127 protein-coding genes and 2 pseudogenes (1 of these 129 cut by a window edge) are annotated in these 108664 nt (G+C 62.9%); 73 read left to right on the top strand and 56 right to left on the bottom strand.

All coding sequences use genetic code 11. The features are described 5' to 3' along the window. Window positions 1–49, top strand: partial view of an ABC transporter permease gene (locus tag QZ408_RS04015; RefSeq protein WP_292489909.1) — the 3' portion only. 1097 nt of this gene lie to the left of the window's left edge; 49 of the gene's 1146 nt are visible here — the last part of the coding sequence; its start codon lies off the left edge, out of view; it ends in the stop codon at window positions 47–49. 3 nt (window positions 50–52) lie between these two features. On the opposite strand, the gene QZ408_RS04010 is transcribed toward QZ408_RS04015, so the two are convergent. The 3 genes from QZ408_RS04010 to QZ408_RS04000 are packed head-to-tail and all read right to left on the bottom strand — an operon-like array spanning window position 53 to window position 1466. Beyond that, a complete protein-coding gene (locus QZ408_RS04010; protein WP_292489908.1) occupies window positions 53–316 on the bottom strand; it encodes a hypothetical protein in 264 nt (87 codons plus the stop codon). Beyond that, window positions 309–980 (bottom strand): DUF2953 domain-containing protein, encoded by a 672-nt coding sequence (locus QZ408_RS04005; protein WP_292489907.1) that lies wholly within the window; start codon window positions 978–980, stop codon window positions 309–311. Before QZ408_RS04005 ends, QZ408_RS04010 begins: the two co-directional genes overlap by 8 nt. Before the next feature lie 21 nt (window positions 981–1001). Continuing rightward, complete coding sequence (locus QZ408_RS04000; protein WP_292489906.1) at window positions 1002–1466, bottom strand: spore germination protein GerW family protein; 465 nt, start codon at window positions 1464–1466, stop codon at window positions 1002–1004. Window positions 1467–1582: 116 nt separating this feature from the next. On the opposite strand from QZ408_RS04000, the gene QZ408_RS03995 reads away from it, so the two are divergent. Then, window positions 1583–2437, top strand: coding sequence for a class I SAM-dependent methyltransferase (locus tag QZ408_RS03995; RefSeq protein WP_292489905.1), 855 nt, complete (start codon window positions 1583–1585; stop codon window positions 2435–2437). A gap of 18 nt (window positions 2438–2455) precedes the next feature. Here QZ408_RS03995 and QZ408_RS03990 read toward each other — a convergent pair whose 3' ends face one another. Then, window positions 2456–3040: a metal-dependent hydrolase gene (locus QZ408_RS03990; RefSeq protein WP_292489904.1), complete on the bottom strand. Its 585-nt coding sequence runs from the start codon at window positions 3038–3040 to the stop codon at window positions 2456–2458. A 149-nt stretch (window positions 3041–3189) separates the two neighbouring features. Between QZ408_RS03990 and QZ408_RS03985 the strand changes: the two genes are divergently transcribed. Genes QZ408_RS03985 through QZ408_RS03945 form a run of 9 tightly spaced genes read left to right on the top strand, consistent with a single transcriptional unit; the run spans window position 3190 to window position 12087 of the window. Further along, window positions 3190–4548 (top strand): TrpB-like pyridoxal phosphate-dependent enzyme, encoded by a 1359-nt coding sequence (locus tag QZ408_RS03985; RefSeq protein ID WP_292489903.1) that lies wholly within the window; start codon window positions 3190–3192, stop codon window positions 4546–4548. 10 nt (window positions 4549–4558) lie between these two features. Beyond that, window positions 4559–6070 carry an anthranilate synthase component I family protein gene (locus tag QZ408_RS03980; RefSeq protein ID WP_292489902.1) on the top strand — a complete coding sequence of 504 codons (1512 nt, stop codon included), beginning with the start codon at window positions 4559–4561 and terminating at the stop codon, window positions 6068–6070. Further along, window positions 6067–6648 (top strand): aminodeoxychorismate/anthranilate synthase component II, encoded by a 582-nt coding sequence (locus QZ408_RS03975; RefSeq protein ID WP_365995500.1) that lies wholly within the window; start codon window positions 6067–6069, stop codon window positions 6646–6648. Before QZ408_RS03980 ends, QZ408_RS03975 begins: the two co-directional genes overlap by 4 nt. Further along, window positions 6645–7661, top strand: coding sequence for an anthranilate phosphoribosyltransferase (trpD, locus tag QZ408_RS03970; RefSeq protein ID WP_292489901.1), 1017 nt, complete (start codon window positions 6645–6647; stop codon window positions 7659–7661). Before QZ408_RS03975 ends, trpD begins: the two co-directional genes overlap by 4 nt. Beyond that, entirely contained in the window at window positions 7658–8416 is a 759-nt protein-coding gene (locus QZ408_RS03965) for an indole-3-glycerol-phosphate synthase (protein ID WP_292489900.1), read from the top strand. Before trpD ends, QZ408_RS03965 begins: the two co-directional genes overlap by 4 nt. Then, window positions 8401–8985 (top strand): phosphoribosylanthranilate isomerase, encoded by a 585-nt coding sequence (locus QZ408_RS03960; protein ID WP_365995587.1) that lies wholly within the window; start codon window positions 8401–8403, stop codon window positions 8983–8985. The genes QZ408_RS03965 and QZ408_RS03960 overlap by 16 nt, the downstream gene beginning before the upstream one ends. Then, complete coding sequence (trpB, locus tag QZ408_RS03955) at window positions 8982–10154, top strand: tryptophan synthase subunit beta (RefSeq protein WP_292489899.1); 1173 nt, start codon at window positions 8982–8984, stop codon at window positions 10152–10154. The genes QZ408_RS03960 and trpB overlap by 4 nt, the downstream gene beginning before the upstream one ends. Next, a complete protein-coding gene (gene trpA / locus QZ408_RS03950) occupies window positions 10151–10987 on the top strand; it encodes a tryptophan synthase subunit alpha (RefSeq protein WP_292489898.1) in 837 nt (278 codons plus the stop codon). Before trpB ends, trpA begins: the two co-directional genes overlap by 4 nt. Next, window positions 10984–12087: an ATP-NAD kinase family protein gene (locus QZ408_RS03945; protein ID WP_292489897.1), complete on the top strand. Its 1104-nt coding sequence runs from the start codon at window positions 10984–10986 to the stop codon at window positions 12085–12087. Before trpA ends, QZ408_RS03945 begins: the two co-directional genes overlap by 4 nt. A gap of 723 nt (window positions 12088–12810) precedes the next feature. Here the strand turns inward: QZ408_RS03945 and QZ408_RS03940 are convergent. Then, window positions 12811–13701 (bottom strand): annotated as a pseudogene (locus QZ408_RS03940) (Na/Pi symporter); the annotation flags it as partial. A gap of 384 nt (window positions 13702–14085) precedes the next feature. Here QZ408_RS03940 and QZ408_RS03935 point away from each other — a divergent pair. The 12 genes from QZ408_RS03935 to QZ408_RS03880 all read left to right on the top strand — a co-directional run bounded on the left by QZ408_RS03935 (window position 14086) and on the right by QZ408_RS03880 (window position 25156). Beyond that, window positions 14086–14751: a cytochrome c biogenesis protein CcdA gene (locus QZ408_RS03935; protein ID WP_292489896.1), complete on the top strand. Its 666-nt coding sequence runs from the start codon at window positions 14086–14088 to the stop codon at window positions 14749–14751. Between the two features lie 642 nt (window positions 14752–15393). After that, window positions 15394–15657 carry a hypothetical protein gene (locus QZ408_RS03930; protein ID WP_292489895.1) on the top strand — a complete coding sequence of 88 codons (264 nt, stop codon included), beginning with the start codon at window positions 15394–15396 and terminating at the stop codon, window positions 15655–15657. A 284-nt stretch (window positions 15658–15941) separates the two neighbouring features. Beyond that, window positions 15942–16616, top strand: a complete 675-nt coding sequence (locus QZ408_RS03925; RefSeq protein WP_292489894.1) for a hypothetical protein — start codon at window positions 15942–15944, stop codon at window positions 16614–16616. A 118-nt stretch (window positions 16617–16734) separates the two neighbouring features. Further along, the gene (locus QZ408_RS03920) at window positions 16735–17445 is read left to right on the top strand and encodes a hypothetical protein (protein WP_292489893.1); all 711 of its coding nucleotides are present in this window, start codon (window positions 16735–16737) and stop codon (window positions 17443–17445) included. Between the two features lie 355 nt (window positions 17446–17800). Beyond that, entirely contained in the window at window positions 17801–18220 is a 420-nt protein-coding gene (locus tag QZ408_RS03915; protein WP_292489892.1) for a MarR family winged helix-turn-helix transcriptional regulator, read from the top strand. 56 nt (window positions 18221–18276) lie between these two features. Next, on the top strand, window positions 18277–20661 hold the full coding sequence (gene lon / locus QZ408_RS03910) for an endopeptidase La (RefSeq protein WP_292490155.1): 2385 nt from the start codon (window positions 18277–18279) through the stop codon (window positions 20659–20661). A 236-nt stretch (window positions 20662–20897) separates the two neighbouring features. Further along, window positions 20898–21686, top strand: a complete 789-nt coding sequence (locus tag QZ408_RS03905) for a hypothetical protein (protein WP_292489891.1) — start codon at window positions 20898–20900, stop codon at window positions 21684–21686. A 39-nt stretch (window positions 21687–21725) separates the two neighbouring features. After that, on the top strand, window positions 21726–22130 hold the full coding sequence (locus QZ408_RS03900; protein WP_292489890.1) for a hypothetical protein: 405 nt from the start codon (window positions 21726–21728) through the stop codon (window positions 22128–22130). A gap of 27 nt (window positions 22131–22157) precedes the next feature. Continuing rightward, the gene (locus tag QZ408_RS03895) at window positions 22158–22598 is read left to right on the top strand and encodes a hypothetical protein (protein ID WP_292489889.1); all 441 of its coding nucleotides are present in this window, start codon (window positions 22158–22160) and stop codon (window positions 22596–22598) included. A 221-nt stretch (window positions 22599–22819) separates the two neighbouring features. Beyond that, window positions 22820–23251, top strand: coding sequence for a hypothetical protein (locus QZ408_RS03890; protein ID WP_292489888.1), 432 nt, complete (start codon window positions 22820–22822; stop codon window positions 23249–23251). Window positions 23252–23389: 138 nt separating this feature from the next. Further along, the gene (locus QZ408_RS03885) at window positions 23390–24502 is read left to right on the top strand and encodes a carboxypeptidase-like regulatory domain-containing protein (protein ID WP_292489887.1); all 1113 of its coding nucleotides are present in this window, start codon (window positions 23390–23392) and stop codon (window positions 24500–24502) included. An 87-nt stretch (window positions 24503–24589) separates the two neighbouring features. Further along, on the top strand, window positions 24590–25156 hold the full coding sequence (locus QZ408_RS03880) for a hypothetical protein (protein WP_292489886.1): 567 nt from the start codon (window positions 24590–24592) through the stop codon (window positions 25154–25156). A 124-nt stretch (window positions 25157–25280) separates the two neighbouring features. Here the strand turns inward: QZ408_RS03880 and QZ408_RS03875 are convergent, their stop codons facing one another. Continuing rightward, entirely contained in the window at window positions 25281–25766 is a 486-nt protein-coding gene (locus QZ408_RS03875) for a helix-turn-helix domain-containing protein (RefSeq protein ID WP_292489885.1), read from the bottom strand. Between the two features lie 102 nt (window positions 25767–25868). Here QZ408_RS03875 and QZ408_RS03870 point away from each other — a divergent pair, with 102 nt between their 5' ends. The 14 genes from QZ408_RS03870 to QZ408_RS03805 all read left to right on the top strand — a co-directional run bounded on the left by QZ408_RS03870 (window position 25869) and on the right by QZ408_RS03805 (window position 39085). Further along, a complete protein-coding gene (locus QZ408_RS03870; protein WP_292489884.1) occupies window positions 25869–26648 on the top strand; it encodes an ATP-binding cassette domain-containing protein in 780 nt (259 codons plus the stop codon). Beyond that, window positions 26645–27352: a GTP-binding protein gene (locus QZ408_RS03865; protein WP_292489883.1), complete on the top strand. Its 708-nt coding sequence runs from the start codon at window positions 26645–26647 to the stop codon at window positions 27350–27352. The genes QZ408_RS03870 and QZ408_RS03865 overlap by 4 nt, the downstream gene beginning before the upstream one ends. Before the next feature lie 3 nt (window positions 27353–27355). Next, entirely contained in the window at window positions 27356–27976 is a 621-nt protein-coding gene (locus tag QZ408_RS03860; RefSeq protein WP_292489882.1) for a (Fe-S)-binding protein, read from the top strand. Continuing rightward, window positions 27973–29214, top strand: coding sequence for a methanogenesis marker 16 metalloprotein (locus QZ408_RS03855; RefSeq protein WP_292489881.1), 1242 nt, complete (start codon window positions 27973–27975; stop codon window positions 29212–29214). The genes QZ408_RS03860 and QZ408_RS03855 overlap by 4 nt, the downstream gene beginning before the upstream one ends. Next, entirely contained in the window at window positions 29211–30503 is a 1293-nt protein-coding gene (locus QZ408_RS03850) for a cysteate synthase (RefSeq protein WP_292489880.1), read from the top strand. Before QZ408_RS03855 ends, QZ408_RS03850 begins: the two co-directional genes overlap by 4 nt. Then, the gene (gene comE, locus QZ408_RS03845; protein ID WP_292489879.1) at window positions 30496–31617 is read left to right on the top strand and encodes a sulfopyruvate decarboxylase subunit beta; all 1122 of its coding nucleotides are present in this window, start codon (window positions 30496–30498) and stop codon (window positions 31615–31617) included. Before QZ408_RS03850 ends, comE begins: the two co-directional genes overlap by 8 nt. Window positions 31618–31956: 339 nt before the next feature. Continuing rightward, window positions 31957–32505: a nucleotidyltransferase domain-containing protein gene (locus tag QZ408_RS03840; protein WP_292489878.1), complete on the top strand. Its 549-nt coding sequence runs from the start codon at window positions 31957–31959 to the stop codon at window positions 32503–32505. Further along, entirely contained in the window at window positions 32502–32927 is a 426-nt protein-coding gene (locus QZ408_RS03835) for a HEPN domain-containing protein (RefSeq protein ID WP_292489877.1), read from the top strand. The genes QZ408_RS03840 and QZ408_RS03835 overlap by 4 nt, the downstream gene beginning before the upstream one ends. Window positions 32928–33550: 623 nt before the next feature. Next, window positions 33551–33772 carry a hypothetical protein gene (locus tag QZ408_RS03830; protein ID WP_292489876.1) on the top strand — a complete coding sequence of 74 codons (222 nt, stop codon included), beginning with the start codon at window positions 33551–33553 and terminating at the stop codon, window positions 33770–33772. 690 nt (window positions 33773–34462) lie between these two features. Further along, window positions 34463–35380: a hypothetical protein gene (locus QZ408_RS03825; protein WP_292383310.1), complete on the top strand. Its 918-nt coding sequence runs from the start codon at window positions 34463–34465 to the stop codon at window positions 35378–35380. Next, entirely contained in the window at window positions 35362–35973 is a 612-nt protein-coding gene (locus QZ408_RS03820; protein WP_365995489.1) for a YIP1 family protein, read from the top strand. Before QZ408_RS03825 ends, QZ408_RS03820 begins: the two co-directional genes overlap by 19 nt. Window positions 35974–36185: 212 nt before the next feature. Beyond that, window positions 36186–37202, top strand: coding sequence for a cytochrome c biogenesis protein (locus QZ408_RS03815; protein WP_292489874.1), 1017 nt, complete (start codon window positions 36186–36188; stop codon window positions 37200–37202). A 670-nt stretch (window positions 37203–37872) separates the two neighbouring features. Continuing rightward, window positions 37873–38301, top strand: coding sequence for a hypothetical protein (locus QZ408_RS03810; protein WP_292489873.1), 429 nt, complete (start codon window positions 37873–37875; stop codon window positions 38299–38301). A 43-nt stretch (window positions 38302–38344) separates the two neighbouring features. Continuing rightward, on the top strand, window positions 38345–39085 hold the full coding sequence (locus QZ408_RS03805) for a winged helix-turn-helix transcriptional regulator (RefSeq protein ID WP_292489872.1): 741 nt from the start codon (window positions 38345–38347) through the stop codon (window positions 39083–39085). 140 nt (window positions 39086–39225) lie between these two features. Here QZ408_RS03805 and QZ408_RS03800 read toward each other — a convergent pair whose 3' ends face one another. Further along, a complete protein-coding gene (locus QZ408_RS03800) occupies window positions 39226–39918 on the bottom strand; it encodes a hypothetical protein (protein ID WP_292489871.1) in 693 nt (230 codons plus the stop codon). Between the two features lie 249 nt (window positions 39919–40167). Here QZ408_RS03800 and QZ408_RS03795 point away from each other — a divergent pair, with 249 nt between their 5' ends. After that, window positions 40168–40326 carry a hypothetical protein gene (locus QZ408_RS03795; protein ID WP_292489870.1) on the top strand — a complete coding sequence of 53 codons (159 nt, stop codon included), beginning with the start codon at window positions 40168–40170 and terminating at the stop codon, window positions 40324–40326. 201 nt (window positions 40327–40527) lie between these two features. Further along, window positions 40528–41244: a hypothetical protein gene (locus QZ408_RS03790; protein WP_292489869.1), complete on the top strand. Its 717-nt coding sequence runs from the start codon at window positions 40528–40530 to the stop codon at window positions 41242–41244. A gap of 138 nt (window positions 41245–41382) precedes the next feature. Here the strand turns inward: QZ408_RS03790 and QZ408_RS03785 are convergent, their stop codons facing one another. Together QZ408_RS03785 and QZ408_RS03780 are read right to left on the bottom strand one after the other, a co-directional pair. Next, window positions 41383–41745 carry a hypothetical protein gene (locus QZ408_RS03785; protein WP_292489868.1) on the bottom strand — a complete coding sequence of 121 codons (363 nt, stop codon included), beginning with the start codon at window positions 41743–41745 and terminating at the stop codon, window positions 41383–41385. 188 nt (window positions 41746–41933) lie between these two features. Then, complete coding sequence (locus QZ408_RS03780; RefSeq protein WP_292489867.1) at window positions 41934–42866, bottom strand: AEC family transporter; 933 nt, start codon at window positions 42864–42866, stop codon at window positions 41934–41936. Between the two features lie 103 nt (window positions 42867–42969). Between QZ408_RS03780 and QZ408_RS03775 the strand changes: the two genes are divergently transcribed. After that, complete coding sequence (locus tag QZ408_RS03775) at window positions 42970–43365, top strand: NUDIX domain-containing protein (RefSeq protein WP_292489866.1); 396 nt, start codon at window positions 42970–42972, stop codon at window positions 43363–43365. On the opposite strand, the gene QZ408_RS03770 is transcribed toward QZ408_RS03775, so the two are convergent. From QZ408_RS03770 to QZ408_RS03755, 4 genes are all read right to left on the bottom strand, one after another. Then, window positions 43366–43830 carry a winged helix-turn-helix domain-containing protein gene (locus QZ408_RS03770; RefSeq protein WP_292489865.1) on the bottom strand — a complete coding sequence of 155 codons (465 nt, stop codon included), beginning with the start codon at window positions 43828–43830 and terminating at the stop codon, window positions 43366–43368. 247 nt (window positions 43831–44077) lie between these two features. After that, the gene (locus QZ408_RS03765) at window positions 44078–44902 is read right to left on the bottom strand and encodes a hypothetical protein (protein ID WP_292489864.1); all 825 of its coding nucleotides are present in this window, start codon (window positions 44900–44902) and stop codon (window positions 44078–44080) included. 26 nt (window positions 44903–44928) lie between these two features. After that, on the bottom strand, window positions 44929–45618 hold the full coding sequence (locus QZ408_RS03760; RefSeq protein ID WP_292489863.1) for a PepSY domain-containing protein: 690 nt from the start codon (window positions 45616–45618) through the stop codon (window positions 44929–44931). 102 nt (window positions 45619–45720) lie between these two features. Then, window positions 45721–46422, bottom strand: a complete 702-nt coding sequence (locus tag QZ408_RS03755; RefSeq protein WP_292489862.1) for a hypothetical protein — start codon at window positions 46420–46422, stop codon at window positions 45721–45723. A 534-nt stretch (window positions 46423–46956) separates the two neighbouring features. Here QZ408_RS03755 and QZ408_RS03750 point away from each other — a divergent pair. From QZ408_RS03750 to QZ408_RS03710, 9 genes are all read left to right on the top strand, one after another. Further along, window positions 46957–47955, top strand: a complete 999-nt coding sequence (locus tag QZ408_RS03750) for a hypothetical protein (protein ID WP_292489861.1) — start codon at window positions 46957–46959, stop codon at window positions 47953–47955. Between the two features lie 20 nt (window positions 47956–47975). After that, window positions 47976–48659 (top strand): hypothetical protein, encoded by a 684-nt coding sequence (locus QZ408_RS03745; RefSeq protein WP_292489860.1) that lies wholly within the window; start codon window positions 47976–47978, stop codon window positions 48657–48659. Between the two features lie 11 nt (window positions 48660–48670). Beyond that, complete coding sequence (locus QZ408_RS03740) at window positions 48671–49864, top strand: META domain-containing protein (protein ID WP_292489859.1); 1194 nt, start codon at window positions 48671–48673, stop codon at window positions 49862–49864. A 139-nt stretch (window positions 49865–50003) separates the two neighbouring features. After that, on the top strand, window positions 50004–50450 hold the full coding sequence (locus QZ408_RS03735; protein WP_292489858.1) for a hypothetical protein: 447 nt from the start codon (window positions 50004–50006) through the stop codon (window positions 50448–50450). A 27-nt stretch (window positions 50451–50477) separates the two neighbouring features. Next, a complete protein-coding gene (locus QZ408_RS03730) occupies window positions 50478–50924 on the top strand; it encodes a hypothetical protein (RefSeq protein WP_292489857.1) in 447 nt (148 codons plus the stop codon). 525 nt (window positions 50925–51449) lie between these two features. Further along, entirely contained in the window at window positions 51450–51707 is a 258-nt protein-coding gene (locus QZ408_RS03725) for a C39 family peptidase (protein WP_292489856.1), read from the top strand. A 34-nt stretch (window positions 51708–51741) separates the two neighbouring features. Further along, window positions 51742–52530 carry a hypothetical protein gene (locus QZ408_RS03720; protein WP_292489855.1) on the top strand — a complete coding sequence of 263 codons (789 nt, stop codon included), beginning with the start codon at window positions 51742–51744 and terminating at the stop codon, window positions 52528–52530. Window positions 52531–52687: 157 nt separating this feature from the next. After that, window positions 52688–53470, top strand: a complete 783-nt coding sequence (locus QZ408_RS03715) for a calcium-dependent protein kinase (RefSeq protein ID WP_292489854.1) — start codon at window positions 52688–52690, stop codon at window positions 53468–53470. An 8-nt stretch (window positions 53471–53478) separates the two neighbouring features. Next, a complete protein-coding gene (locus tag QZ408_RS03710) occupies window positions 53479–54399 on the top strand; it encodes a reprolysin family propeptide-containing metallopeptidase (RefSeq protein WP_292489853.1) in 921 nt (306 codons plus the stop codon). A 52-nt stretch (window positions 54400–54451) separates the two neighbouring features. On the opposite strand, the gene QZ408_RS03705 is transcribed toward QZ408_RS03710, so the two are convergent. The 4 genes from QZ408_RS03705 to QZ408_RS03690 all read right to left on the bottom strand — a co-directional run bounded on the left by QZ408_RS03705 (window position 54452) and on the right by QZ408_RS03690 (window position 57667). Beyond that, the gene (locus tag QZ408_RS03705) at window positions 54452–56176 is read right to left on the bottom strand and encodes a M28 family metallopeptidase (protein WP_292489852.1); all 1725 of its coding nucleotides are present in this window, start codon (window positions 56174–56176) and stop codon (window positions 54452–54454) included. 206 nt (window positions 56177–56382) lie between these two features. Beyond that, window positions 56383–56847 carry a hypothetical protein gene (locus tag QZ408_RS03700; RefSeq protein ID WP_292489851.1) on the bottom strand — a complete coding sequence of 155 codons (465 nt, stop codon included), beginning with the start codon at window positions 56845–56847 and terminating at the stop codon, window positions 56383–56385. 102 nt (window positions 56848–56949) lie between these two features. Next, window positions 56950–57534, bottom strand: a complete 585-nt coding sequence (locus QZ408_RS03695) for a nucleotidyltransferase domain-containing protein (protein WP_292489849.1) — start codon at window positions 57532–57534, stop codon at window positions 56950–56952. Further along, window positions 57527–57667, bottom strand: a complete 141-nt coding sequence (locus QZ408_RS03690) for a hypothetical protein (RefSeq protein ID WP_292489847.1) — start codon at window positions 57665–57667, stop codon at window positions 57527–57529. The genes QZ408_RS03695 and QZ408_RS03690 overlap by 8 nt, the downstream gene beginning before the upstream one ends. 155 nt (window positions 57668–57822) lie before the next feature. Here QZ408_RS03690 and QZ408_RS03685 point away from each other — a divergent pair, with 155 nt between their 5' ends. From QZ408_RS03685 to argB, 5 genes are read left to right on the top strand one after another with little or no spacing between them, the layout of a single operon-like run. Then, window positions 57823–58728 carry an ADP-ribosylglycohydrolase family protein gene (locus tag QZ408_RS03685; RefSeq protein ID WP_292489846.1) on the top strand — a complete coding sequence of 302 codons (906 nt, stop codon included), beginning with the start codon at window positions 57823–57825 and terminating at the stop codon, window positions 58726–58728. 26 nt (window positions 58729–58754) lie between these two features. Then, window positions 58755–59741: an N-acetyl-gamma-glutamyl-phosphate reductase gene (gene argC, locus QZ408_RS03680; RefSeq protein ID WP_292489845.1), complete on the top strand. Its 987-nt coding sequence runs from the start codon at window positions 58755–58757 to the stop codon at window positions 59739–59741. A 10-nt stretch (window positions 59742–59751) separates the two neighbouring features. Continuing rightward, entirely contained in the window at window positions 59752–60240 is a 489-nt protein-coding gene (locus tag QZ408_RS03675; RefSeq protein ID WP_292490154.1) for a CBS domain-containing protein, read from the top strand. Further along, window positions 60237–61376, top strand: coding sequence for a bifunctional glutamate N-acetyltransferase/amino-acid acetyltransferase ArgJ (gene argJ, locus QZ408_RS03670; RefSeq protein ID WP_292489844.1), 1140 nt, complete (start codon window positions 60237–60239; stop codon window positions 61374–61376). Before QZ408_RS03675 ends, argJ begins: the two co-directional genes overlap by 4 nt. Continuing rightward, window positions 61373–62242 carry an acetylglutamate kinase gene (argB, locus tag QZ408_RS03665; protein ID WP_292489843.1) on the top strand — a complete coding sequence of 290 codons (870 nt, stop codon included), beginning with the start codon at window positions 61373–61375 and terminating at the stop codon, window positions 62240–62242. The genes argJ and argB overlap by 4 nt, the downstream gene beginning before the upstream one ends. 8 nt (window positions 62243–62250) lie before the next feature. Here the strand turns inward: argB and QZ408_RS03660 are convergent, their stop codons facing one another. After that, window positions 62251–62535, bottom strand: a complete 285-nt coding sequence (locus tag QZ408_RS03660) for a chorismate mutase (protein ID WP_292489841.1) — start codon at window positions 62533–62535, stop codon at window positions 62251–62253. A 101-nt stretch (window positions 62536–62636) separates the two neighbouring features. Here QZ408_RS03660 and QZ408_RS03655 point away from each other — a divergent pair, with 101 nt between their 5' ends. Then, window positions 62637–63221: a site-2 protease family protein gene (locus QZ408_RS03655; RefSeq protein WP_292490153.1), complete on the top strand. Its 585-nt coding sequence runs from the start codon at window positions 62637–62639 to the stop codon at window positions 63219–63221. Window positions 63222–63240: 19 nt separating this feature from the next. On the opposite strand, the gene QZ408_RS03650 is transcribed toward QZ408_RS03655, so the two are convergent. The 7 genes from QZ408_RS03650 to QZ408_RS03620 all read right to left on the bottom strand — a co-directional run bounded on the left by QZ408_RS03650 (window position 63241) and on the right by QZ408_RS03620 (window position 70317). Next, the gene (locus QZ408_RS03650; RefSeq protein WP_292489840.1) at window positions 63241–67332 is read right to left on the bottom strand and encodes a PAS domain S-box protein; all 4092 of its coding nucleotides are present in this window, start codon (window positions 67330–67332) and stop codon (window positions 63241–63243) included. A gap of 316 nt (window positions 67333–67648) precedes the next feature. Continuing rightward, window positions 67649–68275 carry a flavodoxin family protein gene (locus QZ408_RS03645; protein WP_292489839.1) on the bottom strand — a complete coding sequence of 209 codons (627 nt, stop codon included), beginning with the start codon at window positions 68273–68275 and terminating at the stop codon, window positions 67649–67651. Then, the gene (locus tag QZ408_RS03640; RefSeq protein ID WP_292489838.1) at window positions 68272–68883 is read right to left on the bottom strand and encodes an NAD(P)H-dependent oxidoreductase; all 612 of its coding nucleotides are present in this window, start codon (window positions 68881–68883) and stop codon (window positions 68272–68274) included. Before QZ408_RS03640 ends, QZ408_RS03645 begins: the two co-directional genes overlap by 4 nt. A 42-nt stretch (window positions 68884–68925) precedes the next feature. Then, complete coding sequence (locus QZ408_RS03635; RefSeq protein ID WP_292489837.1) at window positions 68926–69570, bottom strand: peroxiredoxin; 645 nt, start codon at window positions 69568–69570, stop codon at window positions 68926–68928. Window positions 69571–69574: 4 nt separating this feature from the next. Continuing rightward, on the bottom strand, window positions 69575–69931 hold the full coding sequence (locus tag QZ408_RS03630; protein WP_292489836.1) for a carboxymuconolactone decarboxylase family protein: 357 nt from the start codon (window positions 69929–69931) through the stop codon (window positions 69575–69577). Window positions 69932–69936: 5 nt separating this feature from the next. Next, window positions 69937–70062 carry a desulfoferrodoxin FeS4 iron-binding domain-containing protein gene (locus tag QZ408_RS03625; protein ID WP_292489835.1) on the bottom strand — a complete coding sequence of 42 codons (126 nt, stop codon included), beginning with the start codon at window positions 70060–70062 and terminating at the stop codon, window positions 69937–69939. A gap of 15 nt (window positions 70063–70077) precedes the next feature. After that, a complete protein-coding gene (locus QZ408_RS03620; RefSeq protein WP_292489834.1) occupies window positions 70078–70317 on the bottom strand; it encodes a hypothetical protein in 240 nt (79 codons plus the stop codon). A gap of 127 nt (window positions 70318–70444) precedes the next feature. Here QZ408_RS03620 and QZ408_RS03615 point away from each other — a divergent pair, with 127 nt between their 5' ends. Next, on the top strand, window positions 70445–71053 hold the full coding sequence (locus QZ408_RS03615) for a flavodoxin family protein (protein WP_292489833.1): 609 nt from the start codon (window positions 70445–70447) through the stop codon (window positions 71051–71053). Here QZ408_RS03615 and QZ408_RS03610 read toward each other — a convergent pair. Beyond that, the gene (locus QZ408_RS03610; RefSeq protein ID WP_292489832.1) at window positions 71045–71911 is read right to left on the bottom strand and encodes a cation diffusion facilitator family transporter; all 867 of its coding nucleotides are present in this window, start codon (window positions 71909–71911) and stop codon (window positions 71045–71047) included. The genes QZ408_RS03615 and QZ408_RS03610 overlap by 9 nt on opposite strands. Window positions 71912–72000: 89 nt before the next feature. Here QZ408_RS03610 and QZ408_RS03605 point away from each other — a divergent pair, with 89 nt between their 5' ends. The 3 genes from QZ408_RS03605 (at window position 72001) to QZ408_RS03595 (ending at window position 74797) form a co-directional block, all read left to right on the top strand. Beyond that, window positions 72001–72501: a rubrerythrin family protein gene (locus tag QZ408_RS03605; RefSeq protein WP_292489831.1), complete on the top strand. Its 501-nt coding sequence runs from the start codon at window positions 72001–72003 to the stop codon at window positions 72499–72501. Between the two features lie 100 nt (window positions 72502–72601). Further along, complete coding sequence (locus QZ408_RS03600; protein WP_292489830.1) at window positions 72602–73783, top strand: FAD-dependent oxidoreductase; 1182 nt, start codon at window positions 72602–72604, stop codon at window positions 73781–73783. A 30-nt stretch (window positions 73784–73813) separates the two neighbouring features. Continuing rightward, a complete protein-coding gene (locus QZ408_RS03595) occupies window positions 73814–74797 on the top strand; it encodes a hypothetical protein (RefSeq protein ID WP_292489829.1) in 984 nt (327 codons plus the stop codon). Here the strand turns inward: QZ408_RS03595 and QZ408_RS03590 are convergent. Both QZ408_RS03590 and QZ408_RS03585 read right to left on the bottom strand, forming a co-directional pair. Beyond that, a complete protein-coding gene (locus QZ408_RS03590) occupies window positions 74794–75138 on the bottom strand; it encodes a nucleotidyltransferase domain-containing protein (protein ID WP_292489828.1) in 345 nt (114 codons plus the stop codon). The genes QZ408_RS03595 and QZ408_RS03590 overlap by 4 nt on opposite strands. 27 nt (window positions 75139–75165) lie before the next feature. Continuing rightward, on the bottom strand, window positions 75166–75489 hold the full coding sequence (locus QZ408_RS03585; RefSeq protein WP_292489827.1) for a HEPN domain-containing protein: 324 nt from the start codon (window positions 75487–75489) through the stop codon (window positions 75166–75168). Window positions 75490–75630: 141 nt separating this feature from the next. On the opposite strand from QZ408_RS03585, the gene QZ408_RS03580 reads away from it, so the two are divergent. Continuing rightward, complete coding sequence (locus QZ408_RS03580; protein WP_292489826.1) at window positions 75631–76263, top strand: CDP-alcohol phosphatidyltransferase family protein; 633 nt, start codon at window positions 75631–75633, stop codon at window positions 76261–76263. A gap of 7 nt (window positions 76264–76270) precedes the next feature. On the opposite strand, the gene QZ408_RS03575 is transcribed toward QZ408_RS03580, so the two are convergent. Together QZ408_RS03575 and QZ408_RS03570 are read right to left on the bottom strand one after the other, a co-directional pair. Beyond that, a complete protein-coding gene (locus QZ408_RS03575) occupies window positions 76271–76738 on the bottom strand; it encodes an LEA type 2 family protein (protein WP_292489825.1) in 468 nt (155 codons plus the stop codon). A gap of 32 nt (window positions 76739–76770) precedes the next feature. Beyond that, window positions 76771–76935, bottom strand: a complete 165-nt coding sequence (locus tag QZ408_RS03570) for a hypothetical protein (RefSeq protein WP_292489824.1) — start codon at window positions 76933–76935, stop codon at window positions 76771–76773. 96 nt (window positions 76936–77031) lie between these two features. Here QZ408_RS03570 and QZ408_RS03565 point away from each other — a divergent pair, with 96 nt between their 5' ends. From QZ408_RS03565 to QZ408_RS03555, 3 genes are all read left to right on the top strand, one after another. Continuing rightward, complete coding sequence (locus QZ408_RS03565; protein ID WP_292489823.1) at window positions 77032–78300, top strand: NAD(P)/FAD-dependent oxidoreductase; 1269 nt, start codon at window positions 77032–77034, stop codon at window positions 78298–78300. A 221-nt stretch (window positions 78301–78521) separates the two neighbouring features. After that, window positions 78522–79091: a transglutaminase-like domain-containing protein gene (locus tag QZ408_RS03560; protein ID WP_292489822.1), complete on the top strand. Its 570-nt coding sequence runs from the start codon at window positions 78522–78524 to the stop codon at window positions 79089–79091. Between the two features lie 52 nt (window positions 79092–79143). After that, window positions 79144–79419: a pro-sigmaK processing inhibitor BofA family protein gene (locus QZ408_RS03555; protein ID WP_292489821.1), complete on the top strand. Its 276-nt coding sequence runs from the start codon at window positions 79144–79146 to the stop codon at window positions 79417–79419. Between the two features lie 15 nt (window positions 79420–79434). Here the strand turns inward: QZ408_RS03555 and QZ408_RS03550 are convergent, their stop codons facing one another. Further along, a complete protein-coding gene (locus QZ408_RS03550) occupies window positions 79435–79950 on the bottom strand; it encodes an NAD(P)H-dependent oxidoreductase (RefSeq protein ID WP_292489820.1) in 516 nt (171 codons plus the stop codon). 103 nt (window positions 79951–80053) lie between these two features. Here QZ408_RS03550 and QZ408_RS03545 point away from each other — a divergent pair, with 103 nt between their 5' ends. Continuing rightward, window positions 80054–80233, top strand: coding sequence for a hypothetical protein (locus QZ408_RS03545; protein WP_292489819.1), 180 nt, complete (start codon window positions 80054–80056; stop codon window positions 80231–80233). Window positions 80234–80237: 4 nt separating this feature from the next. Here the strand turns inward: QZ408_RS03545 and QZ408_RS03540 are convergent, their stop codons facing one another. Further along, on the bottom strand, window positions 80238–81188 hold the full coding sequence (locus tag QZ408_RS03540) for a 2-dehydropantoate 2-reductase (protein WP_292489817.1): 951 nt from the start codon (window positions 81186–81188) through the stop codon (window positions 80238–80240). A gap of 162 nt (window positions 81189–81350) precedes the next feature. On the opposite strand from QZ408_RS03540, the gene QZ408_RS03535 reads away from it, so the two are divergent. Continuing rightward, window positions 81351–82181: a restriction endonuclease gene (locus QZ408_RS03535; protein WP_292489816.1), complete on the top strand. Its 831-nt coding sequence runs from the start codon at window positions 81351–81353 to the stop codon at window positions 82179–82181. Window positions 82182–82188: 7 nt separating this feature from the next. Here the strand turns inward: QZ408_RS03535 and QZ408_RS03530 are convergent, their stop codons facing one another. Together QZ408_RS03530 and QZ408_RS03525 are read right to left on the bottom strand one after the other, a co-directional pair. Beyond that, entirely contained in the window at window positions 82189–83109 is a 921-nt protein-coding gene (locus QZ408_RS03530; protein WP_292489815.1) for a metallophosphoesterase, read from the bottom strand. A gap of 58 nt (window positions 83110–83167) precedes the next feature. Continuing rightward, window positions 83168–83833: a hypothetical protein gene (locus tag QZ408_RS03525; RefSeq protein WP_292489814.1), complete on the bottom strand. Its 666-nt coding sequence runs from the start codon at window positions 83831–83833 to the stop codon at window positions 83168–83170. Window positions 83834–84067: 234 nt separating this feature from the next. On the opposite strand from QZ408_RS03525, the gene eif1A reads away from it, so the two are divergent. Continuing rightward, window positions 84068–84394: a translation initiation factor eIF-1A gene (eif1A, locus tag QZ408_RS03520; protein ID WP_292490152.1), complete on the top strand. Its 327-nt coding sequence runs from the start codon at window positions 84068–84070 to the stop codon at window positions 84392–84394. A 93-nt stretch (window positions 84395–84487) separates the two neighbouring features. Here eif1A and QZ408_RS03515 read toward each other — a convergent pair whose 3' ends face one another. The 6 genes from QZ408_RS03515 to QZ408_RS03490 are packed head-to-tail and all read right to left on the bottom strand — an operon-like array spanning window position 84488 to window position 88193. Beyond that, window positions 84488–85258: a hypothetical protein gene (locus tag QZ408_RS03515; protein WP_292489813.1), complete on the bottom strand. Its 771-nt coding sequence runs from the start codon at window positions 85256–85258 to the stop codon at window positions 84488–84490. Next, complete coding sequence (locus QZ408_RS03510) at window positions 85259–85714, bottom strand: hypothetical protein (protein WP_292489812.1); 456 nt, start codon at window positions 85712–85714, stop codon at window positions 85259–85261. Next, on the bottom strand, window positions 85695–86066 hold the full coding sequence (locus tag QZ408_RS03505; RefSeq protein WP_292489811.1) for a hypothetical protein: 372 nt from the start codon (window positions 86064–86066) through the stop codon (window positions 85695–85697). Before QZ408_RS03505 ends, QZ408_RS03510 begins: the two co-directional genes overlap by 20 nt. Next, window positions 86054–86563: a hypothetical protein gene (locus tag QZ408_RS03500; RefSeq protein WP_292489810.1), complete on the bottom strand. Its 510-nt coding sequence runs from the start codon at window positions 86561–86563 to the stop codon at window positions 86054–86056. Before QZ408_RS03500 ends, QZ408_RS03505 begins: the two co-directional genes overlap by 13 nt. Beyond that, window positions 86557–87609 carry a hypothetical protein gene (locus tag QZ408_RS03495; protein ID WP_292489809.1) on the bottom strand — a complete coding sequence of 351 codons (1053 nt, stop codon included), beginning with the start codon at window positions 87607–87609 and terminating at the stop codon, window positions 86557–86559. Before QZ408_RS03495 ends, QZ408_RS03500 begins: the two co-directional genes overlap by 7 nt. Before the next feature lie 20 nt (window positions 87610–87629). After that, window positions 87630–88193 carry a hypothetical protein gene (locus tag QZ408_RS03490; protein WP_292489808.1) on the bottom strand — a complete coding sequence of 188 codons (564 nt, stop codon included), beginning with the start codon at window positions 88191–88193 and terminating at the stop codon, window positions 87630–87632. Between the two features lie 233 nt (window positions 88194–88426). On the opposite strand from QZ408_RS03490, the gene QZ408_RS03485 reads away from it, so the two are divergent. Further along, complete coding sequence (locus tag QZ408_RS03485) at window positions 88427–89083, top strand: FmdE family protein (protein WP_292489807.1); 657 nt, start codon at window positions 88427–88429, stop codon at window positions 89081–89083. 11 nt (window positions 89084–89094) lie between these two features. On the opposite strand, the gene hisG is transcribed toward QZ408_RS03485, so the two are convergent. Continuing rightward, window positions 89095–89967, bottom strand: coding sequence for an ATP phosphoribosyltransferase (hisG, locus tag QZ408_RS03480; protein WP_292489806.1), 873 nt, complete (start codon window positions 89965–89967; stop codon window positions 89095–89097). Window positions 89968–90014: 47 nt separating this feature from the next. Next, window positions 90015–91277 carry a DUF1015 family protein gene (locus QZ408_RS03475; RefSeq protein ID WP_292489805.1) on the bottom strand — a complete coding sequence of 421 codons (1263 nt, stop codon included), beginning with the start codon at window positions 91275–91277 and terminating at the stop codon, window positions 90015–90017. Window positions 91278–91366: 89 nt separating this feature from the next. On the opposite strand from QZ408_RS03475, the gene rimI reads away from it, so the two are divergent. Further along, the gene (gene rimI / locus QZ408_RS03470; protein ID WP_292489804.1) at window positions 91367–91831 is read left to right on the top strand and encodes a ribosomal protein S18-alanine N-acetyltransferase; all 465 of its coding nucleotides are present in this window, start codon (window positions 91367–91369) and stop codon (window positions 91829–91831) included. 26 nt (window positions 91832–91857) lie between these two features. On the opposite strand, the gene hmgA is transcribed toward rimI, so the two are convergent. Beyond that, on the bottom strand, window positions 91858–93066 hold the full coding sequence (gene hmgA / locus QZ408_RS03465; RefSeq protein ID WP_292489803.1) for a hydroxymethylglutaryl-CoA reductase (NADPH): 1209 nt from the start codon (window positions 93064–93066) through the stop codon (window positions 91858–91860). Between the two features lie 43 nt (window positions 93067–93109). Here hmgA and QZ408_RS03460 point away from each other — a divergent pair, with 43 nt between their 5' ends. Beyond that, entirely contained in the window at window positions 93110–94033 is a 924-nt protein-coding gene (locus QZ408_RS03460) for a class I SAM-dependent methyltransferase family protein (protein WP_292489802.1), read from the top strand. Window positions 94034–94616: 583 nt separating this feature from the next. On the opposite strand, the gene QZ408_RS03455 is transcribed toward QZ408_RS03460, so the two are convergent. The 4 genes from QZ408_RS03455 to QZ408_RS03440 are packed head-to-tail and all read right to left on the bottom strand — an operon-like array spanning window position 94617 to window position 97925. Then, on the bottom strand, window positions 94617–95009 hold the full coding sequence (locus QZ408_RS03455) for a Zn-ribbon domain-containing OB-fold protein (RefSeq protein ID WP_292489801.1): 393 nt from the start codon (window positions 95007–95009) through the stop codon (window positions 94617–94619). Window positions 95010–95011: 2 nt separating this feature from the next. Further along, the gene (locus QZ408_RS03450; protein ID WP_292489800.1) at window positions 95012–96172 is read right to left on the bottom strand and encodes a thiolase domain-containing protein; all 1161 of its coding nucleotides are present in this window, start codon (window positions 96170–96172) and stop codon (window positions 95012–95014) included. Continuing rightward, complete coding sequence (locus QZ408_RS03445) at window positions 96169–97221, bottom strand: hydroxymethylglutaryl-CoA synthase (RefSeq protein WP_292489799.1); 1053 nt, start codon at window positions 97219–97221, stop codon at window positions 96169–96171. The genes QZ408_RS03450 and QZ408_RS03445 overlap by 4 nt, the downstream gene beginning before the upstream one ends. Further along, window positions 97215–97925 (bottom strand): helix-turn-helix domain-containing protein, encoded by a 711-nt coding sequence (locus tag QZ408_RS03440; RefSeq protein WP_292489798.1) that lies wholly within the window; start codon window positions 97923–97925, stop codon window positions 97215–97217. The genes QZ408_RS03445 and QZ408_RS03440 overlap by 7 nt, the downstream gene beginning before the upstream one ends. 122 nt (window positions 97926–98047) lie before the next feature. Here QZ408_RS03440 and QZ408_RS03435 point away from each other — a divergent pair, with 122 nt between their 5' ends. The 3 genes from QZ408_RS03435 (at window position 98048) to QZ408_RS03425 (ending at window position 100236) form a co-directional block, all read left to right on the top strand. After that, window positions 98048–98716 (top strand): DUF120 domain-containing protein, encoded by a 669-nt coding sequence (locus QZ408_RS03435; protein ID WP_292489797.1) that lies wholly within the window; start codon window positions 98048–98050, stop codon window positions 98714–98716. Next, window positions 98709–99386 (top strand): 3,4-dihydroxy-2-butanone-4-phosphate synthase, encoded by a 678-nt coding sequence (gene ribB, locus QZ408_RS03430; RefSeq protein ID WP_292489796.1) that lies wholly within the window; start codon window positions 98709–98711, stop codon window positions 99384–99386. Before QZ408_RS03435 ends, ribB begins: the two co-directional genes overlap by 8 nt. A gap of 199 nt (window positions 99387–99585) precedes the next feature. After that, a complete protein-coding gene (locus tag QZ408_RS03425) occupies window positions 99586–100236 on the top strand; it encodes a recombinase family protein (protein ID WP_292489795.1) in 651 nt (216 codons plus the stop codon). 219 nt (window positions 100237–100455) lie between these two features. Here QZ408_RS03425 and QZ408_RS03420 read toward each other — a convergent pair whose 3' ends face one another. The 3 genes from QZ408_RS03420 to QZ408_RS03410 form a co-directional block, all read right to left on the bottom strand. Beyond that, complete coding sequence (locus QZ408_RS03420) at window positions 100456–100980, bottom strand: OsmC family protein (RefSeq protein WP_292489794.1); 525 nt, start codon at window positions 100978–100980, stop codon at window positions 100456–100458. A gap of 32 nt (window positions 100981–101012) precedes the next feature. Then, complete coding sequence (locus QZ408_RS03415) at window positions 101013–103178, bottom strand: thioredoxin domain-containing protein (protein WP_292489793.1); 2166 nt, start codon at window positions 103176–103178, stop codon at window positions 101013–101015. A 153-nt stretch (window positions 103179–103331) separates the two neighbouring features. Beyond that, window positions 103332–103634 (bottom strand): Hsp20/alpha crystallin family protein, encoded by a 303-nt coding sequence (locus QZ408_RS03410; RefSeq protein ID WP_292489792.1) that lies wholly within the window; start codon window positions 103632–103634, stop codon window positions 103332–103334. A gap of 161 nt (window positions 103635–103795) precedes the next feature. Between QZ408_RS03410 and QZ408_RS03405 the strand changes: the two genes are divergently transcribed. Further along, on the top strand, window positions 103796–104185 hold the full coding sequence (locus QZ408_RS03405) for a hypothetical protein (RefSeq protein ID WP_292489791.1): 390 nt from the start codon (window positions 103796–103798) through the stop codon (window positions 104183–104185). Here QZ408_RS03405 and QZ408_RS03400 read toward each other — a convergent pair. The 6 genes and pseudogenes from QZ408_RS03400 to QZ408_RS03375 form a co-directional block, all read right to left on the bottom strand. Beyond that, window positions 104163–104408 carry a 4Fe-4S binding protein gene (locus QZ408_RS03400; RefSeq protein WP_292489790.1) on the bottom strand — a complete coding sequence of 82 codons (246 nt, stop codon included), beginning with the start codon at window positions 104406–104408 and terminating at the stop codon, window positions 104163–104165. The genes QZ408_RS03405 and QZ408_RS03400 overlap by 23 nt on opposite strands. Continuing rightward, window positions 104405–104932 carry a 2-oxoacid:acceptor oxidoreductase family protein gene (locus QZ408_RS03395; RefSeq protein WP_292489789.1) on the bottom strand — a complete coding sequence of 176 codons (528 nt, stop codon included), beginning with the start codon at window positions 104930–104932 and terminating at the stop codon, window positions 104405–104407. The genes QZ408_RS03400 and QZ408_RS03395 overlap by 4 nt, the downstream gene beginning before the upstream one ends. Continuing rightward, the gene (locus QZ408_RS03390) at window positions 104925–106037 is read right to left on the bottom strand and encodes a transketolase C-terminal domain-containing protein (RefSeq protein ID WP_292489788.1); all 1113 of its coding nucleotides are present in this window, start codon (window positions 106035–106037) and stop codon (window positions 104925–104927) included. The genes QZ408_RS03395 and QZ408_RS03390 overlap by 8 nt, the downstream gene beginning before the upstream one ends. Continuing rightward, window positions 106031–106912 carry a thiamine pyrophosphate-dependent enzyme gene (locus QZ408_RS03385; protein WP_292489787.1) on the bottom strand — a complete coding sequence of 294 codons (882 nt, stop codon included), beginning with the start codon at window positions 106910–106912 and terminating at the stop codon, window positions 106031–106033. Before QZ408_RS03385 ends, QZ408_RS03390 begins: the two co-directional genes overlap by 7 nt. 96 nt (window positions 106913–107008) lie before the next feature. After that, window positions 107009–108121, bottom strand: a complete 1113-nt coding sequence (locus QZ408_RS03380) for a CapA family protein (protein WP_292489786.1) — start codon at window positions 108119–108121, stop codon at window positions 107009–107011. Continuing rightward, window positions 108100–108664: pseudogene (locus tag QZ408_RS03375) on the bottom strand (phenylacetate--CoA ligase family protein); the annotation flags it as partial. The gene QZ408_RS03380 and the pseudogene QZ408_RS03375, both read right to left, overlap by 22 nt.

The raw sequence follows: 108664 nt of genomic DNA, 5'->3' as shown, positions 1-108664 counted from the left end.
CTGGAAGGCAGCGAACTTAAACCCGATCCAGGCGCTCCGCCACGAATGACGGCTACCCCGCGCACTTCCCTTTTTCCCGCTCGATATCGTCGCGGAGCGTGCCGAGTGCATCCCCGATTGAACAGGAAGCGCCCGGGAGAAGGGTGAGGTACTCGTGCTCTCCTTCGGCGACGATGAGCGCAACCGGCGTCAGGCTGACCGCAGCACCCCCCTCCCGGCACACCACGAGCGCCCTGATGACGGGGATGATGCACCGGCCGTCGACGCTGCGGGCGCCCCCGATGACGAGGCCGCGGCTCTCGCTCTCTTCACGCACCCCAAGCACCCCTCCCCGAAACCTGCCGGAGCCGCTGTCGCACCCGTTTCTGCAAAAGAGCCCGCACGACCGGGATGGCGATCAGGAGCGGACGGCGGATCTGTGCCCGGAGCGTGAACGTGCCCTCGAAGACCTCGCGGTCAAAGACCGGGGTCATCACGAACTCGATCGCCTCCGCCGGCCAGAGGGCGTAGCGGACGGCGGTGCAGTAACCGTAGATGACGCCGGTATCGGCGGGGCTCTCGAGGCCGAGGGTGACCTCCCCGCGGAGGGTCTCAAGGTAGAGGGACCGGAAGAAGGCGGCAAGGATCCTCCGGACATGGGGCCAGAGGTCGCGGGCAGCGCCGATGTACTCCGTCACCGGAAGGGCCGGCCTCCGTGCTTCCGCCTTCTCCTCCTCCGGCGGGGCTCTCGCCATCTCACGGAGGTCCCGGGTCATGACCGGGCGGCCGGCAAGGAGGATCTCGAACGCCTGCACCTCCTCGTCGGCCCGGACCCTCGCCCCCACGATGCCCCAGGCTACGGTTGCCGTCCCCCGGAGGCTCTCCCGCCTGCAGTCGGCGACCGTCGAGACGGTCACCGGGACCAGGTACAGGGCAAGCAGAATCGCAAGGAGGATGACGACGATGGCGAGCAGGAGGGAGAAGAGGAGGGTCGCGGCCATGGGTTGGAGGGGTAGAGAGCCTTACGCCTCTTCCTCACCGCTGACCGGGATCTCTTTTCCCTCTTCCGGTGCCCGGGGTGGTTTACCGGTACGCTGCATCATCATCTCGCTGCCCTTCTCGAGCGCTTTCGCGACATGCGGCCCGACCGTCTCCCCGAGCGTCGTGATCACCTCGGCGATCTCGCTCTTCTTCTTCAGCGAGATGACCTGGATCCCCTCGGGGCCGGGCACGCCTTTGGTGACGATGATCAAGGCGACAGCCGCTATGCCGCCTCCACCGCCGGTCCCGGATCCGCCGCTCTGTTTGCCTGCCGTCTCCCCTCCCGTGCCTTCTCCGCCGCCGAACCCGAACCCGAACTCGGCAACCGGTATGATGACCCGCTCGCCGGCCTCGACCGGGGCACCGAGGACGGCGCTCGCGCAGAGCGTTCTCGCAAGTTGATCGACGGTTATCTGGAGCATAGATTCGCCAGTCACACTATTCACCACAGGTATTCCACTCTCCGCCCTCGTATATAATGGTTGGGGTGTTCTGGGGCCGCAGGATGCTCGCGGGGCGCGTATGGATACCTACTTACGCTTCAGAGGCGACCGACTGTCTGATGAAGGATCTTCTCATCCCGGACTGGGACGAGGTCTGGCGGAGGAAGCTCGCCCTGAACCGGTCGACCCCGGCGTTCCGGGAGGGTGCCGATCTCTGGGGCGACCGGGAACAGGCCCGGCGGTACGCCGCCCGTCTCGCGTCCGATCATGCACGCCGGGTCGCCGAGACCCTGCGGGATCTCAGCGTCGCTCCCGGCGACCGGGTACTGGATATCGGGTCGGGGCCCGGGACCCTCGCCCTGCCGCTTGCCCGGGCCGGCGCCTCGGTGACGGCGGTCGAGCCCGCAGAGGGGATGCTCGCGGAGCTTCGGGCGGCGGCAGAGCGGGAAGGACTCACCACGATCACCACTCTCCGCGGCCTCTGGGGGGAGGTCGATCCTGTCCGCGATCTCGCGCCGCCCTACGACCGGGTGGTCGCCTCGTTCTCGCTTACCATGCCCGATATCCGGTCGGCTCTCGCCGCGATGAATGCGGCCGCCTCTGAGTCCGGGTCGGTCCACCTCTACTGGTTCGCCGACGAACCACTCTGGGAACGGCTTTACCTCGCGCTCTGGGAAGACCTGCACGGGGCGCCGTACCACCCGAGGCCGAAGGCCGACTGCCTCTTCAACGTCCTCTACGCTATGGGGATCTACGCAAACGTCCTGATGCGCCCGATGGGTGATGCGGCCACCTTTGCGACCGTGGAGGACGCGGTCGACCACTTTGCTCCCCGGATGAGCGTAAAGTCCCCGCGGCAGCGGGAGGTCCTCAGGGACTACTTCCGCGAACACCTCGCCCGGCAGGACGGCGGGCTGGCTCTCCCCGGGACCTCGACCTATGCCGCGATCTGGTGGCGGAAGCGGCGGTGTTGACGGCCGAGAGGTCTTCTCTCACAGGAAGAGCCGCACGCCCACGGCCAGTGCGACGATGACGGCGAGGCCGAGGACGGCAACAAGCAACCTCCAGGTTGCGGGGTTTGCGAGCCTGGTGAGGAGGGCCTCGAGTTCCCGCCGGTAAAGGACGGCGAACAGCCCGGCAATCAGGAGGAGGAAGAGCCATTCGCCCGGTTGGGAGAGTTCCCGCAGGATGGCGTCCCGGAGGAAGTCCTCGGGGTAGTCGTGCCGGGGAAGAGGGCCGAGGAACGGCCAGAACCACTCGACGGGTTGCCGCCACATGCCGTCGAGGACCTGATGGCTCGCCATGCCGGCGGCCACCACAAGAAGGCCGATCCGGCCGCGGTAGCGGTAGATGAGGAGGCCGGCGAGGAGGACCAGGAAGAGAATGGTGAGGCCGTGGAAGTAGATTCGGCCGTAGTTGACCGTCCCGGCAAGGACGATGTGCCCGAGCGGCTTGTCGATCAGGTCGGGGAGCACGGCCCCGAAGGCGCCGAGCGCGACCATCCGCCGATCGCCCGTGATCGCCGCGAGGACGATCCCGATGAGGATGCCGACCATGGCGTGGGCGAGGAGGTACATCGCTTTCCAGTGGCGGGACGACCATATACTCTTTTTCGTGGAGGCATATCCGGGCCCCGCCCTGTCCCGGGCCTTGCTGCACTAAAATAATCGGTTCTGATCATTGTTGATGCGTAATGTATATATGTGTCCAGAACCCACCACGAAGTATGCAGACGAAGATCCTCCTTGACGAGGGGGAGATGCCGAAGCGGTGGTACAACATCCAGGCGGATCTCCCGACACCCATGGACCCGCCCCTCCACCCGGCGACCGGGAAACCGGCGGTCCCCGACGACCTCCGCCACATCTTCCCGATGGAACTGATCCGGCAGGAGATGAGCACGGAGCGCTACATCGACATCCCCGGCGAGGTCCAGGATATCCTCACCCTCTGGAGGCCGAGCCCCCTCTACCGGGCAAGAAGGCTTGAAGCGGCCTTAAAGACCCCGGCGAAGATCTACTACAAGTGGGAAGGTGTGAGCCCGCCGGGATCGCACAAGCCCAACACCGCCATCCCGCAGGCCTACTACAACCGCGAGGAGGGGATCGAGCGGCTCGCGACCGAGACCGGGGCGGGACAGTGGGGCTCGTCGCTTGCGTTTGCAACGGGCCTCTTTGATATGGAGTGTACCGTCTACATGGTCCGGAGTTCGTGCGAGCAGAAACCCTACCGCAAAAGCATGATGCAGGTCTACGGCGCCAAGTGCATCCCGAGCCCGTCGGAGAAGACCCGGTCGGGTCGGGCCGTGCTCGCCCGCGACCCCGATACGCCGGGCTCTCTTGGCATCGCCATATCCGAGGCGGTCGAGGACGCGGCGAGCCACGACAACACCAACTATGCGCTCGGTTCCGTCCTCAACCACGTCTGCCTCCACCAGACGATCATCGGCCAGGAAGCGAAGCAGCAGCTCGCGGTGGAGGATGCCTACCCCGATGTGGTGATCGGGTGTGCCGGCGGCGGCAGCAACTTTGCCGGGCTCTCCTTCCCGTTTGCCGGTGACAAGATGAAGGGGAAACGTCCCGACACGGACATCATCGCGGTGGAACCCGCTGCCTGCCCGACCCTGACGAAGGGGCTCTACGCCTACGACTTCGGGGACGTCGCTGGGCTGACCCCGCTCATGCGGATGTTCACCCTCGGCCACGACTTCGTGCCGCCGGCGATCCACGCCGGAGGCCTCCGTTACCATGGTATGTCGCCGCTCGTCTCCCGCCTCGCCCGCGACGGCGTGATCCGGTCCGTCGCCTACCTCCAGAACGAGGTCTTTGACGCCGCCGTGACGTTTGCCCGGACGGAGGGGATCATCGTCGCGCCCGAGGCCGCCCATGCCGTGAAGGCCGCGATCGATGAGGCCGTCCGGTGCCGGGAGACCGGAGAGGCAAAGACGATCCTCTTCAACAACTCCGGGCACGGAAACTTCGATTTCTCCTCTTACGAGGCCTACTTTGCAGGGAAGCTCGTCGACTACGAGTACCCGGCGGAGCTGATCAGAGAGTCGCTCGCCCGGTTGCCGGTGACGGGGTGATGCCGGTGGAATGGACAGTGCTCGAAGAGAGCTGAACACTGAGCCGGGATGCGGAGAGGTCGCCGCCGCGGCGGCAGATAGCGGGCGGCCTCTCGTCATCCCGGTATTTGCCGAACTTCCGCTTCCCCCCCATCCCCCGGCGGACCTCTACGCCTCCCTCCGGGACGGCCCCGGGTTCCTGCTGGAATCTCTCGAAGGGAGCGGGAAGGCCGCCCGCTACTCGTTCATCTGCACCGCTCCGGCAGCGACGGTCGCCGTGGCCGCGGGCGGTCACCTGACCGTCTCCGGCGACCGGCGTATCCGCGAGATCGCCGGGGGTATCGAGGCCGCCGATGCCGTCGACGCCGTCCGTCTGTTCATGGAGCGGTTCCGGGCCGTCGCCTCGCCGCTCCCCCGGTTCCCGGGAGGGCTTGCCGGCTACTTCTCCTACGATCTCGTCTCGTCGATCCACCCCACGGTCCGGCCGGGTGCGGCGGAGGACCCGGAAGAACCCGTCGCCCGGCTCATGCTGGCGCTGGACTGCCTCGCCCTCGACCACCGGGAGCGGCGGCTCGCGGTCATCAGGAACCTGCTCTTCACCGACGGGGCCGACCCCGGAGAGGAGTACTGCCGGTGCCGGGACGCGGTCGCCGAAAGGATCGCCCGGATACGCGACGTCGTCGCGGCCGCCCCGGCCGCCCCGGACCCCTCCGGGGTCGCGTCGTCCTCCTGCACCCGGGAGGAGTTTTCGGACGCGGTCCTCCGGATCAAGGAGCATATCGCCGCAGGCGACATCTTCCAGGCGGTCCTCTCCCGGAGGCTTACCTGCCCCGTCAGGGGCGACCCGTTCGGCGTCTACCGGCAGCTGCGGGAAAGAAACCCGAGCCCCTACATGTACTACCTGGACTTCTCGGATCTCGTGGTCGCCGGGAGCAGCCCCGAGATGCTCGTCCGGGTCGAGAACGGGGACGTGACGACGGTCCCGATCGCCGGCACCCGGCCGCGGGGGCGGACCCCGGCCGAGGACGAGAGGCTCGCGGCCGAACTCCTTGCCGACGAGAAGGAGCAGGCCGAGCACATCATGCTCGTCGACCTCGCGAGAAACGACGTCGGGGCGGTCTCCGCCTTCGGGAGTGTCTCGGTGGCGGGGTTCATGACCGTCGAGCGGTTCTCGCACGTCCAGCACATCGTCTCCACGGTGTCGGGCAGGCTTCGCCCGGAGTGCGACCGGTTCGACGTTCTCCGGTCCTGTTTCCCGGCGGGGACCGTCTCGGGCGCCCCGAAGGTCCGGGCGATGCAGATCATCGACGAGGTGGAAGGGCTCCGGCGGGGCATCTACGCCGGGGCCGTCGGTTATCTCGGGTTTTCCGGCACGATGGACCTTGCGATCGCCATCCGGACGGTCGTCGTGCAGGACGGCGTCGCCTCCGTCCAGGTGGGGGCGGGGATCGTCGCCGACTCCGACCCCGGCCGGGAGTGGGCCGAGACCGGGGACAAGGGGCGGGTGATGCTTGCGGCGCTCGGCGCGGAGGTGCCGGTATGATGCGGGTGCTCGTCATCGACAGCTACGGGAGTTTCACGTTCAACCTCTGCCAGCAGATCGGGATGCTCGGGGCGGAACCGGTCGTGGTGAAGACCGACACCCCGTTCGACCGGATCTGCTCCGGGTCCTTCGACCGTGTCGTCCTCTCGCCCGGGCCGGGGCACCCCCGGGATTTCACGCTCTACGGGGAGGTCCTTGCGACGATCAGCCGCACCGTCCCGACGCTCGGGGTCTGCCTCGGCCACCAGGCGATCGGCCTTGTCTTCGGGGCCCGCATCGCCCGGGCCGCCCGGCCGATGCACGGGAAGCGGTCGGTCGTCCGGCACGACGGTGCGGGGATCTACGCGGGGATACCCGACCCCCTCATCGCGACCCGCTACCACTCGCTTGTCATCGACCCGGCTACGATCCCGGACTGCCTCGAAGTGGCGGCCCGAAGCGACGACGGGGCGGTCATGGGCGTCCGGCACCGGGAGTTCCCGATTGAGGGGGTGCAGTTCCACCCCGAGAGCATCCTCACCCCGGACGGGAACCGGCTGATGGCAAACTTCCTCTCCGGCACGGGGGGCGGGGCATGATCCGGGAAGCGATCGCCCGGGTCTCTTCGGGCACGGACCTCACCCCGGTCGAGGCGGGAGGGGTGATGGAGGAGATCATGCGGGGCGCCGCGACCCCGGCCCAGATCGGCGGGTTCCTTACGGCGCTCCGGATGAAGGGGGAGACTGTCGCGGAGATCGCGGCGTTCGCCCGGGCGATGCGGGCGGCCGCCGTCCCCGTCTCCCTCCCGGCGCCGGAGGCGCGGGTAGATACCTGCGGGACCGGGGGCGACGGTGCGGGGACGTTCAACATCAGCACCGCGGCCGCGTTCGTCGCCGCCGGTGCGGGAGTCTCCGTCGTAAAGCACGGGAACCGGGGCGTGTCGAGCCGGTGCGGCTCGGCCGACGTCCTCGAGGCGCTCGGCATCTCCGTCGCGATCCCGCCCGACCGGATCCCGGAGATCCTCGCGGCCGCCGGGATCGCCTTCCTCTTCGCGCCGGCCTACCACCCGGCGATGCAGTACGCCCGGTCGGCCCGGCAGGAGATCGGGATCCGGACGGTCTTCAACCTCCTTGGCCCCCTCACGAACCCGGCCCGCGCCGGAGCGCACCTCCTCGGCGTCTACGACCCCCGCCTGACCGTCCCGGTCGCCCGGGTGCTCGGAGACCTCGGGGTGGAGCGGGCGATGGTGGTCCACGGCGCCGGTCTCGACGAGATCGCGACGGCCGGGCCGACGACCGTCGCGGAGCTCCGGGACGGCGCTGTCCGGACCTACACCCTCGACTGCACCGAGTTTGGGATCCCGCGATCGCCCGTCGACGCCCTCCGGGGCGGCGGGCCGGAGGAGAACGCCCGGATCCTCCTCTGTGTCCTTTCGGGAGACGGCGGTCCCGCCCGGGAGATCGTCCTCCTCAACGCCGGGGCGGCGATCTACCTCGGCGGAAAGGCCATGGACGTCGCCCGGGGCGTCGCCCTGGCGGAGGCGTCGATCGACTCGGGGGCGGCGCTTGACAGGCTGCACCGGTTGATCGAGGCGACCGGAGGCGCGGCATGATCCTTGACGAGATCGTCAGGTCGACGAGGGCGCGCCTCGACAGTCTCGACCCTCTTCCTGCGGCCGATTCCGCGGAAATGCCTCACCGGAGCCTTGGTGCGGCGATACGGGCGTGCCGGGACAGGCACGCGATCATCGCCGAGGTGAAGTATGCCTCCCCATCCCGCGGCAGGATCCACGACGGCTCCACCCCCGAAGCGATCGCCCGGGAGTTCGCCGCAGCCGGGGCCGCCGGGCTCTCGGTGCTCACCGAACCGGCCTACTTTTCGGGGAGCACCGGGTCTCTCGTCGCGGTGCGGCGTGCGGTAACGGTCCCGGTCCTCCGGAAGGACTTCATCATCGACGAACGCCAGCTCGTGGAGACCCGGGCGCTCGGCGCCGACGCCGTCCTCCTGATCGCCCGGGTGCTCGGGGACCGCCTCCCTGCGTTCGTCGACGCGGCACTCGCGCTCGGCCTTGAGCCGCTCGTCGAGGTCCACGACCGGAGCGAGATGGAGTGTGCTCTTGCCACCGAAACGGACCTCATCGGGATCAACAACCGCGACCTTCGGACGCTGACGATCGACCTCTCGACGACGGCCCGCGTCGCGGGGGCGGCACGCGACGCGGGGGTGACCGTGGTTTCGGAGAGCGGCATCACCTGGCCCTGCGACGTCAGGAGCCTCGCCCGGCACTGCGATGCGTTCCTGATCGGGTCCGCCCTGATGTCGGCGCGGGACCGGAAGAAGAAGCTGGAGGGATTCGTATTCGCGTAAAGATCTGCGGGATCACCACGGTCAGCGACGCACTTCTGGCCGCGGCGGCCGGGGCCGACGCGATCGGCGTGGTGCTCGCGAGCCCCTCGCCGCGAGTCGTGACACCGGATCGGGCACGGGAGATATTTGCGGCGGTCCCGCCGTTCATGACCACGGTCGCCGTCACGTCGACCGACCGGCAGGACGATCTCGCGGCGATCCTCTTCTCGCGCCCGGACGCAGTGCAGGTGGGAGGCGACGTGGAACTGCCCCGGGACGCAGGTGTGCGGGTCATCCGGATGCTCTCGCCCGGCGACGCTATCCGGGACGACTGCGACGCGGTGATCGTCGACGGCAGCCGCGGCACCGGACGGGCGTTCGACCCGGAGTATGCCCGGGAATGCGTGACGGCATCGCGGGTGCCGGTCATCCTCGCGGGCGGGCTCGACCCCCGGAACGTCGCCGGGGCGATACGGGCGGTCCGGCCCTACGCCGTCGACGTCTGCTCGGGCGTCGAGACGGCGCCGGGGGTCAAGGATGAGCGTCTCGTGAGAGCGTTCGTGAAAGCATGCAGGACGACGGAGCTATGAAAGCAGGACGATACGGAGTATACGGCGGGCAGTACGTGCCCGAAACCCTGATGAGCGCGCTGATCGAGCTTGAGGAGACCTACGGCCGGGTCTCGGCGGACCCGGAGTTCTCCCGCCGACTCGGCTGGTACCTCAAGGAGTACGCCGGGCGGGAGACCCCGCTCACCTACTGCGAGAACCTCTCCCGCGACCTCGGGTGCCGGGTCTACCTGAAACGGGAGGACCTCCTCCACGGCGGCGCGCACAAGTTGAACAACACCCTCGGCCAGGCGCTCATGGCGAGGTTCATGGGCAAAAAACGGCTCATCGCCGAGACCGGGGCCGGGCAGCACGGCGTCGCGACGGCGATCGCGGGTGCGGCCCTCGGCCTCCCCGTCGAGGTCTACATGGGCGAGGTGGATACCCGGCGCCAGGCGCTCAACGTCTTCCGGATGGAGCTCCTCGGCGCCCGGGTCGTCCCGGTCGCGTCCGGGACGCGGACGCTCAAAGACGCCATCAACGCCGCGATGCGCGACTGGGTGGCGAACCTCCGGGATACCCACTACCTGCTCGGCTCCTGCGTCGGCCCGCACCCCTTCCCCCGGATCGTCCGTGACTTCCAGTCGGTGATCGGCAGGGAGGCACGGCGGCAGGTGCTCGAACGGGAGGGACGGCTCCCCGATACCGTCGTCGCCTGCGTCGGCGGGGGTTCGAACGCGATCGGCATCTTCCACCCGTTTGCAGACGACGACGTTGCGCTGGTCGGCGTGGAGGCGGGCGGCGAAGGGCTCGATACCGGCCGTCACGGGGCTTCGCTCTCGCGGGGTTCGGTCGGGGTCTTCCAGGGGGCGCTCTCCTACCTCCTCCAGGACGACGACGGCCAGGCGCTTGAGACGCACTCCGTCGCCGCGGGCCTCGACCACCCTTCCGTGGGGCCCGAGCACGCCATGCTGAAGGACTCCGGGAGGGTCCGCTACGAGGCGGTCACCGACGCCGAAGCCCTCCATGCCTTCCGGTACCTCTCCCGCACCGAGGGGATCATCCCGGCGCTCGAGTCCGCCCACGCGGTCGCCTACGCTCTCCGGGCGGCGGGCGACCTCGACCGGGACGGCATCATGATCGTCAACCTCTCGGGGAGGGGCGACAAGGATGTCGCCGACGTCGCGAATCTTCACGGAGGTCTGAGATGAGCCGGATTGCCGGGCTCTTTGCCCGTAAAAGACCGGTCTTCATCGGCTTTACCGTCGCCGGAGACCCCGGTATCAGGGAGTCGTTTGGGGTGATGGTGACGATGATCGATGCGGGCGTCGACCTCCTCGAGATCGCCGTCCCCTACTCGGATCCGGTGGCGGACGGCCCCGTGATCGAGCGGGCGCATGTGCGTGCCCTCCGGGCGGGCACCACGCCGGACGACGTCTTTTCGCTCGTCCGGCAGGTCAGGGAGTATGCGCCTGATCTCCCGGTCGTCCTCTTTACCTACCATAACATCGTCTACCGCCGGGGGGTCGACCGGTTCTTCGCGGAGGCCGCGGCCGCCGGTGCGGACGGCGTCCTCATCGTCGACCTTCCCGCCGAGGAATCGGGCGAGGTCGCGCCGTCCGCCCTCCGGCACGGCGTCGACCGGATTGTCCTCATCGCCCCGACGACGTCGCCGGAGCGGCAGCGCGCGATCCTTCAGGGGGCCTCCGGGTTTGTCTACCTCATATCGCTTGAGGGGGTTACCGGCGAGCGCGACCGGCTCTCCCCCGGTATCGCCGGGCTGGTCGGCGCGGTCCGGGAGAAGACGGACCTTCCGCTCGCCGTCGGGTTCGGGGTCTCGCGCCCGGAGCACGCCCGTGCGGTCGCAGCCGCCGGGGCCGACGGCGTCATCGTGGGGAGCGCGCTTGTCAGGATCATCGAAGAGCATCCCGGCGATGAGGCCGGGATCTGCGAAGCCCTCCACGCGGCGATAAGGGCAATGCGGGATGCGCTCGCCCCCGACCCCGGTCCTGATATGCTCCGGCGGGAAAGAGTTGAGGGATGAAGAAGACCGTCGGGTTTCTGATCAACCCCATCGCCGGGATGGGCGGTGCTGTGGGGCTTGCGGGGACGGACGGGCAGACAGAGGAGGCGCTCCGGCGCGGGGCGGTTCCCCGTGCCCGCGGCCGGGCGGTGCAGGCCCTCTCCCTCCTCAAAAAAGACGATATCGCGTGGTGTACCTGTGCCGCGCCGATGGGCGAGGACGCCCTCACCGGTGCAGGAATCGACCGCTACACCATCCTCTACCGGCCAGAGGGGTCGACGAGCGCCGCCGACACAAAGGCCGCGTGCCGGGCGTTCCTCGATGCCGGGGTCGATCTCGTCGTCTTCTGCGGCGGGGACGGGACGGCAAGGGACGTCTTCGACGTCGTCGGCCGAACGGTTCCGGTCCTCGGGATCCCGGCCGGGGTGAAGATGTACTCGGCGGTCTTTGCGGTCAACCCGGCGGCGGCGGCCGACCTCATCCGGCAGGCCGGACAGGTCGCCTGCCGGGACTCAGAGGTCATGGACGTCGACGAGGAGGCCTACCGCTCGGGCCGTCTCGCCGCCCGGCTCTACGGATATGCCTGCGTCCCCTACATTCCGGAGCGGACTCAAGGGGGAAAGCAGGTCTTTGAGCAGCAGGACGAAGAGCGGGCAAAGGACGATATCGCCGCGTTCATGGCTGAGGTCATGCTCCCGGAGACACTCTACATCGTCGGCGCCGGAAGCACGACGGCCCGGGTCATGGAGCGGCTTGGCCTTGCCCCGACGCTGCTTGGGGTCGACGCCGTCAGGAACGGGGAGGTCGTCGCCCGCGACGCCGACGAGCGGACGCTCCTTGCCCTTCTTGACAGGTATCCGCAGGCAAAGATCGTCGTGAGCCCCATCGGCGCCCAGGGGTTTGTCCTCGGGAGAGGGAACCAGCAGATCAGCCCGGGTGTGCTCCGGAAGGCGGGGCTACGGAACCTGATCGTGGTCGCCACGCCCGGGAAACTCGCCGGGACACCCCTTCTGTACGTCGATTCCGGGGACCCGGCGCTCGACCGGGAGGTCGGCGACTCTCTTCTCGTCGTCTCCGGCTACCGGGTGGCGCAGAGGAAGCGGGTCCTCCACCCGGAGTGACGTCGGTTCACTCTTCTTCTCGAGTGAGTACTGCTCGGCAAGTTTGCGCAGATCCCGTACTTTGGCGTTCGCCGCCTCGATGATGGAGAGGACCTCGAGGTAGCGGCTGTCCGCGGCATTACCCTCCCCGCGGAGACTGATGAGCTGCTCGCGGTAGTGCCCGTTGATGGCGCGCTGGAGTTCGGCGTCCCGGGCGCGGAGTTCCACGACGGTATCATCCTCGATCACCGGGAAAAGGTGCCCGAGTCCGACGATGTTCTCATCAAGGATCCGGTAGACACTCTCCGTCTTCTGTGCGAGAACGGTGAGAGCCCCGTTTCCATTCCGGGATGCTCTCCGGAAGAATTTCCCGAGATCTGCCCCGAGATAACCGAGTCGCCCGATATCGTTTGACATCCGGACAAGGAAGACCACCTCGGTCGCTTCCCGATCCGTTAACTGTCTTCGTGAGATCTCCCGGAGGGCCTGCCCGATCCTCCTATCAAGGTGGCTGTTGAGCTCCTTGAGCCTCTCGACCATCTGGTAGTCCGCCTCCCTTGACGTCGCAACATAGGTCATCGCCGCGCGGAAGAGGTCGAGCGTGACCTCGTGGGCGTGCTTGAGTTCCTTCTGGATCAACTCGAAACCAAGATGCGTATCGTCGGGAACGCCGTCCTCAAGGTGGCGCGTCCGCATCAGGATCTCGGGCTCGCTCCCGGGCACCAGCCACGTGACAAGCTGCCCGAACCGCCCGATGAAGAGGAGGAAGACTGTCGCCGTGATCAGGTTGGAGAGAAGGTGTGCGTTTGCCACCATCTGCGCCTCGGTCCCGCCGATCGTCATCACGAGTTCGGTAAACGGCACAATAAACGGGAGGATCAGGAACACTCCCCCGAGGTTGAGGGTGAAGTGGGCCACCGCTGCCCTCCGGGAGTGGAGGCTCATCCGGGAGGAGGCGATGAGGGTCGGCGTGGTCGAACCGATGTGTGCGCCGAGGATGAGCGGGATCGCCTGCGGGAGGGTGAGCAGCCCCTGCTGGGCGAGGACGACGGCAAGCCCGGTCGTGACAGCGCTCGACTGCACCATGGTCGTCACGAGAAACCCGATCAGGATGGCGAGCGGGAGCGCCGAGAACTGCGCGACGAGGCCGATGATCTCGGGGTTGTTCTGAAACGGTACGAGCGCCGTAGAGATGAGGTTTAAACTGAAGAAGACAAGACCAAAGTAGAAGAGGGGTTTCCCGAGGAACCGGTAGCGCCGCCCAAAGACCCCCACGAGAAAACCGACGGGGATCAGCACCTGCCCGAACGCCGTCATCTTGAAGGCGACGAGCTGGGCGGTGATGGTCGTCCCGACGCTTGCGCCGATGATGATCCCGAGGCTCTGGGTGAACGAGAGCGTCCCGGCATTGACGAGACTGACGGTGATGATCGTCGTCGCCGCGCTCGACTGGACGAGGGCGGTGACGACGGCGCCGAGAAGCGCGGCGAGGATCGGCCGCTCGGTCACCCTGCCGAGGATCCTCGCGAAACTGCCTTTCGCGACCGCGAGAATCTCCCGGGAAAAGTTCTCTATCCCATAGAAGAAGAGGATCAGGCCGGGTACGACGGCGAATACTATTTCCCAGGGGACCATTGATGTTCCAGGAATATAGGACCTCCGCTCTGAAATACCTCTCTAAATGCCTCCGGTGGGAGTTCCCCGGAACAGGCAGCGCACTCTTCCCCGGAGTGATGCCCTGCGGCAGCCGGTGTCTCCACACCCCGTGCTGCCTCACGCGGAGGCCCGCGAAGAACGATATGGCTGTAGGCCCCTCCCCTTCGCGGCCTTCGCGTCAACGCGAGAGGCCCTGTCCCTGCACCCTATCCCGGGCGACCTGTGGTATTCCGGACGTCCGGAGCAGGAGCACCGGAGGTGGGAAGCGCGAAGGTGGTGCGGGATATCAGCCGCAACACTCCAGGAGTCCGGCGGGGGATACGGGGCCACAGGTATATTCCTGTTGCACCCCTATCTCTCTTCGTGGCAACCTTCGACCCCTCGGTCCTCGGGGTCTTCGTCTTCGGCCTCGTCGCCGGCATCTGTCCGTGCAACAGTGTCCTGTGCCTTGGGCTGATAGGCTACCTGACGAGCCAGAAGACGGACCTCTCGCTCGCGAACATCCTCAAACTGACCGTGTCGTTCTCACTCGGGACCATCCTCGTCCTCCTGCCGCTCGGAGCGGTCGCGGGATACCTCGGGGAGTACCTCCTCTTCCTCAACGATACCATCGCGTGGGCCATCGGCGGGGTGCTGATGATCCTTATGGGGCTGCAGCTCCTGCACGTCTACAAACCGCCGATACGGAGCATCTTCAACTTCTTCCGGGCGCCCATCTCCTACTCCGTCACGGGGGCGTTCCTGCTCGGGCTCTCGTTCGGGGCGATCACCGTGGGGCGCGGGGCGCCGATGCTCCTCATCGTCCTGACCTATATCGCGCTCTACCAGACGGCCATCGAGGGGCTTTTCACGATCCTTGTCTATGCCGTGGGGCTCTCGATCCCTCTCATCGTGATCAGTTCGCTCGGGGGTGCGCTCGGGAAGAAGGTCAAGGAGAAGGCGAGGGTGAGCGGCGAGGTCTTCGACCGGATCGTCGGTGTCGCGATCATCGCGATCGGGGGTTATTTCTTGTATCTGGCGTTCCTGTGAGGGCCACCGGACTGCACCGCGAGGCGAGTGCGAGGAGCATGCAGCACGATGTATCCCGGTGTTCCCGGGTCCGTTTCGGAAATTTCAAGGCCGGCCGGCCCCATACAGGTTTGGACCACACGTGTTCCGCCGGCCCGGAGAACCCCGGATGATGAGACCAATCTTTGCCGTTATCGTGGGAATAACAATCGTCTATGCCGGCATGCACTTCTTCGTCTTACCGGAGGCCCCCGATGTTACCCGCATCGAGAATACTACACATCTCGAATCCCGGCATACCGTCCGGCCGCCCTGGACCTCTGGGAGATCGCCGTCGAGGGGACCGGTGTCGAGAACGAGTCGGCGGTGCTACGACGGCTGGAAGTCGATCTCGCCGGGGACGGCGCGGTCCGGGTGATATGGCTCTTCTTCTACGGGGTGGGGGACGGCGAGCAGCACGCCTACGAGGCAATGCTGGGGTTCTCATCCGATACAAACCATGGGGATGCATCTCACGACAATGCACGGAGAATTTATCGTCAAAGGAACTCTGAGGTTCAATTGCAATCTCCTGGTGATTCTATTTTGTCGCTGCTTTTCTCCTTGTGAGCGGATATTTGCCATTACCGCCATCCTCAATGGTTTCCTAACCTTGATCCCGCCATGGGGTGTGGACGAAAGGAGCCTCTGACTGACCCCACCCTCACGAACATCTTCTGTCTTGCTCTCCGGTCGGGGAAATGTGGAGGGAGGATACGAAGCGGGGAAGAATCGTCATCGAGAAAAGCGGTCGATGCCGCCCTCATCGTCGCGATCTTCCGGGTCTACCTCTATGGATCGATCGCGTCCCTTACCGAAGGCAGCGAGGTGGTCCTGACCATCTGTGACGACACCCTGACCGCCCGGTTCAGCACGTATCCAGTCTGATCGTGTGCTACTGCCAAGAGGATGCCGTCTGGAAGAATTCCATAACAGTAGGAGTGACCTACCCCTGGTATCAGACCCTTCTCTGCCGCATGGTTTTCCCTACTAACGGCATAGCATGAATCCCCGGCCGGTTGCGACACCATCTCGGGAGCAAAACAGTTCAGAACGCCTCGACGTGTAGATAAGTGTGACAGAAATCGTTTATAGAGGAACGTCGATTTCTCATACGTAGATACCGGCCTTCTGGGTTCACAGGACCCACCCGGCCGGGCAATGGTGAGGGGATGGACGAGCGACGTAACAATACCAAAAAAACCATACTGAACCTGCTGATAGCGCTCACCATCCTCGCCGTGGTGGTCTTCCTGCTCTTCCTTGCTGTAGGGTTCGTCGAGACGACCATGCCGAACAACTCCTACGAGATCAGGATCACCGGTCTCTCCGGTCTTGCCGTGAACGGCACCGCCATGGTCATGATCCCGGTTCCGGCAAACGCGAAGGGCGAGCTGGTGATGTTCGAGGCGTTCGGCGTTCGCCAGCCCGCCGGGTGGCGGGCGGCGGTCCGGGAGACGCAGTACGGGAAGATGATCGCGTTCACGACGACGGAAGGCTACGCGCAGGATATCTCCATACCGACCGGCGAGTTCGAGACGAAAGAAGAACCACGGCTGCTCATGCCGGTCCTCGCAACCCCGGACAACGCAAGCGTCGCTGAGTTTACCCGGTCTATGAGCGGAACCTACACCACCGTCATCTTTCTCGATGGCTTCGTCCCGTCGCCGGAGGATGCGGCCCCGGTCTCGTTTAACCTCAGGTACCAGGGAGGCGGAGGTATAAAGCACCTGATAAAAGAGAACGTCTGGACGACGACGGTGGATATGACCGTGCCAGGCACAGAGTCCGGGTTTATCCCGGTGCCGGCCGAATACTATGTTACTGCCGGGGGTATCTACTTCTGATGGACGTCCCCGGGTGGACCCTCCTCCGCCGGGCCGTGGGAGTCGCCCCCTCTGGACTATGTACTCTTCCGGTCCTGCGGATAACGTTGCAGGGTGAGTCTCAGGAAATGAACGGAAGATGGTCCCCTCAATAATCTCCTTTTTAGGCAAAGTCATCGGCGTCTCGCTTCTCGTGATCGCAATTGTTGCCATCGGCGGGAACATTCTCGTCCACTATCATCAGGCTCAGATGGTATCGGGGCATTACTCGGGACATTACTCATACGTCGTTTCCATTACCGGATTGTCCGATTACCAGGGAGATCCGGTGACGGAGATTGTTGTTCCCGTTCCTGCAATCGGGGGGTCACCGGTCTTTTCCGAAGAGGACCTCCAGCGGATGACCTCTGATAACTGTACTCCCCTGCCCATTACGACAGAGGATGAAGAGATGCTCGCACTGCGTTTGCCCGGTACAAATCTCACAGACATCTCTGCCGCTAAATTAGGGGGTTTCTCAAGAGATCTCTCGCTAGAGGAGATACGGGAGGGCGGGTTTGTGCCGGGATCCTCAAGGTTCTCTGAAGCGGGGAACACCTCGGATGACTCTCCATACATCATCATCCCGGATTCGCTCCACCCTATATCGGGCGATCCGGACCCTATCCTGGTCAGTATCAACTTCACCATATTCAGCAGCACAACCTCCGGCGAGCACAGGCCCGACTACCTCGTCTCGATTGTGGAGCAGATCCCGCCGGGGAAGACTGGAAAAATTCCTGTGGAGCCTGTAACATACCGCCGGAACAGCTGGGGTGAGCCTTTTGAGCCTATAACGCCTGGAGTATGATCAAGACCTGCAGGCTTTCCTTCCGGTCTTCCCGGCGTTTGCCCGGGGTGTGATATCCATAGCCACCCTGTGGCCGCCTGCCTCCGCCGACCCCGGCTTCGGCCATGCAGTTGTGGCGGTCCCGGGTGATGGGGCGGGTCCGGCGGGTTCGTGAAGGCCCTGTGGAAGGCGGGACCGGACAGAGACACCGGCATAGCCCCGTGAACGTTAACGATTCTCCGTGGCAGGCAAAGGTGCTCCTTTCCCCGGGGCGAACCTCCTCTGGGGTGAACCGTGCGGTCGCCGGAGTCCGCGATCGGGTATCCAGACCACAACCTTTATTGTTAGGTCGGCCCTAATTAATTAGGAATCAGCAATGGCGGCAAGGGTCGAGCATCTGGTCGAGGTATTTGATCGCCTGATCGCCATCAAAAATGTGTGTTCCGACGAGATCTTCTCCGAATGCGGACTTGCCGATATGACGGTGAAGCAGATCGCCTACTTAAAGGCCATCGACGGGCACGGCGACGTGACGTTCAGCAGGCTTGCCGAGATCACGAGGACCTCAAAACCCACCGTCACGGAGATGATCGATAGGTTCGTCCGGATGGAGTGCGCCTACCGGCAGAAGTCCCCCGACGACGGCAGGGTCGTGTACATCCGCCTGACCGAGAAGGGGCGGATGATAGCAAACGCCGAGCAGAACGCCCTGAACCGGATGATCGAGAGGATGGTACGGGCACTCGACGAGACCGAAGTGGATCTCCTCCTTGAGATCCTCAGGAAAGTCAGGTAATTTTTTTTGGCCGGCAACAAAGTTAGGTAAATTCGAACTAAATGATTGGAGTCACCATGCACTTATCACAACCAGATACCAGCGAGACTATCGTCATACCGCTCTTCGAGACCGTGGTCTACCCGGAGACCCGGACGAAGCTCCAGGTCGAGGCGGCCGTCGGGGAGGCGCTGATCGCCGCCATGAAGAGCGACGGGTCGGCATCCGCGGTCGGGCTGACCGTAAAGAGCGGCGCAGAGCCTTCGGAGGATCCAGCCGACGCATTCTGCGCGACCGGAACCCTTCTCTCTATCGCGCACGTACAGCCCGCGGACGATGGCTATCTTATCTTTGCGCATGCAACCCGTCGGGTGAAGGCCGTAACCCTCTTCGAGAACGACGGGCTGATCTATGCCATCCACGAACCGCTCCCGGATCTGCCGGACCTCGACGGGGAAGCCCGGGCGGAGATGCTCCGCGACATCAAGGCGGCCCTCCATGAGATCAGCGGCAACTTCCAGGGTTCCGAACAGTTCACCCGGCCCGTCGAGAGGATGGAGTCCGTCGACCAGGTTATGGCGTTCGTCATGCCCTTCATGCCGGTGGACCTCGCAACGAAGCAGTCGCTCCTCGAGACCGTCTCCGTGCGCGAGCGCTACACTGCGTTCCTCCGGCTCCTGGTGAACCTGAACGAGAGCATCAACCTCCGGATCGAGGTGGCCAAAAAGGCCTCTGAGAAGGTCGGGAAGGCGAACCGGGAAGCCATGCTCCGGGAGCAGCTCCGGGTGATCCAGGAGGAGCTCAACGGGGGCGAGGGCTCCTCCGGCGACGGTGGCTACCGGGAGCGGATCGAGCGTTCGACGATGCCCGACGAGGTGCGGAAGAAGGCATTCGCCGAGCTCAGGAAACTCGAGATGGGCGGGAGCCAGCACCACGAGAGCCAGGGGATCCGGAACTACTTAGACCTCCTCCTCGACCTTCCCTGGACGGTCGGGGAAAAGAAGAGCATCGATATCGAGGAGGCCCGCCGCATCCTCGAGAGCAACCACAACGGCCTCGAGAAGGTCAAGGAGCGGATCGTCCAGCACCTCGCGGTCATGAAACTCAAAGAGGAGAAGCAGGGCTCGATCCTCCTCTTCGCGGGCCCGCCCGGCACCGGGAAGACGAGCCTCGGCAAAAGCATCGCGGACGCCCTGGGCCGGAAGTACGTCCGGATCAGCCTCGGCGGCGTCAAGGACGAGGCGGAGATCCGGGGGCACCGGCGGACCTACGTCGGGTCGCTCCCCGGCCGGATCATCCAGGGGATGAAGCGGGCCGGGACGAAGAACCCGGTCTTCATCCTCGACGAGATCGACAAACTCGCCGTCTCATACTCAGGAGACCCGGCAAGCGCCCTCCTCGAGGTCCTCGATCCCGAACAGAACAGCACGTTCACGGATCACTACCTGGAGGTCCCCTACGACCTCTCCGACGTGCTCTTCATCGCGACCGCGAACACGCTCGCGACCATCCCGGCGCCGCTCCTCGACCGGATGGAGCTCGTCGAGATCTCGGGCTACACGAAGAACGAGAAGTTCGCGATCGCAAAAGACCACCTGCTGCCGGAGACGCTCGAGGAGCACGGCCTTGACGCGGATAAACTCCAGGTCGGGGACGACGCCCTCACGGTGATCATCGACCGCTACACCCGGGAGGCGGGCGTCCGGGCGCTCAAGAAGCAGCTCGCCCGGGTTGCCCGGTTCGTCTCCGCGAAGATCGTCTCGGGCACCGCTGATCTTCCGTACGTCGTGACGGTGGAGATGCTCCCGGAGATCCTCGGGCGGGAGACCGTCCGGCAGGACATGGCGCGGAAGGAGAACCCGCCCGGCGTCGTCACGGGTCTCGCCTGGACGCCGGTCGGGGGCGACATCCTCTTCATCGAGGGGACGTTCATGCCCGGCAAAGGGAGGCTCACGCTCACCGGTCAGCTCGGGGATGTGATGAAGGAGTCCGCGCAGATATCCCTCAGCCTGATCCGCTCGAGGCTCGCGGCCACGCTGACCCGGTTCGACTTCTTCGCAAGCGACATCCACATCCACGTGCCGTCGGGGGCGACCCCGAAGGACGGGCCTTCGGCGGGGGTGACCATCCTGACGGCCCTCGCCTCCCTCGTCACCGGCAAAGCGGTCGACCCGACGGTCGCGATGACCGGGGAGGTGACGCTCTCCGGCGCCGTGCTGCCGGTCGGGGGCATCAAGGAGAAGGTTCTCGCCGCACACCGGGCCGGGATCAGGAAGGTCATCCTCCCGCGGGAGAACGAGCGGGACCTTGAGGACGTGCCTGAAGATGTCCGGGACGAACTTGTGTTCGTGGCCGTGGACACCATGGAGGACGTTCTCCGGGAGGCGCTCGGGCTCGACCTCGCCGGGCCGGTCCTGCCGTATGCGGGGAAGAACCGGTGCGTGCCCGTGCACGACCTCTGACCGTCCTTTGAGTCCGGGCACACCCCTCTTTTATCATCGCTCCGTGCCCGCCTCCCCCCTTTTTGCTCACTACGTCCCGCTCAGGGAACCAATTGGCCCGAAGCGGTTCGACGTGTAGAGGATCGTGACAGAAATCATTTATAGAGGGACGTTGACTTCTTACCGTTAGCTGCCGGAACCCCCATCCCGGCGTATGCGGGATCGGTCTGGCCCGCGCCGGAATCGGAGAAGATTGCATGGAACCTGGTAAAAAGTGCCTGATTGCCGTAGGAGTTCTTGTGTTCATCGGCGTCGTTCTCCTCGTCGCGGCGGTCGTGCTCGTCTATAACCCCGAACCCCCCGCCCCCTCCCTCCGGCAGAACATCTACGGCCTCCCGCTCTCGGAGATGTGGGCGATCGTAGAGGGCCGAACTGGAGTTGAGAACTCGACGGCAATCCTTGGAGATTTCAGGCTCGTGACCGACGGGGGCGGGGCGGTCGATCGATTGAACTTCGAGTTCTATGGAGACGATAAAGGTCTCCGCCGCTGGTATCGGGTTGCGGCGAGTTCGACGGGGAGAGTGACCTGGGAAGCCCTGGAGGTCGACAGAGCGCCTCTCGGAGAGCATCCGCTCACCCTTTTCGCTGAGATCGAACGGATTCCCTACCGGGAGCTGGCCGGTGAGAGCGGGGGATTGATCGTCGACGTCGATTCGCAGTGGGGAGGCCTGGCGTACGATGCCGGCTATGGAGACCTCTACGCCCTGCACCGGGGCGAGATCATCCCCTTAAAGAGCGTTGTGTTCAACACGACAGAACCCTGGTATAGTATCGACGTCCTGCACGCGGCAAAGGGTGGTTCCGCCGATGCCCCGGGAGGGTCCGCTCCCGTACTGGTGGGTACCTACTGCTGCACGATCTTTACGCTCCGCGACCTCGTCAAGGCTGAGAGGGTGTACTACCCGGACGGGAGACCTTTCTGGCCGCCGCCGGGTCCACCCCCGGCAGGTACCGGTGGGTTCCCCGGACAGGGGGTCGACTCTTGATGCGTGACGGACAGACCGCTCCGGGGACGAGGTGGTCGTATGGGACCTGACATCGACAGACGTCTGGCTGTTGTCGGGATCTTCGCGTTCATCGGCGTCGTCATCCTCGTCGCGACGGTTATGCTCACGTATACCGCCCTCGTTGCCCTGATCACGGGAATCGACGGTCTTCCGCAGGAGTTGACTGTGGAAGTAGTCGGGGAAGAAGATCTGCAGAACACATCCGTCGTCCACCTGACCGACCGGGACTTGAAGCAGCACCCGGTGCTTGCCTCCGCGATCCGGGAGGCCAACAGCAACCCCAACATGCCGAAATACGCGTCGGTCCCGATGACGGGGGTCGAATGCCTCGTGCTCACCGAGTCCTGTGGTGTGTATACAAAGGGCGCGCCATACCTCGAGTACGACGGAGTGTACTACGTCACCCGCGTTCTACTCCACTAAGATCGGGTCAAAACAGGTGCAACAGGAATGGAAGAAGATAGGAAACCGGAACCCGGCAACCAATTCAAAACGGTGGGGCTTATTCTCGCCTGCGTTCTTGCCGGCATCGTCGCCGTCGCGCTCGGCCTCATGCTCGCCGATGCCCTCATACTCTACGCCTACGAGAGTTCGGGCGGGCAGCCGATGCTCTACGTCATGGAGAGGGTGGAGCCGGGAGAGAACGTGGTCGTCCCCCTGACCGAGCGGGACTTTGTCGACCACCCGGCGCTCGATGTGGTCATCCGTGGCGGGGAACGGAACCCTTCTGCGTGGGAGTGGGGCGCCGGCGACCGACGCTTCATCGGGGGTGTCCGGGTCTCGTATGCGGAGAGCAGGGCGCTCCAGGATGCCTACGGCCCCGACCGGGAGACATGGGTGTACCCGCACCTGGAGTACGAAGGGGCGTACTACGTGGTTGTGACGACGTGACCGTGATATGAGGGGTTCCTCTTTCAGGATCAGGGCCTGTCCGACAGGCCCGACGTGTAGACGCGCGTCACAGAGATCGTTTATAGAAGGGCGTCGACCTCTCCCGTATGGGTACCGGTATCCCGGAGCGCAGATTCACCCATGCAGTCTGCACAGGACCGGGAGAACACCCCGAAAAGAGGGCAGATGGATGAAAACTCAGCCGTTCATGAGGAGAATCGATGACTCCGTCTCACCCTGAAAAGAGCACCCGGCTGAAGCGATACCTCATCGCGGTCGTGGTCGCCGGGGTCCTCCTGCTCGGTTGCTACGTCGTTGTCGCCTCCTACATCGCCGCGACCATCCCGCCCGACGAACTCCTGCTCTATGAAGTCACGGAGGAGACGGCCCGGGAGGGTATCGTCATCCGCCTCGATGAGGAGACGTTCAGGGAGCTGCCGGTTCTGGATGCGCTCCTCCGGGGTGAGGGGCATAACGCTGAGGGAGGGCCGTATATGTCCGGGGATATTCGACTGGTAGGGAGCGTGGAGTACCCGGAGAAGATCCACCAGGAGACGATCGACACCTACATCTTCGATAGCGAGACCGGCAAGCGGAAGTACTTCGAGTACGAGGGCCGGTACTACCGGGTCGGGACGGTTTACCGGGACTGATGTGGCCGGAGGGGATTGAGGCCGGCTCTTCTGCGTGGGTCCACCCGTTCCCGGTTGATGCATCCCGCGTATCCGGAGGCAAAGGGGCTCCGTGCATCCGGGGGATACCTACGCCGTGATAAAACCTGAGGAAAGCAAATGAGTGAAAAAATCGAAATACTGGCGTCCTTCCTGCTCCTAGCAATGCTGCTCGCGATCGTCCCGGCAGCAGGGGCGGGCGGAGGGATCGACCTCGACCGGTACGTCGTCCCCGACCTGAAGGTGAACGAGTCGATCGAGACGATCGCCGTCTCCGGGGTGTTGACCCTTCAGCCGGAATGGGACGGGAGCGGGACCACCGGGATACCGTTCGGTTCGATCATCGTCCATACGGCAGACGGGAGGACGCTGGTCTTCGATAAGGACGGCAACCACCTGCTCTCCATCAGCGACGACCTCTCCGCAAAAGTCCCCACCCCCGGCGGCGTCGAGAAACCCTGCACCCGGTTGCACCAGCTCCCGAACAACTCCCGGGTCTATCATCGCGACAACGGGACGTTCGTCCTCGACACCGCCGGGGACCTCATCCTTACCGTCATCGACGAGAGTCCGGCGTCCGTCGAGGACCCGATCACCATCAACATCACCTCCCCGGGTGAGGGTGCCGACTGCTGGATCGACGTCGTTCCGCCCCATATCATCGTCGCCGGGGAGGTCCACGCCCCTCTGGGCGTGCGGAGCGTGAATATCCTGAGCGGAGCAGAGGAGATCTGGTGCGGGAACGGGGCAACGTTCTCCTGCTCCGTGCCGGTCTTTCCCGGAGAGAACACGATCACCGTCACGGCAACGGACAACCGCAGGCACCGGGCCGAGAAGACCGTGAACGTGACGGTCCGTATCGGCATCCCGCCGCCGCCGGCGATCGCCGTCTCGGGCAGGGTGACGGATGCCGGCGGCAGCCCGGTTCCGGGTGCGCTGGTGCGGTTCGAGTCAGTGTTTAGGCTCGACGACGAACCTCTCTCGGTGACGGCCGTGACGGGGGAGAACGGCGGCTACCTGGTAGAAGATGCACCCGGGTACCGGCAGACCGTCACGATCGAGAAGGAGGGTTATTCATCCCTCCGGCGCGAGGTTGTCTTCGAGAACCTGACGAACGAACTCGACCTGGAACTGGAACCGCTGCCACGGACGGTCCCGGGGTTCGGTCCCGCAGTCGGGGTTCTCTCGCTCATGGGAGCGTTGCTGATCCTCCCCGGCCGGAAGAGGCAGTGAGATGATGCATGAAGGCCCGGCAATCCCGGCGCGATACCATACCCTGATGGTGATAGCGTGAAACAGACCTCCCTTCTCTTGTTTACCGTGATCCTTCTGGTGTTCGGGGTCGGTTGCACCGATTCCGTGGAGGTTAACGCATCGGAGAACACCACGCCCGCCCCGCCCCTCTACTACGGGCAGGGAAATACCTCGATCGCCCTCAACCTCCCGGAGATCACCGTGCATGACCCCGGAAATTTCACCGGCAACGTCACGGCGGTGCTCGAAACCCTTCTAGCCGACCGACGGGCCGGGATTCTGCTTGAGAACGGGTGGAACGTCACCTCGGTTCGGATGGCCTCCGAAGAGGACGGCCCGCACCGGACGTATGCCGAAGTAGAGTTCCGGAACGATGGACTGTCGTTCTTCATCGGGGTCGACGAAACGGCACGCCGGACGCTCGACGGGCGTTGCGGGGCTGAGTGGTGGCTCTCGACGCCCGTATCGGGACCTATGCCCGAGGGCTATCACCAGGCGACGGATATGCTTACGAATACCAACCATGTGTTCGACGAGCGGAACAAGCGGGTGGCCATGATCTACAACGATACGACGATCTTCTATCTCTATCCGTCGTACGCGATCATCGACATGGAGGGAATACTTAACTGATCTCATCCAGGCTCGTTTTCCGGTGGTCCTGGAGCGGCAGGTATTCGCGGACCACCGGGAGATCTGACTCCTTCAATCCCGGCAGCGGGGCGGCCCTCCTCTCCGCGCCTGGTCCCGGCCTCCCCTAAACCCTCTTTGCGAGCGTCTCGATCGCTTCAATAAGCGTCCGCTGCTGCGGCTTGATGATCGCCACCGGGCAGTCGACGATCTTCTCCACGATCGGCGCAAGGATCGGCGCGCAGATGATCCCGAGCGCCCCCTCCTTGTCCGCCCGCGCCGCGGCGACGATGCACTCTTCGAGGGAGTCCGCTGAGTAGCCCCGGATCCGGTACTTCCGCTCACCGATCGTGAGATCGCGGTTGTCGAGGTCGTCGAGCAGGAACCGCGCCGCGATCACCGCGATGAAACTCTTCTCCCGGGGTTCGAGGACGCTGACGATCCGCCGGACGGTGGAGAGGCGCGGGTCGGCCTTTCCCGACGTGAGTTTGTAGAGCGTGGCGGGCGGGATCCCCGCCCGGTCCGCGAGGTCCCGGACGCTCATGTCCTGCCGGGCGAGTTCGTCCTGAAGCGCCCGGGCAAAGTCGGTCTCGAAGATCCTTCTCGAAAGCATTACTCTACTATAGTATCATATTAAAGATAAGATTTTCCTATTATGGTTAGATATTCCCAGGCATAAGGCAAATCTTATCATGACCTGCGACGACTTCCCTTTATGAACCCCCAACCCATCCGGGAGATCACGATCCTCCCCGGCCGGAGCCGGAGCGGCGAGCCGGAGCGGTTCGAGGCGATCGTCATCCGCCCGGGCGACACAATATCCATCGTCGGCCCCACCGGCTCGGGGAAGAGCGCCTTCATCAACGACATCGAGATCTTCGCCCAGAACGACACCGCGACAGGGCGCACAGTCCTCGTCAACGGTGCCCGCCCGCCCGAGGAGTTCGTCCGCGACCCGGCGCACAAACCCGTCGCCCTGATTACCCAGAACACCAGGTGCCTCGCCGACCTCACGGTCGCGGAGTTTCTCGCGATGCACGTCCGTTCCCGGAAGATCGATGACGAGGGCATCGTCGGCCGGACGATCGACCTCGCAAACGAGTTCACGGGTGAGGCGATCCGACCGGACGCCCGGATGACCGCGCTCTCCGGCGGGCAGACCCGGTCGCTCCTCGTGGCCGACGCGGTCCTCGTCGCGGCGGCGCCGGTCCTCCTCCTTGACGAGGTAGAGAACGCCGGGATCTTCAAGGAGCGGGTGATCGAGGTCCTCCGGGCCGGGGGGAAGGCGGTCATCTTCGTCACGCACGATCCCCTGGTCTCCCTCCTCTCGGCCCGGCGGATCGTCATGCGGGACGGGGCGGTCGAGCGGGTCATCGAGCCGGACGGCCGGGAGAGCGCCGCCCTCCGGGAGGCCCGCCGCCTCGACGGCATCCTCTGCCGGATGCGGGAGGAGATCCGGGCCGGCAACCTGATCACGGAACCGGTCGGGGCATGAGGCTCGCCGTCGTCGCGGGGCCGCCGTCTGCCGGGAAGACCGCCGTCGTGCGGCAGATCATCCGCTCCCTCCTGGGAGGGCACCGGATCGCCTACCTCAAGATCGACGTCGTCCGGGCGTTCGAGGACGAGGAACTCGCAACCGAGTTCGGCATCCCGACACGGAAGGTCTACTCCGGCGACCTCTGCCCGGACCACGCCGGGGTGATGGTGATGCGCGATGCCATCGCCTGGGCCGAGGGGGAGGGCGCCGACCTTCTCCTGGTCGAGAGCGCCGGACTCTGCCTCCGCTGCTCCCCCTACACGACGCAGGGGCTCGGGATCGTCGTCCTCTCCGCGATCTCGGGCACGAACACGCCCCTGAAGATGTCTGCGATGCTCGCCCTCGCCGACATCGCGGTCGTGACCAGGATCGACCTCGTCTCCCAGGCCGAGAAGGAGGTCTTCCGGGAGCGGATCAGGGAGGTGAACCCGGGCCTCGATATCGTCGAGACGAACGCCGTCCAGGGGACCGGGATGCGCTACCTCCTCCGGGCGATCGAGGAATGCCCAGCGATAACCGATCCGGACGCCATCGTGCTCCGGGGTGCGCCGCCGCTCGGGGTCTGCACCGTCTGCATCGGGAAGACCGAGATCGGGTGGCAGCACCACTTCGGGGTCGTCCGGAGACTCGAGGGCGCCGACTACCTCTACCGGGGGGACTGACCCGTGGCATGGCAACCGCCCGGGAAGGACTGCGGGGCCTGCGGCGCCCCGACCTGCGAGGCGTTCCTTGCTCTGGTCCGGCGGGGGGAGAAGGACCTCCCCGACTGCGTCTTCTACCGCACCGGGACCGCCCCCTCCCGGTTCGAGGGCGAGGCCCGCTACACCGGACGGGACGTCCTCGGTGTGGAGTACGACTTCATCATCGAGCCCCTGCCGGGCGAGGTCTCGGCCCGGAAGATCATCCTCCCCTTCCGCCCGGACCTCGTGGAGAAGTGGGGGATCACGGCCGGGGACATCGTCGTCGGGAGGCCGGCCGGTGCGGGCTGCCCGGTCCAGCACGTCCTCTCGGTCCTCCATGCAAGCCCGGTGAGCGGTCTCCTCACCTGTCTGGTCGTCGGGCCGGAGGCCTCCCGGGGCGGAGGGTTTAAGGACATCGAGGCATACCACATCGTCGGTTTCGAGGGGATTGCCCGGACGGTGCGGCGTGAACCTACCTTCGGGATGCGGCAGCGGTTCCTGCCCGGCTACTGCATGATGAACCTCGGACATACGGGTGTCGTGAACATGGTCCTTGCACAGTCCTCGGGTCTCCATGTGCGGGTGGAGGATATCAGGTTGTTATGAAGACGATGAGAGAGATCGATGAGAAGATCCGGAACGGTTCCGCGGTCGTCTACACCGCCGCGGAGTTCAAGCACCTCATCCGCGAGGGTGCGGAGCTATCGGCCGCGGACGTGGACGTGGTCACCACCGGGACCACGGGGGTGATGTCGGGGACCGCGGCGATCCTCTCGGTGCCGGTCGCGGAGCCGGGGACGTTCGAGCGGGCGGAGCGTGTCTGGGCAAATGGGGTCCCCTGCATGCCCGGCCCCTGCCCGAACGAGCGGCTTGGGCTCGTCGACCTGATCGTCTCGGGGACCGCCCACGCCGGGGCGGGGTACGGGGGCGGCCACCTCTTCCGCGATATCGTCGAGGGCCGCGGGATCGAGGTGGTCGTGGAGGCCGCCGACCGGTCGGTCGAGGCGGAGGTGACCATCGGCGACTTCTCCTACGCCCGGCTCTTCACCACCCGGAGCGCTTATAAGAACTATACCGCCTACCTGAACCTCCAGCCGACCCGGGTAAAGACGATCTTCTCCATCGGGGGACTCCAGGGGCCCTGCCGGGAGGTCTCGGTCAGCGGGTGCGGCGAGATCAACCCCCTCCAGAACGACCCGCTCGGGCTCGCGGTCGGTGCCGGGACGCCGGTCCTCCTGAACGGTTCGGTCGGTATGGTGACCGGCGAGGGGACCCGGAGCACCCCCGAGCGGCCGAACCTCACGGTCATCGCCGACATGGCCGGGATGCAGCCCCGCTACATGGGCGGGTTCAAAACCTCCGCCGGCCCGGAGTGCATCACGAGCCTCGGTGTCGCGATCCCCGTCCTCGACGACCGGCAGGTCGCGGGGCTCCGCGTCCTCGACGAGGAGATCCCCCTCCCGGTCGCCGACATCAACACCCGGGCTGTCCTCGGGGAGGCGACCTATGCCGACGTCTGGCAGCAGCCCGACCGTGAGGTGACCTACCACCCCGAGTGGTGCGAGGAGTGTTCGACCTGTGTTGCGGCCACCGTCTGCCCCACGGGTGCGTTCTCCCGCGAGACCGGTATCGACCGCGACCGCTGCCTCGCCTGCACCGCCTGTCTTGCCGCCTGCCCAAACGACGCCCTCGAGGCCGGCGAGGGCTCGCTCCGGGTCAGGGGACGGCGGGTCCCGATCACGCTGCGCCAGTCGGGCAGGACGCTTGCGGAAGACCTCTGCCGGGACTTACAAGAGATGGTCCTTGACAGCCGGTTCACCTTCACCGGGGGCGGGGTCCGATGAGGGAGAAGTACCTCCTCCGGTGTCCGGGGTGCGGCCGGTCCTTCCCCGACCATTACACCCTCGACTGCCCGTCGGGGTGCGACACCCTCCTCCGGACGGTCTACAGGGAGCGCCGCCTCACTCTCCGGAGTCTTCCCGGGGTCTTCCGCTACAAGGAGTGGCTCCCGGTCGAGGGCCACCTCAGGGTCGATGCCGGCCCGGTCTCCTACGAGAGCGAGCGTCTCGCCCGGGAACTCGGGCTCTCGAACCTCATCATCACCTTCTCCGGCTACTGGCCCGAGCGGGGTGCGGGGATGGAGACCTGCTCGTTCAAGGAGCTCGAAGCCCAGCCGACGGCCCTGCGCCTCAGGGAGAAGGGGGCCGGGGGGGTCATCCAGGTCTCATCAGCGGGGAACACCGGTCGGGCGTTCTGCCAGGTCTCGGGGCTGACCGGGACCCCGGTCGTGGTGGTGGTCCCGACGGCCGCTGCCGGCCGGCTCTGGACGACCGTCCCGGCAGAGAACGTCTGCCTCATCACGGTGGACGGGGACTACTCAGATTCTATAGCCTTCGGGCGGGAGGTCTGCTCTCTTCCGGGGATCGTCCCCGAGGGCGGGGCGAAGAACGTCGCCCGCCGTGACGGGATGGGGACGGTGGTGCTCGACGGGGCGCTTGCCGCCGGCAGGCTCCCTGACTACTACTTCCAGGCGGTCGGGAGCGGGACCGGGGGGATCGCCGCCTGGGAAGCCGCGGAGCGGCTCGTCGCCGACGGCCGGTTCGGTTCCCGCCTCACGGAACTCCATCTCTCCCAGAACCTCCCCTTCGTCCCGATGGTCCGCGCCTGGGAGGCGGGGAGGAGGACGATCGTGGCCGAGGATATGCCCGACGCTGAAGCCTCGATCGCCCGTGTCTACGCCGATGTCCTCACGAACCGCCACCCGCCCTGGGGGATCCGGGGCGGGGTCCGGGACGCACTTCTGGCCTCGGGCGGGAGGATGTACGCGGTCGGAAACGAGGATGCCCGGAGCGCCGGGAGGCTCTTTGCCGAGACCGAGGAGATCGACCTCGATCCGGCAGCCGCGGTCGCGGTCGCGTCGCTCGCCCGGGCGGTGGAGGAGGACCTCATCGACCCGAAGAAGCACATACTCCTGAACGTGACCGGCGGGGGGTATCAGCGTGCAGCAGAAGACCTCGATCGCTACCCGGTCGAGCCCTTCCTCAACGTCCGGGCCGATGAGGCCTTCGCGGGGGATGTCCGGGGTGCCGTCCTTGATTGGATCTCGGAGCAGGGGGCGGCTATCCGTGCGTGAGGGATGTGTTCTTGACCGGCTCGCCGCCCTCGGGGTCGATACCGTGGCGAGTCTCCCCTGCGACCGGACGCAGGACCTCTGCGCCCTTATCCCGGAGCGGTTCCGTGCGGTGAACCTCACCCGGGAGGAGGACGGCGTCGGGATATCGGCCGGGCTTGCGATGGCCGGCGGGCGGCCGGTGCTCCATATGCAGAGTTCGGGGCTCGGGAACTCCTTGAACGCGATCATGTCCCTTACGGTGACTTTCGGCCTCCCTCTCCCCGTCCTCGCGAGCTGGCGGGGGGTCTATCGGGAGGCGATCCCGGCCCAGGTGCCGTTCAACCGGGCGATCCCGGATGTGCTTACCGCGCTCGGGATTTCGTATACGATCATCCGCGATCCTGAGGACGAAGAACTGATCGATACGGTCATCCGGGACGCTTACGACTCGATGCGGCCGCACGTGGGGCTGATCCTCCCCTCGTTCTGGGAGGGAGCACCGGAGGCCTGCCGGCCGGGACAGCCGTTTCCGCCCCGGGCCCGGGACTCGATGCTCGAGTACCGGCGGGCGTTCCGCGAGCCGGTGATGACCCGGAACGACGCGATTCGGGTGATTGCGGCCGCCCTCGATGGTGAGGCGGTCGTCGCAAACATCGGCGTCCCCTCAAAGGAGCTCTATGCGGCAAACGACCGGGACCTGAACTTCTACATGCTCGGGAGTTACACCCAGGCGACCCCGATCGGGCTTGGGCTTGCCCTTGAGACTGATAAGGATGTCGTCGTCCTCGACGGCGACGGGAGCCTGCTTGGAACCGCCGTCCTCCCGGTCGTGGCGGCACAGGCGCCGGAGAACCTCACGATCGTCTGCCTGGACAACGGGGCCTTCGGGAGCACGGGAAATCAGTTGACGAACGCCTACGGTCAGGTGGACATAGAGCTCCTCGCCCGTGCCGCGGGGCTCAAAAAGGCGTGCAAGGTGCAGGACGAGCGGGAGTTGAAAGATGCCTGGGATGACCGGGGGCGGGGGCCGACCTTCATCCATGTCGTTTTGAAGCCCGGGAACGCGGCGGTTCCGAATATTCCGCTCGCCCCGGAGGAGATCCGGGAACGGTTTATGCGGGCGCTCCGGGGATGAGGGACCTGAGACGGTCCTCCCGATGTCCAATCTTTTGGACGGTCCCCGGCATCAGGGTTCCGGTCGTCGGGATGATCCTCGCCTCCATCATCCGGCGCGGCTCACGTTTCCAGCCCGTTGTGACCTTTTTCAAGTAAAATTTTCACCAGAAGAGCCTAATGCCCAGATGATTGTGAGAGGAATCGTTTATAGGAGAACGTATGACCTCTCGTGCGCGGTAATAGCATTTGTGCCGGATTCCACAGCGTAATCGTCACACCGGGGGAGTATCTCGCCTGCGTGCGCTCCCGTGGGCTGCACCGGCAGGTTAACATAGTTATTGTTCAAAATTATGAACGTATGTTCGATGGTACGAACATCCTCTCCGGGGCCTCGTTCACGCTCCTCCGCTTCCTGGGCCGGCACTATCACGACGGCTACTATGTACGCGAGCTTGCCCGGCTGCTCGGGATCGGGGTGGGCTCGGCCAGCGAGACGCTTGCCCGCCTGGCAGGGGCCGGCCTGGTGCACCGTGAAGAGCGTGGGCGCCTTGTGGTCTATCGGGCAGCGATGGAGAGCCCGCTCCTCCGTGAAGTGAAGATCTGTGCCACACTCGTCGAGATCAACCCATTGATCCTTCGCCTGCGAAGCAGCGGCGTAACGAGGGCAATTCTCTTCGGGAGCACGGCGACCGGCGACGATACCCACGAGAGCGACATCGATCTCGTCATCGAGACGAATGATGCAAGGGCTGCAGCGGAGAGCGTCGCCGTGGTCGAGGCCGGGCTCGACCGCGAGATCTCGCCGCTCATCCTCACACCCGGGGAGTTCCGGTCCCTTAAAACCACCGATCCGGCTCTCTATGAGCGGATTCTTGCGGGAAAAGTCCTGATCGAGGAAGAACCATGAAGTATCGGTTCGAGCAGTGCCTTGAGCGGGGAAAGATTGTCCGTATCCCGGTCGACCCCGGACTGGTCGCAAAGGAGCTCCGGGAAGCGGAGCAGGATCTGGGTGCAGCAGAGCATTCTCTCGCGGAGGGGAATGTGAAGTGGGCAATCATCCAGGGCTATTACGCGCAGTTCCATGCCCTTCGTGCCCTTATCTTCTCCGGAGGTTACCGTGAAAAGAGCCATTCTTGCCTCCGGTATGCCGTCGAGGCCCTCTATGTCGATGAAGGTCATCTCCCGGCATCTGTTCTTGAAGACTTCAACTTCGCCATGCGCACGCGAGAAGGCGCGGATTACGGCTGTGTTTACTCGGAAGCCGATGCACGCGACGTGGTGGCATCGGCGAGCGTGGTGGTGGACCAGATCGGGCGATTACTCGATTGAAAATGTGTGAAGGAGTTACATAGAAGACGTTGATGCGTGGTTTCCGAAGACAGCACAGCTCTCTTTGATGACGGGGATGACCCGGCTGAGTACCCCGGCGGTGAACGGTTCCTCCTCCGCAGAACAAATTCTCCGGTCCGGCAGACCTCTGCAAGGATGCGGTAGTCCCACGCGTGGCTGCTCCACTGAGGGGAAACAGCCACGTTCTGTCTCTGGTAATGGGGCAGATGACCTGTTTTTTTCCAGGATATTCAAGGGTTGTCCGGGCCTATCCACGGCTGATGGGAAGATACCTGGAGACCGCTCGGTCGTAGCCCCGGGTGGAGGAGGAGAGAACCCTGAGGTGTTCCTCCCGAATGTCCGATCTTTTGGGCATATGTCCGGGATTTTGGACGATGCCCGGCATCAGGGTTTCGATCGGTGAGCAGGTGCCGGGATGATCCTCGCCTCCATCATCCGGCGCGGCTCACGTTTCCAGCCCATTACAGTCATTCTCGGGGTGAATTTCCACCTGCCGGGCTTGATGTGTAGATGATTGTGAGAGAGATCGTTTATAGGAGAACGTTGACGTCTCCATCGTGGATTCCGGTGCAAACCGGTTCACATCTTCGGAGGAGTCATTTATGGAAGAGATCAGATCTTACCAACCCGTACTCTATCAACTTTTGAGAGCCCTGTCGGTGCCGGTCACCGTCCTGGCGTTTTTTCCCCTGATGGTGATCGTTTTTCTGGTACCGATCGCGATTGTGCCGGACCCGCGAGTTTTAATCGGGGTTGGTTATGCCGCGGCGTTAACCCTATCGTTTGTCTATTTCGGCCTGAAACTGCGAAAGATGGGTGAGTGATAGGGGCATGAACCATCTTGTGAAAGAGAGTATCTGGACTACACTTATTGTGAAAACAAGATTCTTTCCTGGTTTCGTCTGAGTCTCAGGTTTTTTCAGCGATTTAAATGGTTTCGATGGAACCCTTGATTGAAATTCCGATGGGTTTCAGGACCCGCCTATCATTCTGTCCACATGGTGCAGGCGAAAAGGTTCTGACCGGTCCAACCCTCGTGAGGGTCCTTTGTCCTGGTCAAACCTTCCGGTTTCCTCTCTTTATCGTTATCGGCGCACTCCTGAGCCGCACTGTCCATCATTGGCAGTGGCAAATGCGCTGCATCGCTCCGAGTGCTTGCCCATCTCCATCGCATCCCTGAACTCACTTGCCGATCGAAGACTGGTATCTCTACCACAAGAAGAGGCTTTTTCCTATGTGTTCCGCGCCCGAGGAGTGGTGTACCTTCGCATTTTCATAAACATCTCCCGGACGTGTAAAGAAATCGGACAGAATTTATAAATAAACTCATACCCATGTCATTGTGTGGGCACCTTGATGATGCGTCCGCAAAAGTTCGTGGGGCCCCTCCATCCACGGTTGACGCCCCGGATGATAGAGCCCCGCAAGCCCGGAGGCTATTTGGATGTATGCTCTTTCGGTACTTGAAAGTATGCCACTCCTGCCTCCGGGAAAAGGAACTGGAGGAAAAACGCATGAACGGAAAAATTGGAATGAGGGCGCTTTCCGTGCTCCTGGCAGTTATGCTGGTGGGCGTGATGATGGCGATGGCAATGGCAATGCCGATAGTACCTGCGGCGAGTACAGAAGAACAAACTAGAACTAATCCTTTGCTTCAAAATCAGGAGACTGAAAAGAACATCTATACCATGTTGGGGATAGAGCAACCTTCCAGAGACGAGGGTCCTCAATGGCAGAGATATAACGAAGCGAGAGGCCGGGTGGATGACCTGATCCGCGGATCAGAATCGAGAGAAAGCATCAGAGAAATCATTGGATATCTGGAGGGACAAAGAGAAAGAGTCGTCCTCTACTATGGAATGGATGGGAATATTTATGGTTTACTCGATAGCCAGGGTAAGGTATCCAAGAGCAGGGTGGACCCGGTAGTCATCGGTTCAAAGACAGAATATTTCGAAGACAGTTGCAAAGATTGCTCGGTAGGTAATCAGAGTAGCAATTATTCCGTCAGCTATGAATTGAGTCGAATCGATCTCTCGGCTCTGGGGTCAGAAGAGTTCGGCGCGAGATCAATTTATGAAGCCCAAGTTACAAGAACGGACAGCTGGATATATCTATCCATAACCCAGGCAACTCTTTACACTAAAGGGACATTCACTTATGACTATGGCAACAGAATTCTAGGCATATCGGACAATACTTATACGTCTCAGGGGATTAACTTTGATCGTTGTGAATTCGGACATTCAGTACGGGAAACCGGGTATACGGGATACGTTGAATCTAATGTTATCTGGGCATATCTTACGTTGAGTCCACCCAAACACTCTGTTGATGCTTGGATCAGTTGTGATATCTATGGTTCAACTGATGGAAGTTCTAGTACCTCGGACTGGGTGTCTATAGGAGTCGGATGTCAATCAGTTCCATAACTTTCAGAGGTGGTGTCATGTCGGTAAGATCCCCATTAAAAACTGTCTTAACCAGTCTCCGGCAATTTTTTCAGCAACTAAACAAAAAACCACTGGGAGGTGATCTTCAACTCTTTTTTGTGACAATTATGACTATGTCAATCTTATTCACGTTAGCATCTTTCTTTACGGGGTTGTATCCTGGAAACGAATCCGGACCTGACGGATTGTACTTGATTGGGATCCTAGTATTGGGCATCTTCATCAACCTGATACAGGGTCTGATAGTCGGAGTCGTCGCACTCCTCGGAGTCAGCCTCGTTGAACATTTCTTCCTGCTTTTTGTCAATGTACGCCATGGATTTGAAAAAACGATGAAATCGGTGATCTATGCCCTGTTTCCCTGCATCCTGTTTTTTTGGGCGGTTGTGATCGTAGAGGTCCCATTGGCAGGCCTGTTGCTTCTCTTTGTTTTTGGTTTGATAACCTATTTGAGTGTACAGATATTTCATGAGATGTCAAAGGATCGGGCCATATTTGTCTCTCTTGCAACCAGTATCGTTCTCGCGATTCTTTTCTATAGATGGATCTTTGGTTCTGGATTGTTATTGTGATCTTTCTTTTCGATAGAGTTCTGGAGCGAGGTGTTTAAATCATAAAAGAACGGTAGGGGACATGTTTTATGATGCTGACAGCAGGATTAACTTTCTGATAGATAGGTTATGGTTGGTCCGGGCGCATGGTCTTGATGTTTATTGGGGTTTTTCATGAATGATCTTATCTCGCGGATCGATGACGTCCAGAACCATCTTGGGGATGAGGTACCTTGAAAAATGGATACAGAAGAAAGAGCACTCGCATTGGAGCAATAGCAGCATGTATCTTCCTCTTGGCTGGAATGATTTCCTATGCGGGCGCAGCTCCTATCCCTATAGAGTATTATTACCTGGACGGCTGCACCGCCTGTGATCAGGTTAAACCTTTGATCGCAGAGGTTGAGAGCGATCTCGGCGATTCCATCTCTCTCGAATACGTCGATGTGGGTACAACTGAGGGTTTGGACTGGTGGCAGCAGCATGGATTTCACGAGATCCCAGCCGTGGTCGTGAACAGCACCATCAAGATCCCCGGAGGTGAGATAACCGAAGAGAATGTCAGGGCGGCGATCGAACAGTCTCGTGCTGGCGCTGAGCCGCAGGAGAATCCGCCACCGATCAACTGGAATATTCCACTTGCTTATTCTCTGGGCCTTTTCTCTGGTTTCTCGCCCTGCTTGATGGCGGTGCTGGGCTTTATTCTGGCGTATGTCACGGGATCGGGCGGAGGCCTCCGGAGTGGTCTCCTGAACTCACTGATCTTCGGCCTGGGACTGGTTTTCGCATATATCGTCATGGGGTGTTGCGTCCTGCTGGCGGGGCTCTCGTTCGGCGGGCTCGGCCCGTACCTCGCCGTCGCGGCGGGATTGATCACGATCTTCACCGGCGTGAGCTTGCTTGGGGTGGTAAAGCTCCCGGATGCCACAAACGGGTTTCTTCAGTCCTCTCTGCGGAAGTATTCGACCACGCTGGCCGGGTTATTCTTCCTGGGCATGCTGTTCTCGATCGTCAAGGCGCCGTGCGCCGCCCCGATGATTCTCATCCTGCTGAGCAGAATCCTGATCGACGGCACGGTGCAGGATCTCTTGCTTCTCTTGGTCTTCGGGGCCGGGGTGCTCACACCGTTTCTCGGCGTTGGGATCCTTGGGGGCTACGGTTCGTCGAGCAGGATCCGGGAATATCGGGATCTCATCCGGGGCATCAGCGGAATCATCCTGATCGGGTTCGGAGCCTGGCTGCTCCTCTGAATGTAGAGAGGGTGTGGGACGAATGAGGAAACGTGTGATTTCGGCTGATTGGGCTACCTCATCGTGGGAGTGGGTATTTGCCTTAAAGGGGAGTTGAACGGAGTATCCACTCAGAATTTACTTTGACTGGAAGGCAATGTGGGAATGTTTTACGGCAGGGGGCCCTGTGGTTGCCTCCTGTGGTCTTGTCGGTCTTGTTCTTGTGATACTCTTTATATTCTGCCTCGCTGGCCTGGTTCTGCTAGTCATCCGGCGCTTGTACCACCCGTTTGTACCGCCGTTAGCGGATCATTCGCTCAGTGCTCGGTTACCCCCCGTGTGTAGAGAAGATGTAGGTCAAACGGGGATATACGTGGTCCCGGTTGGTCCGGCAACTCCCTCGCCGACGCAGGTATTCACCTCGAAGAGATAAGATCGACCGTGGTATCCATCCAGAGTTTCTTTGTGTGGGGGGATGTAAGAATGCCTCGCAGCTGGACATTCGATGCTTGTCTGATTGCTTCCGGCCCCGTTCTCCGGGATTTAGCAGATATCTCCCGATTTCTATTGGACAAACGGATGTCCTCCCTCTCTTGCCGGAAGTTGACAGGCTGCCTGTATATAAAACGTGTAAAGAAATAGGACAGAATATTTATGGAAAGCTCTTTCGAAGTCTTATCGGTGGATTTTGATGAAATTCAACCGTCTTATCGGACTCCTGGTCGTCTTCGTTATCGTCATACCGATAGTTTCGGCCAGCAGCGTCGGAAGTGGGAATAGTGAGGCCGTGTTGGACCTCCCGCAGGCAGACGGGTCTACAACTCGTGCAGCATATACGATCACATCGGGAGAAACGCATTATCATGGATATTATGTGTCGCCTGGTACGTCCTCGCTATCTATCGATCTGAACTGGTTTACAGATGCTTATTCCCTGAAATTAGGTGTTATCAGGCCAGATGGGAGCCTATACGGTTATTTCCACGACGATGATGGCGATGATAACCTGAAGGGGCGGATCTATCTTACGATAAACAACCCTACACCCGGGTCCTGGACATTTACTGTTTATGGTGAGGACGTTACTGGAACTTGGCCATATGATTTTAGCGTGGGCTAAAGAAAAGGAAACATTTTTATTTTCACTGGGCATATGAAACGCTATGGCGTCATGGTCGTTGACTGCCAGGATTGCTCTGTTTGCCTTCTGTCTCCTGCTGTTACCATCTGTTGGGTGCGCGATCTCTGTCCAGCCGACATCCGGAATACATCCGGAGCGGATTTTTTTAGATCCGACTCCATTATACATCTGGAACGTTCCCCTGAACACCGTTATCCTCGGTCTTCTAGCCATAACCTTTCCGATCGCGCTTTTCATTCTGATACAAATCCTGTTCTCGCTGTCTGCGTGGCTTCAGCTTGGCCATAAAAGAGTCACATGTCGGAATATCCTGGACAACGAAAATCGAAATGCAGTATGTACGTGTATCTGGAAGAATCCGGGAACTAGCATGCGGAACCTGTCTCAAATGCTGGGGATGAATATCGGGACCCTCCGGTATCATGTGGGGATACTGTGCCGGATGGGAAGGGTCACTGCCGAGCAGAATAGTGGGGGAATGAGGTACTACGTTGGTGTGGGCACCTGTTCCGATCTGGAGAAGATATTGGCCGGATACCTTAACGAGCATCCGAAGATCCGAATAATAAATCTTGTTCTGCAGCACCCGGGAATTGCGAGGAAGGATATCGCATCCCGGCTCATCATATCGGGTCCGAACGTCACCTGGCACATGAGATCGTTGATCCGGGAAGGTATCGTCAAAAGCGAGAGGGACGGGCGGAATGTGCGATACTACCTCTGCCCGGATGTGAAGGAGCATATAATGGCACAAAAGTCGTGACATCTCGCGAGCGCCGGGAGAGAAGTTTCAGGTACCGGGATCTGATGCCGACCTGAGACTCTGATTTCATCCTCCGGCATTTTTTTCCGGATCGTCCTGCGAACCCTATATGACATCCGCAATCAGGCAATATCTCCACGTCACGCATAGACAACAGTCTCGGCCAGGGCAATATCCTGTTCGGTGAAGAGGATGAGACGATCCGGTACACCCCCCACGGTCGAACTCCCTTCCGGCTGCGGAACCTCCGGGACGATCTCAATCGTGTACCAGCAGGCACCATCCGGGAACGCCGCCTCCTTCAGGGGACGGAGCAAGCCTTCCGAGAGGACATAAAGGTCGCCGTGGGTTTCGTTGTATTCCCTCTCAATCTCGTGTTTTAGTGTCTGAAGCGTTATATTGCATTCTCCCCGGGTGAGGTCGGCAAAATCGATCAGGGTCGCTTCGCGGAGGACGGCGAGGGGGTGCGCTCCCTCTAGGGGGAACTCGAGTATCTGGTCTTTGTAGAGGACGTTGCCACCTGGATAAACATATACCTTATAAAAATGCCGCTCTCCGTTCACGTCCCCGGTGTAGTACGCCTGGGTGCACTGCACCACCCCGTCCTTATCGACGAACTGGTTCAGCTGAACGAGTATGGCCGACTCGTTCGCGAAACCCTGCTCACATACAAGGGCATCCCAGAGGTGCACGAGATCGGGCTGACGCTCCCAGGGGGCCAGGTCGATCCTCATCCCTCCCGTGACGATCTCGGGCATGTCAGGCGTGTAGAAGTAGTGCACGAGGACGAGGCAGATGAGGATTACCCAGACGATGAGCGGAATTTTTTTCATTCTTGGGCTCCCGGACCGGCAGGTGCAGTCCCAACAGTGATAGTACCGTCGTCACTGCTGATAGGACTTACGTAACTGTTTTCGGGTTGATTTAGTCACAAAAATCCTCTTTCGTGGGGAATCGAGAAGATCCGCACGGGTGTGACCATCAGGGTGCCGCACGGCACGCCGTTTCCGGTCACAACTCCCGGACGCGTAAAGAAACGTGACAGAAGACATATATCTCGAAACGTCCAGGTCGTTGTATACATGGAGCGCAAATATCTCGTCGCGTTGCTGGTCATCGGCATCGCGGCCGGCCTGTATGCGGCGATAACCTATCAATGGGTCGTGATGGTCGTCATCGTCGCACTCGTGGCGCTGATCCTGGTTGCGAGCGATATCACGGGGCGGAACAGCGGGGTATAACCGGCGGCGTGGTAGGGATACCCTTCCGCCCGGCTCCCGCCTTCGGCTTGCGGGCGTTGCTCAGAACCGGTAAGGGATGCCTGATGTGTAGATACGCGCCGCAGAAAAGCTCACCGTTGAACGTTGTTCTCTCACCCGTAGATATCGGCATCCGGGAATGCACGGTTCATCCCCGAGTTCGATGCCCAAAGCGAGGTCTGCATGAAGGCTGACTTTATTTTCAAGGCGTTTGCTGCCATGTTCAGCTTGATCATCGTCCTGTCCCTCCTTTCCGCGTTTACCGAATCTGTTCTGCCGGGTAACTTCTACACGATCGAGATCACCGGCCTTCCCGATCCTGCCGCGAACGGCACCGCCACGGTCATGGTCCCGGTTCCGGTGAACACAACGGGTGAACCGGTGATCCCGGAAGAGGTGTTCTCCGGCGCCCAGGTTACCGGGTGGCAGGCAGAGATCCGGGGGACACCCTACGGGAAGATGCTCGCATTCACGGCGACGGAAGGGTACGCGCCCGATATTTCAATATCGTTTGAGGTGCTGCAGACGGAAGACGAGCTGCGGCGATTGCCCCTGTACCAGCGGCCCATCAACCAGACTGCATGGGAGATGAAGAGAGAGCCGCGGCTGCTCGCACCTGTGCTTGCGACACCCGATAATGTGAGTGTCACCGAGTTCATCCAAGTCTCAGGCGGTGCCTACACCACGGCCGTATTCCTCAGCGGTTTCGTCCCATCGCCTGAGGACGCAACCCCGATCACGTTCAGCTTCGAGTACCGGGGGGTGGGAGGCACGGAACGCTTGATGAGAGAGAATACCTGGCTGACAACGGTGAATACGGCCGTTATGGGTACAAAGTCCGGTTTTATTCCGATTCAAGCTGATTATCAGGTTATTGCAGGGGGTCTTGCGTTCCTGTAGGGGTTGATTCCATCACCTGGGGAGATCCGGCGATACTACTCCCGTGTTCGCGACGACCAGCTCCGGTTGAGAGTTGATCTTGCAGGTACAGCCTGCGCAGGGAGAGGGGGAACCGGGACAACCTTTCCCGCCGGCGCCTTACCTGGCCCGGGCAACCTTTGTCGGGTAGGCCAGTTTGTAGTCGACCTCCCGCTCGTCGATATATGCTCTCTGGTTGACATAGCCCTTGATATAGGGCCTGACCCTGGCATCGAACCTGATCGCATCCCCTTCCTGCAGATCACCGAGACTCTCGAATCCCTTCGTATAGTTGAACCAGAGATGATCGGTGATCGGGTTGCCGGCGCTGTCCCGGATATCGGTGAGCAGCACCGTCACGCCATAGGTAACCCACTCATCCCCGACCCTCTTTGGTCGGTAGCGATCTTTCTTCCCGAATCGCACAAACATTCCGATGAATGTCTTTCGCTCCCCCTCGATCCGTCTCAGCTTTGGTCTCATAATCCTGCTGCTCCCAATAAACTCCCTTTTGCCGGCGACGATTGCGCGCCTGTACCCGCTTATATGGTCGATTGGAGTGGTTTACCATAACGTTTGCGCAAGCGCCTTGAAAATATATCCAGTTTGCGAAAACCTCCATGGTTGCGACTCCCCTCTTTTGGAACCCGCAGGATGAGATGCCCGGCGCCCTACAGCAGCACCGTCGCGATGAGCGGAATCGTAACGAGCGAACCGATCGTCGAGACGAAGACGATCTGCGATGCGAGTCGTGAGTCGGCACCGTACTGCTCCGCGAAGATGACGGTGTTTGCAGCGGCGGGCATCGCGGCCATCGTGATCATGATCCCGTTGATGAACGGGTCGGGAACGATCGGGGCGAGGATATAGCAGTAAGCCGCCGGGATGGCGAGGAGGAGGATGGCGCTCGCGGCCCAGATCCGCCAGTTCCCGACCATCTCCCGGGCCGGGAAGGTTGCAAGCATCGCCCCGACGACGATCATCGCAAGCGGCGTCGTCACGTTGCCGAGCAGATCGATCGAGTCGATGAAGGGGCCCGGGATCTCGATCGATCCGAGGAAGAGGGCGAGCCCGATGATGGAAGCCGCGATTCCGGGATTTATGAGCAATCTCGGATTAAACCCCTCCCCCCTCCCCTCGGTGAGCATAGCGATACCGACCGAGAAGACGAGGACGTTGAAGACGAGGTTGAAGATCGCGACGTAAAAGAGCGATTCCTCTCCAAAAAGCGCCAGAGAGACCGGAAACCCCATGAACCCGACGTTCCCGAAGACGATCGCGAACTGAAGGACCCCTTCCTCAGCGGCCGGGACCCGCATGGCCTTCGAGACCGCCCAGGCGATGGCGAACGATATGGCAAAGAGCGCTCCGGCCGCGAGGACCAGGGTCTCGGCGCCGGCGAGGCGTGCGGGGGTAAAGGGCACCTGCATGGAGGCGATGATCAGCGCCGGGATGGTGATGTTGATGAGGAGCCCGGAGAGCCCCCGGGTGGCCCGGGGGTCCAGGATCTTTGTGGAGACGGCGACGTAGCCGGCGGCGATCAGCAGCACCAGAATGAAGATCTGGTCGGCGACGACCAGAAAGTCCGTAACCATACCTGTCATGAATGGAGGCGCTCCCTCGTGACCCATCAAGGTGGGTTCTGATGACTCTTTACGGTTCTGTCGTGGGGGAGGTTTTTCTGTCGGTAGGGATCTATCTTGCCGTATGCCGGAAAAACCGTTCTACCTCGCCGTCTCGGCGCTCATCCGGGACGGCGCAGGGAGGGTCCTCCTCCTGAAGCGTGCCGCCGACGACCCTATCAACCCGGAGAAGTGGGATCTCCCCGGGGGGACGCTCGATCCCGGGGAAACCTTCGACCGCGCCCTCCGGCGGGAGGCCCGGGAAGAGACCGGGATGCGGGTCACCCTCCGGCACGTCGCGGGCGCCGGGGAACTCGACCTCCCGACGAAGAGGATCGCCTACCTGATCATGGCCTGCGATGCCGACAGGACCGAGGTCAGCCTCAGCCCGGAGCACGAGGACTACGTCTGGGTCGAGCCGGAGGTGGCGGCGGCGATGGACCTTGCGGAGCAGTTCCGGGGGTTGTTTGGTGGCGGGTAGTCACTCTCCGACAGAGGATCCGCGCCACAAGGCAAGGCACCAGAGCACGAGCGTCACACCGAGGAGCGCCTCGCCCGCGTAGAGGAGAAGGGGCTCCCGGACGATGCTTCCCCCCTGGACGGCGAAACCGCGGAGGTATGAGGTCACGCAGAGCACCCCGACCGTCATGGCAGCGAGAGACGTGCTGAGGAGGAAGATGATCCGGTGGTCCTTTCCGGGATGAAGGAGCCGCCTGGCTCTCTTCGTCAGGGTGTACTCCCGCCATTTCCGGGTGCTCTCGTGGGCCACGAGATCTGCATCGGTGAGGACGGTGAGGTGCTGATGGACGGTCGACCTGGCAAGGCCGAACCCGTCGGCGAGTTCGCTCACCGTCATGGGCCGGGAATCAAGTGTTTTGAGGATGGCGACCCGGGCGTCGGAGGCGAGAGCGACGATGTCGTCCCGGTCGAGCGTGACGTCTTCCATAGTCTGACCTGAAACAATCAGGTACTCTTCCGTCGGGGGTGAAAAGCGTTCCGAAACGGTCTTGGGGTAGAGCCCATCCCGTCATGCCTCATCCATATATGATGGGCTCGTAACGTCCTCATACTTCCCGAGCAACTTCTTCGGTTGCCGCGGGCTCCTCACCGCCGCCTTCCTGACACCGGTCGTGGGTTCTTCCCGGATGAAACGAGGCTTCGGACCGGTCGGATGGATAAGATTCGTTCTGAAATTATCCTGCAGTCATCGTCGGTAGCGTGACGGGTGGGAGTGCGTTCGTGCCCTGCACGATAAACACTGCAGATCCCCCGGGAAGGCGGGCCCTGTTGTAGTCGGGGTCCAGGGTAGAGCCGGGTTCGATCTCCTCTTTCCAGGAGGTGTTGGAGCCCAGTACGGTGACGGTCACCCGCCGAAAGTCGAAGTCGACCGGCGTGCCGTTCGGAGTCGTGATGGTGTACGGGGCGGCAAGACCGATCGTCAGGGAGAGGATCTCCTCCGGCCCGGGTCTTGGGAGATCCGCCGTCACCCGCACTTCGCACCATTCGCCGGCGGCAAGATCGCCGATGGGCACCGTGATCGGGGTGCTGGAGGAGACGAGTTCCCCATACGGCGATCCTGTAACGGGATTCGGTCTTTCGACTACGGTCGTCAGGGTGAGGTTGGCGCCGGCACAGTCTTCCCTTGCACGATTCTCGATCAGAAAGTCGATACTGATCGTATCGCCCTTGATCGCGATATCGGGGGTATACCGGGTCCCTTTCGGGCTCGATGGGTCGACACCGTTGAAGTCCCCGAGATCGAGTGTCCGGCTCCGGACGGTGTCATTCTGCAGCAGCCAGGAATCGTTCTTTCCGTCATACACAATAACCGGGCTCATCTCGCCGGAGCCGCTGCGATACTCAAGCCCCGGGGCGCTCACCACTATCCAGTCCACCATCTTGACCGGTTCCTGCACGTGCTGCTGTCCCGCCGGGAATGCGGCAAGTATGGCAAGGTTCGCCGCGGCAAGAACGAGAACGGCGCCAAGGCCAACCCATATCCACGTCTTCGAGTGCATTGTATCACGTTAGGAAAAGAGGTGATTTAGAGGTATGGACTCACCATCAGCACTTCTCCTGTCTGTGCGTCGATGACGATGAGCCCTCCCTGGAGGACGTTGTCCTCCGGCTCGCCTCTCATCGTCACCACCCACGTCAGTGTCTGTACCCCCGGTTGGGTGTACTCGACGGTGAGGTTGGCCGTTGCATCGGTCACCCGGATTCCCGGGAACTGCCCGGCCGCGACCTTCAGCGCCTCGTCCCGGGAGAGTTTCGGCTCAAGTGGACATGTGATCTCCCGCTGGATCCCGATGTACGAGATGACCTCACCGGTGCTCGGGTTCAAGTTCACGACGACCGTGTTCGGCGTGAGGACACCGTCGATCTCTTCTCTCCAGATATACGAATACTCGCTGCCTGCATCGCCGTGAGAGACCAGGTTCGGCTCGATAAGCCGCATGCGCTTCTCCACAAAACCGCCGTACTTCTCTTCGGCGTAGGCCCTTGCCGTTGCTTCGGCTGCGGCCCGATCCAGCCGGATATCGCGGGAATCCTCCCGTGCGGAGTTGAACGTGGCACGTTCGATCACCCCGGTCCGGGCGTTGACGTAAACCTGTCCGTCTCCGGTGCCAAAGACGTAGTACTCTCCCTGATTCAGGCGCTCGGTCTTCTGGTACTGGACGGTTGCATCGGGTGCGTTGAGAAAGTCCTGTGCGTTTTCCTTCGCAGTATCCACCCCAATCAGGGTTCCAGCGCCGGCAACTGACGTGATCGAGACCGCAATGATAATGCATACGATTGCAGTAATAGGTATCCATTTCATGATTGAATCACTCCATTAATAGACTCCGTAGCGAGCGGGAGTGAGATAACTGTTGTAATTGCCGGAGATCTCGTAGGTGTCCACTCCCCAGTAGCCGATCGGCCACTGCCAGTAACAGTCGTCCTTTGCGTTGCTTGTGGCGCTTGCAACAGTCTCCCCGTTTCTCACCCGGTCCCAGAAGTTCTCGGACCAGCACTTTCCATTTTCGATCTCGACTTCGCCGTCGAACCCTATGCAGATGTCCGCATTTTTGTTTGTGACAGTCTCCCAAACGAGATCGCCGTTATAGGGGTTGTAATGCGACGAATAGCAGGCAAGATAGACCGCGAGCAGGACATCCCTGATATCGGTCCCGTAATCCCGGATGTAGTATGGGTCGGTTCCTGGATAGCGTCCATCGATGTCGGTCCCGGCAAGGATCCAGGATTCCGAGGAGAACTTTATTCCACCGCCTTTATGCGAGTCGTCGTAGTAGAGGCCGTGGCCATTGAAGAAGAATATAGCATCCGACCTGAACGTACTGTAGGCCGTCGATGCGTGTGCATTCATGGACGACGAGCTGGAGTAGCCCATCGCAGCCTGATCCACCTGTGCGTCGTAGGCTGTTGGCGTCGTATCAGAACAGTCATAGTTGTGCGCAGGTGGTGCGGCGCTGACGGCAGCAGGCAGAGCCGCGAGCAGGAAGAGTGCTGCCAGCATGAATAACCATTGTTTCATAAGTATCCCTCAAGGTGCGCCCGGGCGTTCTCGCACCCGGAACTAAACCCGAATTCGAGGGGAAATCTTATAAAACCCGATGTCGTCATTCGGTTCTGACCGAATAAACCTTAAACTTTGCGATCCGGTCCCGGATGGTGAGGGCGATCCGATCCCGTGGCGGTGGTGCTGCCGTCGACGTGCAGCACGGCTCACGGAAAGCCTGGTTTTGCACGTATAGTCCCTTACGAAGCGGACTCGTCCGGAATACACCCGCTGGGTAGGTAGCCAATCTGTGGATGGTCATCCTATAGAAACATTTTTGTATTGTTCGGAAAAATCCGACGGATTGCTGCGGGTTTTATATGTTCTAATGACCTAAAAGCGTACCGGGTGCCGCGTGCGGTGCCCGAGTGTGCGCGGGGGTCCCTCCATCCACGGTTGACGCCCAGATGATAGAGCCCCGCATGCCCGGAGGCAAAGGGAATGTACGCATTCCGTGTACTTAAAATGTGTGCCTCTTCTGCCTCCTGGAAGGAATCGAGGAGAACAATCATGAATGAACTACGCAGGATTGGAAGAATATCCATCCTCTTGGGAGTGCTGCTTTGTGTAGCACTTATATCGACAGCGAGCGCAGGGGAGGTTACTCTTGAGCGTTCATTTCTGCAAGATGAGGCGGCGCTTGATCATTACACGCACCTATCCCCCGATGAGCAAACGATAGTGCTCAAAGCGTTAGAGGAGACATACTCAGAGAGCAAATTTGAGGAGACCACCGCAGAACTGAAGAAGATCTGGGATGGAACCTCAGCGCTGGAAGAGACAGAAAAGCGGGAACTACTGGCATCGGTAATCGCCAGTGTGTTTACCTACTATTGTCCGGACACTTCTCGTCAGATAAGCCCCATGTGGGGTGGTGCAATTGGTGAGAATCCTGACGGGGTTCACAATGCCCTTGCTGGGATTGCCGGGCAAAAGAGGGGCTGGGGATATTCACAGACAAAAATATTGGATGCAAACTCGAGAGACCCAGATACCTGGGGTCTTGAGCAGATGGTCGAGCACTATCTGGACGGTGCCCCATTCTTCAGCAACGCCCCGGATAAATGCAGTTATTACGCAAATGAAGCGAGGACCCAGATGAGGTCGAACCCCTATAGTGAGTCTGCCTGGCGGTGCCTATCCTGGTCGATGCATTATATGAGCGATCTGTCCATGCCGTGGCATACTCAGGGTGTAGCCGATCCGGCACAGCTGGCGACGCATACCCTTTATGAGGGATACGTGCAGGAAAAGTTCACCGATCCTGAGTATGGGTTTAAAGCGGCTCTTGTGTCGGCCCCTAATACCTGGGTCGTAATATCTGACCCCGCTTCGAGTGCGCGATCTCTAGCATCCTACTCTTCAGCAAGGTATTCTGGACTTCAATTGAAGATTGTGACTATTCCTTTTGGGTGGGGAGAAGATGACTGGGTCAAGTCGACAACCAAAGATCTCTTGAAAGAGGGTCTCAAGTATAACATGGGTCTCGTCGAGTACGCGACACACTAACCAAAACCTTTTTTGGTGAAATGATGAACGAGCAACGTAAGAAAATCCGGAAAGCTATACTGATCGGGCTCGCCGCGGTCTGCATCCTCGCCCTGATGATCTTCCTCATCTTCCTTGCTGTTGGGTTCGTCGAGATCATCTCACCGAATAACTCCTACGCGATCGAGATCACCGGCCTATCCAGTCTTGCCGTGAACGGCACCGCCACGGTCATGGTCCCGATCCCGGCGAATGTGGATGGTGTTCCGGCGATGTCGGAGGAGGTGCTTACTAGTCGTTATCAGGCCTTCGGATGGCAGACGGCGGTCCGGGAGACACCGTGTGGGAAGATGCTTGCGTTCACGACGACGGGCGACTACGCGCCCGGTATCTCCGTATCGTCTGGTGAGTTCGAGAAGAAAGAAGAACCCCGGCTGCTCGTGCCCGTGCTTGCGACCCCTGAAAATGTGAGCGTCGAAGAATTCAGCCGGTCATCGGGCGGGACCTACACCACGGTCGTCTTCCTCGACGGCTTCATCCCGCCGCCGGAGAACGCCACCCCGATCACGTTCAACCTCAGGTACCAGGGAGGCGGAGGCATGAAACACCTGATAAAGGAGAACGTCTGGACGACGACGGTGAATGCGACCGTGCCAGGCACAGCATCCGGGTTCATCCCGATCCCGGCCGAATATCATGTCACTCCCGGGGGGCTTTATCTTTGACGGGCGAACCCATGCGAAAGAACTCCCGGCGGGCCGTGAGGGTCGCTCTCGCCGGACTGCTCGTATTCGTCGTCTGCCTGGGAGTTCTCGTTTTCACGCACTCTGCAGGGGCCCGGGACGATACTCGATTGCCGCCGGACGGAAACCCATCGTTGCTGGCGAATGATAATCAATCCCCGCTATCCGGGCGGTCATGGCATCTTACCTCCTATTGGACGGAGGAAGGAGAGGTCCCCGTCATCGAGAAAACGGACCCAATCATCGCGTTCACCGACGCCGGGCGGGTCAGCGGCACCTCCGGGTGCAACATCTTCTTCGGCGGCCATGACCTCTCCGGCAGCACGCTCAGGATCCACGACATAGAATCGACAAAGATGACCTCGACCCCTGAGGTGCTCGACCAAGAGAAAGCGTTCTTCACACTGCTCCAGAAAACGAGAGCCTACACAATAGACGGAGACTGCCTCCGGTTGTTCGATGCATCCGGAAGGGAGATCCTCTCCTTCACCAGTCAGACACAACCGCTCCAAGGAAAAGCGTGGTATCTTTGGTCCCCGCGGAACGATACGGGAGGGGCCGTTCAGGACCCCGGTACCGACCAGATTTCATTGCAGTTTCTGGGTGAAAGCCAGTTCCGGGGGACCGCCGCGGGCACCGATTACTGCGGGACATATGAAGCGTCCGGGGATACCATTCGGTTCGGGCCGGCGGAGGGATGGGTCGAACTGCCCGAATGGTACTCCTCGCTCCTGAAACAGGCGCACGGTTACCGGATAATCGGGGCTCAACTCGACATCATGAACGAGAACGGTCACTCCATCATGTCGTTTACCCGGATGCCCCCTTCACTGGTCTCGGTCGATTGGTATCTGCAACAGCACCGGGCGGCGGATGGACCCGGCCTCCTGACACCGGAGGGGACGTACGACCTGATACTGTTTATGCCGGACGGTATGATCACCGGAATCATCCACGGAATTCAGTTATTTGCGCAGTACGATGCAGACGACTCATCGATATCATTCGGCCCCGTCGCCATGCTTATTGCGGAAGATGATGATCCCGGAAAGGCGAGCGAATCACGGGAGATGATCGAGTCGATGTTCGGAGAAGCGAGAACGTATTGGGTCTGGAACGGCACGCTGGAACTCTCTTCCGGTGACGGGAAACCCCTGGTGACGATGGCGAACACGCCTGCGCTATAAGCGGGATGCCGCCCCGGGACCCCGGCGACCCTATGATTTTGGGCGGTACAGGAATCGGGAGCAGAATACATCAACAAAGGTGAATGGAAATAGGACGATCCTATTTCAGCGAGATTGGGTGAAAAGCATAGAGGAGATCATGAAGTCGAAAGTCAACAGACGTTTGATCATCGTGGCGGTTCTTGCGTTCATCGGCGTCATCCTCCTCGTTGCGACGGTCGTGCTCACGTGCACTGCTCTCTTCACCTGGCTCGAAGCAAGCGGTGGATCCCCGAGATTGAACGTCTGGGAGGTCAGGGGAGAACGGCCGGAGAATGCATCGATCATCCACCTGACCGAGAAAGACTTCGAGCAGAACCCGGCGCTCGACTCTGCGATCCGGGGCGACAACCGCGATCCCGGGAGCTGGTATCAGGGGGACACACCGTACGGTGTCCTCGACAAGCGAACGATCGGGAGTGCTCCGGTGACGTATGTGGAACGGGGAGTACTTATCGAGTCGTTCGGTCCCGATGTCGAGGCGAGAAGCCAACCGTACCTCGAATACGAGGGTGCGTATTACTACTTTCTCACCCTGATACCCTAAGACCGGGTCAAAACAGGTGCTATCGGAATGGAAGAAGATAAGAATCCGAAATCAAGGAACCAGCTCAAAACGGCAGGAATCGTTCTCGCCTGCGGTCTTGCCGTCGCCGTCGCCGTCGTCCTCGGCTTCATGCTCGCCGACGCCCTCATCGTCTATGCTTACGAGAGTTCAGGCGGGCAGCCGATGCTCTACGTCATGGAGAGAGCGGAGCCGGGAGAGAGCATGGTCGTTCCCCTGACCGAGCAGGACTTCGAACGGCATCCGGCGCTCGACGCAGTCATCCGGGGCGGCGAGCGCAACCCGTCGGCGTGGGAGTGGGGCTACCGGGACCAGCGTGTCATCGGGGGAACTAAGGTCTCGTACCGGGAGAGCAAGGCGCTCCACGATGCCTACGGTCCCCAGGGGGAGAGGGGGCTGTACCCGCTCATGGAGTACGAGGGTGCGTACTACGTGGTCCTGACGACATGGCCCTGAAGGGGAGTCCCCGTCGCCCGTGCTCGATATGCATCGCCTCTTTCCACGGGGGAGGCAAGTCGGAGGGAGTGAACTGAACCACGACATCAGTCTGGGCGTCACCGCCTGGCCTCGGGCCACCCTATCCAGCTATTATCCGGCCTTAGAGGCCGACTGCGGGAAAATCCCGGGAGGTATCATCCTCCCCCTCAGCGAAGAAAAGGTTTGGGTTTTTCTGTTCCGAACCGATTCTCCGGAGATCGGGTGAGTGCATCCTTTCGGGCACATCCCCCGGCGGGGACGGGGGCACACTGCCGTGCGATCGCCCCACAATGAGAAGGTTTAAGATGAATTCGGAAAAAACCGAACGATGGCTGCTGATTTTATATGTTCTAACGACCCAGAATTGGATTGGATGCCGCGTGCGGTGCCCGCTCGTGTGCGGGGGCTGCTCACCCCCTGGTCTGACGCCCGGATGACGCGCCCCGCATGCCCGGAGGCAAAGGAAACGTAGGCGTTCTGTGCACTTAGATGTGTGATTCTTCAATGGATTCAAGAGACGATGCCTGGATGACGTTTGATGAGGTAAAGAGCGAGGTGGATGCACAGAGGCCTTTTGTTCTCAGCCTGTGGGGCGGCGGCATGCCTATAGGAGGAGATAGGCCTTATGGTGATCACAGCGTTGCCTGTGTAGGTTATCACGACTATACGGAGGACTGGGTGCCCATACATGACACATGGGATACTCAGATCCATAACGTAGTCTATGGTAACTGGTGTGGGGTGCCATGGCGACCTGGGTGAGGCCCTGACCCCCTCTTTATGGTGGTAGATCCAGATGAAATCCCTGAAAACCGACAGAACCAGCAAATTCGCATTTATTCTCCTCCTGATCGCTATCGGTGCTTTCGGTATCCTCCTGCTCATTGACCTCCTCGCCATCGGTCCCGGATATCCTCCCCCTGAGGCCCTGCAGAAATGGTATATCCCGCAGCCCCGGTATGAGTATGCGGAAAACGGCTCTGTCGCCGTAAATAGAACGATCGATGGGAATGTTGTCCTGCTCGGCGATATCGAAGACGGGTGTCCATCCTTGTTCCCGGTCCTCTCACGGCACTGCAGCTATGCAATGTATGCCGACACCGTGTCGGGTGATCGGTATCTGGTCGTCAACTGGTACTTCGATGATAAGGCAGACCTCTTACAGGCTGAGATGGACCTCTGCAGCCACCTCCGAGCATCTGGGAATGTCTCTTCCGCTGAGCTGTTCCTCTCCAAAGAACCTGATTTATCACAGGGGGAACCGATCTTTAGTCCTGTTGCCGTAACAAAATTCGATAACGAAACGTCTTTTGGTTATTTCACCGTTGTTGAGAAGCCGCTGTCCCCGAAACACGACGATTACTTCGTTGTTTACTATGGGGTGGTCGGGCCGGCCATTCTCCCTGATCACACCGCTACCCTGGAGAATCTTATGCTCCGGAGTTATTCGCTTCATGGTGCAAGGCCGCTCGCACCCTGCTCGGCACAGGAAGCGGCAACAGGGTCTACGCATTCCGTGTGCGAAGGTATCCCTCTCCTGCCCCGGGCAGCGAAATCTCCCGGGAGAGTAAATGGATGGTCTTAAAATGCCACGAAAGATTGGTGCACTCGTCTGTCTCGCTTTCGCGATCATAGTCGGGTGCGCATGGGTTCTTGGTCCGGGGCAGGCTCCGGAAATCCCTCTTCCCGCCGGGGCGGGCGCAGGCGAAACTATGTTCTCTCTCACCGCTGAGTTCCCGGAGGTGCGGGACTCGTACACGCTCTACCGGGTCGTCCCTGCCGCCATCACAGAAGAGCAGGTCCGGGAGGTTGCGGAGCGGTTCGGGCTCTCGGGGGAACCAGGGGCAATGAACAAAAAGACCGGCGAGTTCCTCCTCATCGATGCCTCGAAGGACCCGGAGGAGCAGGTATCGGTGTATGCACATTCCGGCGCCGTGGCCTACCACATCCCTGACCTGGAACTGCCGACCGAGGTGACCCGGCAGCCGGACCTCCCGACGGATGCGGAGGCAGAGAAGATTGCGCTTGCGTTCCTGGCAAAGACCGGCATGCAGTCGCCGGACGCCCGGGTCGTGGCGGTTGGGGCGGGCCAGAAGCAGGAGGTCTGGAAGGCGGGCGGGAGCGAGCCGGAGGTGTCGTACGATGTGACGAAAGCGGTCCGGTTCGGCCGGTCGCTTGACGGGCTGCCGGTCTACGGCGATGAATTTGCGGTGATCCTGGGTGACGGCGGCAAGGTCGTCGGGCTCGTGAAGACCTGGCGTGAGGCGACGCCGGACGGGAATGTCAGCCTCCGATCCCCCGGGGAGGCATATGAGGATCTCCTTGCAGCAAGGACTGTCCGCCCTCACGTGGGTGGGGAGTATGATCAGATCACGATTGAGAATGTCGCGATCGGTTACTGGATGGAGCCGATGGGTATCGTCCAGGATCTGGTCCGGCCGGTGTACGCGTTTTCCGGAACCGCGATCCGGGGCGGTGCTCCTGAACCGTATGTCGAATACGTCTTTGCCGACGCAGGGGGGTGATTCGGGAGATGATGAAGAGCATCAAAGTGCGGCTGCCTGGTCTGCTGCTGGCATCAGTGCTCATCGGGACGTTCTTTGTCCCGGTGGTTTCCACCGCCGCTTCGGCACCCTCTGCCGGCGCCGAGAACACAAACTGGCTTGATACCATCGACGGCTGGGCCGAGCCCCGGGATATGTCGATGTACAACAAACCGATAGTTACGAAAGAACCGGTGCGCCCGGACCCCGAAGACCTGGCCAGGCACCCTGGCATGATCCTGCTCGGGGAGAACGTGACGTTCCCCGAACGTGGATCTGTGACGATATCGGGCCTGCCGTCCGGCCCTACGGCGCAGGTGGTCGTGACCGATCCTGCGTACTTCAGCCCGGTCCCGTCGACCGGCGAGGTGAACCTCACAAACCTCCCGCCTCTCCGGAACTACGACCTCGTGACCGCCGACCCGGGGGCGTTCATCGCCGACGCGGGTTCGGGGAGCCCGGTGACGCTCCGCCTCCGTGGTCAAGAATTCATGCTCGACCTTGAACCGGTGCCGGGCCCTGTTGCCGAAGGCGCCCGGGCTTTTGTGAAGAACGAGTCGGGGACGTTCGCCGCCTCCCTCCCTCATGTATGGCGCTTTGAGGGGACGGTCGCCGGGGAGCCCGGGAGTTCCGCCGCGTTCACGGTCGGCGACGACGTGATTCTCGGGACGATCCGGTACGGCACGACGTCGGTCGTCATCGCCCAGGCCGGGACCGTCGGTATCGACGGGGAGCAGAAGGTCGTGCACGTCGTCTACGACGAGCGGGACGTCATCCCGAAATTCCAGCCCCTGGCGACCGATCGCTATGTGCCGCCGGACGGGACCGGGGGTTCTCCGGACGTTGCCGGAAACCGGATTGCAAGCCTCGCAAAGAGCCTGATCGACGCTATGAGGCCGGGCAGGGCCTGATGACCGAAGGGTCGCTGCTGCAGGGGTACCGGCCGGCCCCCGGGTAGCCGGATCAGCTGAGGACGAGGCTCCCGGTCTCCGCGCCCCTTCTGTCCCCCTCGCTGCAGGAGATGGTCCAGTGGTAGGTGCCCGGCCCCTCCGGCTCCAGCCAGAACCTGATCTCCCCTCGCCGGGAATCGTTGAGGACCGGCACATCAAAGAAGTGGCGTTCACACTTCTGGCCGCCGGGGCCGTCCGCCCGGAACTCCGCCGTCTGCAGGAATACATCCGCAGTGTCCCGGTAGTCGCACCCCACCACGATATCGTAGATCTCACCGGGAGTGTAGTTGTAGGTGTAGGTGCGGGCCGACGCGGAGCAGGTAACCCCGCCGGTCTCATCGACCCGCAGGAGCCCGCCGTCGAGGTCAACCATCCCGTACTGCTGGAGGAAGAAATCGGTCCGGTCGGTCCCGAGGACCGAGCCGTCGGCTCCGTAGGCCACGGCTGTGAAGGAGTGCGGCCCCCGGACCGGGATCACCGCCTGGCCGTTATTGAGATCCCGGATCAGGACCCCATCGAAGTAACCGTCGACCCGGACAACCTTTTCCGGGCGGTCGAGGTGGTAGGAGAGCGGGACGGCCGCAAAGGTGAGGTGGATTGGAGGATCTTCGCCAGGGTCAGCTCCCCAGGGGATGGTGACGGCGCTCCCCGATACCGTCGGCGGCACGATCTCTACCCCCTCCCCCATGACCGTCGCAACCGCTTTCGCCCCGGTGGGGCCGTAGGTGGCTGCCTGCACAACGTGCGGACCTTTCGGGAGGGTGACCGACCCCGACGGGAGCACCCCGAGGCTGGTGCCGTCGACGATCACCTCGATCGGTGCGTCATTCAGAGTTGTGAAGATGACTGTCCCGTTCTCGACCGAAAGGTCGATTCCCGGCCCGTCACCGCCCGCGTCAAGCCCCACAACCGTCCCGGCGACAATCTCAGCACACTCTGCGGCAAGGGTGTAGTTGAGCCTCTCCGGCCGGTCGTCGGGGGTATGGATGATTGCATGACTGTCGCGCTCGTAGAGCCGGATCGTCGGTATCCCGGCGGCACGGAAGGCATGTTCGTCCCCCCGTGCAGCGTCAAGCAGCCGGGCCGGCGTCTCCTTGATGCACGCCGACGGCGGGAGCGCGTCAAGGATCCACCGGTGCTGGGGGAGCACCGTGGCCAGCAGACGGTCCCCGGATGCCACGCAGTCGAGGTTGATCGCGACGACGATCCGGTCGTGGAGGTCCGGGTTGTCGGCGAGCCACCGCCTGCTCCCGTCAAGCCCGGTCTCCTCGCCGCCGAAGGCGATGAAATAGACCGTCTGATTCAGGGGGGTGGCGTTGAGGATCCGGGCGACCTCAAGCATTGTCGCCACGCCCGCAGCGTTGTCGTCGGCACCGGGCGTCTCCGGGCCGGCGGTGTCGTAGTGCGCAGAGACGACGACGATCCGGTCGGTCGCCCCCTCCCTGACGCCGATGATGTTTGAGGAGAGGGCAAGCGGCGGGTCGAAGTAACAGTTGGCATACGCAAACCTCGCGGTGTTGACCGAGAGCCCGCGCTCTTCCATCGCGGTGGTGATATAGGCCGCGGCCGCCGTCCGCTCTTCCGACCCCAACGCCCGCTCGAACGTGCAGAGGTCGCGGGTCATCTCCTCGATCCTCGCGGGTTCGGCCGTGAGGTCGTCGAGGGCGGCCGTCGGCGCGATCCCGGCGAGCACTACCAGGAGCACGGCGGCGACCCCTGGTACTGATGGTTGTCTCATAGTTTTCTCTCGCTCTCGGCGGGCCTCCTGATTGGAGAGTTTGTTGTCGCGCTATAAGTGATTTCTGTGTCAAGAATCAACTCTTCGGGCCTCTGGGGATGCAGGCGATAGCGAATACCTTTTTGATGCAGGATCGGTATAAGGCCCGGGGAACCCCTCCCCGTGCGGATGCCGGAGCCGGCCGGCGGCATCCCGGGCCGGTCGGTCTACGAGATGATGGGAAGCCTCTCTGTGGGCGAGGTGACGCGGGTCGTGGCATCAGCGATCGGGTGGCTTCGCTCCGCCGCTTTCTCACCCTCTTCCCGTAGCGCCTCCGTCAGGCGTCCCCTCAGGGCCCCGATGGCCTTCTCGCTCATCCCGTCGACGATGCCCGTGCATTTCACCAGAAATCGAGGGGCGGCCCGGATAAGTTCGTCGCAGAAGAGGTCGGGAATCTCCCGCGAGACGTAGTACTGGGCATCGACCCGTGCTCCCCTTGCCTTTTCCACGAGTATCGCCTCGGCAGGAGTGAAATAATCGGAGAGAAGCCGTTCCATGAGCAGGATGGTGCAGGAATGGTTCTCGCACCGTATCCCGATCCGCGTGAGGACCGCGTAGAGGGAGAAGTACATCGCGTAGTATGCGGTCGTTATCCTCCAGTCGTGAGCGGGGAATCGTCTGCATCGTCTCAAGGGCCTCTTCGGCCTTCTTCAGGTATGCCGACGCCAGGGTCTCATTCGGGGCGGTGAGGGAGATGCCGTTTCTGATCCGGCCGCACCATACAAGCTGGTCCATCATCCCACCGCCTTCTCGACGAAGTGTTCGGTGCCTTTGATCAGCACATGGTTCCGGAGCACTTCCTGGAGAAAAGGGTCCGTATGGAGGTCCCGGTCAAAGATCTTCAGCGGGTAGACGGTGAGGTGAATCTTGAGACCATAGATCTTCCCGATCCTCTCAATTTCCTCCCCCCGGCATTCGCCGGCAACGAAAAGGTCGAGATCGGACTCCTCGTCTGCGGTCCCCTCTGCGTGGCTCCCGAAGACTGCACCGCTTCCCTCGATATGGGGGACGATCCGGTTGAGAACTCCGGCGAGGAAGGGTTCCTCCTCCCGGAGGCAGATCCTCCGGTAGACCTCTGCAAGGATGCAGAAGTCCCGTGCGTGTTCGCCCCGGCGCAGGGAGAACAACCGTGTCCTGCCCCTGGTGACGGAGCGGAGGACCTGCTTTGCCTCAAGGTATTCAAGGGCCGTCTGGGCCGTTCCGCGGCTGATCGGAAGGCACCTGGAGACCTCCCGGATGTACATCTCGCGATCGTAGCCCCGGGTGAAGAGGGAGAGAACCCTGAGATGGTCCTCCCGGATGTCCAATCTTTTAGACATATGTCCAGAATATTGGACGATCCCCTACATCAGGATTCCGGTTGGGGGCGGTCTCGATCCCTGCCGCCGGCGCGATCCCGGCGAACACCACCAGGAGCACGGCGGTGACCGTCCGTATCGAGAGTTGCTGCATGATTCTCTCCCGGGTACCCTGATTGGAGGGTTCGTCGTCGCGCTATAAGCGATCTCCGGTCCCCCGGCCAGCACATGCCGGCAACATCGCCGTGACCGCCCCCTGCACGTTGAATAACAACCCTTAAGAGGAATCTTACGAGAGATACTATTCAAATGCTCGATCAGTTCAAGGGCTGTCTCCTCGGGGCCGCCATCGGCGACGCCCTCGGCATGGCGCGGGAGAGCACCCCGCCGGACTTCCAGCGCCTCCACGAGGGATACCGCCGGGCCTGGCGGGGGCACCCGAACGCCGGGTTGAAACCCGGGCAGTTCACCGACGACACCCAGATGATGCTCCTTGTCGCCGGGATGCTCGTCGACGGCACCTACTCGGAGGAGGGGTACGCGGCCGCCCTCGCCCGGATGTACATGAAGGAGGAGCTCCGGTTCCCCGACGGCGCCGTGGACGCCGCGTGCCGGCGCCTCCTCCTCTCGGGCGAAAAGCTGGGCGGCGTCGCCTCCAACACCGCCGGCTGCGTCAGCATCGCCATCCCGTTCGCGCTCGCCTACGGCGACCCGGTCGACGTGACCGAACGGGTGGTCCAGGCCTGCAGCGTCACCCATACCCACCCGGCGGCGCACGCGGGAGCCGTCACCGTCGCGATGCTCGTCCACTACGCCGTCCGCGGCCGATCTGATGCGCTCACGCTCGCCGAGAAGCACGCGGGCCTCGAAGACGTCGCCCTCGGCAACAAGATCCGCGATGCCGTCCGGCTCGCAAACGAGGGGATCAGCCTTGAGAGCGCGTTATCGGTGATCGGGAACGACGTGACCGTCTACCAGACCGTTCCTCTCGCGTTCTTCCTGATCTACCGGATCAGGGAGGCGAGGAGTCTTCTCACCGTCGCCGCGCACGTCGGGGGAAACACCGACACCATCGCGCTCATCTGCGGCGCCTACATAGGCGCGGTCTACGGAAAAACCGCGCTGCCAGGGGATCTCCTCGAAGGACTCGAGTGCCGGGACGAGATCGAGTCGATGGCGGCCCGGCTCTACGAACGATACACCACAAAGCCTTAAGATTCTGTAAAAGACACATCTTCCTTATGGAAATTGCGATTATCGGTGCATCCGGATACACCGGCGGCGAGTTGATGCGGCTCCTGCTGAATCACCCGTCCGCAGACGTCGTCGCTGCGACGTCCCGGAAGCTGGACGGCACCCCCGTCGCCTCAGTCCACCCCCACCTCCGGGGACTGACCGATCTCGTCTTCCGGAACACCGAAGCCGGCGATATCGATGCCGACTTCGTCTTCCTCGCCGTACCGCACACCGCGGCGATGAAGGTTGCCGGGACGCTTGTAGAGCGGGGGATCAGGACCGTCGACCTCTCGGCCGACTACCGGCTCGCACAGGATGTCTACGAGAAGACCTACGGCGTGGACCACGAGGCCTACTTCAAGGCCCCCTACGGCCTGACCGAACTCCACCGTGACGAGGTCAGGGGCGCTGCCTTTGTCGCAAACCCGGGTTGCTTCCCGACCGGGGCGACGCTCGCGGCAGCTCCGCTCGCAAAATACGCCCACATCATCATCTACGACTCAAAGACCGGTGTCTCAGGGGCCGGGAACACCCCCTCCGCGACCACCCACTACCCGAACGTCGGCGACAACTTCAGCGCCTACAAGTGGACGACCCACCGCCACCTTGCGGAGATGAAGCAGGAGGCAGCCCGGCTCGGCTCAACCGCCCGGTGCTACTTCACGCCGCACCTCCTCCCGGTGAACCGGGGCATCCTCACGACGGCCCACATCCTCATCCGCGAGCCGATGGAACAGAAGGAGGTCGAGGCGCTCTACCGGAAGTTCTACGAGGACGAGTTCTTCGTCCGCTACCAGAAACCGACCCTTGCCGCCGTGCGGGGGACGAACTTCTGCGATGTGGCGGTGGAGAGCGAGGGCGACCGTGTCGTCGCGGTCTCGGCGATCGACAACCTGGTCAAGGGCGCAAGCGGCCAGGCCATCCAGAACATGAACCTGATGTGCGGGTTTGCGGAAGATGCCGGTCTCCGCTTCGCCGGGATGCTCCCCTGAGGTGGCGGCGGTGCAGGTCAGGGAGATCATGACCCCGGACCCCGTGACCGTCCGGGTCGATTCACCGGTCCGTGAGGCGGCAGGGCTGCTCCGGAAGTACCACATCGGCGGACTTCCCGTCATGGACGGGGACCGGGTGGCGGGAATCGTCACCGAAACCGACATCATATCGCTCCTCGATACCGGCGACCTCTCAAGCGACCTCTGGCTCCCGTCGCCGCTTGAGGTGATCGAGATCCCGGTCAGGGAGTTCATCAACTGGGAGAAGACGAAGCGGGCGCTCACCGATATCGGCGACATGGAGGTGCGGCGGGTGATGAGCAGCCCGGTCGTCACGATCGACGAGGAGTCGGATATCGCCGATGCGGCATCCCTGATGCTCCGTGAGAGGATCGCACGCCTCCCGGTGCTCCGCGAGGGAAGGCTGGTCGGGATCGTCACCCGGGCTGATATCGTCCGCGGTATCGGGGAGCCCACCGGGGAGGAGGAAGAGGCATGAAGAGTATCTGCGCAGTGAAAGGCGTCAGTGCCTGGGGAATCAAGGAAGGAAAATTCGGGCTTGCCCTGATCCGGGCAAGCGGGACGGCAGCGGGGGTCTTCACCTCGAACAAGGTGCGGGCGGCCCCGGTCGAGGTGATGATGGACCGGATGCGCAGGGGAACGCTCGACGCCGTCGTCGTGAACAGCGGGTGCGCGAACGCCTACACCGGCGAACGGGGATACCGCGACGCACTTGAGATGTGCTCTATCGCGGCCGCTCCGCTCGGGCTTGACCCCGCCGCGGTCGGCGTCGCGAGCACCGGGGTGATCGGGCGCTACCTCGACCTTCCCCTCATCCGGGACCAGTGCGAGCGGGTAGCACCGCTCCTCGCCCGGAGCGGCGACGCCGAGGCCGCGGCGGCCCGGGCGATCATGACGACCGACACCTTCCCGAAACACGCCCTTGTCGAGGCGGAATCGTTTGCCGTCGGCGGGATCACCAAGGGCAGCGGGATGATCGCCCCGAACATGGGAACGATGCTTGCGTTCATCTACACCGATGCGGAGGTCGAGGCCCCGGTCCTCCAGGATATCCTCCGCGAGGCGGCCCGGCGGTCCTTCAACCGGGTCGTGGTCGACGGGGATACGAGCACAAACGACGTGGCCCTCTGCACCGCGACCGGCGCCGCAGGCCGGGTGGACCGCGAAGAACTTGCGCGAGCCATCGAAACGGTCTGCCGCAGCCTCGCGGTCCAGATCGCCCGCGACGGCGAAGGGGCGACGAAACTCCTCGAGGTCACGGTCCGCGGCGCCGCCGACGAGGACGAGGCCGCCGCCGTTGCACGGACGATCGTCGCGTCCCCGCTCGTCAAGACCGCCATCTACGGCGAGGACCCAAACTGGGGCCGGGTTGTCGCTGCAGCGGGGAGAGCCGGCGCGGAGTTCGACCCTTATGCGGTCTCCCTCTGGGTCGGGGGGGTGCCGCTTGTCATCCGCGGCGAGATCGTCGCCGATCTTGCGAAGGCGAAGATTGCAATGCACGGCGATACCGTCGCGTTCGACCTCGACCTTGCGGCGGGCGAAGGGAAGGCGACGGCGTGGGGATGTGACCTCACCGAGAGATACGTAGAGATCAACGGGAAGTATACGACATGAAACGAGAAGACGTGCTGATGGAGGCACTCCCCTATATCCAGAAGTTCCACGGGAAGACGATCGTGATCAAACTCGGCGGCCATGCTATGGTCGACCAGAACATCCTGGAGACGGTGATCCGGGATGCCGTCCTCCTCCGCTACGTGGGGATGAAGGTCGTCCTGGTGCACGGCGGCGGCCCCGAGATCACCGCAAAGATGCGGGCGATGGGCAAGGAACCCAAGTTCGTCGGGGGCTTACGGATCACCGACCCCGAGACCCTGGAGATCGCACAGATGGTCCTCGTCGGCAAGATCAACGACGGGATCGTCTCCCTCATCGCGAACTGCGGCACCCGGGCGGTCGGGATCTCCGGCAACGACGGCAACCTCCTCATCGCCCGGAAGATGGAGCCCCAGCGGGTGAAGGTGGGGGAGGTCGTGGAGGAGGTGGACCTCGGCCGGGTCGGCGAGATCGAGGAGGTCGACCCCGAGGTGCTCCACTGCCTCCTTGCCCAGGGCTACATCCCCGTGGTGGCCCCGATAGCGATCGACCGACAGGGCGGGAGCCTGAACATCAACGCCGATACCGCGGCCGCCGAGATCGCGATCGCTCTCCACGCATTCAAGTTGATCAACCTCACAGACGTGGACGGGGTGATGAACGTCGACCGGACCCGGGTCTACCACCGCCTCGCCCTCTCCGAGGCCGAGGCGATGATCGAAGACGGGACGATCGCCGGGGGGATGATCCCGAAACTCGAAGGGTGCATGAAGGCGGTCAGGAACGGTGTCGTGAGCGCCCACGTCGTGAACGGCAACCGGGAGCACAACCTGCTCCTCGAGCTCTTCACCGACGAGGGCGTCGGGACGATGATCACCCTTTGATCTTTTTTTTAGGGCAGGTTGCCATCCCCGCTGCACCCCCGCTGCCGCTCTTCGTTCATATCGATCAGGATCTCAAAGATGCTCCGGACGGCGACCGGGTCGATCCGGCTCTCGACGGCGTAGGTGAAGGCCCGGTCGAGGACTGCCTTCCGCTGCGGTCCGTCGCGGATGGGGAGGCCCTCCTCCTGCTTGAGGCGGGCGATCCGCGCTGCAAGCCTCTGCCGTTCTGCAATCAGATCGATGATCCTCTCATCGATCTCGCGGATCTCGTTCCTGACGGCATCAAGGGACATACTCCATGGTTGACCGCGACCGGGAAATAACCTTGCGGGTTTTCGCCGTCTTCCGGGGGGAAGCGAAGGATATTATCATGCCGGGACAAACCTGGTACCGGATGCTGGAACGAATACCGCCACGCGAGCGCCGGGATCTCCTGATCGCGTGGCTTGCCATCTCAATCGCCTTCACCCTGATCTACATCCGGGGAGGGGTTGACGTCGCCGGGCTCATCTTCTTCTTCGTGATGTCCCTTCTCACGGTAGGGGTCGCCTTCGTCCTCCACGAACTGGCGCACAAGTTCGCTGCCATGCGCTACGGCTACTGGGCGGAGTTCCAGAAGGATAACCAGATGCTCCTCGTCGCCGTGGTGATGGCGGCGCTCGTCGGGGTCGTCTTTGCGGCCCCGGGAGCGACCTACATCTATGGAAACGCGACACGGGCCGAGAACGGGCGAATATCGGCGGCGGGGCCGATCACGAACCTCCTCCTCTGTATCCCCTTCGCGGCCCTCATGCTCTTCGGCGGCGGGCTCATCGGCATCGTGGGCCTCGTCGGGCTCCGGGTCAACGCGATGATCGCGACCTTCAACATGCTCCCGATCAGCGTCCTCGACGGGCGCAAGGTCCTCGCCTGGAACCCGGCCGCGTTTGCGGCGCTCATGGCCGCGTCCGCCGGGGTCCTCGTCTGGTCGCTCCTGTGAGGGGCACGTTCCCCTTTTTTCAGGCTTTCTTTAGCGTTAACCGGAACGCCGCGCCGCACTCCGGGTGGCCCGGCACCCGGTCGTCGACCCGGACCCGGCCCCCGTAACGCTCAACAAGCATCCGGGTGATGGAGAGCCCGAGGCCCTGGCCGCTCTTCCGGTTCCTGTTCTTCCCGAACCGCGTGAATATGGTCTCTTTCATTCCGTCGGGGATCCCCGGGCCGGTATCTTCGATCGAGACCCGGACGTCGCCGCCGCTCTCCTCCACCCGGATGGCGACCTCGACCGCCGGTCCCCCGAACTTGACGGCGTTCCCGATGAGGTTCGTGAAGACCTCGGGGAGGAGGGGGTCGGCCATGACCGCGAGGTCTGTGCCGCTGTAGTGGATCCGGCTCCCGGAGAAGATCCTGAGTTCGTCCCGGATCACCCGGTCGAGGTCGACCGGCGCGAGCGTGGCTGACTCATGGTGGATCCGGCGGATCGTCGAGACGTTCCGTAAGATCCCGATGCTCTTTCGGATGCTGCTGCGGATCTTCTGCGCGTAATCCTTCGCATCACCCTCGAGCATATCGATGAGGATGTCGGCGTAGAGGCTTGAGATGTTCTCCGCGTTCCTGATGTCGTGGCTGAGGATATCGAGGTAGAGGTTTGCCTCCCGCTCGGCCGTCTCGAGCTGCCGGATCAGCAGTGTGCGCTCGATGGAACTCCCGACCGCCCTTCCGATGGCCGTGAGGAGGGAGCGGTCGGCGTCGGTGAACCGGTTCCTCTCCCCACAGATCACGTTCAGGGCCCCGATGACCTTCTCGTGCGCTACAATCGGGATGCTGGCGTACGGGTGCGGCGTTTCGCTCTCCTCTCCCGGGTAGCGGAGGTGCGGGTGGTCGTCGAAGAAGAGGGGCTCTCCCGCCACCAGAACTTCCGCGTACGGCGGGACCGTGATGTCCGGGATGCAAGGCTCGGGGGAAAAACCCTCCGGGAGATCCTGGACGCAGACAAGTCGTGCGCTCCGCCGTTCCGGCTCGATCAGGTAGATCCCACCGCCCTGGAGGTCGAGGAGAGCGAGGGTCGCCGCGAGCACCTCTTCCAATGTCTCATTGATATCCGTCGCAGACATCGATACGCCGATGATCTGGTTTAAGGCCGAGAGTTCTCGGTTATGGGCCTGGACCTCCGCCTCGGCCCGCTTCAGGTCGGTGATATCGGCAAGTGAAGCCGTCAGACAGATGGGAACCCCGACATCGCTCCTGACCAGGTTCCCGGAGAACCTGACGTAGAACTCCGTGCCGTCCCGGCGCCTGCCGATCCGCTTGTTTATGTACCTGCCGGTATCACGGAGTGTCTGGAGAGCATTCGCGGCCTCTTCTCTGTCCTGCCAGAACTCCATGACCGATCTTCCGAGAACCTCGGTGGCGGAGGTGCAGCCCCACATGGAGAGAAACGCCTGGTTGACGTAGGTCAGGCGTCCGTCGAGGCTCGCGATGGTGAACGCGCTGAGCGAGGACGCCATCGCCATATCCCGGATCCGGAGTTCCTGCTCGGCCTGCTTTCGTTTGGTGATATCGATTCCCGAGCCCATCACGCAGAGCGGCCTGCCCGACTCGTCGGTGACGACGGAGAGAGCAAGTTGCATGGGGAAGGTCGTCCCGTCACGTCGCCGGGCCTCCATCTCCCCGGACCAGGATCCGTTCCTGAGAACCTCTTCCCCGACCCATTTCGCCTTCTCCGGGTCGGCCAAGAACATCGAGGCGGGCTTCCCGACGGCCTCCTCCTCCCGCTCCCACCCGTGTACGGCGAGAGAGGCGCGGTTGACGTAGATGATCCTCCCATCGAGGTCGGCGAGGGTGATGGCGTCGAGTGACGACGCTATCGCCATATCCTTGATCCGGAGCTCGAGTTCTGCCCGCTTCTGCGCAGTAACGTCGCGGAGGGAGCAGAGCGTCCCGGCGCTCCTCCCATCTTCGCCGGTTAAGGCACTGATGGTCGCATCGATGAACATGGTTTCCCCGTCCTTCTTCCGGTGGAGGAGAACGCCGCGCCAGGTTCCAGATGACTGGAGGACTCTTTTCACCCTCTCTTCATCATCCGTATGCAGCCATTCGCAGGGGAAGAGTTCCGATTCCGGCCGACCGACAGCCTCGCTTAAAGGAACATCGAAGAGCCTTTCAGCGGCCCGGTTCATGTAGGTGATCCTCTGCCCGGTATCGAGCGCGGTCACGGCATCCTCCACCTGGTCGAGCACCAGGGCCTGGAACCGGAGCCGCCCTTCATCCCGCTTCCGGTCGGTGACGTCGCGGCTGATCCCGAGCAGGCTCCGGACGGTGCCGTCTCTTCCCGTCATCGGGATGAGGCGCGTCTCAAGCCAGGTACCGCCATCGTCTCCTGGCAGCAGGGTCTCCTCGGTAAAGAACTCCCCGGCCGACTCCGCCGCTTTCCGGAGCATCGCAAGCCACCGCTCCGCGATAGCAGGCGGGAAGAGGTCTCTGAGGTTCTTCCCCTTCAGTGCCTCCGGTTTCCTACCGAGCAGGCGACTACCGGCACTGTTTACGTAGAAGACGTCTCCCTTTGTGCCGACGAGAAAGATGATATCCGGCGCCGCCTCCGCAAGCGTCCGGTAGCGCTCTTCGCTCTCCCGGAGCGCCTCTTCCATGCGTCGCTTCTCGGTGATATCGATGGCGGTGGCCATGATGCAGACCGGGCTTCCAGATCTGTCGGTGACAACGTTCACGGTCACATGGGCGGAAAAAAGCGTCCCGTCGGCTCTCCGACCGACCAGTTCTCCGGTGCACCTGCCCCGCTCCGCGAGCGTCCGGAGAACCTCCTCGACCCGCCTGGGCTCGACCCAGAACTCCGCAATGTGCCGCCCGAGAACCTCGGTCGGGTCAGTGAGCCCGCCCATCTCGAGCAGGGCCCGGTTGGCATAGGTCAGGCGTCCGTCGAGATCGGCGACGGCGATGGCGGAGAGCGACGACTCCATCGCCATGTCCCGGATCAGGAGTTCTCTCTCCGCGGACTTCCGCTCCGTGATATCGGAATGCGTTCCTGCGATCCGGAGCGGCGTCCCATCCGTGTCCCGGCTGACCACCTTGAGCCGGTCCAGCACGTAGATCCATTCCCCGGATGCTGACCGGGCCCGGAACTCCATCTCGAAACGATCGCGCTCTCCGGTGGCCATGGCGGTGAGCGCCTCCTCCACACGATCGCGGTCCTCAGGATGGACAAGCGAGAGGAGCGAGGAGATCGTGGGCACGAACGCCCCCGGTTCGTAGCCGAGCATCGTGAAGCACCGCGGACTGTAAAAGATCGTCCCGGTGCCGACGTCCCAGTCGACCAGCCCATCGTTTGCCGCCGAAAGTGCGAGGATCAGCCGCTCCTCACTCTTCTGCAGCGCCTGCTCGGCACGCCTCCGCCCGGTCACGTCGAGGAGCGACATCACTGACCGGTTTGTCCCCGGGACCATGCCGATGGTGACCTCGACGGTATGGACGTTCCCGGACCGGTCGGCGAACGAGAAGGTGTAGTTCTTCGGTGCGGCCGCAGGGTCGCTCCGCCGGAGGGCGTGGTAACCGATAATCCGCCGGAGTTCGTCGGTGCGGGGAACGAAATCGGTCAGCCGTTTCACCCCGACGAGCTCATGGCGCCGGTACCCGGAGAGCCGCTCGAACTCGGTGTTCGCAACCGAGATGATGCCGTCGTCCTCGATGAGGATCGTCGCCGTCCCGGTGTACTCGACGATCTTCTCGTAGTCCCCGGCATCCGGGACATCCCGGAACCGCAGTAACCAGCCCTCGCCGGACGGCGCCTTCCGGCCTGAGCAGAGACACCGCCGCTCTTCCCCTTCCAGGTCCCGGATCCGGCACTCAAACTCGGGGATCTCACCACCATCCCCAAGTGCCGCAAGGATCCTCGCGACAAGATCCCCATCTCCCCCGAGCGCGCGGACGGCCTGCCTGAGTTCGCCTTCCGGAACCCCGAAGATACGGCGGAGGGCCGAGTTCGCCCAGATTACGTCGTGATCCTCATCGATCAGGAGATACCAGTCATCGAAACTGTCAAGTACCCGGTATTCCGGCGGCGCTTCGCAAAGGGTTCCAGGGGGCTTGATAGGAGTCACATACGTGCCCTTCTGTGGTCCTGAAAAATATCTCGCGGGTCTATACTGAAGAGAGTTCTCACCGAAATCTTATTAAAATACTTCGGTTGCAGGCCAAAAGGAAATGTTGGTGATCCGTACACCAGAGGCCGGGCCCGGATATGCCGCCGCAGAGCGGCCTGTGAGAAACGTTCTCCATCGCTGGGGGTCGTCCAGGACCCCCTTTTCTGGGAAGGCGCACCCGGGAGAGCCGTATTCACATTCCGACCCGGAGGATAGAACCAACCTTCGGATGCTCCGGGCCGGGTGCCTCACCGGTATCCGCCGGGGCGCGACCTCAGGTCTCCGTGTCTCCTCGCGCCTGCGTCTTCTGGAGGAGGGCGACCACTTCCCGCCCCTTCTCCCGCCCCTCAGCAAGTGCGGTGGGGTGCCCCGCAATCCCGCCGTAGCGGTCCAGGTCGTTTGCTATGACGTTGTCCCAGTACTCAAACCCGGTGGTGTTGAAGAAGGCGGTTATAGCGGGAAACGCAGCGTCGAAGACATTCTCCCACCCGAGCCCCGCGGTCGATACGAAGATCCCCTTATGGCGCCGGGTGTGCCCGGCGGTGAAGTAGAGGGTCTTCAGGATGAACTTGCGCGCCCAGATGTACTGGGCGCGGTCGATCAGTCCCTTCGTTTCGGCTGTGATCCCCATCGAGTAGATGGGTGATGCAATGACGAGGACGTCGGCGGCGGCGATCTTCTCGAAAACCGGGGTGAGGTCGTCCTGGATGACGCAGACCCCGGTCTGGTGGCAGGCGTTGCACCCCCGGCACGAGGCGTAGTCAAGCGACCGAAGGACGATCTTCTCGACCTCCGCTCCGGCCTCCCGGGCTCCCTCGAGCACGGCGTCGAGCAGGGTCTCGGTGTTCCCGTGCCGCCGGGGGCTCCCGGAGATCCCGAGGACTTTTACGGGCTCGGTCATATCGCCCGGACCTCCTGCAGGTGTGCGGCGACCTCTCCTGCCAGGGCCTCTGCGTCGACTCTCGCGGTGGGGTGGCGGGAGATCGCTCCCTTCTCGTCGACGCCGTTCACCATCAGGTACCTGATATCCCTATTTCTGACGTCGATGACGTTGAAGAAGCACTTCACCGACGGGATCGCCGCGTCGAAGACGTAGTCCCAGTTCTGCCCGGCGGTTGAGAGGAAGATCCCGACCCGCTTTCCCTTCCGCTCCGGCGGGACGACCGGGAGGCGGAGGACATACTTCCGGGAGCGGAAGACCTGCGTCCGGTCGACCAGCACCTTCGCCTGCGCTGCAAGCCCCATGCAGTAGATGGGGGACGCGAGGATGATGCAGTCGGCCGCGACGATCCGGTCGTGGATGTAGTCCATGTAGTCCCGCTGGACGCACCGGTTGAGCCTCTCGCAGACGTTGCACCCCCGGCAGGGCCGGATATCGACCTCCGGGACGACGATCTTCTCGACCGCCGCTCCTTCCCCCTTCATCGCATCGAGCACCCAGTCAAGCAGGGTCTCGGAGTTGCCGTGGCGGCGGGGCGAGGTCGCAAACGCGAGGACGTCAATGGTCATACAGGGAGTATTGTCCAGTCGGAGGCAAAAAAAGTGTCGGGTTTAGATTTTCTTGAAGCAGAGGTACCAGTCTTTGCACTCGTAGCCTTCCTTCATCCTCTTCTCGATCTCCTCGGGTGTCTTTGGCGCCGGGACGATGACCTTATCGCCGGGCTGCCAGTTCGCCGGTGTCGCGACGCCGTGCGCATCAGAGGTCTGGAGGGACTTCGTGAGCCTGAGGATCTCGGGCATGGAGCGGCCGTTGGACATCGGGTAGTAGAGCATGGCCCGCATGATGCCCTTATCGTCGATGAAGAAGACCGTCCGGATGGTGGACGTGTTGCTCTGCCCGGGGTGGATCATCCCGTAGCGCCGGGCGACCTTCATGTCGAGGTCGGCGATGACCGGGAACGGGACGTCGACGCCCATCTTCTCCTTGATGTTCCTGATCCACGCAAGGTGCGAGTGGACGCTGTCGATCGAGAGGCCGACGAGCTGGACGTTCAGTTTCGCGAGTTCGTCGGCGATCCCGGCAAACGCCATGAACTCCGTGGTGCAGACCGGCGTGAAGTCGGCCGGGTGGGAGAAGAGGATGACCCACTTCCCCTTGAGGTTCGAGAGTTTCAGGCGGCCGTGGGTGGTCAGCGCGTCAAACTCGGGTGCCGCTTCGCCGATAACCGGCATCCGAACTACTTCTTCGGGTTCCATGGCTTCACTTCCGCGGGCGGTTGCCCAGGTACTCCTCAAGAGCGGTCTTGCCGTGGACGTAGGCCGGCATCCCCGCGAGCAAGAACGCGACCCTGAGCCCCTCCTCGATCTCCTCCTTCGATACGCCGAGACTCCCGGCACCCGCCATCTGTGCGCGGACGGCGTGTCCGTCCCGGAGCGCGGCGGCGATCGCGATCGCGATGATCTTCTTCGTCTGTCTCGAGAGGGCGCCGTCGGCCCAGATCATCTGGTCGAGGCCCATAACCTTCCCGTAAAGGTCGGGGTCCGTTTCTTTGAGGTCTTTGAAGATCACGGGGACTTTCCCGATCTTCTCTTCCAGTTTCTTCTGTTCCTCTCCCATGCCCATCACTCTTCAAGCACCATCGGTTCGCCGCAGCAGACCAGTTCGCCGCCGCCGGCCTCCAGAACCTGGACAACGTTTCCGCAGATCTCGCAGCGATAGACCTCTCCCTTTGCTGATACGTTCACCATTCCTCTCACCTCGTACTACTCGGTCTTGGTCTTCCTCTCGGGGGGATGCATGACATCCTCCGGTGTTTTGATGTCCGGCCTGATGTGGGTCATCGGGAGGCAGTTGTACATCTCGCAGGCGCAGGTCGGGCACCTGACGAGATCCTCATCGGTGCTGCCGATCCGGACCTCTCTCCCGCAGTCAATGCAGATGAACCGTCCGGGGCCCGGCTTCTCTCCCGCTTTCGCAGTCTTTCTGGTTCCTGGTTCGGCCACAGGCACTCACCAGAGCGATCATATCGTTTCAAGGTATTTAGCAGTATCCTCCCCGGCAAGGCCGGCGCAGGCTCCCGGGTCCCGGAACGCCGCATCTTATTAATAGGGCCGTGTGCAACCCAGAATCATGCGAAAGAAGGTTATCGCTCTGCTCGGGAGCCCGCTCCTTCACGGGAACACCGCCCGCCTCCTCGATGAGGCCGTCCGGGGGGCGGAGGAGGCCGGGTGCGAGGTCGAGCGGATCGCGGTCGCGCACCTCGATATTGCGCCCTGCATGGAGATCTTCTACTGCCGGGAGAACGAGACCTGCCGGATCGAGGACGAAATGATCGGGATATACGAGAAGTTCCGGGAGATGGACGGCCTGATCATCGCCACCCCCGTGATGACGATGGGGATCCCCGGGAGACTCAAGTCGTTCATAGACCGGTTCCAGGTCTTCTACATGGCCAAATACCACCGCGGACAGTCCTTTGTCGCCCCCGGGCGGCGAAGAGAACGGAAGATGCTCTTCATATCGATCGCGGGGATGAACCTCCCGACCGTTTTCGAGGGTGCAAAGATGACCGCGAGAGCGTTTGGAGAGATCATCGACTGCCCCTACTGGGACGAGGTGCTCCGAAACGACATGGACACAATTCAGGATATCAGGACACGGCCGGAGGTGATGGAGGCGGCGTACCGGAAGGGCTATGAACTCGGGCGGCTCCTCTCCGGCGGCGCCCCCTCACGGTGAGTCGTCGGGCTCGATATGGACGACGACTTCGGCGAGCCCCGGCACCGTCTCTTTGAGCCTTCGTTCCACCTCCTCGGAGATCGCGTGGGCCCGGGTGATGGAGAGGGCCGGGTCGACGGTGATGTGAATGTCGGCAAAGATCTCGCCCGGCTTACCCCGGCACCGGAAGTCGTGGTACCCGGCCACCCCCGGGGTATCCATCACCACGGCGCGGACGAGCGCCGGGTCGCAGGGGAGGTTCATCGAGTCGGTGAGGACCTGTGCGGCATCATAGAGGATCCCGATACCCATCCTTGCGATGAGGAGGCCGATGGCAAACGCGATGATCGGGTCGGCCTCGGGGTAACCGAGCCTGACCGCGAGGAAACCCCCGAGGACGGCGACGGAGACGAAGATATCGCTTCTGGTGTGCAGGGAGTCGGCGATGAGGATCTGGCTCTGGTACTCCTCGCCCCGCCTCCGCTCGTAGGTGGAGACGGCGATATTGATGACGAGCGTCCCGACCATGACCCCGATGGTGACAGGCGTGATTGCGGGGGTGACGGGGGAGACGAGTCGCCGGTATCCCTCAAGGAAGATGCCGGCGGCGGTCAGGAGGAGCATCGCCCCGATGACGAGGGTCCCGAGGGTCTCGATCTTGCCGTGGCCGTACGGGTGCTCCGGGTCGGGGGGTTTCCCTGCAAGGTATATGGCAATGATGCCGACGATGTTTGAGAAGGAGTCGAACCCCGAGTGGAGGGCATCTGCCACCATGCTCACCGACCCGGCAATGATGCCGAAGGCCGCTTTCGCGACTGCAACGGCGAGGTTTAAGATGAGGACGATGATGAAGACCTGCTGTACCCGGTCACCCCGCATATACGGGACTGTGGTGCTCCAGCGGCATAGGGTTTCCGGGGTCACCAGGTGAAAGATATTTAATGGGGCACTTCTGAAACAATTAAGTTATGCCGACAGATGAGAACGCTCAGAACGCGTACGCCGGGGAGTCCCAGGCGAACCGGAAATACTCGGTCTTTGCCGAGAAAGCAGCCGCTGAGGGTTACCCGGTGGTCGGGAAACTCTTCCGGGCGGCAAGCGAGGCGGAAGCTATCCACGCAAAGCGTCTCCTCTTCATCAAAAACGCCGTCGGGAGCACCGAAGAGAACCTGAGAGGCGCAATCGAGGGGGAGAACTACGAGTTCACGACGATGTACCCCGCGTTTGTTGAAGAGGCGAAGAAGGAGCGGAAGAACGAGGCCGCGATCGTCTTCACCCACGCTATGCGCGCGGAAGAGGTGCACGCAAACCTCTACCTCCAGGCGCTTGAGGCTGTCCGGGAAGGAAAGGATATTGGCGTGGAGAAGATCTATCTCTGCCCGGTCTGCGGCAACATCGAGCTTGGAGCGGCACCGGAGAAGTGCCCCATCTGCGGGGTTCCGGACCGGATGTTCCGCGAAGTCCAATAATCCCTCTTTTTTCCGCCCTGCACCGCTCCGGCCGGATTTCCGGAGCTCGCCCGGCCCGACCTCCACAAGTTAAATAGGGCTCCCGGACAACCTTCCCTTTATGGCAGGTGTGAAGGTCTATACGACGGAGAACTGCCCCTACTGCCGGATGGTCCAGGCGTTTCTCCGGAAGTACGGTGTCGAATACACGACCGTCGACGTCGGGAGAGACCGTGAGGCGGCACGGGAGATGATCCGGGTCTCGGGGCAGCGGGGGGTGCCGGTCACGGTCTTCGGCGATGAGGTGATCGTCGGTTTCGATGCAAAGAGGCTCCGGGAACTCTTCGGGACGCCGGTGACGGACGGCGTCTATGACGTGGTCATCGTGGGAGCGGGGCCGGCGGGGCTGACGGCCGCGGTCTACTGTGCGAGAAAACTCATGAAGACCGTCGTCGTATCGGAGAATATCGGCGGCCAGGCAACCTGGAGCTGGGCGATCGAGAATTATATGGGGTTTCGGATGATCACGGGGGAGGACCTTATCGGGAAGTTCGAGGAGCAGGTCCGCGGGCTCGACGTCAGCCTCGAGCTTGACCGGGTCCAGAGTATCCGGAAAGAGGGCGATCTTTTCCTTGTCCGGACGGCCCCGGGGAACGCCTTCCGCTGCCGGACGGTCATCCTCGCCCCCGGGAAGCAGCCCCGGACCCTGGGGCTCCCGGGTGAGGACCGGTTGATCGGGAGAGGCATCTCCGTCTGTTCGACCTGCGACGGCCCGCTCTTCCGTGACCGGCCGGTCGCCATCGTCGGCGGGGGGAATGCGGCGATCCAGACATCCATCGAGATGGCAAAGATCGCAAGTTCCGTGGCCCTGATCGTCAGGGGCGCTCTTCGGTGCGACGAGATCTACATCAACCGGGCAGAGGAGACGGGTGTGCAGGTCTTTCTCCATCACGAGGTGGCGGAACTCCACGGCGATGCGGCCCTGACCGGGGTCACGATCCGCGACCGCGAGACCGGGAAGGAGACGACTCTCGATGTGGAGGGACTCTTCCTCGAGATCGGGCTTGTCCCGAATACGGGGTTCCTCGGGGACCTGGTGGCGCTGAACGAGCGGGGCGAGATCCTCATCGACGAGAACAACCACACGGGCGTCGACGGGGTCTTTGCGGCCGGCGACGCGACCTGCATCAAGGGCAAGCAGATCATCATCGCCGCAGGCGAGGGAGCGAAGGCGGCGCTCGCGGCGCATGAGTACCTCCTCGGGAAGGGGCTCCCCTGCGCCTCCACACCGCCGGACTTATGAGTGGATACGCCGACATGATGGAGAGAACGTATGGTGCTCGAGGAGATGCTTATCATCCGCGGCCCTATCGATACCCCGGAGATTGCGCGTGCCTTCAGGGAGGCTGGTATGCCGGCACGCATCACGCAGACTGTTGCTCTGGAGGGTCGGGTTGCTGCAAAAGGGACGATCGGGGCCGTTAAGGCGCTGCTGAGGGAAGAGGTTTCACGAATCGAGAAACTCCGCGAAGAGTTCATAATTGAGGAGGGTGGTGAAGAGACCGACACCGAGGAGGATGAAGATGCCGGGCCCGGGCCGCTGTACGATCCCTTCCTCGATATGGTGGAGCGTATTGCAGGAGATATCACCGAGTTCATGGAAAGGTACCAGCCCGGGGATGTTGTCCCCATGAAAGACCTCAAAGAGTGGATGGTGCCGTCCGCCGGGGTCGCCCCGGGAGAGGAACCACCGGATGCCTCGGGGTCCGCGTTGCACAGAATGATGGCACTCTCCACGATGGACGAGAACGGCCTGATCAAGGCTGAGGGTGAGGCAGTGGTCGTGCAGGGTCGTATGAACCTGGAGGATATCGTCATCACCCTTCCGGGTGCTGCTATCGAGGACATCGACCCGGAAGTTCTCAACGAACACGGTGTCCTGGTGGAGATGACCGTCATCCCGGTTCCCGAATACCTGCTGGAGTTCGGTCCTGAGGCTATCCTCGAGGGGGATCTCGATAAGCTCGGCGAGATTGCCGATGACCTTGAGATCGATGAGGAGGAGTACGAGTCGTTCCGGGCGGGCGTCTCCTTAAAGAGGGTCGCCATCGGGAGAACGCTGGAGATCCTCGAAGAACGTGGAACGTTGACGCCGGTGGAGGTTGCAGAGGCCCTCGGGAGCAGCGCAGTGGAGAGCGCTGGAGAAGGCTGGAAGATCGTGCTGGAACTCACCCCCGAGTTCGTGAAAGGGCTCCTCAACGATCTCAAGAAGGTCGGGCTGGTGCGCAGGAAGGGTGAAAAGTTCCGCGCGATCTAGACCCGGATCCCTTCGGCCAGCGCCTGGAGGATGAAGGTGCTCCCGCTCCGGACCAGTTCGGCGAACTCTTCGTCGGTGTAGCAGAGCGGCTCGACCGGAAGATCGGTAAGATCGAGGATGGCCGCCGCCCGCTTGTGGTGCCGCTCGCGGAAGTCCCCGACGACGATCAGGTCAACGTCACTCCCCTCGTGGAAGTCCCCGCGGGCGAACGACCCGAAGAGGATGATGGTGCTCGTGCGTCGGCGGGACCGGATCTCGCGGGCGAGGTCCCGGACCTGCTCGCTCACCCGGAGAGCGATCGCCTCGCGGCACTGCAGATCGAATCCGCATGCTCGATGCACTCTTCGGCATCCTCCCGGTCGTAGTATTCAGACGGCGTCAGGTTCCCCACGATGCTGTCCGGCGAACGGTATCATGATGTAAGCGCTGTCGAGCACCTTGGCCTCGTTCTTCAGCGCCAGAAACGAGGGTTCGGAGACACCGGCCTCCCGGATCAGTTCAGAGACCGAGTGTGTCAGGATCCTCCGGAATCCCCGTGCGTATAACAGGGCCTTCAGGGCTTTTTCTGCGCTCTGCTGCGCCTGGATGCATGCCCATTCAAAATCCCCCGACCGGCAACTGTTTCTTGCACTGACGAGATCCCTCTCTCCCTGCCGCAGCCACCGCTCTGCCTCCCGCATGTTTGCATCCATGGTAACTGTCCGACGGCTACCAGTTGTCGCTTCCGGGATATAAGCGCGCCGTGGCTCTCCCCAGGTCTTTGTGGGTAGGGCCATCCCCTCCAGGCAGCACAAGGTCTTTATCTCTCCAGAGAGAGGATTCCCTGCCATGGTATGGTCGGAAAGACTCGTGGTGCTTCTTCCCCGGGAGGCGGGCCGGTGATCGAGGAGCGGCTCCGGGCAAGGACGAACGGGGTGCTTGTGCGGACCGCCTCCCTCGTCGCCCGAACCGGGGTGACCCCGAACACCCTCACCCTGCTCGGGTTTGCCGGGATGGCGGTTGCCGGGGTCCTCTGCGCCGCCGGTTCGTTCTTCTCCGCCGGGCTCGTTGTCGCGGCATCGTGTACCTTCGACGCGCTCGACGGAGCGCTTGCCCGGGCGAGCGGTGCCGCATCGGTCTTCGGGGCGTTCCTCGACTCGTTTCTGGACCGCTACGCGGAGGCAGCGGTCTACGCCGGGCTGCTCGTCCACTACGCGTGGGCCGCAGCGCCCTGGGGCGTCGTTGCTGCGTTTGCGGCCGCGATCGGGTCGCTGATGGTCAGTTACGCCCGGGCCAGGGCCGGGGGTCTCGGGATCGAGTGCCGGGCCGGCCTCTTCGCCCGGCCGGAGCGGCTCGCGGTCATCATCGCCGGGCTGGTCACCGGGTTCGTCTTCCCGGCGCTCGTCATCCTTGCGGTCGCCACGAACGCCACCGCCGTCCGGCGGCTCTTCCACGTCCGGCTCCTTGCGGAGTTGCCGCCGGGGTGATCCCGGGTCACCCCTGTCCCGGCCGCACCTCGACCGTCCGGTTGAACGGGACCTCGAACGTCGCGATGCCGTAGTCGAGCGTCCCGGAGCCGTCGACCCGGAGCATGATCGTCCCGTCCTGCAGGGTACGCAGGAGCGCCTGCACGAGCGGCGGATTATCGACGGTCACCGGGATGGCGACGGTGGTCTCGCCGTCGGGCCGGATCCGGATCCCTTCCTGCTCCCCGTGCGCGAGGTAGACCGCCCGCCCGTCATCGAGGAAGAAAACGTCGAACGAGACCCGGGCCAGGGTGGCGCCGATGGGGTTTGGGTTGTCGACGATGAGCCGGAGCGTGAGATTGGTGCTCCCCCACGTGATCTTCTCGACCTCGACCCCGCCGACGGCGACGGTCGGCTCCTTGAGCGGAGGGGCCGCACAGCCGGCAGCACTGCAGAGCAGAACAACCATGAGGAGGATGGCAGCGGGACGCCACATGGGTCCCCGGTGCATCCTCCCGGAATATAGACCTAACCCCCCTCGTAGGAGAGCACCGGCTCGACGGGGACGTAGTTCCTGACGATGATGTTGTCGGCGTAGAAGTGGTGCGGGTCGCCTGACCCCCAGGCGGAAGACCCGATCAGCGCAACGTCGGTGAAGACCATCAGGGGGTCGTCGGCGAACCGCAGGGTCATGTTCCCCGGGTATCCATTCGTATCACTCGTTCCGGGGGCCAGGGTCCATTATACGCCCCACCTCTATAGCATATCGGCCGCCGCACCCCAATGCTGATGTTCCCCCGGGAAGCACGGTATAAGGTTATTGCCGTGAACGACGCCATCGTGATCATCGGGGGAGGTCCCGCAGGGCTCTTCTGCGCCCTGCAGGCAGCGGGAAAAGGACGGGCCGTGGTCCTCTTTGAGAAGAAACCCGCACCGGCGCGAAAACTCCTGGTTGCAGGCTCGGGACAGTGCAACATCACCCACGACGGGGAGATCGCCGGTTTCTTCTCCCGTTACGGCGACCACGGGGCGTTCCTCCGCCCCGCGCTCCTGAACTTTACGAACCGGGATCTTATCGCCTTCTTTGCCGACAGGGGTCTTTTGATGCAGGCCGAACCCGGGGGGAAGGTCTTCCCCGAGACCCGGCGGTCCGCCGACGTTCTTGCCGTCCTCCTCGCGGAGTGCTCCGCCCGCGGGGTGGCTATCCGGTGCAACGAGCCGGTCCTCGCCGTGGAGCGGGACGGGGACGGGTTCCTCATCCGGACAGGGAAGGCTGTCGTCCGGGCCGGCGTCCTCGTCATCGCCACCGGGGGTGCCTCCTACCCGGCCACCGGCTCGACCGGGGACGGTTATGCCTTCGCCCGGGCCCTCGGGCAGCCCGTCACAGAGGTTGCCCCGGCGCTCACCCCGGTCTATGTCGAGGACTACCCGTTCACCGACCTTGCCGGGATATCCTTCGAGAACATCACCATCGCCGTCTACCGGGGCGGAAGAGTGGTCCGCCGGCATACCGGCGACGTCCTGCTGACGCATACCGGCCTCTCCGGCCCGGGTATACTCGACCTCTCCCGCTTCATCCTCCCGGGCGACGTGCTCCGGGTCACGTTCCTTGATGGTGCGAACGCGGAAGCGGTGCGAAAGAGGGTCGCCGGTGCCGTCATGGAGGGCGGTGCGCGGCAGGCAAAGACCGCCCTCTGCGACCTCGCCCTCCCGGAACGGTTCGTCCGGCGGCTGCTCGATCTTGCCGGGGTCCCTGCGGGAGCGACCTGCGCCCACCTCCAAAAGAAGGCCCGGGACGCGCTTGTCGCGTCCGTCGCGGAGTTCCCATTCACCGTGGCGAGGCTCGGGGGATTTTCTCTGGCGATGGCGACGCGGGGCGGGGTCGCCCTCGACGGGATCGACCATAAGACGATGGCCTCACGGATCGTGCAAAACCTCTACTGCATCGGCGAGGTGCTCGATATCGACGGCGACACCGGGGGCTACAACCTGCAGGCGACGTTCTCCACTGCAGCTCTCGCCGCCCGGGATATCACCGGGCTCCCCACCTCCCGGTGACCCCGCCGCTACCCGGAAACTGAACCTCTTTTCCCTCCGGCTCAAGGCCCCGGAACCCCATAACCCCCCTTCCTGTACGGTCGGTATATCCCCGGGGCGCGCTGTATCCGTTCCCGGCCCATCTACGGTCGTGATAGTTATATTGAAGATGCCAGATACCTGGTTTCAAATAGAAATGATATTATATTATCAATCATATTAAAGCATATTGAGAGAATAACGTGGTTTGGAGTATTCTTCAGGCTATCCTTCTCCTCTCCGTCCTCATCCCGCAGGGGCACCTGGTCTGCGACGGCGGATGGGGTGACCCCGGGAGCGGCGCCCCTGGACCGGTCTTTACCGATGATTGGGCCTGGTTCCCTGTACCGGAAGAGGACCTCGCCCCGGGGAGTACAGATCCTTCCTGCAACGGATTCATTGAGCGGGTGGACCGGGCGACGTTTGCCCGTGTCGACGGCATCCCCCGTCTCTTCCCGGTGGGCCTTAACGCGACCCTCGCCCACAGGAAGGGCGACTGCACCGACCTTGCGCTCCTCAGGGCGGAGATCCTCCGCCGGAACGGGATCCCCGCCCGGCCGGTCCACGGGTTCATGGTCTGGGATGCAGAGACGTTCCGGACCGACGCACTCCACGTGGAGGTCTTCGGGCGGGGCATCGCCGTCCACGACTGGGTCGAACTTGGCGACGGCCAGACGATGGGTGCCTACGAAGGGGTTCCGGGGATCCGGTGCGTGAAGACCGGGAACGGGGTCTGCTTCCAGCCAGTCTTCGAAGCGCTGGGCTATATCTGAGCGGCGACACCCCCCGGGGAAGGTTCAATACCCGGGGCGTCAAACGGGCAGTATGAGCTTGTTTACAGCGCTCCTTGCCCTGATCCTGGTTGCCGTTGTCGCGTTCGTCCTCTACAAAGTGGTCAAAAGCGTCGCCGGGCTCATCATCAACGCCGTCGTGGGCGTGATCCTGCTCTGGCTCATCGACGTCCTCGACCTGATGAGCCTCGTCGGCCGGCCCGACATCCCCATCAACCTGATCACCGTCCTCATCTGCGCGATCGGCGGGATCTTCGGTGTGCTGGTCACGGTGGTGCTGCACCTCCTCGGGGTCCCGCTGACGCTGTGAGGGGCGGAGAGCCGCCTACGCGGCCGGCGCGGGGGCCTCTGCGATCGTCCGGGCGAGCCTCTCGATCGCCGGGCCGAACTGCCCGGCATCGACCTCGCTCTCGAGCGTGGTTGCCGACGAGACGAACCGCATCCCCTTCGCTTCGAGGCTCTTCCTCACGATCGCAACCGCTTTCTCCGCCCCCGAACCCCCCATCTCCACGAGGACCGAGAAGGGTTTTCCCGAAGCTCCGGAGACCTGGGAGAGGTACTCGTTGACGTAGGGCGGAACCTTCTGCGACCAGACCGGGGTTGCGACGACCAGGAAGTCGACACCGGTAAGGTCCGCCTGCACCGGGCGGATCGCTGCCCGCATGCCGAACGCCGCCATCATGCCCTTCCTGAACATCCCCACCTCCGAAACCGGTTCGATCTTCTCAAGCCTGCCGCCGACCCGCTCGGCGAGCGCCGCCGCCACTTTCTCGGTATGCCCCTGCCAGGAGTAGTACACGATGAGGATCACCACCATCACCCGGCAGGCATACAGGCTCATCTTATATATACGTGACAGGGCCGGGACCGCGAAGACCGCCGGGGTGCCGGGTATCGCCCGCCGCGCGGAACCCTCATATCTTCGCCGCCCATAACCTCAGGGTATGCAGGAGTACGGTCCCGGTATCGTCGGCGAGGTCCGATTTGCCCGCCAGGACGGCGGCTACTATGTGCAGCTCTACGACCGGGAAGGAACACCCGTCGGCAGGACGGGGCTCTGGAGGACCGAGGCGAAGGCAAAAGAGGCGGCCCGAAAGCTCGCCGTGAAGATGGGCGGGGAGTGACCCCTCACGGTGTTTGGGGGTGCGCCTCCGCGTAGCGGACGAGGCCGGCGATGCACCGGTTGTGCGGTGTCTCAATGCCGTGGCGCTCCCCGAGGCGTGCGACGTACCCGTTGAGGAGATCGATCTCCGTCCGGCGCCCCCGCCGGAGGTCGTAGTACATGGAGGGGTAGACCGCGGCGAAGTCGGGCACCTGCACCCCAAAGAGGTGGGCAAGGTAATCGTCGGCGGTCGCCCAGGGGAGCCGGACCCCTTCGGCGCCGGCGACGGCGAAGGTCTCGCGGATGAGCCCGGAAACGGTCTCCCTGACGTTTTCGTCGGCGGCGGCGCCGACCGGGGCCGCGAGGAGGGCGCAGATCGGGTTCACCGCGATGTTGAGGAGCGCCTTCGTCCACTTTCCCGAGCGGATATCGTCGTCCGCCTCGACCGGGATGCCGGCGGACCTGATGACGCCGATGAGCCCGTCAAGGGCCGCGGCAGCGCCGCCGTCACCGGACCAGACCCCGAAGCGCATCGGGGCGCTCTCGCTTGAGACCCGGACGTGTCCCGGGCCCACGACCGAGAAGTTCGTCGTCACGGTCCCGCCGATGACGATATCGGTGTAGCGGGCGATGATATCCTCGTTTCCTATGCCGTTCTGGAGGCTCGCCACCGGGCGGTCCCGGAGCAGCCCGGCATACTCCTCGCAGATCGCCCGGCTGTCGGTGCCCTTCGCGGTGATGATGACGAAGTCGACCCCGGGCGGGACCTCTTTTGGCCCCGTGACAGGAGTGATCCCGTCGACGGTTCCGGTCCCCCAGATCCCCTCCATGATAAGGCCCCGCTCAAGGATCGCATCGGCGTGCGCCGGCCGGCAGGCCGCATAGACCGTCGCCGCCCCGCGGAGCCTTCCGGCGAGCGAGAGGCCGACGGCCCCTGCGCCGAGGATCAGGACGGCCGGGCGTTGTAACGCTTCCATCTTCTCGTAGTCCCCGTTGGGCGCGGGAGAAGATAAGGGTGCGGCCCCCCCGGACCGTCGTCGATCGTCCAGTTCCGGGCCATCTCGATCACGCAGTGAGCGGCGCCTCCGGGAAATGCGGTAGCGAACGCTTTTCCTCTCCGGCGCACAGACGGATCATCAATGAAGCACGTCACGAAGGCCGACGGCAGCCTGCAGCCCTTCGACCCCGGGAAGGTGCGGCGGACGCTCCGGAACCTCGGGCTCGGGGCGGAGGATGCCGACAGGGTCGCCGACGAGATCGAGGAGTCGGTGCCCGACGGGGTGAAGACGGCCGCAGTCCTCCGGATGATCCGCGCCCGGGCCCGGACCGTCCGCCCCGCCGTCCGCCACCGGACGGATCTCCGGAGAGCGCTCGCCCTTCTCCGCCCGAAACCCGATTTCGAGGAGTTCGTGCGGGTTCTCCTCCGGGAGCACGGCTACCGGGTCCAGGCCGGGTGCGTCCTTGCCGGGCGGTGCGGGGAGCACGAGGTGGACGCCGTCGCCAGTAAGGACGGCGCAACCATATTTGTCGAGGTGAAGCACCACGCGAGCCACCACCGGATGACTGGCCTCGACGAAGGACGGATCGCCCGGGCGATCGTCGAGGACCTCCAGGAGGGGTTCCGGTCCGGGCGGTGTACCGTCTCGATCGACGGCGCCCTGATCGTCTGCAACACCAAACTCTCGGAGCACGCAAAGCGCTACGCGGCCTGCCGGGGGATCGGGCATATCGGATGGGACTACCCGGCGGAACAGAACCTCCGGGCGATGATCGAGGAGACGCAGTCTTACCCGGTCACCATTGTCAGCGGGGTGGGGCCGTCGGTCTCCGCAAGGCTCGCGGCTGCCGGGGTCCTCATGGCAAAAGAAGTCGCCTACGGCGACGCCACAGCCATCGCCCGCGATACGGGTCTCTCCCTTCCGGAAGTGCTGGTGATCGCCGGGCGGGCACGCGCGATCCTCGAACCGTGAGCGGTCCTCAGGCAGAGTCGCCGAGGGTCCGGAGTTGCTCTTCTGTCGGGTTGATCAGGACGATCTCGGGCCGGCAGTTGAACCGAAGGTCCACGCCGGCGATGCCCGCGCTGCAGATCCCGCGGGATACGTAAGTCGGCGTCCCGTTCGTCTCGAAGAGGCCGGCAAGCTCGATGACGCCGAGGCCGTTCAGCTGCGCGATGACCGGGAGGAGGAACTGGCCGCCGTGGGTGTGGCCGGCGAGGATGAGGTCGGCGTCCCAGTCGGCCCTGCAGGACGGTTCGTGGATGAGGTAGACGGTGAATGCACCGGTCGCCGGCACGTCGGGCGGGTCCGCCATCCCGGCCCACCCGTCGTCGACGCCGACGATGACGATCTCTTCACCCCCGGCAGAGACCCGTGCGTAATCGTTCCTGAGGACATGCACCCCGTTCTCTTCCAGCGTCGCGGCGAGCCCATCGGCAAATGCGGTGTCGGCGGATCCGTCGTTCAGGGCGGAGATATCGTATCCGGCGGCGGTGGCGTTAGCGGAGGTCCGGACGGCAAGTATTCTCCCGATGCCCGTCGCACTGTCGGTCCCCACCCGGTAGTCGTGGTTCCCGAGGACGGCGTAGGCCGGTGCATCGAGCGATTGCCATACCGCCTGGTGGGCAAAGTTTGACTCCTCACCGGTGGTGAAGTCGCCGCCGATCAGGACGAGCGAGGGGTTCAAGCGGTTGATCTCTCGGATCACCTCCTGGACGTGGTCGATATTGGACGGCCCGACGTGGGGGTCGGTGATGTAGACGATGCCTTCGGGTGCCCCGTCGATGGTAAGGACGGTCACGTCGACGGCCCGTGCCTCCCAGGCCATGTAGCCGGTCATGGACGGGAGCAGGATGAGCATGAACAGCGCCAGGTGTCTTGTACTTGGGGCCTTCAGGGTCACTTTATTTTATTTCACCTTCTAAATATTAATAGGGTCCGGCGGCCCGGGTCCGGGTGGATCAGCGGCTCTCCGCCGGATCTGCCGGGTCGCCCATGACGTCGGCCGGTTCAGCAACTGAGGCCATTCCGGCAAAGATCCTGGTAAACCGGTCTTCCTCTTTCTTTTCAAGGACGACAGCGGCGACCCCCGCCACGATCACCGCCCCGATGAGATCCATGATGAGGTCCCACATGGTGTCGGCGTTCCCGAGCTGGAGGTTTGTCCCGAAGGCCTGGTCGACCACAAACTCGTAGATCTCCCATACCGCCCCCGCTGCCAGCGTGGAGGCCAGGATGAAGATGACGATCGCCGGCGTCGTCAGGCGGACGTCTCCGCGGTGCCCGGCGAGGGCCGCGAGGGAGAAGGCGAGGAGCGCGACGGTGGCCGATGAGACGAGGTGGGTCAGTTTGTCGTAGTAGGGCGCGAGGGTGACGTAGTAGCCCCCGACGTGCCCCATGACGTGGAGGTAGAGGGAGACGGTGATGAGGAGGTTGACCTCCCAGGGCAGGCAGAGGCGCATATTCCTCGTCATGAGGGACGGCGCCAGCGTCAGGAGGAAGGCGAAAGCCGCCGAGAGCCCGAGGAAGTACTCGCCTGCCGTGACGCTGGAGGCTGCGGCGAGGAGAATGAGCCCCTGGATGAAGTAGGTGAGATACACCCCGCGCGACGGGTCCGGGCGTGTCATGGATGCATCGGGTAATGGACGGTCCCGGCAATATACATAACCGTCCCGGCGGCGGTCTCCGGGAAAGGGGTGGCTGTCCCGGAACCCGGTTTCGGGGACGGCACGGCCAAACGGCGCGGGCCGGTCGGCCGTCGCGGTCGCCTCCGAGCACCCCGGGAGAATACTTGATAAACTAGCAGTTGTATAAATAGGACACACGAAGAACCAGATGTTCCGGAACATGGGGTTGATGAACTGACTGATCCTACCAAGCGCAAACCTGAATCCGCTGGAGGAGAGGCGGAAGGGGAGATTGTCCGCGTACGCCTGCCGAACAAGAGGAACCGGGAGATGTTCGGCAGCGCTGAACTGATGCTCGGGGCAAACCATATCAGGATCCGCTGCTTCGACGGGGTGACGCGCACCGGGCGGATCAAGGGCAAGATCAAGAAGAAGGTCTGGATACGGGAAGGAGATGTCCTGATCGTCGTCCCCTGGAGTTTCCAGGACGAGAAGTGCGATATCATCTACCGCTACACGAGACCCCAGGTGGAATGGCTCCGGAAGAACCGGTATCTTTGAAATTCTTTTTCTGAGCAAAAGTTCCCTGCACGGCCGGGATGATGGGGAGGTGGGGGCCGCCCTCTCCCGCCCGGGCGGCGGGTCCAAATGGGGTTAGATGCCGAGGATCTTGATCTCGTACTCTTTTATGACGAGTTTCTTTACCCCTGACAGGGTATAGGTGCCGCCCGAACCGCTCATCTTTAGCGAGCCGGTCAGGTAGTTCTCCCACGCCACGGAAAGGTTGTTCCCGGCATCCGGGCTGTACGTCATCTGGATATCGCCGGTAGGTGCGTATGATCGCGGTTCCGTGCTCGTCAGGCTCATCCTCACCGTCGCCATCCCCGACTTTGCCATCCGTTCGTCGGCGGTGATCTTCATGAGGTAGACGACGAGCGTCTTTGTAGGCCCGTCATAGAACCACCGCGGCTCGGCGAGCATCGCAGAACCTGTTGCACCCTCCTGGCGTGTCATCACCGCGCCGTTCTCAAGGGTGATCACCTCGGTGCCGCGGTCGGATCGGTAGATCAGGGCGCCGGGGGAGAACTCGACGTTGAAATCAGTACCGCCGTTCTCAGTACCGTCGATCCTGAATTTCGGTGCAGTTCCATCAGCATTGATCACCTCGAGCGTCCCCCCGCTCACCTGGAGCGTCGCCTCCTTGTAGGGCACGTTCTTGAAGCAGAGGCTCTTCATGTCGTTCTGGATGACGATCATCGCCCGCTCCATGTTCCTGACGTCGGTGTTGCTCTGCTCCTTCACGAGCACCGGGTAGCCGTAGAGCGTAACGAGACCGATGCCGGTGAGCACGAGCCCCAGGATCAGGATAAACCCGATCGCCTCCGAGACTGCCTTTTCATTCATCATCACGGTTCTTCGCCTCACTTAAAACCCCTTTGAGTCATACTGGATCATGTTCCATCCCGCGCCGGTGGTGTTGCCGACGACACCCTTCGTCGCCCCGATGCCGGCGATGGCGACCTTGCTCTTGATGCTGCCGCCCTGCACCTGGATCGCCTGGCCCGCCCGGTTCTCGCCCTCCATCCACACATCCACGAAGTAGCCCTTCCCGGCGACGTCGTCGGGGATGTCGAACTTCGTCTCGATGGTCCCGTTGCCGGGCGCGATCACGTAGAGGTCAACGATCCGGGTGCTGACCCCGTTCCCGATATCCACGAAGGCGTGGTAGCGGAGCTTGTTCGCCGGCCCCTCCATCAGCGAGGCGTTGACGGAGAACATCATGACGATCATCAGCAGGAGGAGCACACCGGTGATGATGATGTATTCCATAAGCCGGGTGACGCCCTCCTCGTTCATCGGTTCAGTAATACACGGTCTCATTGTACACCGTCACCCCGTTGTTGTAGTGGATCTCTACCGGGTGGAGCCAGTGCCCGGAGACATCCATCTTTTGATTGACCGTGAAGCTAACCACGGCATTCTTCCGTTCGAGGGATATCGCGATGATGTCTTCGCGAACCGCATTATCTGCATCGCCAAACTCTTTGACGTAGTCGAACACCGCCTCCCGCAGGTCCCGGATGTCGTTCTTCGGGAACTCGAGCACCCCTTCCGCGGTCGTCTGCCCGACAAGCGCCGACTGGTTGATGATCAGCGCAAGGAAGAACAGCGCCACGGCGACCAGGAGGCCCATCAGCACGATCCACTGGCCTTCTTCGTTCATGCACGCCATAAGAGCACCTCCACGAGGACGGCCTGGGGTCTTGATCCATAGGGGTTTCCCGTCGGCAGCTGCACCCACCGGGTCACCCGCACGGCGGATTCCCTTCCCGTCCAGGAGCCGTCGTCAGGTGGTTCAACGAACAGGCGCTCTTTAATCAAATCCCCTTCCCGGTAGGTGACGTTTGCGCTCATGTATAGGTTATCGATAGCACCGCTCGTCGTCCTGTTGCAGTAGTTCAGGAACGTGTCCCTGAATTGATCGCTACCGCCTGCGGCGTTATCTGCGTTGATGTAGCGCTTCAGATCGCTCTCCGTGTCTTCAGCATCCGGCGTATCCATCATCGCGAGCACATCGCTCCCGAGCTGCTCAAGCTGCATATCCGGGATGTGCGTATCCCCTGTAGTGTAGACGCTCGTCGTGCTGACGACAATGTATGCGGTGAGCAGCATGATGATCCCGGCCGCGACTCCCTCCATCGTGTAGAGCTGCCCCGCATCGTTCACCATATGGCGACCTCCAGGACCGCGGTCTTCAGAGGCGGGTGGGTGACATTCACATAGTCATACAGGTGAGTGCCGGTGATGTTGGTCTGCGGGGGATCATTCTCAAAGTTAAACCGGATATCCAGGATGCTGTTCTGGTCAAGGGTGAAGAGCGAGGTGGCTGCCGGTTTCAGTACCAGGGAGATGCTGGATTTGACCGGCACGTCCGGTTGGAGCGAGTGCAGATCCGAAGTGCCGTTGACGTACAGGGTGTAGAGGTTTGAATTTACTGTGTCGTATGAGAACGGGATACGAGTGAACCGCGGGTTTGGCCTTGTCGGGTCCATCTTCCAGAATGTGACGTCCTTGAGCGTCGCGCTCTCGGCGGCGGGTTCGGTCTTGTTAAGGTACGCATCGAAGTTCGTGATCGTCACGTTCACCGGCTCGGTCCTTGGGTCAATCCGGTAGGCCGGGCCTCGTTCAGGGCCCAGCAGGTCGCTGAAGTTGAGCCGGACGGTGAAGTTCTGGGGGTTCTGGGGGGTTTCTGTCTGGTAAGCCACGTTGGAACCAATCTCCGCCACCCCCGGCTCCTTGATCTTCACCACCCGGCGGATGTAGCCGTAGCCGGGGGGGAGGGGGTCGCCGGCCTGCTTGGGCTCGTAACTCCCATCCGGGTTTGAGATATTGAGCGAAAAATTATAAGAGTAGGGGATATCACCGAAGATCACTCGCTTGCGGTAATCATCGGGGGTGAAGAATGGTTCTCCAGAGGGCGATTTCTCAAAAAACCTCTCAACCTTCGTCGAGAGGAGGATATTCGGCGTCTCCTTCGAGACCGCAAGCCCCATCCGCTGAATCTCATCTTTCTGGGCTTCGCCGTACAACTCCCACGGGGGATAGGCCGGCCACCCCGGGTCCTCGACAAGGATCACCCCGGTCCTGTAGGCGACCGCGTCGTAGTCGATGCCGCTACTCTCGAGCCCGGCGAGGAGCCCCGGCACCATGCTCACCACCATGATCAGGGCGAGCATGAAGATGGTGAACCCCGCGAGGAAGTCAAGCGACAGCACCCCGTCATCGGCCGCCGGTCCTATACGATCACCTCCCCGGTATCCGCCCGGAACGCGAGGGTCTCCATCCCGGCGCCCGAATGGACTGTGACGGTGTAGACCCCCTCCGCGAGCGCGAGGTCGACCGTATCGGCACCGAGCCGCTCCATCACGGGCCGGAGCACCTTCTCCTGGCCGGAAAGGAGGTCCCCCGGGGAGAGGACGCCGGTGATGTTCACCTCCTCCGCGGGCAGGGGGGCCGGGAGCGAGATCTCCTTCCAGCCCGCAAGACCGAAGGTCAGCCATCGCACCTCCTCGCCGTCCCGGAGGCCGAGGGCCCAGGAGGTGGCCCGGCCGTCGCGGTCGACGCCGGTCCCGAGCACCTGGTGCACCGATGTCCCGGTGACGTTCAGGCCGCCCTCGGCACTGAGCAGGTCCAGCTCCGCGAGAGCCCCGGCGAGGGTCGAGGCCGCCGGCGGTTCCGGCAGGTCGATCGGGGTGATGCCGCCGGAGGCCGGCGGCGGGGATGCGCCAAGACAACCGCACGCGGCACAGAGGATACAGACTGCGGCAACCAGGGCCGGGACGCTTCCGGAGGATCTCATGTAAGGCAGTCATTATACACGAAGGTATATAAATAACCATCTCTCACGGGGAATCAAAAATTTGCCGTCCTCGCCCGATACTGGAAACGTGCAGGTACCCGGCGGCAAAAACATTTCATCTCAGGTGGGGCCCGCGAGCCCCGGGCAGCCCGGTCTTTATATGCCGCGAGCCCCGGCCCGCGAGCCCCGGCAGGATATCATAACCTATATCCTTCCGTTGGTAACAACATCTCATGCAAGGTAAGGACATGTGTACAACCACACCCCCCGGCACGCCGGGAGAAGCACACGGCCGGTTCGCCGAAGTAGCCAGGTTCCACGGCCACGTCTGCCCCGGCCTTGCGCTGGGATACCGGGCGGCCGAGACCGCCCTTGAGCGGCTCCGCTCCGGCCGTGCCGAGGACGAGGAACTCGTCACCATTGCCGAGACCGACGCCTGCGGTGTCGACGCCATCCAGGTCCTGACGGGATGTACCGTCGGAAAAGGAAACCTCTTCTTTAAGGACTATGGGAAGCACGCTTTCACGTTCATCAACCGCCAGACCGGCGACGCAGTCCGCATCACCGGGAACCCGTCGTTTGACACCGACTCGCTCGACCCCGGCCTCGCATCGCTCCGGGCGCGGGTCATGCAAGGCCGGGTCCCCGACGAGGAATGGGCCGAGTACCGGAGGCGGACGGACCGGCTCGTCGAGGCGATCCTTGACCTTCCCGCCGAGACCCTCTTCACCATCCGGGAGGTCGACGTCGAGATACCGGAGCGGGCCCGGATCTTTTCGTCGGTGCCGTGCGCAAAATGCGGCGAGCTGACCGCCGAGTCCCGGGTCCGGGTCGAGAACGGCAAGTTCGTCTGCCGGGCCTGCTCGAAGGGATACTCCCGGCGCTGGTGAGGGCGGCCCCCTCACCGCACGATTTTTGTTATCGGGATCTCGAGGATATCCTCGGCGCCTGCAGCCTTCAGGTGCGGGATGAGGCCGTTGACGAGCCCCTTCTGCACCACCGTCTGGATGCCGAAGTAATCGATGCCGTGCAGCCTGCCGACGGTGGGTTTCTTCATCGCGGGGAGGGCCTCGATGACGCGGTCGAGCGCCGCAGACGGCACGTTCATCGTCAGGAGCACCTGGTGGCGCGCCTCGATCACCCCGAGGAGGAGGGTCGTGATCTCCTCGATCTCCCGGCGCTTCTCCGGGTCCCGGAGCGACTCGTGGTTTGCAAGGAGCGCGGTGTGCGACTCCATGATCTGGCCGACGATCTTGAGCCCGTTCTTCTTGAGCGTGCTCCCGGTCTCCGTGAGGTCGACGACGACGTCCATCAGGTCGGGCACCTTCGCCTCCGACGCACCATAGGAGGCAAAGAGCCTGACGGGGACGCCGTTCTCCTTGAAAAACTTCTCCGTGATCCGGGGGTACTCGGTCGTCACCCGGCTGCCCGGCCGGATGGCGGCGACGCTCTCGATAGGCTCGTCGCGGTGGACCGCGACCACGATCTTCACGTTCCCGTCACCGGTCTTGCTGTAGGAGAGGTTTGCGATCTCCTTAACATCGGCCCCACTCTCCTGCACCCAGTCAAGCCCCGATATCCCGAGGTCGAAGTACCCCATCTGGACGTAGAGCGGGATCTCCTGCGGGCGGAGGATCTTCACCTTTCCGATCCGGGGGTCGTTGATACGCGGATTGTAGTCGCGGTCGGTCCGCCTGACCTCGAGGTCCGCCTCCTTGAAGAGCTGGAGCGTCTGCGCTTCGAGGCTCCCCTTCGGGAGAGCAATCGTGATCATAGAAAGGATATCGGGCAGAAAAAGAGTTAAAGGTGGTGATCCGGATCTCAATCGATGGTGTGGATGACAAGCCCCGAGAGGAGCTTCGGCTCGAACCAGGTGGACTTCGGGGGCATGACGCCGTCTGCATCGGCGATCGCGAGCACCGTCCCGACCCCCACCGGCTGCATCGCCACCGCAAGGGCGTACTCGCCGGAGTCCACGAGCCGCTCGAGCCCGGAGAGGGGCTTTGCCCCGCCCATATAGTGGAGCCTCGGGTCGCCCCGGGGGTCGGTGATGCCGAGCATCCCTTCGAGGACATCCTTCTGGAGCACCGAGACGTCGAGCGACCCGATCAGGTCGGCAGGGTCTCTGATCGGCCGGGAGACCTCGTACCAGGTTCCCTGCATATAGAAGTGCATGACGTGAAGCGGTTCATCTCCGGCCGAGAGCGGCTGGATCTGGTACTCCGAGGCGTCGACTTTCCCGTATGGGCGGATATTCCAGCCCGCCTGTAAGAGCGCATCGATGAACCCCGGGAGGGTGAGATCGCCGAGATCGGTGACGAGCCTGCTGTAGCCGTGGATCCGGACGCGGTCCTGGGCGAAGAGGACGACCATGAACCTCCCCGCCTCTTCGGTGAACCGGCCTTCCCTCCGGCGCCGCTCAGCCACGTTCACCGCCGACTTGGCCCGGTGGTGCCCGTCTGCGATGTAGACCTCCGGCACGGCTGCAAAGAGGGCCTCGAGGCGGGAGAGGGCCGCATCGTCGGTGACCCGGTAGACCTGGTGGAGCACTCCCGATGCGGTTGTGGTGCTCCCGTCAGGCCCCGTCCCGTTGATGAGGGAGTGGACGTAGGAGAAGATCTCGCCGGGATCGCGATAAAGCAGGAAGACGAGGCCGGTGTTCGCCCCCACCGCGTCGATGTGCCGGGTCCGGTCCTCCTCCTTGTCATACCGGGTGAGCTCGTGCCGCCGGATCCGCCGGTTCTCGTACTCCTCCGTCGCCACACAGCAGACCAGCCCGACGAACTCTTCGCCGTCCTGGACGGCCCGATAGACGTACATACCCGGTTCCGGATCCCGTTGCAGCCGTCCGTCCGCGAGCAGACCGTCGAAGACCTCCCGCGCCCGCTCGTAGACCCGGTCGTCGTGCGGGGGGAGGTCGGGGAGTTCGGCGTCGGGCCGGCTGACCCGCAGGAAACTCAGGGGGTTCTTCTCGATGCACTCCCGGGCCTCCTGTGCCGTCACCACATCGTACGGCACGGATGGAATTTTTTCGGAGTACCGCCGCTCCGGACGGACCGCTGCAAAACGATAGACCTGGACCATGGAAACCGCCACACTCGTATGTGCCTACTATTTTGTCTCCTGACACTATATTAGGTAGGGCACTCAAAGAGAGGGAGAGACCGGTAACTATGATGCCGCTACAACTCACCATTCGCAGGGCGCAGCCTGCAGACATTCCGCAGATAGTTGCCATCGAGAGGACAGTGTTCGTCGACCCCTGGGACGAGAAAACGTTCCGGGAATCGCTCGCTTACTACCCGGAGACGTTCTTTGTGGCCCGGAGCAACGGAGATATAGCCGGGTTCGTCGCCGCGGGCCTCGAGGACACCGGCGAAGAATTCTACGGGCATATCATGAACTTTGCCGTCGCCCCGGAATACCGGCGCCGCGGAGTCGGGCAGCACCTCATCCGCCGCCTGGAACAGGAATTTGCGCTCGTGGGCGCGAGTGGGGTCCAGCTCGAGGTCCGGATCAGCAACACCGGGGCGCAGGAGTTTTACCGCCGCCTCGGCTACCGGGAGGTCTTCCAGATCGCCTCGTATTACACGAACGACGAAGACGCCCTCGTTATGATGAAGTGGTTCCGGTTTTAGGGGCCGGAACCGGGGCCCCCCTCCCGTTATCCCCGCCCGTGCTCCCGGTGAGCCCGGGCCAGGTGCTGCGCCGCGAGGGCGCCGAGGAGGGAGAGTTCGCCGGCAAGCACTCCCGCCCCCACGATCTCTGCAAACGCCTTCGCGTGGGTTCCCGGCGGGTCCCCGCCCCCGGCGACGCCGAGGATCGCGAGGCACTCCCGCTGGGTATCGACCCCCGTGCCGCCGCCGACCGTCCCCACCGGGAGGGAGGGGAGGGTGACTGCGACGTAGACCCCGCCGTCCACCCGGTCGACGGTGGTGATCGCGGTGCTCCCCTCGACGACGTGGGCGGCGTCCTGCCCGCAGGCAATGAACATGGCGGCGACGACGTTTGCCGCGTGCGCGTTGAACCCGAACGAGGCCGCCCGCGCCGAACCCACCAGGTTCTTCCGGTAGTTGACCGCGGTGAGGGTCTCCGCGTCGGTCTTCAAGAGGTCGGCAATCATCGCGTCGGTTAACCGCACGCCGGCAACCACCGTCTTCCCCCGGCCCCGGACCAGGTTGATCGCCGCCGGTTTCTTGTCGGTGCACATGTTCCCCGAGAGAGCGACGAGACGGGCGCCCGTCTCCCGCTCGATGAGTTCGCCGACCTTCTGGCTTGCGATCGTCACCATGTTCATGCCCATGGCATCCTTTGTGTCGAACTCGAGCCGGACGAAGACGCTTGTGCCCGCCACGTAGGTGACGGCATCGAGGAACTCCCCGTGCTTTGTGGTACTCTCTGCGGCATCCCGGATCTCGGCGGCGTGCCCCTCAACCCAGGCGACCACTTCCCGGGCGTGGACGACGTCGCGGGCGGCAAAGACCGGCGCCCGGGTCATACCGTCCCGCATGATCCGCACGTCCGCACCCCCCGCCCGGGCGATCAGGGAGCACCCGCGGTTCACCGATGCCACGAGCGCCCCCTCGGTCGTCGCGAGCGGGAGGTAGTACTGTCCGGCAGCATACTCCCCGTTCACCGGAAGCGGTCCCGCGACGCCGAGCGGCACCTGCACCGTGCCGATCATGTTCTCAATATTGCGCTTCACCACCCGGTCAAGCCCGATGGAGAACGACCCCACCGCGGGGAGGGCGACCCCGGTCTCGCCCTCGATGAACGTCCGCCGCACCCGGACCGCCTCCTCCGGCGGGAGTTCCTTCTCGAGCGCGTAGAGTTTGAGGGAGCCGTCTTTCAGCCTCCCGATATACTCATCCATGAATAGTATGAGAACTCATACCTAAAGATGGCTGGTGGTCCACGTGGATGAGGAACAGTGGTGCCTTGTGGTGCCGAAGCGAGAGGCCGAGCAGACACGGCGCCGGCTGCTTGACGAAGGGCTCCTCGACCGGAACTTCAAGCCGCGCTCCGAAGGCGACACCGTTCTCCTCCCGGTGACGGAAGAGATCGCGGGCGCCGTCCGATGCAGGTTCGAGGCCGTGCCGGAACGCGCAGGACTCCCCCGCCACGAACTCCTGGGCGGGATCGCCATCATGCAGGACAACGACCCGGCGGCCGCCCGGAGCCTCCTCTCATCCCGCCCCTCTCTTCACACGGTCCTCTTCCCGGAGGGCCCGGTCGAGGGCGAGTACCGCACCCGCCGGTTCGCCGTCCTCGCCGGGGTCCCCACGACCCGCACCCAGGTGACCGAGTACGGGCTCCGGTTCGACGTGGACCTCGCTCTTGCCTACTTCTCGGCCCGGCTCTCGACCGAACGGCAGCGGGTTCTCGGGGTGATGGAGGACGGGGAGCGGGTGCTCGATATGTTCGCCGGCGTCGGGCCGTTTGCGATCACCCTCGCGCGCAGGGCGTGCGTCGTCTTCGCCGCGGATCTCAACCCCGCCGCGGTCCACCTCCTCGTCCACAACATCGCCCTCAACCGGGCCGCTAACGTCATCCCGGTGCTCGCCGACGCCGCGCACCTCCCCGGGCTCGGGCTCGCCCCCTTCGACCGGGTCGTCATGAACCTCCCGCTCGCGGCGCACGAGTTCCTCCCGGCGGCCGCCGCCCTCTGCCGCGACGGCGGGACGATCCACCTCTACGCCTTAGAGGAGCGGGAGGGCGAGTACCTCCCCCGGATCCGGGCGGTCACCGGCGGGGCGGTCACCGAACGGCAGGTCCGGACCTACTCGCCGGGAAAGTGGCACGCGGTCTACGATATCACCGTGGAGAAAGGGGGCAGGTGAGGGGGTCCGGCCCGGGGATTGCTGGTGCTCTGTCCCTCTCACGTTGAGCGCGACGCCTTGATGGGGAGTTAGAAACCTATCTACCGAACTTCGCGTTCTTCGCGTGAGCTAATGCATCGATTCCAAATGAACAGACCATATCCGGCCTTCGTCCCATCCCCCACAGAGGGCTCCTCTCCGTCCCCCACCCCTCCCGCCCGCGCTGCGCGTTCCCCCCCCCCCCCAGAGGGGGGCAGTACGTGGGGATATCCGGGTAAAGCCGTGCCCGGGGATGCAAACTCCCGGGCCATGCGAAGCACGATCGACGATATCCTTCGTTGAGAGTGCCGGTAATTGAGAATCGATGCACTAGTGGGTGGGGATAGCGATACGGCCTCACGCAAAGTGCGATATTCCGTTAGGAACGGAGCTCGAACACCGTCAGGCGTGAGAACACGAAGCCGCGATGGGACTGCCGGAATCCTACATACTCCGCATATTTGTGCGAATCGATGGTGGAGGTATAGTGATGGCGTCTCGCGCAAAGGCGCAAGAAGGGCCGCCATCTGCCCGGGGCTGCTCTCCAGGCAGCCCAAAAAAGATATTATTCTGCCGGCACGAACTTCGTGCCGTAGTGGATGGTGCCGCTCTCGCCGTCTGCCGTCACCCGGCGGAAGACACTTTTGACCCGCATCCCGATCTTCGCCTCTTCGGGCAGGCAGGAGACCTGAGCGGTGAGCCTCGGCCCCTCGTCGAGCTCGACGACCGCGAGGACGTACGGGGTGGTGTTCTCGAACTGGTCGCTTGCCGACCGGATCACCGTGTAGGTGACGACCGTTCCCTCGCCGTTGAACTTGTGGTCGACGATCTTGCCGCTCCTCCGGCAGTCGGGGCAGAGCGACCGGGGCGGGAAGAAGTACCGCCCGCAGGTCGTGCACTGTGTCCCGATGAGGTTATACCGCTGCGGGATCTTTCTCCAGAACCGTGAAACCGACATTTTTACGCCCCCAGGATGTGCACGACGACCGTCGCACCGGTGCCGCCGACATTATGGGTCATACCGATCTCCGCGTCCACCTGCCGGGCTCCGGCATCGCCGCGGAGCTGGGTGACCACCTCGCAGATCTGCTTGATCCCGGTCGCGCCGACCGGGTGGCCGCAGGCCTTCAGGCCGCCGCTCGTGTTCACCGGGATCTCCCCGTTGAGGGCCGTCGCCCCTTCTGCGGTGAGCCTTCCTGCCTCGCCCTTCCTGCAGAACCCGAGATCCTCGATCGCGCAGATCTCCGCTATCGTGAAGCAGTCGTGGACCTCAACAAGGTCGATATCCTTGTGGGTGAGGCCCGCCTTGGCAAACGCCCGCTTTCCTGCCGCCACGGTGGCGTCCAGGGTGGAGATGTCCCGCCGGTCGTGGAGCGCGATGGTGTCGCTTGCCTGGGCGCTTGCCAGCACCTTGACCGGTGAATCGGTGAACTCGCGGGCGCGCTCAAGCGGCACCACCACGACCGCCGCCGCACCGTCGGTGATCGGCGAGCAGTCGAAGAGCCGCAAAGGATCGGCGACCATCGATGAGGAGAGCACCGTATCAACCGTTATCCGGTTCCGGAACTGGGCGATCGGGTTCTTTGCGCCGTTCTCGTGGTTCTTCACCGCAACCGCGGCAAGCTGCTCACGGGTGAGCGGGTAGCGGTGCATGTAATCGTTTGCGATCATCGCGTAGAGACCGGGGAAGGTCGCCCCGGCGAACCCCTCCCATTCGCGGTCCGCGGCGCTCGCGAGCATATCGACGCTCGCCCCGGTCCCGACGTCGGTCATCTTCTCGACGCCTGCCGCGACCACGACGTCCTCCATGCCGCTTGCGACCGCGATCACCGCCTGCCGGAAGGCAAGCCCGCCGGATGCGCAGGCCGCCTCCACCCGGGTCGAGGGGACGTGGTTGCTCGCGAGTCCTGCGTAATCCGCGATCAGGGCCCCGATGTGCTCCTGTTCGACGAATCTTCCCGCGCTCATGTTCCCGACGTAAAGGGCGTCGATCCTCTCGCCGGTAACCCCGGCATCCTCAAGCGCCAGCGTCCCCGCCGCAACAAAGAGGTCCCTGAACGATGTGCCCCAGTGCTCCCCGAACTCCGTGCACCCGACACCGATCACTGCTACGTCTCTCATTTTTGCATCACGATCTTTCCTTTGTGTTTGGCATACAGTGCATAGTCGAGGTAGACCGGGTTTGCGAGGAGTTTCTCCACGCTCGGCGCCGCCGCCCGGTCAAACGCCGCAGACTCGATCACGTCGGTGACCGTGATGTCGAAGGCGTCGCTTCCCGCCCCGGAGCCGAACGAGGTGACGAAGATCCGGTCGCCTGGTCTCGCCACATCGAGCGTTGCGGCAAGCCCGATCATCGACGACCCCGAGTAGGTGTTGCCGAGCCTCGGGACGACGAGCCCGGGCCGGATCTGCTCGTCGGTGAAGCCGAGCATCTTTGCCACCCGCTGCGGGAACTTCGCGTTGGGCTGGTGGAAGACCGCGTAGTCGTAGTCCTTCGGGCCGGTACCCACCGCGTCGAACATCAGCCGGGCGGCGCCCTGGACGTGCTTGAAGTAGCCGGGGTCGCCGGTGAACCGTCCGCCGTGCCGGGGGTAACTCTGCCCCTCGCGCCGCCAGAAGTCGGGCGTGTCGGTGGTGTAGGAGCAGGTCCGGTTGATATCGGCGATGGTCTCCCCTTCGCCGATGACGAACGCAGCCCCGCCGGCCGCCGCCGTGTACTCGAGCGCGTCGCCGGGAGCGCCCTGGGCCACATCCGCACCGATGGCGATCCCGAACGGGATCATCCCGCTCCGGACAAGCCCCATGCAGGTCTGGAGGCCCGCAGTCCCGGCCTTGCACGCGAACTCGTAGTCTGCGGCGGTCATGTTGGGCGTCGCCCCGATCGCCTCACCGACCGTGCAGGCAGTGGGCTTGACCGCGTAGGGGTGGGACTCGCTTCCCACGTAGACCGCGCCGATCGCGCCAGTGTCGACGTACCTCCGCCGGAGGGCGGCACGGGCCGCCTCGACGGCGATCGTTGCGGTATCCTCATCAAGATCGGGGACGGACTTCTCAAAGACCCCGAGGCCCCGGGTGATGTCGTCTGCGTTCGCGCCCCATACCCGCGCGATCTCCGGGACTTTTATCCGGTATCGCGGGATGTAGACGCCGTACGAATAAATGCCTACCATAATGTTCCTCGTAATGAACTGATGATCGCCTCGACATCCATCACGGTGCAGAGCACCGTGATCCGGTCGCGCTCCGCGAGGCCCGGGATCAGCGGATGCACCTCTCCCGGGCTGATACCTTGCAGCACCACACAGCGGGGCTTGAAGGGCGTGACCCGGATCGCCACCATAGGGGACTTTCCGGTCGAGACCTCGGTGAAGATGAGAGCACGCTCCGTGCTCCAGCCGTATATGCGGTTGAACTCGCTCGAAGAGAGCTGGAGGATCGCGTTGAGGCTGTTGATCACCGTGTATCCGTAGATGGTCTGGTCCATCGGGCCGCAGAGTGTGACGGCATCGATGACGCCGGCAAAGTCGGAGAGACTCACCGGGGATGCGTACTCGTGGATGTCGTAGATGACGTCTTCGTCGAATTCGGTGTACAGGATCTTTGCAAATTTGTTGATGAACCGACCGCCGTTGTCTTCGTCGATCGAGAGGATCGTGTCGACGATCTTGCCGACGATGGCGGTCCCCGGACTCTTTCGCCGTCCGCTTTCGTAATCGCTGATAACTGAGGGAGAGACCTCGAGACGCTCGGCAAGCAGTCCCTGGGGGATGTTGAAGCTCTGCCGCCACTTCTTCAAGGCCTGTCCCGGTGAGTCCGAGAGTGTGATCTCTCCTGCCATCTTCTCGGCAAGCTGATGCCGCACCCCGGATTTCATGTAGCTAATGTTATCACTGGAACTTATATAATTAGCGTATGCTCCATCGACATTTCACGAAGGCCTGCCGGCGCGGGATCGTTACGCAACCCGTATATAGTATGCATCTCAATTATGGTATAATGGTTGAAGCGGAAGACCTGCAGTCCTTGAAGACGATCGCCCTGCTCGGCGGATGCCAGGGCCCAATCTGGCTCTCATCGCAGTCGCTCGCGAGCACCCTGGGCATCAGCCCCCAGACCGCATCGCGGCGCCTGATCGCGCTTGAGCGGCAGCAGTTCGTCGCCCGGTCGATGAAACCCGACGGGCAGTACGTCGCTGTCACCCGCGAGGGCGAGCAGGCGCTGAGGCGGGAGTATGCGGATTACGTGCGGATCTTCAACCCGGAACGCAGGCAGTACGTCCTGACCGGGACCGTGATCAGCGGCCTCGGGGAAGGGCGCTACTACATGAACCTCCCCCACTACAAAGAGCAGTTCGGCGAGTCTCTCGGGTTTGAGCCCTTCCCCGGCACCCTGAACATCAGGCTCGATCCGGCGAGCGTCCAGGTCAGGAAACATCTCGACCACGCGGGATGGATCGAGATTCCAGGGTTTACTGCCGACGAACGGACGTTCGGTGCCGCCCGGGTGCTCCCCTGCCGGATCCGGGGCGAAGAGTGTGCGATCGTCGAGCCCTCCCGCACCCATTACCCGGAAGACATCGTTGAGGTCATCGCCGGGTCCGAACTCCGCAAGGTCCTGGACCTGAACGATAACGATACAATCGAGGTGGAGATTACCCATGATTGATGCAGCCGTAGAGGCCCTCGCAAGGGGCGAGTTTGTCCTGTTATACGACTTTGACAACCGGGAGCGCGAGACCGACTTTGCGATACGCTCAGACGCCGTCACGCCCGCCCACATCCGGCAGATGCGTAAAGACGGGGGCGGGCTGATCTGCACGGCGGTCCACCCTGATGCCGCAAAGAGGCTCGGCCTCCCGTTTGCTCACGATCTCCTCCGGGCCTGCAGCCTCGTCGAGAAGGACGGCGAGGTCCCCTACGACCCAAAGAACCACTCGTCGTTCTCGCTCTGGGTGAACCACCGGGAGACCTATACCGGGATCACGGACCGCGACCGCGCCCTGACGGTCACCGCCATCGCGGAAGAGGTGAGACGGTCGCTCAACGGCGGCGGGCACGACTTTGCCGCGCATTTCCGGACGCCCGGTCACATGGCGCTCCTCCGGGCCGCCGACCGGTTGCTCGATGAGCGGCGGGGGCAGACCGAGCTCTCGATCGCGCTTGCGACCATGGCCAATATCACCCCGGCGGTCACGATCTGCGAGATGCTGGACGACGAGACGGGGCTTGCGCTCTCGAAGGAGGGTGCGATGGCCTACGCACGGGAGCACGGGCTCGTCTTCATCGAGGGGCAGGACGTCCTCGACCGGTGGGAGTCGCAGAAGCTGAAAGAGTAATCCTCATCTCTTCCTGGCGCCGGAGGTGCGGCCGGCGTCCCCGGCAGCAACCGGACAGGTGGTCGATCGCCTCAGGACTCTTTTTTCTACATCTTCGATCGCGGGCAGGAAAATGCACCGGATCGGTGGGCGTGCCGTTAGCCTATGCCGCCTGTACTTTTCACAAATCATATATACGATCCTACGGCACCATAAACGGATGAAAAAAGATGCTGTGGCATACTTGAATACAAGAAAGAAGGGAGATTACGCAGCACAAAAAAATCAAGTCGAGAACTATTGCAAATATCGGTTTCAGCTCATCGAGATCTTCCACGATCACCGCGCCAATGCAACACCTCCCGAGAGGCGAAAAGGCTTTGCAGCGATGCTGGAGTACTGCGCCGCAAACGACTGCCCGGATATCATCATCCACGATCTTGCCGATCTTGCAAGGGATATGGACGCCGGTCTTGCAACGCTCAAAGCCCTGAACGAGCGATACACGGTTTACTGTGTGAACAACGACTTCTTCGGGTTCCGTGACGACCCGGCACTCCGGAGGGAGGCCATCGGCAACTTTGTTCTGTACATGGACCAGTACCGGGAGAGCACCCAGAAGGCACGCCTCCCGGCCCCGAAGCAGACGAAGAAGGAGGGAGGGCTGTCCATAGGAAGGCCGAGAGCGCTCAACGAAGGTCAGGTTGAGGCGCTCCTCACGGTACGGCAGGCCGGGACGAGCATCAGCAAGATCTGCAGGATGTTCGGGGTAAGCAGGAGCACGGTCAGCAAGATCCTCGCCGACCACCCCGAACTGAAGGGCGAGTGGAAGGGAGCCCGAGAGGAGCCTGCGGGGGAGGTTGCGGAGTGATACCGTCGGACCATCTCGTCTAACATGCACCCACCGTTCTGTCGATTACCATCCTTGCTTTTTCTTCGTGCCCTTCGCACGAACTGGCGACTCCCACGCGCCGGGGCCAACAAAATCGGGTGAGATCGCCCGCTACCCCCACCGGCTCTTCCCCGGCGTGCGTGACCCGCCGCGCGCACCGAAGGCCGCAGGCTGTGCCCCCCCGCCTCCCTCCCCGGGTCACCCTGCCCCCGTCTCCTCCCGCCCGATGCAGACCCTGACCGGCACCCTGCTCGTGAGCGAATCCACGACCGGTGAGCGCCGGTAACCGTGGTTCACGAGTTCCTCGATCTTCTCCCGCGGTGCGTCGGCATCCACCCGGATGGTCAGGCGGACCTCTTCAAAGCCCGGCCGGACATCGCCGGCGACCTCGAAGAGCCCCCTGAGATCGAGATCCCCCTCGACGTCGATCTCGATCGCGTGGACCTCGATCCCGTCCTCCACCGCGCTGTAGGCGATCGAGATAGCGACACAGGCCGCAAGCCCCGTGAGTACCAGTTCCATCGGGCTCGGGCCCCGGTCGGTCCCGCCGAGGGCGGTCGGCTCATCGGCCGGAATGACGAAGTTCCGGACGATCGTCGTGGAGTGCGCACCGCCGTTCCAGCTCAGCAGGCCGGAGGGAGTCCTCTGCCCCGCCGCCGCATCCTTCCGCATCGCCCCCACAGCGGCGTTGACCGCTTCAACATCGACTCCGTTTCGCATCATCGTAGAGACCTCGTTTTCATGGTATCTCCCCGTCAGACGACCGGCTCCGGCGGCCTCTCTCTCGACCCGAGGAGCCGGAGCATCTCGTCGGGGTCGGTTGTCGGAATATCGCAGGCGTAGTTGGTGCAGACGTATGCCGTCGCCTTCCCCCCGACCGCCACGACATCCCGTGTGAACCCGGCAACCCGTGTGATCTCCGGGTTTTCCTCATCGGAGGGGCGGAAGATGACGACGGCGTCGGGCGTATAGTGCGACCGGATAGCCCCGACCAGCGCGTTCGTATCCGTTGCGCCCAAAACGCCGGTTATGATCACCTCGAAGTTCGGCCCCAGCATAAACTCAAGGCCGGTGAGGAAGTGAGGGCAGGCGGCAGGCGCCTTGCGGACGGCGTCAGCAAAGGCGTGCCGCATCCGGTTCGCCATCTCCTCGAGTTCGAGGTTCGCCGTCATCCGGCCGAGGGCAAAGAGAGCGTACATGGCCACGCTGTTCCCGGAGGGGACAGCCCCGTCGTACACCGTCTTCTGCCGGACAGGCACGTCCGTATCATCCGGCACAAAGAAGAACCCGCCGTGGGTGCAGTCCCAGTAGCGGGCGGCGAGATCCCGGGAGAGTTCCGTGGCGGTCCTGAGGTACTCCGGGGAGAAGGACGCTTCGTAGACCTCGATGAGGGCCCAGAGCATGAACGCGTAGTCGTCAAGGGTCGCTGCGATGCCGGCCTCCCCGCCCCGGTAGCGGTGGAGGAGCCGCCCGTCCGGCCCGCGCAGGTTCCCGAGGACGAACGCGGCTGCCTTCTCTGCCGCCGCCAGGTACCCCGGGTCGTCGAAGACCCGGGCGGCCTTTGCGAGAGCGGCGATCATGAGAGCGTTCCAGTCGGTGAGGATCTTGTCGTCCTTTGTCGGGCGGACCCGCTCTTCCCGGGCTAGAAAGAGTTTCTGCCGGGCACTCTCGACGAACCACGCGAGGTCCTCCTCCGGGGTCGAGAACTCGTGGGCCCATGACGCGAGCGGCCGCCGCAGGCGGAGGATGTTCCTGCCCGTCCTCTTCCCGCCGGGCTGCTCCAGGTAGTTCCCCGGCTCCGTGGCGCCGAAGATCCGGGAGAACGGCTCCCCGTCCTCCTCTCCGAGAACCTCGAGGATCTCAGCCTTTGCCCAGGTGTAGAACTTCCCCTCAACACCCTCGCTGTCCGCATCTTCTGCCGAGTAGAACCCACCACCGGGATCGGCCATATCCCGCAGGACGTAGGCGATCGTCTCCCGGGCGGTCCGGGCAAACTCTTCCCTCCCCGTCGCGAGGTAGGCCTCCGTATACGCCAGAACAAGGAGCGCCTGGTCGTAGAGCATCTTCTCGAAGTGCGGGACGAACCACTCCGTGTCCGTCGAGTAGCGGTGGAACCCCCAGCCGACCTGGTCGAAGATCCCGCCCCGCCGCATGGCGTGCAGGGTCTTCTCGACCATCGTGTACGCTGGCTCCCTCCCGGTCCGGTTCCCGTAGCGGAGCAGGAATATGAGGTTGTGCGGGGTCGGGAACCGGGGCGCGTCCCCAAACCCGCCATGCTCCCCGTCAAAGATCCGGAAGAGGGTGTCGTAAGCCTCGTCGAGGACCGCCTCCGAGAGCTCGCCCGCCTCAGGAGGGGTCCGGGCAGCGCTCTTTAGCGCATCGAGCACTTTGTCGCCGGCATCTTCGAGTTCCTGCCGCTGGTCCCGCCAGACTTTGCTGATCCGGGGGATGAGGTCGAGGAGGCCGGTCATCCCATACCGGCTCTCTTTGGGGATATAACTCGCTGCAAAGAACGGTTTTTGGTCCGGGGTCATGAAGATGGTGAGCGGCCATCCTCCAGACCCGGTCAGCACGTGGGCGGCCGCCATGTAGACCTGGTCGATATCCGGCCGCTCCTCGCGGTCCACCTTGATGCAGACGAAGACGTCGTTTAAGAGTTTCGCGACCTGGGAATCTGCAAACGATTCTTTCTCCATGACGTGGCACCAGTGGCAGGCCGAGTAGCCGATGGAGAGGAATATCGGTTTACTGTCCTCCCGGGCCTTCCGGAACGCCTCTTCGCCCCAGGGGTGCCAGTCGACGGGGTTGTGGGCGTGCTGGAGTAGGTACGGGCTCCGTTCGTGGATCAGCCGGTTCGGTGGCGCTTCCTCCTGCACCGGTGCTTCTGGCGCTTTCGGGTCATGTCCGCGTGCCGGGTTCATACTCTGACGTGAGGATGCAGGCTAATAAAGATGACTCTTCCCGGTGGAAGGGGCGCTCCCGGAACGGAGCTGCTCACCCTTCCACTACCGGTGCGCAGAACGCCCGTGGCAAAAAAGAGGAGAGAGCCCCGGCCTGACCCGGCCGCGGCCCCCTCACTCCGCGATCGGGATCTCTTTTGTCTCTTCCGCGGCCGGCTGCACGTAGGGAACATCCACGGTCAGCAGGCCGTTCCTGAACGTCGCCTTCGCCCTGTCGGTATCGACGGGGCAGCCGACCGCGTAGGTGCCGACGTAGCGGACGTCCCCGCGGGATGCATCGATGGAGAAACTCGTCTCCTGCATCTTGAAGGTGATGTCCTTCTTCTCAACGCCCGGCAGTTCGATCTCGATGTGAAGGTTCTCCTCGTTCTCATCCGAGTAAGCACAGACATACGGTGCGACTCTCAACGCTGCCATCTCATAACCTCCTCGACGGCAAGAGAGGTACGGGATTGCTATTTAACGTTTGCCTTCCGCCGCAGTCCGGCCGGGGGGAGGCACGTCTCCGGCATCGCACACAGGGCGGGGGGCCGCGCCCCCGGGCGGAGGTTTTATCTTGCGCCCCTCAAGTATCATGCATGAACGAGCGATTCATCTTCACCCGGCACCCCACCAGCTGCTACCACTGCAGGGAGGATGCCGACCAGATCATAAAAGCGGTCTCCGCGCAGGCGCAGGTGATCTGCTCCGCCTGCGGGGCAACCCGGATCTTCATCCCCCGATTTGAGAACTCCGGGGCGATCGGGGTCTGCACCCCGCTTGGGCGCTACGACGTCTGGAACCTCGAAACCGGTGCGCCGTGTAAAAATTGCGGGGTCGCAGGGCCGCACGACCTCGTGATCGGGAGCAGCCACTTCACGACCCGGTGCCGGAACTGCGGCTATACGCACTTCTACCGGTTCAACCTGGAATACATAGCGCAATGCCCCCTGGCGGGCGAGGAGGTCAGCGTTCCTCGCGCACCATAGCGATAGCCTGTTTCGGGCATTCGTTTGCGCAGATGCCGCATCCCTTGCAGTAGTCGAGGTCGATATTGAGATCCTCGTCGATGACCCCGTCCGGGCAGTACTGGGCGCAGAGCCCGCAGGCGTTACATACTTCCCTGTCCACTACGGGCCGGAACGTCCGCCAGGAGCCCGTCTTCCCCGATGAGGCCTCAGTCGGCCTGCTGAGCGCAAGTCTCTCTCTCATGCCTTCAGCTCCTCGTACGCCGCTTTTGCGGCCTTCACATTCCGTTCGTCGGCAAACATCTCCCGGATCGCCTTCTCTGCCGACGGAAAGGTGACGACGCCCATCTTCGCGAGCGCCCCGAGCACAGGGGTGTTGAGGATGGGGCTCCCGGCGACCACCAGGTTCTCGGCGAGCGCGATCCCGGTCAGGTCAACGTGACGGCAGGTCCCGTTGCACCCCGGGAGGGGGTGGGCGCTGTTTAAGAGGACCGTCCCGCCGGATTTGAGGCCCTGCAGGACGTCCACGACGTCCATGATGCTCGTATCGAGTACTATCACGAGATCCGGCTCGTGGATCTGGCTGTAGATCTTGATCGGCTCATCGTCGATCCGGACAAACGAGACGACCGGCGCCCCGCGCCGCTCCGCCCCGTAGAACGGGCAGGCGGTTGCGTATTTTCCGTCCCGGAATGCCGCGAGGGCAAGGAGCTTCGCGGCGGTGACGCCGCCCTGTCCGCCCCGGGAGTGAATCCTGATCTCATACATGGTCGCTCACCCCAAACCAGGTTTCTGTGCCGGGATGCCGGTTCCTGACGAAGTCCGCGATATCGTTGTAGGTGACCTCCTGGCCGCCGAGGCCGGCGATCACGCTGTAGGGCACGACGCCGGTCTTTGACCTGATGGAGTGCGCCACCACCCCTCCAAAACCGAAGGAGTAGTCGCGGTCGATCACCACGACCTCCCGCCCGGCAAGATCGAGGTCCGGGAAGGGGCGGAACCAGCGCAGGCGCATGGACCCGGCCTTTATCCCTTCGTCGCGGAGGCGGTCGACCGCCACCTCCGCCTCTTTCCCGAGCGTCCCCATCGCGATGACGACGACGTCGGCATCCTCGCACCGGTAGTCCTCGGTGGGGCCGTAAGAGCGGCCGAACCGCTCCGCAAACTCCCGCTCGACCTCTGCGATCACGCCCCGGGCGTCGCGCATCGACCGCTCGATATCCCAGCGGAACCGGAAGTAGTCGGCCGGCCCGGTCATCGGCCCGTAGACGCAGGGGTTCTCCGTATCGATCGCGTGCGGGAGATGGTAGGGGGGCAGGAAGTCGCCGAGATCGACCGTCTCGAGCGCCTGCATGATGTGGCTGAGCGCGAACCCGTCCAGGTTGACCATCACCGGGAGGAGGACCCTCTCGTCCTCGGCGATCTTAAACGCCATCAGGGTGGCGTCGTAGGCCTCCTGGACCGTGCCCACGAAGACCTGCAGCCAGCCTGTGTCGCGCTGGGAGAAGGCGTCGGAGTGCTCCGCCCAGGTGTTCCACCCGGGCCCGAGGGCGCGGTTGACGTTCGCCATCACGATCGGGAGGCGCGCGCCCGCCGCCCAGTGGACCATCTCGTGCATGTAGAGGAGACCGTGCGAGCTCGTCGCCGTGAACGTCCGGACACCGCCCGCGCTCGCCCCGATACAGGCGGCCATGGCCGAGTGCTCGCTCTCCACCGGGATATACTGGCTTTCAAGGTCGCCGTCGGTGACGTACTCGGCGATCTGCTCGACGATCTCGGTCTGGGGGGTGATCGGGTACGCCGCGACGACACCCGGTTTTGCGGCCTTCACCGCGGCCGCCACCGCCTTGTTGCCGGTCGCGATCGTCAGCATACGCCGGCCTCCTCGCGGGAGAGGCGCTGGATGTTCCGTTCGACCTGCTGCCGCATCTCGTCCATGACCTCCGGGCTCAGGTTCTTGAACCGCCCCTGGCCGTTGATGTAGTCGCTGAGAGGCGCGGGCCGCTTCATCGCTGCCTTCGACGGGCCGCTGATCGTGAGTTTCCCATACTCACGCTCGTAGAGGATCCACGTCCCTGTCTTCACCGCGAGTTTCCCCATCTCGACCGTCTTCTCCGTGGGGTAGCGCCATCCCGGCGGGCACGGCGCGAGGATGTGGATGAACTTGGGCCCCTCGATGGAGAGCGCCTTCTTCACCTTCTTGTAGAGGTCGAGAGGGTAGGCGCTGCAGGCGGTCGCCATGTAAGGGGGGTTGTGCGCCTCAACGATCCGGTCGAGGTCCTTCTTTCCCGTGGGCTTGCCGCCGGGGGTCGTGGTGGTCCGTGCTCCAAGAGGCGTCGAGCCCGACCGCTGCATGCCGGTGTTGCCGTATGCCTCGTTGTCGTAGCAGATGTAGAGGAAGTTGGTGCCGCGTTCGAAGGCGCCGGAGAGCGCCTGGATCCCGATGTCGACCGTTCCGCCGTCGCCCGCGTAGACGATGACGTTGGTCTCTTTCCCGAGCGCGCAAAAAGCGTTGCTCATGCCGGAGGCGCAGGCGGCGGCTGCGGCAAACGCTATATTATATACGGGCACGTTCATCGCCGTACCGGGGTAGATCCCCTGGATGACGCTGGTGCAGCAGGCGGGCACGACCAGGACCGAGTCGGGGCCGGCCGCTTTGAGCACGTAGCGCAGACACAGGGAAGAACTGCACCCGGCGCAGGCGGAAGTGCATTTAACGAGATACTCCTCCTTTGGTATCGCAGACAAATCGTGTACACTCCTCCCCTCTCTATTTGTCACCAATTGTAATGAGGGTTTTGCGGCGCCGGCCCCCGGGTTCCCGCAGGCCCCCCGCCGCTTGCTTCAGTCCCCGGCATCCCGCCCGGGAGCGCGCCTCTCCCGCGCCGGCCCCTGGCGGAGCCGCCGGCGGACGAGCCCGACGCAGCACTTCAGGCAGAAAGGTGTGCAGAACCAGGCCCCCATCTCGAGGAGGGGGAGAGGGCCGCTCTCGCGTATCCGGTAACGGTAACTCTCAAGGTTCATCCTCATGTAGGCCGGTGCGATCTCCTCAAACCACCGGGCACCGGTGAGCGTGCCTTCAGTGACCGGCCGGGAGATCTCGGCAAGGAAGGCCAGGATATTTTCGTCTGCAACCCCTTCTGCGGGATGGGGCACGCAGTCGTCGTCGATGATGAGCGGTGTCACCCTGTGCTCCCCGACGACGCCGTCGCCGTGCAGGTCGACCGAGAGCATGATCGCCTCCCGCGAGATGTTGTGAGGCCAGCGCGGTTCAAACTGGAACATACCCAGAGAATAGGCGATGAGCCCCCCATGGTAGCGTTCCACCGCCTGCATGGTGTGGGAGTGGTGGCCGAGGATCAGGGTGGCGCCCGCATCGATGAGCCGGTGGGCGAGGTCGATCTGCCCCGGGGACGGGTAGTAGGCCATCTCCGTCCCCCAGTGCAGCGAGACGGCGATATGGTCGCACCGGCCCGCGAGGGAGGCGATGTCCCAAACGATCTCCTTCTCGACCAGCCGGTTGATCAGGAAGTCGCGGGGCGGCGTGCGTCTGCCTATCGAGTAGCCCGCAAACCCGATCGAGATGCCGTTCCTCTCGAGGATAACCGGCTCCTGCCGGCTTTCGGTCGCCGATCCGCCGATGGGGAGGATACCACGGCTCTTGAGGGCGTCCAGGGTATTCTTAAAGCCTTCGGCACCGAGGTCGCCTGCGTGGTTGTTGGCAACGCTGAGAACGTCGAATCCCGCGTCCACGAGGTACCGGGCCGCATCCGGGGATGTGAAGATCACGTGATGTTTCTCGGCGCGCTCGCCCGTCTCCGAGAGGGTAGTCTCGAGGTTGCCAAAGAGGATATCCTTGTCCTGGATGAGGCGCCGGACCCCCTCAAACGGGTGCCGGCCGCTCTCCGTCCGCAGCCATATATCACCGACCGCTATTAACCTGGTTCGTTTCTGCATTCTTTCTCACACTCCGGCAGGTCCCACCGGCCTGGCGGCAGGTCCTGTATCAGGAACTGGTACTTGCCGCGCCGGGTACGGGGGATCTTCCCGACGAAGCGGATGGTCACATCCACGCCGCCCTCAAACTTCTTCCCGAGTTCCCGGAGGATCTGCTCCGTGTCCGCTTCAGTATACCCCGGCCTCCTGACAATCCGCATCAGAACCTCCCCTTCCTCTCTCTGGTAGAACTGGAACTGTGCGACGTTGTCAAAGACGCCGGAGTGCATGTTCACCGCCGTCATCGATATGAACCGGTGGTCCTTCGTCACGATGAACTCCTGGAGCCTCCCCTCCACCTTTTCGAGCAGCGGGTAGGCGCGGCCGCAGGAGCACGCCCCTCTCCCGAGGACTGCAACGTCCATGGTCCGGTAGCGGATGAGGGGGCAGATGGGGTTGATGAGGCTCGTCGTGATCACCTCGCCCGTCTCTCCCGTCCTCTCGACGGGCCGGCCGTCCTGTCCGATCAGTTCGACGACGCCGTATTCGGGGAAGATGTGGTAA

Origin of the sequence: Methanoculleus sp. 10, assembly GCF_913757945.1 — an archaeon.
GTDB lineage: Archaea > Halobacteriota > Methanomicrobia > Methanomicrobiales > Methanoculleaceae > Methanoculleus.
Note: the sequence above shows the minus strand (reverse complement) of the source record. Positions and strands in the feature narration are given on the sequence as shown.

What these genes read in the sequence shown, in the direction of transcription:
- QZ408_RS04005 (WP_292489907.1), bottom strand. Translation starts at nt 980, where the DNA reads ATGGCCGCGACCCTCCTCTTCTCCCTCCTGCTCGCCATCGTCGTCATC.
- QZ408_RS03995 (WP_292489905.1), top strand. Translation starts at nt 1,583, where the DNA reads ATGAAGGATCTTCTCATCCCGGACTGGGACGAGGTCTGGCGGAGGAAG.
- QZ408_RS03990 (WP_292489904.1), bottom strand. Translation starts at nt 3,040, where the DNA reads ATGTACCTCCTCGCCCACGCCATGGTCGGCATCCTCATCGGGATCGTC.
- QZ408_RS03985 (WP_292489903.1), top strand. Translation starts at nt 3,190, where the DNA reads ATGCAGACGAAGATCCTCCTTGACGAGGGGGAGATGCCGAAGCGGTGG.
- QZ408_RS03980 (WP_292489902.1), top strand. Translation starts at nt 4,559, where the DNA reads ATGGACAGTGCTCGAAGAGAGCTGAACACTGAGCCGGGATGCGGAGAG.
- QZ408_RS03975 (WP_365995500.1), top strand. Translation starts at nt 6,067, where the DNA reads ATGATGCGGGTGCTCGTCATCGACAGCTACGGGAGTTTCACGTTCAAC.
- trpD (WP_292489901.1), top strand. Translation starts at nt 6,645, where the DNA reads ATGATCCGGGAAGCGATCGCCCGGGTCTCTTCGGGCACGGACCTCACC.
- QZ408_RS03965 (WP_292489900.1), top strand. Translation starts at nt 7,658, where the DNA reads ATGATCCTTGACGAGATCGTCAGGTCGACGAGGGCGCGCCTCGACAGT.
- trpB (WP_292489899.1), top strand. Translation starts at nt 8,982, where the DNA reads ATGAAAGCAGGACGATACGGAGTATACGGCGGGCAGTACGTGCCCGAA.
- trpA (WP_292489898.1), top strand. Translation starts at nt 10,151, where the DNA reads ATGAGCCGGATTGCCGGGCTCTTTGCCCGTAAAAGACCGGTCTTCATC.
- QZ408_RS03945 (WP_292489897.1), top strand. Translation starts at nt 10,984, where the DNA reads ATGAAGAAGACCGTCGGGTTTCTGATCAACCCCATCGCCGGGATGGGC.
- QZ408_RS03930 (WP_292489895.1), top strand. Translation starts at nt 15,394, where the DNA reads ATGGGGTGTGGACGAAAGGAGCCTCTGACTGACCCCACCCTCACGAAC.
- QZ408_RS03925 (WP_292489894.1), top strand. Translation starts at nt 15,942, where the DNA reads ATGGACGAGCGACGTAACAATACCAAAAAAACCATACTGAACCTGCTG.
- QZ408_RS03920 (WP_292489893.1), top strand. Translation starts at nt 16,735, where the DNA reads ATGGTCCCCTCAATAATCTCCTTTTTAGGCAAAGTCATCGGCGTCTCG.
- QZ408_RS03915 (WP_292489892.1), top strand. Translation starts at nt 17,801, where the DNA reads ATGGCGGCAAGGGTCGAGCATCTGGTCGAGGTATTTGATCGCCTGATC.
- lon (WP_292490155.1), top strand. Translation starts at nt 18,277, where the DNA reads ATGCACTTATCACAACCAGATACCAGCGAGACTATCGTCATACCGCTC.
- QZ408_RS03905 (WP_292489891.1), top strand. Translation starts at nt 20,898, where the DNA reads ATGGAACCTGGTAAAAAGTGCCTGATTGCCGTAGGAGTTCTTGTGTTC.
- QZ408_RS03900 (WP_292489890.1), top strand. Translation starts at nt 21,726, where the DNA reads ATGGGACCTGACATCGACAGACGTCTGGCTGTTGTCGGGATCTTCGCG.
- QZ408_RS03895 (WP_292489889.1), top strand. Translation starts at nt 22,158, where the DNA reads ATGGAAGAAGATAGGAAACCGGAACCCGGCAACCAATTCAAAACGGTG.
- QZ408_RS03890 (WP_292489888.1), top strand. Translation starts at nt 22,820, where the DNA reads ATGACTCCGTCTCACCCTGAAAAGAGCACCCGGCTGAAGCGATACCTC.
- QZ408_RS03885 (WP_292489887.1), top strand. Translation starts at nt 23,390, where the DNA reads ATGAGTGAAAAAATCGAAATACTGGCGTCCTTCCTGCTCCTAGCAATG.
- QZ408_RS03875 (WP_292489885.1), bottom strand. Translation starts at nt 25,766, where the DNA reads ATGCTTTCGAGAAGGATCTTCGAGACCGACTTTGCCCGGGCGCTTCAG.
- QZ408_RS03870 (WP_292489884.1), top strand. Translation starts at nt 25,869, where the DNA reads ATGAACCCCCAACCCATCCGGGAGATCACGATCCTCCCCGGCCGGAGC.
- QZ408_RS03865 (WP_292489883.1), top strand. Translation starts at nt 26,645, where the DNA reads ATGAGGCTCGCCGTCGTCGCGGGGCCGCCGTCTGCCGGGAAGACCGCC.
- QZ408_RS03855 (WP_292489881.1), top strand. Translation starts at nt 27,973, where the DNA reads ATGAAGACGATGAGAGAGATCGATGAGAAGATCCGGAACGGTTCCGCG.
- QZ408_RS03850 (WP_292489880.1), top strand. Translation starts at nt 29,211, where the DNA reads ATGAGGGAGAAGTACCTCCTCCGGTGTCCGGGGTGCGGCCGGTCCTTC.
- QZ408_RS03840 (WP_292489878.1), top strand. Translation starts at nt 31,957, where the DNA reads ATGTTCGATGGTACGAACATCCTCTCCGGGGCCTCGTTCACGCTCCTC.
- QZ408_RS03835 (WP_292489877.1), top strand. Translation starts at nt 32,502, where the DNA reads ATGAAGTATCGGTTCGAGCAGTGCCTTGAGCGGGGAAAGATTGTCCGT.
- QZ408_RS03830 (WP_292489876.1), top strand. Translation starts at nt 33,551, where the DNA reads ATGGAAGAGATCAGATCTTACCAACCCGTACTCTATCAACTTTTGAGA.
- QZ408_RS03825 (WP_292383310.1), top strand. Translation starts at nt 34,463, where the DNA reads ATGAACGGAAAAATTGGAATGAGGGCGCTTTCCGTGCTCCTGGCAGTT.
- QZ408_RS03820 (WP_365995489.1), top strand. Translation starts at nt 35,362, where the DNA reads ATGTCAATCAGTTCCATAACTTTCAGAGGTGGTGTCATGTCGGTAAGA.
- QZ408_RS03810 (WP_292489873.1), top strand. Translation starts at nt 37,873, where the DNA reads ATGAAATTCAACCGTCTTATCGGACTCCTGGTCGTCTTCGTTATCGTC.
- QZ408_RS03805 (WP_292489872.1), top strand. Translation starts at nt 38,345, where the DNA reads ATGGCGTCATGGTCGTTGACTGCCAGGATTGCTCTGTTTGCCTTCTGT.
- QZ408_RS03800 (WP_292489871.1), bottom strand. Translation starts at nt 39,918, where the DNA reads ATGAAAAAAATTCCGCTCATCGTCTGGGTAATCCTCATCTGCCTCGTC.
- QZ408_RS03795 (WP_292489870.1), top strand. Translation starts at nt 40,168, where the DNA reads ATGGAGCGCAAATATCTCGTCGCGTTGCTGGTCATCGGCATCGCGGCC.
- QZ408_RS03790 (WP_292489869.1), top strand. Translation starts at nt 40,528, where the DNA reads ATGAAGGCTGACTTTATTTTCAAGGCGTTTGCTGCCATGTTCAGCTTG.
- QZ408_RS03785 (WP_292489868.1), bottom strand. Translation starts at nt 41,745, where the DNA reads ATGAGACCAAAGCTGAGACGGATCGAGGGGGAGCGAAAGACATTCATC.
- QZ408_RS03780 (WP_292489867.1), bottom strand. Translation starts at nt 42,866, where the DNA reads ATGACAGGTATGGTTACGGACTTTCTGGTCGTCGCCGACCAGATCTTC.
- QZ408_RS03775 (WP_292489866.1), top strand. Translation starts at nt 42,970, where the DNA reads ATGCCGGAAAAACCGTTCTACCTCGCCGTCTCGGCGCTCATCCGGGAC.
- QZ408_RS03770 (WP_292489865.1), bottom strand. Translation starts at nt 43,830, where the DNA reads ATGGAAGACGTCACGCTCGACCGGGACGACATCGTCGCTCTCGCCTCC.
- QZ408_RS03765 (WP_292489864.1), bottom strand. Translation starts at nt 44,902, where the DNA reads ATGCACTCGAAGACGTGGATATGGGTTGGCCTTGGCGCCGTTCTCGTT.
- QZ408_RS03755 (WP_292489862.1), bottom strand. Translation starts at nt 46,422, where the DNA reads ATGAAACAATGGTTATTCATGCTGGCAGCACTCTTCCTGCTCGCGGCT.
- QZ408_RS03750 (WP_292489861.1), top strand. Translation starts at nt 46,957, where the DNA reads ATGAATGAACTACGCAGGATTGGAAGAATATCCATCCTCTTGGGAGTG.
- QZ408_RS03745 (WP_292489860.1), top strand. Translation starts at nt 47,976, where the DNA reads ATGATGAACGAGCAACGTAAGAAAATCCGGAAAGCTATACTGATCGGG.
- QZ408_RS03740 (WP_292489859.1), top strand. Translation starts at nt 48,671, where the DNA reads ATGCGAAAGAACTCCCGGCGGGCCGTGAGGGTCGCTCTCGCCGGACTG.
- QZ408_RS03735 (WP_292489858.1), top strand. Translation starts at nt 50,004, where the DNA reads ATGAAGTCGAAAGTCAACAGACGTTTGATCATCGTGGCGGTTCTTGCG.
- QZ408_RS03730 (WP_292489857.1), top strand. Translation starts at nt 50,478, where the DNA reads ATGGAAGAAGATAAGAATCCGAAATCAAGGAACCAGCTCAAAACGGCA.
- QZ408_RS03725 (WP_292489856.1), top strand. Translation starts at nt 51,450, where the DNA reads ATGGATTCAAGAGACGATGCCTGGATGACGTTTGATGAGGTAAAGAGC.
- QZ408_RS03720 (WP_292489855.1), top strand. Translation starts at nt 51,742, where the DNA reads ATGAAATCCCTGAAAACCGACAGAACCAGCAAATTCGCATTTATTCTC.
- QZ408_RS03710 (WP_292489853.1), top strand. Translation starts at nt 53,479, where the DNA reads ATGATGAAGAGCATCAAAGTGCGGCTGCCTGGTCTGCTGCTGGCATCA.
- QZ408_RS03705 (WP_292489852.1), bottom strand. Translation starts at nt 56,176, where the DNA reads ATGAGACAACCATCAGTACCAGGGGTCGCCGCCGTGCTCCTGGTAGTG.
- QZ408_RS03695 (WP_292489849.1), bottom strand. Translation starts at nt 57,534, where the DNA reads ATGTCTAAAAGATTGGACATCCGGGAGGACCATCTCAGGGTTCTCTCC.
- QZ408_RS03690 (WP_292489847.1), bottom strand. Translation starts at nt 57,667, where the DNA reads ATGCAGCAACTCTCGATACGGACGGTCACCGCCGTGCTCCTGGTGGTG.
- QZ408_RS03685 (WP_292489846.1), top strand. Translation starts at nt 57,823, where the DNA reads ATGCTCGATCAGTTCAAGGGCTGTCTCCTCGGGGCCGCCATCGGCGAC.
- argC (WP_292489845.1), top strand. Translation starts at nt 58,755, where the DNA reads ATGGAAATTGCGATTATCGGTGCATCCGGATACACCGGCGGCGAGTTG.
- argJ (WP_292489844.1), top strand. Translation starts at nt 60,237, where the DNA reads ATGAAGAGTATCTGCGCAGTGAAAGGCGTCAGTGCCTGGGGAATCAAG.
- argB (WP_292489843.1), top strand. Translation starts at nt 61,373, where the DNA reads ATGAAACGAGAAGACGTGCTGATGGAGGCACTCCCCTATATCCAGAAG.
- QZ408_RS03660 (WP_292489841.1), bottom strand. Translation starts at nt 62,535, where the DNA reads ATGTCCCTTGATGCCGTCAGGAACGAGATCCGCGAGATCGATGAGAGG.
- QZ408_RS03655 (WP_292490153.1), top strand. Translation starts at nt 62,637, where the DNA reads ATGCTGGAACGAATACCGCCACGCGAGCGCCGGGATCTCCTGATCGCG.
- QZ408_RS03645 (WP_292489839.1), bottom strand. Translation starts at nt 68,275, where the DNA reads ATGACCGAGCCCGTAAAAGTCCTCGGGATCTCCGGGAGCCCCCGGCGG.
- QZ408_RS03640 (WP_292489838.1), bottom strand. Translation starts at nt 68,883, where the DNA reads ATGACCATTGACGTCCTCGCGTTTGCGACCTCGCCCCGCCGCCACGGC.
- QZ408_RS03635 (WP_292489837.1), bottom strand. Translation starts at nt 69,570, where the DNA reads ATGGAACCCGAAGAAGTAGTTCGGATGCCGGTTATCGGCGAAGCGGCA.
- QZ408_RS03630 (WP_292489836.1), bottom strand. Translation starts at nt 69,931, where the DNA reads ATGGGAGAGGAACAGAAGAAACTGGAAGAGAAGATCGGGAAAGTCCCC.
- QZ408_RS03625 (WP_292489835.1), bottom strand. Translation starts at nt 70,062, where the DNA reads ATGGTGAACGTATCAGCAAAGGGAGAGGTCTATCGCTGCGAGATCTGC.
- QZ408_RS03615 (WP_292489833.1), top strand. Translation starts at nt 70,445, where the DNA reads ATGCGAAAGAAGGTTATCGCTCTGCTCGGGAGCCCGCTCCTTCACGGG.
- QZ408_RS03610 (WP_292489832.1), bottom strand. Translation starts at nt 71,911, where the DNA reads ATGCGGGGTGACCGGGTACAGCAGGTCTTCATCATCGTCCTCATCTTA.
- QZ408_RS03605 (WP_292489831.1), top strand. Translation starts at nt 72,001, where the DNA reads ATGCCGACAGATGAGAACGCTCAGAACGCGTACGCCGGGGAGTCCCAG.
- QZ408_RS03600 (WP_292489830.1), top strand. Translation starts at nt 72,602, where the DNA reads ATGGCAGGTGTGAAGGTCTATACGACGGAGAACTGCCCCTACTGCCGG.
- QZ408_RS03595 (WP_292489829.1), top strand. Translation starts at nt 73,814, where the DNA reads ATGGTGCTCGAGGAGATGCTTATCATCCGCGGCCCTATCGATACCCCG.
- QZ408_RS03585 (WP_292489827.1), bottom strand. Translation starts at nt 75,489, where the DNA reads ATGGATGCAAACATGCGGGAGGCAGAGCGGTGGCTGCGGCAGGGAGAG.
- QZ408_RS03580 (WP_292489826.1), top strand. Translation starts at nt 75,631, where the DNA reads ATGGTCGGAAAGACTCGTGGTGCTTCTTCCCCGGGAGGCGGGCCGGTG.
- QZ408_RS03575 (WP_292489825.1), bottom strand. Translation starts at nt 76,738, where the DNA reads ATGTGGCGTCCCGCTGCCATCCTCCTCATGGTTGTTCTGCTCTGCAGT.
- QZ408_RS03570 (WP_292489824.1), bottom strand. Translation starts at nt 76,935, where the DNA reads ATGACCCTGCGGTTCGCCGACGACCCCCTGATGGTCTTCACCGACGTT.
- QZ408_RS03565 (WP_292489823.1), top strand. Translation starts at nt 77,032, where the DNA reads ATGTTCCCCCGGGAAGCACGGTATAAGGTTATTGCCGTGAACGACGCC.
- QZ408_RS03555 (WP_292489821.1), top strand. Translation starts at nt 79,144, where the DNA reads ATGAGCTTGTTTACAGCGCTCCTTGCCCTGATCCTGGTTGCCGTTGTC.
- QZ408_RS03550 (WP_292489820.1), bottom strand. Translation starts at nt 79,950, where the DNA reads ATGAGCCTGTATGCCTGCCGGGTGATGGTGGTGATCCTCATCGTGTAC.
- QZ408_RS03545 (WP_292489819.1), top strand. Translation starts at nt 80,054, where the DNA reads ATGCAGGAGTACGGTCCCGGTATCGTCGGCGAGGTCCGATTTGCCCGC.
- QZ408_RS03540 (WP_292489817.1), bottom strand. Translation starts at nt 81,188, where the DNA reads ATGGAAGCGTTACAACGCCCGGCCGTCCTGATCCTCGGCGCAGGGGCC.
- QZ408_RS03535 (WP_292489816.1), top strand. Translation starts at nt 81,351, where the DNA reads ATGAAGCACGTCACGAAGGCCGACGGCAGCCTGCAGCCCTTCGACCCC.
- QZ408_RS03525 (WP_292489814.1), bottom strand. Translation starts at nt 83,833, where the DNA reads ATGACACGCCCGGACCCGTCGCGCGGGGTGTATCTCACCTACTTCATC.
- QZ408_RS03510 (WP_292489812.1), bottom strand. Translation starts at nt 85,714, where the DNA reads ATGAGACCGTGTATTACTGAACCGATGAACGAGGAGGGCGTCACCCGG.
- QZ408_RS03505 (WP_292489811.1), bottom strand. Translation starts at nt 86,066, where the DNA reads ATGGCGTGCATGAACGAAGAAGGCCAGTGGATCGTGCTGATGGGCCTC.
- QZ408_RS03500 (WP_292489810.1), bottom strand. Translation starts at nt 86,563, where the DNA reads ATGGTGAACGATGCGGGGCAGCTCTACACGATGGAGGGAGTCGCGGCC.
- QZ408_RS03490 (WP_292489808.1), bottom strand. Translation starts at nt 88,193, where the DNA reads ATGAGATCCTCCGGAAGCGTCCCGGCCCTGGTTGCCGCAGTCTGTATC.
- QZ408_RS03485 (WP_292489807.1), top strand. Translation starts at nt 88,427, where the DNA reads ATGCAAGGTAAGGACATGTGTACAACCACACCCCCCGGCACGCCGGGA.
- hisG (WP_292489806.1), bottom strand. Translation starts at nt 89,967, where the DNA reads ATGATCACGATTGCTCTCCCGAAGGGGAGCCTCGAAGCGCAGACGCTC.
- QZ408_RS03475 (WP_292489805.1), bottom strand. Translation starts at nt 91,277, where the DNA reads ATGGTCCAGGTCTATCGTTTTGCAGCGGTCCGTCCGGAGCGGCGGTAC.
- rimI (WP_292489804.1), top strand. Translation starts at nt 91,367, where the DNA reads ATGATGCCGCTACAACTCACCATTCGCAGGGCGCAGCCTGCAGACATT.
- hmgA (WP_292489803.1), bottom strand. Translation starts at nt 93,066, where the DNA reads ATGGATGAGTATATCGGGAGGCTGAAAGACGGCTCCCTCAAACTCTAC.
- QZ408_RS03455 (WP_292489801.1), bottom strand. Translation starts at nt 95,009, where the DNA reads ATGTCGGTTTCACGGTTCTGGAGAAAGATCCCGCAGCGGTATAACCTC.
- QZ408_RS03450 (WP_292489800.1), bottom strand. Translation starts at nt 96,172, where the DNA reads ATGAGAGACGTAGCAGTGATCGGTGTCGGGTGCACGGAGTTCGGGGAG.
- QZ408_RS03445 (WP_292489799.1), bottom strand. Translation starts at nt 97,221, where the DNA reads ATGGTAGGCATTTATTCGTACGGCGTCTACATCCCGCGATACCGGATA.
- QZ408_RS03440 (WP_292489798.1), bottom strand. Translation starts at nt 97,925, where the DNA reads ATGAAATCCGGGGTGCGGCATCAGCTTGCCGAGAAGATGGCAGGAGAG.
- QZ408_RS03435 (WP_292489797.1), top strand. Translation starts at nt 98,048, where the DNA reads ATGGTTGAAGCGGAAGACCTGCAGTCCTTGAAGACGATCGCCCTGCTC.
- ribB (WP_292489796.1), top strand. Translation starts at nt 98,709, where the DNA reads ATGATTGATGCAGCCGTAGAGGCCCTCGCAAGGGGCGAGTTTGTCCTG.
- QZ408_RS03425 (WP_292489795.1), top strand. Translation starts at nt 99,586, where the DNA reads ATGAAAAAAGATGCTGTGGCATACTTGAATACAAGAAAGAAGGGAGAT.
- QZ408_RS03420 (WP_292489794.1), bottom strand. Translation starts at nt 100,980, where the DNA reads ATGATGCGAAACGGAGTCGATGTTGAAGCGGTCAACGCCGCTGTGGGG.
- QZ408_RS03415 (WP_292489793.1), bottom strand. Translation starts at nt 103,178, where the DNA reads ATGAACCCGGCACGCGGACATGACCCGAAAGCGCCAGAAGCACCGGTG.
- QZ408_RS03410 (WP_292489792.1), bottom strand. Translation starts at nt 103,634, where the DNA reads ATGGCAGCGTTGAGAGTCGCACCGTATGTCTGTGCTTACTCGGATGAG.
- QZ408_RS03405 (WP_292489791.1), top strand. Translation starts at nt 103,796, where the DNA reads ATGAACGAGCGATTCATCTTCACCCGGCACCCCACCAGCTGCTACCAC.
- QZ408_RS03400 (WP_292489790.1), bottom strand. Translation starts at nt 104,408, where the DNA reads ATGAGAGAGAGACTTGCGCTCAGCAGGCCGACTGAGGCCTCATCGGGG.
- QZ408_RS03395 (WP_292489789.1), bottom strand. Translation starts at nt 104,932, where the DNA reads ATGTATGAGATCAGGATTCACTCCCGGGGCGGACAGGGCGGCGTCACC.
- QZ408_RS03390 (WP_292489788.1), bottom strand. Translation starts at nt 106,037, where the DNA reads ATGCTGACGATCGCGACCGGCAACAAGGCGGTGGCGGCCGCGGTGAAG.
- QZ408_RS03380 (WP_292489786.1), bottom strand. Translation starts at nt 108,121, where the DNA reads ATGCAGAAACGAACCAGGTTAATAGCGGTCGGTGATATATGGCTGCGG.